The organism is Aeromonas sp. 3P (assembly GCF_051919745.1).
GTDB lineage: Bacteria > Pseudomonadota > Gammaproteobacteria > Enterobacterales > Aeromonadaceae > Aeromonas > Aeromonas veronii.
Genome location: NZ_JBQBED010000001.1, coordinates 4,211,493 through 4,322,422 on the forward strand (window position 1 = coordinate 4,211,493; position 110,930 = coordinate 4,322,422).

120 protein-coding genes, 1 tRNA gene, 1 other RNA gene, 2 pseudogenes and 1 riboswitch (2 of these 125 cut by a window edge) are annotated in these 110,930 nt (G+C 58.0%); of the genes and pseudogenes, 65 read left to right on the forward strand and 59 right to left on the reverse strand.

What is annotated here, in order from left to right; all coding sequences use genetic code 11:
* From mnmA to ACTG19_RS19650, 12 genes and pseudogenes are all read right to left on the reverse strand, one after another.
* Positions 1–846 carry the 5' portion of a tRNA 2-thiouridine(34) synthase MnmA gene (mnmA, locus tag ACTG19_RS19595; RefSeq protein WP_005353619.1) on the reverse strand. It extends 261 nt beyond the left edge of the window, so the window shows 846 of its 1,107 coding nt (coding positions 1–846); its start codon is at positions 844–846; its stop codon lies off the left edge, out of view.
* Between the two features lie 157 nt (positions 847–1,003).
* Positions 1,004–1,501, reverse strand: a complete 498-nt coding sequence (locus ACTG19_RS19600; RefSeq protein WP_162628486.1) for an NUDIX hydrolase — start codon at positions 1,499–1,501, stop codon at positions 1,004–1,006.
* A gap of 95 nt (positions 1,502–1,596) precedes the next feature.
* Entirely contained in the window at positions 1,597–2,472 is an 876-nt protein-coding gene (locus ACTG19_RS19605; protein ID WP_162628485.1) for a pseudouridine synthase, read from the reverse strand.
* A 106-nt stretch (positions 2,473–2,578) separates the two neighbouring features.
* A complete protein-coding gene (locus ACTG19_RS19610; protein ID WP_113740755.1) occupies positions 2,579–3,346 on the reverse strand; it encodes a PTS sugar transporter subunit IIA in 768 nt (255 codons plus the stop codon).
* On the reverse strand, positions 3,346–3,651 hold the full coding sequence (locus tag ACTG19_RS19615; RefSeq protein WP_005334611.1) for a PTS fructose transporter subunit IIB: 306 nt from the start codon (positions 3,649–3,651) through the stop codon (positions 3,346–3,348). The genes ACTG19_RS19610 and ACTG19_RS19615 overlap by 1 nt, the downstream gene beginning before the upstream one ends.
* 219 nt (positions 3,652–3,870) lie before the next feature.
* Positions 3,871–5,277: a hexose-6-phosphate:phosphate antiporter gene (gene uhpT, locus ACTG19_RS19620; protein WP_005353611.1), complete on the reverse strand. Its 1,407-nt coding sequence runs from the start codon at positions 5,275–5,277 to the stop codon at positions 3,871–3,873.
* A gap of 577 nt (positions 5,278–5,854) precedes the next feature.
* Complete coding sequence (locus ACTG19_RS19625) at positions 5,855–7,762, reverse strand: PTS fructose transporter subunit IIABC (protein ID WP_113740753.1); 1,908 nt, start codon at positions 7,760–7,762, stop codon at positions 5,855–5,857.
* 1,092 nt (positions 7,763–8,854) lie between these two features.
* On the reverse strand, positions 8,855–9,379 hold the full coding sequence (locus tag ACTG19_RS19630; RefSeq protein ID WP_162628484.1) for a hypothetical protein: 525 nt from the start codon (positions 9,377–9,379) through the stop codon (positions 8,855–8,857).
* Positions 9,380–9,792: 413 nt separating this feature from the next.
* A pseudogene (locus ACTG19_RS19635) lies at positions 9,793–10,236 on the reverse strand (DUF2971 domain-containing protein); the annotation flags it as partial.
* A 12-nt stretch (positions 10,237–10,248) separates the two neighbouring features.
* Positions 10,249–10,662, reverse strand: a complete 414-nt coding sequence (locus ACTG19_RS19640; RefSeq protein WP_439989444.1) for a hypothetical protein — start codon at positions 10,660–10,662, stop codon at positions 10,249–10,251.
* A gap of 416 nt (positions 10,663–11,078) precedes the next feature.
* Complete coding sequence (locus ACTG19_RS19645; protein ID WP_113740728.1) at positions 11,079–11,342, reverse strand: hypothetical protein; 264 nt, start codon at positions 11,340–11,342, stop codon at positions 11,079–11,081.
* Between the two features lie 205 nt (positions 11,343–11,547).
* Entirely contained in the window at positions 11,548–12,585 is a 1,038-nt protein-coding gene (locus tag ACTG19_RS19650) for a Mal regulon transcriptional regulator MalI (RefSeq protein ID WP_113740727.1), read from the reverse strand.
* A 291-nt stretch (positions 12,586–12,876) separates the two neighbouring features.
* Between ACTG19_RS19650 and malX the strand changes: the two genes are divergently transcribed.
* Together malX and ACTG19_RS19660 are read left to right on the forward strand one after the other, a co-directional pair.
* Positions 12,877–14,463, forward strand: coding sequence for a maltose/glucose-specific PTS transporter subunit IIBC (gene malX / locus ACTG19_RS19655; protein WP_421316211.1), 1,587 nt, complete (start codon positions 12,877–12,879; stop codon positions 14,461–14,463).
* An 87-nt stretch (positions 14,464–14,550) separates the two neighbouring features.
* The gene (locus ACTG19_RS19660; RefSeq protein ID WP_439989445.1) at positions 14,551–15,741 is read left to right on the forward strand and encodes a MalY/PatB family protein; all 1,191 of its coding nucleotides are present in this window, start codon (positions 14,551–14,553) and stop codon (positions 15,739–15,741) included.
* 53 nt (positions 15,742–15,794) lie between these two features.
* Here the strand turns inward: ACTG19_RS19660 and ACTG19_RS19665 are convergent, their stop codons facing one another.
* The 4 genes from ACTG19_RS19665 to ACTG19_RS19680 form a co-directional block, all read right to left on the reverse strand.
* Positions 15,795–16,376 carry a hypothetical protein gene (locus tag ACTG19_RS19665; RefSeq protein WP_113740723.1) on the reverse strand — a complete coding sequence of 194 codons (582 nt, stop codon included), beginning with the start codon at positions 16,374–16,376 and terminating at the stop codon, positions 15,795–15,797.
* Between the two features lie 341 nt (positions 16,377–16,717).
* Positions 16,718–17,239, reverse strand: a complete 522-nt coding sequence (gene ruvC / locus ACTG19_RS19670; RefSeq protein WP_005334512.1) for a crossover junction endodeoxyribonuclease RuvC — start codon at positions 17,237–17,239, stop codon at positions 16,718–16,720.
* A 146-nt stretch (positions 17,240–17,385) separates the two neighbouring features.
* The gene (locus ACTG19_RS19675) at positions 17,386–19,710 is read right to left on the reverse strand and encodes an acyl-CoA dehydrogenase (protein WP_439989446.1); all 2,325 of its coding nucleotides are present in this window, start codon (positions 19,708–19,710) and stop codon (positions 17,386–17,388) included.
* Positions 19,711–19,758: 48 nt separating this feature from the next.
* Positions 19,759–20,412 carry a TetR/AcrR family transcriptional regulator gene (locus ACTG19_RS19680; RefSeq protein WP_042020647.1) on the reverse strand — a complete coding sequence of 218 codons (654 nt, stop codon included), beginning with the start codon at positions 20,410–20,412 and terminating at the stop codon, positions 19,759–19,761.
* Between the two features lie 468 nt (positions 20,413–20,880).
* On the opposite strand from ACTG19_RS19680, the gene ACTG19_RS19685 reads away from it, so the two are divergent.
* Together ACTG19_RS19685 and ACTG19_RS19690 are read left to right on the forward strand one after the other, a co-directional pair.
* Positions 20,881–21,621, forward strand: coding sequence for a phosphatase (locus tag ACTG19_RS19685; protein ID WP_113740729.1), 741 nt, complete (start codon positions 20,881–20,883; stop codon positions 21,619–21,621).
* 89 nt (positions 21,622–21,710) lie between these two features.
* Positions 21,711–21,786: transfer RNA gene (locus tag ACTG19_RS19690), tRNA-Thr, on the forward strand.
* 172 nt (positions 21,787–21,958) lie between these two features.
* Here the strand turns inward: ACTG19_RS19690 and fdhF are convergent.
* The 27 genes from fdhF to ACTG19_RS19825 form a co-directional block, all read right to left on the reverse strand.
* Positions 21,959–26,149 carry a formate dehydrogenase subunit alpha gene (gene fdhF, locus ACTG19_RS19695; RefSeq protein WP_439989447.1) on the reverse strand — a complete coding sequence of 1,397 codons (4,191 nt, stop codon included), beginning with the start codon at positions 26,147–26,149 and terminating at the stop codon, positions 21,959–21,961.
* 531 nt (positions 26,150–26,680) lie between these two features.
* Positions 26,681–27,892 (reverse strand): EAL domain-containing response regulator, encoded by a 1,212-nt coding sequence (locus ACTG19_RS19700; protein WP_005353540.1) that lies wholly within the window; start codon positions 27,890–27,892, stop codon positions 26,681–26,683.
* Positions 27,885–32,129, reverse strand: coding sequence for an ATP-binding protein (locus tag ACTG19_RS19705; RefSeq protein WP_439989448.1), 4,245 nt, complete (start codon positions 32,127–32,129; stop codon positions 27,885–27,887). The genes ACTG19_RS19700 and ACTG19_RS19705 overlap by 8 nt, the downstream gene beginning before the upstream one ends.
* Before the next feature lie 360 nt (positions 32,130–32,489).
* Entirely contained in the window at positions 32,490–33,665 is a 1,176-nt protein-coding gene (locus ACTG19_RS19710; protein ID WP_439989449.1) for an Arm DNA-binding domain-containing protein, read from the reverse strand.
* Positions 33,632–33,829, reverse strand: coding sequence for a hypothetical protein (locus ACTG19_RS19715; protein ID WP_017411491.1), 198 nt, complete (start codon positions 33,827–33,829; stop codon positions 33,632–33,634). The genes ACTG19_RS19710 and ACTG19_RS19715 overlap by 34 nt, the downstream gene beginning before the upstream one ends.
* On the reverse strand, positions 33,822–34,262 hold the full coding sequence (locus ACTG19_RS19720; protein ID WP_439989450.1) for a hypothetical protein: 441 nt from the start codon (positions 34,260–34,262) through the stop codon (positions 33,822–33,824). The genes ACTG19_RS19715 and ACTG19_RS19720 overlap by 8 nt, the downstream gene beginning before the upstream one ends.
* A gap of 56 nt (positions 34,263–34,318) precedes the next feature.
* Positions 34,319–35,224 (reverse strand): hypothetical protein, encoded by a 906-nt coding sequence (locus tag ACTG19_RS19725; RefSeq protein ID WP_439989451.1) that lies wholly within the window; start codon positions 35,222–35,224, stop codon positions 34,319–34,321.
* Positions 35,225–35,235: 11 nt separating this feature from the next.
* Complete coding sequence (locus ACTG19_RS19730) at positions 35,236–35,424, reverse strand: hypothetical protein (RefSeq protein ID WP_439989452.1); 189 nt, start codon at positions 35,422–35,424, stop codon at positions 35,236–35,238.
* A gap of 88 nt (positions 35,425–35,512) precedes the next feature.
* The gene (locus ACTG19_RS19735) at positions 35,513–36,151 is read right to left on the reverse strand and encodes a hypothetical protein (protein ID WP_439989453.1); all 639 of its coding nucleotides are present in this window, start codon (positions 36,149–36,151) and stop codon (positions 35,513–35,515) included.
* Entirely contained in the window at positions 36,148–36,360 is a 213-nt protein-coding gene (locus ACTG19_RS19740) for a hypothetical protein (protein ID WP_139731016.1), read from the reverse strand. Before ACTG19_RS19740 ends, ACTG19_RS19735 begins: the two co-directional genes overlap by 4 nt.
* Before the next feature lie 175 nt (positions 36,361–36,535).
* Complete coding sequence (locus ACTG19_RS19745) at positions 36,536–37,141, reverse strand: hypothetical protein (protein ID WP_439989454.1); 606 nt, start codon at positions 37,139–37,141, stop codon at positions 36,536–36,538.
* A complete protein-coding gene (rdgC, locus tag ACTG19_RS19750; RefSeq protein ID WP_439989455.1) occupies positions 37,138–38,076 on the reverse strand; it encodes a recombination-associated protein RdgC in 939 nt (312 codons plus the stop codon). The genes ACTG19_RS19745 and rdgC overlap by 4 nt, the downstream gene beginning before the upstream one ends.
* A gap of 21 nt (positions 38,077–38,097) precedes the next feature.
* The gene (locus ACTG19_RS19755) at positions 38,098–38,274 is read right to left on the reverse strand and encodes a hypothetical protein (protein ID WP_322864367.1); all 177 of its coding nucleotides are present in this window, start codon (positions 38,272–38,274) and stop codon (positions 38,098–38,100) included.
* 58 nt (positions 38,275–38,332) lie between these two features.
* The gene (locus ACTG19_RS19760) at positions 38,333–38,935 is read right to left on the reverse strand and encodes a DNA N-6-adenine-methyltransferase (protein WP_429104782.1); all 603 of its coding nucleotides are present in this window, start codon (positions 38,933–38,935) and stop codon (positions 38,333–38,335) included.
* Positions 38,919–39,659, reverse strand: a complete 741-nt coding sequence (locus tag ACTG19_RS19765; RefSeq protein ID WP_439989456.1) for a hypothetical protein — start codon at positions 39,657–39,659, stop codon at positions 38,919–38,921. The genes ACTG19_RS19760 and ACTG19_RS19765 overlap by 17 nt, the downstream gene beginning before the upstream one ends.
* A complete protein-coding gene (locus ACTG19_RS19770) occupies positions 39,656–40,879 on the reverse strand; it encodes a hypothetical protein (RefSeq protein ID WP_439989457.1) in 1,224 nt (407 codons plus the stop codon). Before ACTG19_RS19770 ends, ACTG19_RS19765 begins: the two co-directional genes overlap by 4 nt.
* A gap of 14 nt (positions 40,880–40,893) precedes the next feature.
* Entirely contained in the window at positions 40,894–41,070 is a 177-nt protein-coding gene (locus ACTG19_RS19775; RefSeq protein ID WP_154109894.1) for a hypothetical protein, read from the reverse strand.
* A 7-nt stretch (positions 41,071–41,077) separates the two neighbouring features.
* A complete protein-coding gene (locus ACTG19_RS19780) occupies positions 41,078–42,184 on the reverse strand; it encodes a hypothetical protein (protein WP_439989458.1) in 1,107 nt (368 codons plus the stop codon).
* Between the two features lie 72 nt (positions 42,185–42,256).
* Positions 42,257–43,243, reverse strand: coding sequence for a phage recombination protein Bet (gene bet / locus ACTG19_RS19785; protein ID WP_439989459.1), 987 nt, complete (start codon positions 43,241–43,243; stop codon positions 42,257–42,259).
* On the reverse strand, positions 43,240–44,082 hold the full coding sequence (locus tag ACTG19_RS19790; protein ID WP_439989460.1) for a PD-(D/E)XK nuclease-like domain-containing protein: 843 nt from the start codon (positions 44,080–44,082) through the stop codon (positions 43,240–43,242). Before ACTG19_RS19790 ends, bet begins: the two co-directional genes overlap by 4 nt.
* The gene (locus ACTG19_RS19795) at positions 44,079–44,444 is read right to left on the reverse strand and encodes a hypothetical protein (protein ID WP_439989461.1); all 366 of its coding nucleotides are present in this window, start codon (positions 44,442–44,444) and stop codon (positions 44,079–44,081) included. The genes ACTG19_RS19790 and ACTG19_RS19795 overlap by 4 nt, the downstream gene beginning before the upstream one ends.
* A 75-nt stretch (positions 44,445–44,519) precedes the next feature.
* A complete protein-coding gene (locus ACTG19_RS19800; protein WP_244775917.1) occupies positions 44,520–45,206 on the reverse strand; it encodes a KilA-N domain-containing protein in 687 nt (228 codons plus the stop codon).
* A 328-nt stretch (positions 45,207–45,534) separates the two neighbouring features.
* Complete coding sequence (locus ACTG19_RS19805; RefSeq protein ID WP_244775918.1) at positions 45,535–46,425, reverse strand: tetratricopeptide repeat protein; 891 nt, start codon at positions 46,423–46,425, stop codon at positions 45,535–45,537.
* Between the two features lie 328 nt (positions 46,426–46,753).
* Positions 46,754–46,999, reverse strand: coding sequence for a hypothetical protein (locus ACTG19_RS19810; protein ID WP_439989462.1), 246 nt, complete (start codon positions 46,997–46,999; stop codon positions 46,754–46,756).
* A 228-nt stretch (positions 47,000–47,227) separates the two neighbouring features.
* Positions 47,228–47,530 (reverse strand): helix-turn-helix domain-containing protein, encoded by a 303-nt coding sequence (locus ACTG19_RS19815; RefSeq protein WP_439989463.1) that lies wholly within the window; start codon positions 47,528–47,530, stop codon positions 47,228–47,230.
* 195 nt (positions 47,531–47,725) lie between these two features.
* Positions 47,726–47,947, reverse strand: coding sequence for a hypothetical protein (locus ACTG19_RS19820; protein ID WP_439989464.1), 222 nt, complete (start codon positions 47,945–47,947; stop codon positions 47,726–47,728).
* A 5-nt stretch (positions 47,948–47,952) separates the two neighbouring features.
* Complete coding sequence (locus ACTG19_RS19825; RefSeq protein WP_045789798.1) at positions 47,953–48,567, reverse strand: helix-turn-helix domain-containing protein; 615 nt, start codon at positions 48,565–48,567, stop codon at positions 47,953–47,955.
* Between the two features lie 132 nt (positions 48,568–48,699).
* Between ACTG19_RS19825 and ACTG19_RS19830 the strand changes: the two genes are divergently transcribed.
* From ACTG19_RS19830 to ACTG19_RS19900, 15 genes are all read left to right on the forward strand, one after another.
* The gene (locus tag ACTG19_RS19830; protein WP_439989465.1) at positions 48,700–48,915 is read left to right on the forward strand and encodes a Cro/CI family transcriptional regulator; all 216 of its coding nucleotides are present in this window, start codon (positions 48,700–48,702) and stop codon (positions 48,913–48,915) included.
* Positions 48,916–48,948: 33 nt separating this feature from the next.
* On the forward strand, positions 48,949–49,650 hold the full coding sequence (locus tag ACTG19_RS19835) for a phage antirepressor KilAC domain-containing protein (protein ID WP_439989466.1): 702 nt from the start codon (positions 48,949–48,951) through the stop codon (positions 49,648–49,650).
* A gap of 41 nt (positions 49,651–49,691) precedes the next feature.
* Positions 49,692–50,090, forward strand: a complete 399-nt coding sequence (locus tag ACTG19_RS19840) for a hypothetical protein (protein WP_439989467.1) — start codon at positions 49,692–49,694, stop codon at positions 50,088–50,090.
* Between the two features lie 5 nt (positions 50,091–50,095).
* On the forward strand, positions 50,096–50,314 hold the full coding sequence (locus tag ACTG19_RS19845; RefSeq protein ID WP_439989468.1) for a hypothetical protein: 219 nt from the start codon (positions 50,096–50,098) through the stop codon (positions 50,312–50,314).
* 54 nt (positions 50,315–50,368) lie between these two features.
* The gene (locus ACTG19_RS19850; RefSeq protein ID WP_439989469.1) at positions 50,369–50,521 is read left to right on the forward strand and encodes a hypothetical protein; all 153 of its coding nucleotides are present in this window, start codon (positions 50,369–50,371) and stop codon (positions 50,519–50,521) included.
* Positions 50,518–51,432, forward strand: coding sequence for a DNA cytosine methyltransferase (locus ACTG19_RS19855; RefSeq protein WP_439989470.1), 915 nt, complete (start codon positions 50,518–50,520; stop codon positions 51,430–51,432). The genes ACTG19_RS19850 and ACTG19_RS19855 overlap by 4 nt, the downstream gene beginning before the upstream one ends.
* A complete protein-coding gene (locus ACTG19_RS19860; protein WP_439989471.1) occupies positions 51,429–52,400 on the forward strand; it encodes a replication protein in 972 nt (323 codons plus the stop codon). The genes ACTG19_RS19855 and ACTG19_RS19860 overlap by 4 nt, the downstream gene beginning before the upstream one ends.
* Complete coding sequence (locus ACTG19_RS19865) at positions 52,400–53,071, forward strand: replication protein P (RefSeq protein ID WP_439989472.1); 672 nt, start codon at positions 52,400–52,402, stop codon at positions 53,069–53,071. The genes ACTG19_RS19860 and ACTG19_RS19865 overlap by 1 nt, the downstream gene beginning before the upstream one ends.
* Positions 53,058–53,360 (forward strand): hypothetical protein, encoded by a 303-nt coding sequence (locus ACTG19_RS19870; protein WP_439989473.1) that lies wholly within the window; start codon positions 53,058–53,060, stop codon positions 53,358–53,360. The genes ACTG19_RS19865 and ACTG19_RS19870 overlap by 14 nt, the downstream gene beginning before the upstream one ends.
* A gap of 75 nt (positions 53,361–53,435) precedes the next feature.
* A complete protein-coding gene (locus ACTG19_RS19875; protein WP_439989474.1) occupies positions 53,436–53,732 on the forward strand; it encodes a hypothetical protein in 297 nt (98 codons plus the stop codon).
* Positions 53,729–53,956 carry a hypothetical protein gene (locus ACTG19_RS19880; RefSeq protein ID WP_439989475.1) on the forward strand — a complete coding sequence of 76 codons (228 nt, stop codon included), beginning with the start codon at positions 53,729–53,731 and terminating at the stop codon, positions 53,954–53,956. The genes ACTG19_RS19875 and ACTG19_RS19880 overlap by 4 nt, the downstream gene beginning before the upstream one ends.
* A 2-nt stretch (positions 53,957–53,958) precedes the next feature.
* Positions 53,959–54,552 carry a DUF1367 family protein gene (locus ACTG19_RS19885; protein WP_421257627.1) on the forward strand — a complete coding sequence of 198 codons (594 nt, stop codon included), beginning with the start codon at positions 53,959–53,961 and terminating at the stop codon, positions 54,550–54,552.
* A complete protein-coding gene (locus ACTG19_RS19890) occupies positions 54,549–54,878 on the forward strand; it encodes a nuclease domain-containing protein (RefSeq protein WP_439989476.1) in 330 nt (109 codons plus the stop codon). Before ACTG19_RS19885 ends, ACTG19_RS19890 begins: the two co-directional genes overlap by 4 nt.
* Positions 54,875–55,303 carry a hypothetical protein gene (locus ACTG19_RS19895; protein WP_439989477.1) on the forward strand — a complete coding sequence of 143 codons (429 nt, stop codon included), beginning with the start codon at positions 54,875–54,877 and terminating at the stop codon, positions 55,301–55,303. Before ACTG19_RS19890 ends, ACTG19_RS19895 begins: the two co-directional genes overlap by 4 nt.
* Entirely contained in the window at positions 55,296–55,994 is a 699-nt protein-coding gene (locus ACTG19_RS19900; protein WP_439989478.1) for a TIGR02642 family protein, read from the forward strand. Before ACTG19_RS19895 ends, ACTG19_RS19900 begins: the two co-directional genes overlap by 8 nt.
* 62 nt (positions 55,995–56,056) lie before the next feature.
* On the opposite strand, the gene ACTG19_RS19905 is transcribed toward ACTG19_RS19900, so the two are convergent.
* The gene (locus tag ACTG19_RS19905) at positions 56,057–56,218 is read right to left on the reverse strand and encodes a hypothetical protein (protein WP_439989479.1); all 162 of its coding nucleotides are present in this window, start codon (positions 56,216–56,218) and stop codon (positions 56,057–56,059) included.
* A 121-nt stretch (positions 56,219–56,339) separates the two neighbouring features.
* On the opposite strand from ACTG19_RS19905, the gene ACTG19_RS19910 reads away from it, so the two are divergent.
* The 23 genes from ACTG19_RS19910 (at position 56,340) to ACTG19_RS20020 (ending at position 76,832) form a co-directional block, all read left to right on the forward strand.
* Positions 56,340–56,654: a phage holin family protein gene (locus ACTG19_RS19910; protein WP_439989480.1), complete on the forward strand. Its 315-nt coding sequence runs from the start codon at positions 56,340–56,342 to the stop codon at positions 56,652–56,654.
* Positions 56,654–57,136 carry a TIGR02594 family protein gene (locus ACTG19_RS19915; RefSeq protein ID WP_042880549.1) on the forward strand — a complete coding sequence of 161 codons (483 nt, stop codon included), beginning with the start codon at positions 56,654–56,656 and terminating at the stop codon, positions 57,134–57,136. Before ACTG19_RS19910 ends, ACTG19_RS19915 begins: the two co-directional genes overlap by 1 nt.
* Before the next feature lie 53 nt (positions 57,137–57,189).
* Positions 57,190–57,414: a hypothetical protein gene (locus tag ACTG19_RS19920; protein ID WP_439989481.1), complete on the forward strand. Its 225-nt coding sequence runs from the start codon at positions 57,190–57,192 to the stop codon at positions 57,412–57,414.
* Between the two features lies 1 nt (position 57,415).
* Positions 57,416–57,646: a hypothetical protein gene (locus ACTG19_RS19925; protein WP_439989482.1), complete on the forward strand. Its 231-nt coding sequence runs from the start codon at positions 57,416–57,418 to the stop codon at positions 57,644–57,646.
* Positions 57,647–57,717: 71 nt separating this feature from the next.
* Positions 57,718–57,879 (forward strand): hypothetical protein, encoded by a 162-nt coding sequence (locus ACTG19_RS19930; RefSeq protein WP_335820446.1) that lies wholly within the window; start codon positions 57,718–57,720, stop codon positions 57,877–57,879.
* Positions 57,880–58,215: 336 nt separating this feature from the next.
* Entirely contained in the window at positions 58,216–58,776 is a 561-nt protein-coding gene (locus ACTG19_RS19935; RefSeq protein WP_439989483.1) for a hypothetical protein, read from the forward strand.
* Positions 58,773–60,476 (forward strand): terminase, encoded by a 1,704-nt coding sequence (locus ACTG19_RS19940; RefSeq protein ID WP_439989484.1) that lies wholly within the window; start codon positions 58,773–58,775, stop codon positions 60,474–60,476. The genes ACTG19_RS19935 and ACTG19_RS19940 overlap by 4 nt, the downstream gene beginning before the upstream one ends.
* The gene (locus ACTG19_RS19945; RefSeq protein ID WP_439989485.1) at positions 60,476–62,602 is read left to right on the forward strand and encodes a portal protein; all 2,127 of its coding nucleotides are present in this window, start codon (positions 60,476–60,478) and stop codon (positions 62,600–62,602) included. Before ACTG19_RS19940 ends, ACTG19_RS19945 begins: the two co-directional genes overlap by 1 nt.
* 314 nt (positions 62,603–62,916) lie before the next feature.
* The gene (locus ACTG19_RS19950; protein WP_167570025.1) at positions 62,917–63,603 is read left to right on the forward strand and encodes a Rha family transcriptional regulator; all 687 of its coding nucleotides are present in this window, start codon (positions 62,917–62,919) and stop codon (positions 63,601–63,603) included.
* Between the two features lie 208 nt (positions 63,604–63,811).
* Positions 63,812–64,741 carry a hypothetical protein gene (locus tag ACTG19_RS19955; protein WP_439989486.1) on the forward strand — a complete coding sequence of 310 codons (930 nt, stop codon included), beginning with the start codon at positions 63,812–63,814 and terminating at the stop codon, positions 64,739–64,741.
* A gap of 72 nt (positions 64,742–64,813) precedes the next feature.
* The gene (locus ACTG19_RS19960) at positions 64,814–66,031 is read left to right on the forward strand and encodes a phage capsid family protein (protein ID WP_439989487.1); all 1,218 of its coding nucleotides are present in this window, start codon (positions 64,814–64,816) and stop codon (positions 66,029–66,031) included.
* Between the two features lie 72 nt (positions 66,032–66,103).
* On the forward strand, positions 66,104–66,493 hold the full coding sequence (locus ACTG19_RS19965; protein WP_439989488.1) for a hypothetical protein: 390 nt from the start codon (positions 66,104–66,106) through the stop codon (positions 66,491–66,493).
* A gap of 66 nt (positions 66,494–66,559) precedes the next feature.
* Positions 66,560–67,003 (forward strand): hypothetical protein, encoded by a 444-nt coding sequence (locus ACTG19_RS19970; RefSeq protein WP_259586965.1) that lies wholly within the window; start codon positions 66,560–66,562, stop codon positions 67,001–67,003.
* Positions 67,003–67,632 carry a hypothetical protein gene (locus ACTG19_RS19975; protein WP_236396315.1) on the forward strand — a complete coding sequence of 210 codons (630 nt, stop codon included), beginning with the start codon at positions 67,003–67,005 and terminating at the stop codon, positions 67,630–67,632. Before ACTG19_RS19970 ends, ACTG19_RS19975 begins: the two co-directional genes overlap by 1 nt.
* 11 nt (positions 67,633–67,643) lie before the next feature.
* Positions 67,644–68,303 carry a phage adaptor protein gene (locus ACTG19_RS19980; protein ID WP_439989489.1) on the forward strand — a complete coding sequence of 220 codons (660 nt, stop codon included), beginning with the start codon at positions 67,644–67,646 and terminating at the stop codon, positions 68,301–68,303.
* 2 nt (positions 68,304–68,305) lie between these two features.
* The gene (locus ACTG19_RS19985; RefSeq protein ID WP_439989490.1) at positions 68,306–70,621 is read left to right on the forward strand and encodes a prophage tail fiber N-terminal domain-containing protein; all 2,316 of its coding nucleotides are present in this window, start codon (positions 68,306–68,308) and stop codon (positions 70,619–70,621) included.
* Between the two features lie 167 nt (positions 70,622–70,788).
* Positions 70,789–72,399: a hypothetical protein gene (locus ACTG19_RS19990; RefSeq protein WP_439989491.1), complete on the forward strand. Its 1,611-nt coding sequence runs from the start codon at positions 70,789–70,791 to the stop codon at positions 72,397–72,399.
* A gap of 50 nt (positions 72,400–72,449) precedes the next feature.
* Positions 72,450–73,772 carry a hypothetical protein gene (locus ACTG19_RS19995; RefSeq protein ID WP_439989492.1) on the forward strand — a complete coding sequence of 441 codons (1,323 nt, stop codon included), beginning with the start codon at positions 72,450–72,452 and terminating at the stop codon, positions 73,770–73,772.
* Entirely contained in the window at positions 73,756–74,121 is a 366-nt protein-coding gene (locus ACTG19_RS20000) for a hypothetical protein (RefSeq protein ID WP_439989493.1), read from the forward strand. Before ACTG19_RS19995 ends, ACTG19_RS20000 begins: the two co-directional genes overlap by 17 nt.
* Before the next feature lie 8 nt (positions 74,122–74,129).
* Positions 74,130–74,798 (forward strand): hypothetical protein, encoded by a 669-nt coding sequence (locus ACTG19_RS20005; protein WP_439989494.1) that lies wholly within the window; start codon positions 74,130–74,132, stop codon positions 74,796–74,798.
* Between the two features lie 3 nt (positions 74,799–74,801).
* Positions 74,802–75,176, forward strand: coding sequence for a hypothetical protein (locus ACTG19_RS20010; protein WP_439989495.1), 375 nt, complete (start codon positions 74,802–74,804; stop codon positions 75,174–75,176).
* Positions 75,176–75,433 (forward strand): bacteriocin, encoded by a 258-nt coding sequence (locus ACTG19_RS20015; protein WP_128297332.1) that lies wholly within the window; start codon positions 75,176–75,178, stop codon positions 75,431–75,433. Before ACTG19_RS20010 ends, ACTG19_RS20015 begins: the two co-directional genes overlap by 1 nt.
* Positions 75,434–75,446: 13 nt before the next feature.
* The gene (locus ACTG19_RS20020) at positions 75,447–76,832 is read left to right on the forward strand and encodes a hypothetical protein (protein ID WP_439989496.1); all 1,386 of its coding nucleotides are present in this window, start codon (positions 75,447–75,449) and stop codon (positions 76,830–76,832) included.
* Positions 76,833–76,961: 129 nt separating this feature from the next.
* Here ACTG19_RS20020 and ACTG19_RS20025 read toward each other — a convergent pair whose 3' ends face one another.
* A complete protein-coding gene (locus ACTG19_RS20025; protein ID WP_439989497.1) occupies positions 76,962–77,522 on the reverse strand; it encodes a hypothetical protein in 561 nt (186 codons plus the stop codon).
* 80 nt (positions 77,523–77,602) lie between these two features.
* Here ACTG19_RS20025 and ACTG19_RS20030 point away from each other — a divergent pair, with 80 nt between their 5' ends.
* From ACTG19_RS20030 to ACTG19_RS20045, 4 genes are all read left to right on the forward strand, one after another.
* On the forward strand, positions 77,603–77,782 hold the full coding sequence (locus ACTG19_RS20030) for a hypothetical protein (protein ID WP_439989498.1): 180 nt from the start codon (positions 77,603–77,605) through the stop codon (positions 77,780–77,782).
* Between the two features lie 78 nt (positions 77,783–77,860).
* Positions 77,861–78,679 carry a KilA-N domain-containing protein gene (locus ACTG19_RS20035; RefSeq protein WP_439989499.1) on the forward strand — a complete coding sequence of 273 codons (819 nt, stop codon included), beginning with the start codon at positions 77,861–77,863 and terminating at the stop codon, positions 78,677–78,679.
* Positions 78,676–78,819, forward strand: a complete 144-nt coding sequence (locus tag ACTG19_RS20040) for a hypothetical protein (RefSeq protein ID WP_159144028.1) — start codon at positions 78,676–78,678, stop codon at positions 78,817–78,819. Before ACTG19_RS20035 ends, ACTG19_RS20040 begins: the two co-directional genes overlap by 4 nt.
* A gap of 107 nt (positions 78,820–78,926) precedes the next feature.
* On the forward strand, positions 78,927–86,309 hold the full coding sequence (locus tag ACTG19_RS20045; RefSeq protein WP_439989500.1) for a PLxRFG domain-containing protein: 7,383 nt from the start codon (positions 78,927–78,929) through the stop codon (positions 86,307–86,309).
* Between the two features lie 32 nt (positions 86,310–86,341).
* On the opposite strand, the gene ACTG19_RS20050 is transcribed toward ACTG19_RS20045, so the two are convergent.
* Together ACTG19_RS20050 and ACTG19_RS20055 are read right to left on the reverse strand one after the other, a co-directional pair.
* Positions 86,342–86,740, reverse strand: coding sequence for a type II toxin-antitoxin system death-on-curing family toxin (locus tag ACTG19_RS20050; protein ID WP_167570012.1), 399 nt, complete (start codon positions 86,738–86,740; stop codon positions 86,342–86,344).
* Entirely contained in the window at positions 86,740–86,919 is a 180-nt protein-coding gene (locus ACTG19_RS20055; RefSeq protein WP_033137226.1) for a hypothetical protein, read from the reverse strand. Before ACTG19_RS20055 ends, ACTG19_RS20050 begins: the two co-directional genes overlap by 1 nt.
* Before the next feature lie 148 nt (positions 86,920–87,067).
* On the opposite strand from ACTG19_RS20055, the gene ACTG19_RS20060 reads away from it, so the two are divergent.
* The gene (locus tag ACTG19_RS20060; protein WP_042878058.1) at positions 87,068–87,271 is read left to right on the forward strand and encodes a hypothetical protein; all 204 of its coding nucleotides are present in this window, start codon (positions 87,068–87,070) and stop codon (positions 87,269–87,271) included.
* Between the two features lie 33 nt (positions 87,272–87,304).
* Here the strand turns inward: ACTG19_RS20060 and ACTG19_RS20065 are convergent, their stop codons facing one another.
* From ACTG19_RS20065 to ACTG19_RS20075, 3 genes are read right to left on the reverse strand one after another with little or no spacing between them, the layout of a single operon-like run.
* On the reverse strand, positions 87,305–88,066 hold the full coding sequence (locus ACTG19_RS20065; RefSeq protein WP_439989501.1) for a tetratricopeptide repeat protein: 762 nt from the start codon (positions 88,064–88,066) through the stop codon (positions 87,305–87,307).
* Between the two features lies 1 nt (position 88,067).
* Complete coding sequence (locus ACTG19_RS20070) at positions 88,068–88,421, reverse strand: hypothetical protein (protein ID WP_252655480.1); 354 nt, start codon at positions 88,419–88,421, stop codon at positions 88,068–88,070.
* Positions 88,421–88,747 carry a TA system antitoxin ParD family protein gene (locus tag ACTG19_RS20075; protein WP_236396290.1) on the reverse strand — a complete coding sequence of 109 codons (327 nt, stop codon included), beginning with the start codon at positions 88,745–88,747 and terminating at the stop codon, positions 88,421–88,423. Before ACTG19_RS20075 ends, ACTG19_RS20070 begins: the two co-directional genes overlap by 1 nt.
* Before the next feature lie 98 nt (positions 88,748–88,845).
* Between ACTG19_RS20075 and ACTG19_RS20080 the strand changes: the two genes are divergently transcribed.
* The 6 genes from ACTG19_RS20080 to ACTG19_RS20105 are packed head-to-tail and all read left to right on the forward strand — an operon-like array spanning position 88,846 to position 90,836.
* Positions 88,846–89,025, forward strand: coding sequence for a hypothetical protein (locus ACTG19_RS20080; RefSeq protein WP_236396289.1), 180 nt, complete (start codon positions 88,846–88,848; stop codon positions 89,023–89,025).
* Positions 89,025–89,192, forward strand: coding sequence for an Arc family DNA-binding protein (locus ACTG19_RS20085; RefSeq protein WP_236396287.1), 168 nt, complete (start codon positions 89,025–89,027; stop codon positions 89,190–89,192). Before ACTG19_RS20080 ends, ACTG19_RS20085 begins: the two co-directional genes overlap by 1 nt.
* A gap of 22 nt (positions 89,193–89,214) precedes the next feature.
* Positions 89,215–89,334, forward strand: a complete 120-nt coding sequence (locus ACTG19_RS20090) for an Arc family DNA-binding protein (protein WP_439989611.1) — start codon at positions 89,215–89,217, stop codon at positions 89,332–89,334.
* Positions 89,315–90,235, forward strand: a complete 921-nt coding sequence (locus ACTG19_RS20095; protein WP_439989502.1) for a hypothetical protein — start codon at positions 89,315–89,317, stop codon at positions 90,233–90,235. Before ACTG19_RS20090 ends, ACTG19_RS20095 begins: the two co-directional genes overlap by 20 nt.
* Positions 90,232–90,708: a hypothetical protein gene (locus tag ACTG19_RS20100; protein ID WP_439989503.1), complete on the forward strand. Its 477-nt coding sequence runs from the start codon at positions 90,232–90,234 to the stop codon at positions 90,706–90,708. The genes ACTG19_RS20095 and ACTG19_RS20100 overlap by 4 nt, the downstream gene beginning before the upstream one ends.
* Positions 90,705–90,836 (forward strand): hypothetical protein, encoded by a 132-nt coding sequence (locus tag ACTG19_RS20105; RefSeq protein ID WP_420938630.1) that lies wholly within the window; start codon positions 90,705–90,707, stop codon positions 90,834–90,836. The genes ACTG19_RS20100 and ACTG19_RS20105 overlap by 4 nt, the downstream gene beginning before the upstream one ends.
* A gap of 28 nt (positions 90,837–90,864) precedes the next feature.
* On the opposite strand, the gene ACTG19_RS20110 is transcribed toward ACTG19_RS20105, so the two are convergent.
* From ACTG19_RS20110 to smpB, 3 genes are all read right to left on the reverse strand, one after another.
* A complete protein-coding gene (locus tag ACTG19_RS20110; RefSeq protein ID WP_439989504.1) occupies positions 90,865–91,227 on the reverse strand; it encodes a helix-turn-helix domain-containing protein in 363 nt (120 codons plus the stop codon).
* A 722-nt stretch (positions 91,228–91,949) separates the two neighbouring features.
* Positions 91,950–92,309, reverse strand: a transfer-messenger RNA (tmRNA) gene (ssrA, locus tag ACTG19_RS20115).
* 166 nt (positions 92,310–92,475) lie between these two features.
* Positions 92,476–92,964: an SsrA-binding protein SmpB gene (gene smpB, locus ACTG19_RS20120; RefSeq protein ID WP_005334498.1), complete on the reverse strand. Its 489-nt coding sequence runs from the start codon at positions 92,962–92,964 to the stop codon at positions 92,476–92,478.
* Positions 92,965–93,132: 168 nt separating this feature from the next.
* Between smpB and ACTG19_RS20125 the strand changes: the two genes are divergently transcribed.
* Together ACTG19_RS20125 and ACTG19_RS20130 are read left to right on the forward strand one after the other, a co-directional pair.
* A complete protein-coding gene (locus ACTG19_RS20125; protein WP_005334496.1) occupies positions 93,133–93,567 on the forward strand; it encodes an SRPBCC family protein in 435 nt (144 codons plus the stop codon).
* Positions 93,560–93,907 carry an RnfH family protein gene (locus ACTG19_RS20130; protein WP_005353535.1) on the forward strand — a complete coding sequence of 116 codons (348 nt, stop codon included), beginning with the start codon at positions 93,560–93,562 and terminating at the stop codon, positions 93,905–93,907. The genes ACTG19_RS20125 and ACTG19_RS20130 overlap by 8 nt, the downstream gene beginning before the upstream one ends.
* Before the next feature lie 81 nt (positions 93,908–93,988).
* Here ACTG19_RS20130 and ACTG19_RS20135 read toward each other — a convergent pair whose 3' ends face one another.
* Positions 93,989–95,263 carry an amidohydrolase gene (locus ACTG19_RS20135; RefSeq protein WP_439989505.1) on the reverse strand — a complete coding sequence of 425 codons (1,275 nt, stop codon included), beginning with the start codon at positions 95,261–95,263 and terminating at the stop codon, positions 93,989–93,991.
* Between the two features lie 179 nt (positions 95,264–95,442).
* Positions 95,443–97,899, reverse strand: a complete 2,457-nt coding sequence (gene fadE, locus ACTG19_RS20140) for an acyl-CoA dehydrogenase FadE (protein ID WP_439989506.1) — start codon at positions 97,897–97,899, stop codon at positions 95,443–95,445.
* 254 nt (positions 97,900–98,153) lie between these two features.
* Between fadE and lpcA the strand changes: the two genes are divergently transcribed.
* The 4 genes from lpcA (at position 98,154) to ACTG19_RS20160 (ending at position 100,334) form a co-directional block, all read left to right on the forward strand.
* Complete coding sequence (lpcA, locus tag ACTG19_RS20145) at positions 98,154–98,732, forward strand: D-sedoheptulose 7-phosphate isomerase (protein WP_005334485.1); 579 nt, start codon at positions 98,154–98,156, stop codon at positions 98,730–98,732.
* A gap of 164 nt (positions 98,733–98,896) precedes the next feature.
* Positions 98,897–99,706 carry a class II glutamine amidotransferase gene (locus ACTG19_RS20150; RefSeq protein WP_005353514.1) on the forward strand — a complete coding sequence of 270 codons (810 nt, stop codon included), beginning with the start codon at positions 98,897–98,899 and terminating at the stop codon, positions 99,704–99,706.
* 51 nt (positions 99,707–99,757) lie between these two features.
* On the forward strand, positions 99,758–99,961 hold the full coding sequence (locus ACTG19_RS20155) for a hypothetical protein (RefSeq protein WP_201902738.1): 204 nt from the start codon (positions 99,758–99,760) through the stop codon (positions 99,959–99,961).
* A 37-nt stretch (positions 99,962–99,998) separates the two neighbouring features.
* Complete coding sequence (locus ACTG19_RS20160; RefSeq protein ID WP_439989507.1) at positions 99,999–100,334, forward strand: Hpt domain-containing protein; 336 nt, start codon at positions 99,999–100,001, stop codon at positions 100,332–100,334.
* A gap of 39 nt (positions 100,335–100,373) precedes the next feature.
* On the opposite strand, the gene ACTG19_RS20165 is transcribed toward ACTG19_RS20160, so the two are convergent.
* A complete protein-coding gene (locus tag ACTG19_RS20165; protein WP_019446542.1) occupies positions 100,374–101,288 on the reverse strand; it encodes a gluconeogenesis factor YvcK family protein in 915 nt (304 codons plus the stop codon).
* A gap of 113 nt (positions 101,289–101,401) precedes the next feature.
* Between ACTG19_RS20165 and ACTG19_RS20170 the strand changes: the two genes are divergently transcribed.
* Both ACTG19_RS20170 and ACTG19_RS20175 read left to right on the forward strand, forming a co-directional pair.
* Positions 101,402–102,586, forward strand: coding sequence for an FIST signal transduction protein (locus ACTG19_RS20170; protein ID WP_338771899.1), 1,185 nt, complete (start codon positions 101,402–101,404; stop codon positions 102,584–102,586).
* A 31-nt stretch (positions 102,587–102,617) separates the two neighbouring features.
* Positions 102,618–104,713: pseudogene (locus ACTG19_RS20175) on the forward strand (ATP-binding protein).
* A gap of 248 nt (positions 104,714–104,961) precedes the next feature.
* Here the strand turns inward: ACTG19_RS20175 and ACTG19_RS20180 are convergent.
* From ACTG19_RS20180 to narQ, 3 genes are all read right to left on the reverse strand, one after another.
* Positions 104,962–105,537: an LON peptidase substrate-binding domain-containing protein gene (locus ACTG19_RS20180; RefSeq protein WP_005334473.1), complete on the reverse strand. Its 576-nt coding sequence runs from the start codon at positions 105,535–105,537 to the stop codon at positions 104,962–104,964.
* A 103-nt stretch (positions 105,538–105,640) separates the two neighbouring features.
* Positions 105,641–106,279: a two-component system response regulator NarL gene (narL, locus tag ACTG19_RS20185; protein ID WP_005334471.1), complete on the reverse strand. Its 639-nt coding sequence runs from the start codon at positions 106,277–106,279 to the stop codon at positions 105,641–105,643.
* Positions 106,279–107,991 carry a nitrate/nitrite two-component system sensor histidine kinase NarQ gene (narQ, locus tag ACTG19_RS20190; RefSeq protein ID WP_005334468.1) on the reverse strand — a complete coding sequence of 571 codons (1,713 nt, stop codon included), beginning with the start codon at positions 107,989–107,991 and terminating at the stop codon, positions 106,279–106,281. Before narQ ends, narL begins: the two co-directional genes overlap by 1 nt.
* A 78-nt stretch (positions 107,992–108,069) precedes the next feature.
* Positions 108,070–108,210: riboswitch (molybdenum cofactor riboswitch) on the forward strand.
* Here narQ and moaA point away from each other — a divergent pair.
* The 4 genes from moaA to napA form a co-directional block, all read left to right on the forward strand.
* Positions 108,198–109,193 carry a GTP 3',8-cyclase MoaA gene (gene moaA / locus ACTG19_RS20195; protein WP_040065406.1) on the forward strand — a complete coding sequence of 332 codons (996 nt, stop codon included), beginning with the start codon at positions 108,198–108,200 and terminating at the stop codon, positions 109,191–109,193. (Overlaps the previous riboswitch by 13 nt.)
* Before the next feature lie 239 nt (positions 109,194–109,432).
* Positions 109,433–109,975, forward strand: a complete 543-nt coding sequence (gene napF / locus ACTG19_RS20200) for a ferredoxin-type protein NapF (RefSeq protein ID WP_047438502.1) — start codon at positions 109,433–109,435, stop codon at positions 109,973–109,975.
* Positions 109,976–110,004: 29 nt separating this feature from the next.
* The gene (locus ACTG19_RS20205; protein WP_031227438.1) at positions 110,005–110,259 is read left to right on the forward strand and encodes a chaperone NapD; all 255 of its coding nucleotides are present in this window, start codon (positions 110,005–110,007) and stop codon (positions 110,257–110,259) included.
* 101 nt (positions 110,260–110,360) lie between these two features.
* A protein-coding gene (napA, locus tag ACTG19_RS20210) for a nitrate reductase catalytic subunit NapA (RefSeq protein ID WP_439989508.1) crosses the window boundary here: on the forward strand, positions 110,361–110,930 show its beginning. It continues 1,920 nt past the right edge of the window; 570 of the gene's 2,490 nt are visible here — the first part of the coding sequence; the start codon lies at positions 110,361–110,363; its stop codon lies beyond the right edge, outside the window.

The window sequence follows — 110,930 nt, forward strand, 5'->3', positions numbered from 1 at the left end:
GAGGCGGGGATGTTCACCCTGCGCCACCACCAGCACGTTGCGTTCGACCTCTTTGTCGACCACATACCAGGCCTCTTCGGTGGCATCTTTGCGCCCGCCGATACCGAGCCCCTTGCGCTGGCCCAGGGTGTGATACATCAGACCCTGATGCTCGCCGATCACCTTGCCATCCACGGTCTCGATTTTACCGGGCTGGGCGGGCAGGAACTTGGCCAGGAAGTCCTTGAACTTGCGCTCGCCGATAAAGCAGATACCGGTGGAGTCTTTCTTCTTGGCGGTGATGAGATCCAGCTGCTCGGCGATGCGGCGCACCTCCGGCTTCTCCAGATCGCCAACCGGGAACAGGCTCTGACCCACTTGCTTCTCGCTCAGGGTGTAGAGGAAGTAGCTCTGATCCTTGTTGGTATCGAGACCGCGTAGCAGGCGCGGGCGGCCGGTGCTGTCGTCACGGCGCACATAGTGGCCGGTGGCGATGTAGGTGGCTCCCAGCTCTTCGGCAGCAAATTCGAGGAATGCCTTGAACTTGATCTCCTTGTTGCACAGGATATCCGGGTTCGGTGTGCGGCCAGCCTTGTACTCTTCGAGGAAGTGCTCGAACACGTTGTCCCAGTACTCGGCGGCGAAGTTGATGGTGTGGAGTTTCATCCCCAGCTTGTCGCAGACGGCCTTGGCATCAGCCAAATCCTGGGCGGCAGAGCAGTACTCGTCCGTGTCGTCTTCTTCCCAGTTCTTCATGAACAAGCCTTCGACCTGATAGCCCTGCTGCTGGAGCAGGTAGGCCGAGACGGAAGAATCCACGCCGCCGGACATGCCGACGATCACCTTGATTTGGCTGTTGTCTGTCATTAGTCGAAGTTACCAGTTCGTTTAAACGGGGCGTATTCTACCAGAGTTTTGCGCCCCCGGTCACATATCCATGCCGCAGTTCCCATCAGGAGCCTGATAGCAGGAAATCGTTTTTCTGTTGTTGGCCAGCGTGGCCGTAAAAGAGTGTCAAATGGCCTCAAATAAAGGCCTTGAGTGCCGACAGTGGCAGCCGTGTACCCGCCAGATAATCCTCGATGCACTGCCACACCAAGGGGCTTCTCAGGGCCGGTTTGCACTCGGCGATCTCCTCCAGGGTGAGCCAGTGGCAGGCGAGAATATCGCCGTCAGGATCCTCTGGATGGTGCTGACCGGGCGCTTTTTCAAGGTCGAAGATGATGGCGGTGCGCACATAGGTGGCCTCGCTGTCGGCCGGTTTGTAGAGATAGGTGCCAAGCCAGGAAGTAGGCGTGGCGGTCAGCCCCGTCTCCTCTTTCAGCTCGCGGCAGGCTGCGGTGAGCAGATCTTCACCGGCCTCTACATGGCCAGCGGGCTGGTTGAAGCGGCGCTGGCCTTTTATCTCCTCCTCCACCACCAGAAAGCGGCCCTGCCACTGCACCAGCGCGGCGACCGTCAATCTGGCCTGCATACGCTCGTGCGGCGTTTTCTCCTGCGATGCAGGAAGGTTATCGCTCATAAGGACTCCTTGTCTCGTTACCGGTTTGGCCCCGGCCGAAGCGGGGGCTCGATTCAGCGCTGTTCTTTACAATGCGATTGCCAGCGGGCTGCGCGTTACTCCGATGGTTTGCTGCGGGCCGGTCGGCGCGCGGTGCCACGGCCGCTACTGCGATTGGCCGGGCGCGGGCTCGTGTCACGGCTGTCGCGCCCCTGGCCCTGACCATGGGGGCTTCGGGTCGATTGTGCGTTGCGCGGATTGCTGCTGCCCGAGCCCTGACTGCGTGGTTTGTTGGGTGTCTGTGTCCTGCGCGGGGCGGGCGCCAGCTCGGGGGCGGGCAGGCTGCGGCTCTCGCCGGGTGCCAGACCATCCAGGGTCCAGTCGCCGATGGCGTAGCGAATAAGGCGCAGGGTGGGGTGGCCGATATGGGCGGTCATCCGCCGTACCTGGCGGTTGCGCCCCTCGATGATTTTGATCTCCAGCCAGCTGGTGGGGATCTCCTTGCGCTCGCGAATGGGCGGATTGCGCGGCCACACCGCAGGTTCATCCATGATGCGCGCCCCGGCAGGCAGGGTCATGCCGTCGTTGAGCTCCACTCCGGCGCGCAGGGCGGCCAGTTTCTCTTCGCTCGGGATCCCTTCCACCTGCACCCAGTAGGTCTTGGGGGTCTTCTCCCCCGGCTGGGTGAGGTGCGCCTGCAGCTTGCCGTCATTGGTGAGCAGCAACAGCCCCTCGCTGTCGCGGTCAAGCCGACCTGCGGCGTAGATGCCGGGCTCGCTGATGTAATCCTTGAGAGTCTCGCGGCCCGCCTCGTCGGTGAACTGGCAGAGCACCATGTAGGGCTTGTTCAGCAGGAGCAATTTGCGATCCGCTGGGGCCAGCTCCGGTTTGTGGGGGGATGCATGGCGAGGTGCGGCTGGTTTGGCCGCCGTGCGCGGGGCGTTATCGCGCGGCGAACGGCTGACAGAGAGACGGGGGCGGGGAGATTTCATCGGATACACACTTCAGACAGACGATGGCAGCGAGTGTACCACAGGGTGCTGAGGGCAGGATGAATGGCTGTGGCGTCACAACAAGCAGTGCCCAGAGCCAATTCGCCTAGCTCAGCAGGCTCTCGATGACGATAGCCTGACGGGCGGGGGCCGAGCCCGCCAACAGCAGGGCGTGGCTAACCACATCGTCGATCATCGCCTGCGCCAGTCTAGTGAGGGGGCGCAGGGTCTCCCGTCCGCTACCAACCGGCACCGCCAGCAAAATGATGGTTTGCACCGGCCCGATTTGAGAGCCCCACTCGATGGGCTCCTTGCAGCTAAGCAGGGTCAGCGCTGGCTGGCTGATCCCTTCGCTCAATACATGGGGCATGGCAAGGCCGGGGCGGATGATGGTGGCTGAGACCTGCTCGCGCCGTTCCACCGCGGCGGTCAGTGTAGCGCGGTCGGTGAGCAGCTCGGCGGGCAGCAGATCGATCAGATGCTCGAGGGCCTCGGCCTTGCTCAGCGGTTCGGGGCTGTGGGCCAGCTGGCGCAGGGCAAACTGGTAGTCGGGCAGGGCGTTGGCCAGTCGCAACTCCGCCAGTGCGGCGGTGTGCGGGCGCACCAGCGGTTGACCCAGCTCCCCGCACCAGCAGGTGAAGGCCATGTGGGCGAGCTCGGCATCGCACCCTTCGATCTGCAACTGGCAGAGATCGCCGGGTTGGGTGGCGAGGGTCAACAGGGAGAGCTGGTTGCTGGCGGCAACGGTCTGGCGCCGGGTGAGGTTGGCGCAGTGGATGGTGGATTTGAACATCCCCGCCAGCCGGTTCAACTGCTTGGCCTGGGTGATGCTCAACCCCTGCTGGCAGTAGAAGGTGATCTCGCGGGTCAGCATCAGGCCGGGATCGGCAGGGCCTTGAGTACGGCGTTGGCATCCAGCAGCACTGTTTCCAGTCTCACCTGATGGATGGTGCAGCCGAGGAAGCGCTCTTTCTGCTCAATCTCGATATCGGAGGCAATCAGCACCAGGTCGGCGCTGGCAATATCGCGGGCGGTCAGCATGTTTTCCATGCCCATGGCGCCCTGAGTCTCGACCTTGATCTTGAGTCCCAGCCCAGTGGCGGCTTTTTGCAGGGCATCGGCAGCCATATAGGTATGGGCGATACCGGTCGGGCAAGCGGTGACGGCGACGATCTTCATCTGCTCTCTGTGATGCTGACAAGGGGGAGCAACAAGATAGCGCCAGCGGGGGGCTTTTACCAAAAGTCCATATGAAAAGTGGGATCTTGATGGGGATATGCCCGTCCCTTGAACGGCAGTGCAGGCTCATGCCGGGCCAGTCGGGTGTCTGGTTGCTCCAAACAACAAGGGCCACCCCTGTGGGTGGCCCTGAACAATCTGCGTCTGTTGTTATGGCTATCAGGCGGTCTGGGCAGCCAGCTCGGCGGCTTTCAGTTCGCGCTTGATGCGGCGGATCTTGCGCTCCTCGGCGACCGCGACACAACCCATCAGTACCAGACAGGCGGCGGCTGCGATATCGAGAGCGGCGAAGGTGCCAGTCCAGCCGGTCAGACCGAAGATGGGGGTGCCATCGGCGATCATGCCCAGACCCAGTTTGGCGAAGCTGTCACCAATCAGGTAAGCGAAGGTGCCCTTGACGCCATCGGCCACGCTGATGCCCTGCTTGGGGACGAAGCCCACGGCGGCGACGCCGATCAGCAGTTGCGGGCCAAACACCAGGAAGCCCAGGGTGAACAGGGAACCCAGGAACATAAACTGGGTAGTCGCATGCTGGTAGAGACCCAGGGTGGCGATGATCAGCGCTAGCGCCACACAGGCAACCAGACCACGGCGACCGTTGGCCAGATCCGAGAGGTAACCCCACATCAGGGTGCCGACCAGTGCGCCCACTTCGAAGAAGGTAAAGCCCTGAATGGCCACGTCTTTGGAGAAGCCAAGCTCCTGGTGGGCATAGACGGTAGACCATTGGTCGATACCGATACGCACCACGTAGAGGAAGATGTTGGCAAAGCAGAGCAGCCAGATCACCTTGTTGAGCAGCACGTACTTCACGAAGATCTGCCACTTGGTCAGCTGCTGCTCTTCGGTAGCGATATCCTCTTCGCTCGCCACTTCGTCAAACAGCTCTTCCACCTTGCCAAGGCCGTAGGCTTCCGGCGAGTCGCTACCAAAGCGCAGGCCGATAAAGCCGACGATCAGCGCGATGATGGAGGGGAAGATAAACATGCCGAGCACGTTGCCATCAAACAGGTAGTTGGCACCGAACAACGCCACACCGGCTGCACCGGCACCGCCCACGTTGTGAGAGAGGTTCCACATACCCAGATAGGTGCCGCGCTTGTTGCGAGGGGTCCACTTGGTGATGGTGGAGTAGCTGCAGGAACCACCACAGCTCTGGAAGAAACCGCTCAGGGCATAGAAGAAGATCATGAAGTAGAGGCTGAAACCGGTGCCGCCCATGCTGGCACTGAAGCCCAGCATGCAGAGTGCGGAGAGGATCAGCATCAGCGGCAGGAACTGCTTGGTGTTCTTGCCATCGGCGTAGTAGGAGACGATGGTCTTGCCCACCCCGTAGGTGATGGAGAAGCCAAGGCCGATCATGCCAAGCTCGGTCATGGAGAGACCGTACTCCTGGATCATGTCATTTTGCGCAATGTTGAAGTTCTTGCGGATCAGATACATGGTCAAATAGCCAATAAATACAACCAGATAAGATTGCATAAACGGCTTGAACCAGAGCTTGCGCCGGGCTTCGACCGGCAGGTCGAGGGTGGGGACCCGGACCTGTTGGAGCAATTTCAACATCTTCGTTCATCCTCTGCGAGATAGACGGTATTTCCGCCGCGCCCCTCATTTGTAGATAGGTTGTTCGAGGTCACGCCACGGAAGGGGGAACGGAACGTCGGGGCTGTCAGCCGTTGCTGCGCTCGACGCTCCATCCATATAAACCCGGGCCCGGCACGGAATGACGGGGCACATTGCCCGTCGCGGTGCGGGTCACGACATCAGGTGAGGTGACTCTAATAAGAGGGGCAAAAAATGGCTTGAGAGCCATCCCTAGTGGGGCTAGGAAATTTTCCTAGTTTTTGCGCTTTCGCGGACAAAGCGTGAGAAACATCACACCGCTGACGCCGGATTGCTGCCATTTCAGCCAGTTTGGCGCTCTGTGTGAGTGCTGGGCTGAGGAGGGGAGAGGCCAGAAGGGAGCAAGGGAAAGGCAAGGAGAGAGGTGAAGGGAGAGACGAGGAAGAGTGCTTATCGACCACTATTTCTCGGGGGGCGATATTGGGAAATACGGCCCGCCAGCTATCCCCAAAAACAAGAGGCCACCCCGTGGGGTGGCCTCTTTTATGGTCTAGGAGCCGCGATGGCGAGGGGGCACTCAGGCCGCCTTGGCCAGAGTTACCTCATCACTCTTTTTGACCCGCAGTTTTTTCAGGGCAACCGCCACCACGCCGGTGACGATGGCACCGCAGATCATGCAGAGCAGCGCCAGCAGCGGCTTGTTGACCGCACCCAGCAGGGCCACGATGGGGCCACCGTGGGCAACGCTGTTGGTGATGCCAAACAGGAAGGCCATCACGGCGGCGGTCATGCTGCCCAGAATGTTGGCCGGGATAACGGCCAGCGGGTCACGGGCGGCGAACGGAATCGCCCCTTCGGAGATACCCACCAGACCCATGGCACCGGCGGCTTTGCCCGCTTCGATTTCAGAGGCATCGAAGATACCGAGCTTGCGACCGAGTACGGTAGCCAGCGACATGCCAAGGGGCGCGGCCGGGATGGCGCAGGCCATGGCACCCATAAACTGGGTCTGACCGGAGGCGATCATGCCGACCGAGAACAGGAATGCCACCTTGTTGACCGGGCCACCCATATCAAAGCCGGCCATACCACCCAGCACGATACCCAGCAGCACCAGACTGCCACCGCTCATGGAGAGCAGCATGGCGTTGAGGCCGGTCATCATGTCGGCAATCGGGGCGCCGATGATGAAGATAAATACCGCAGCGATAAACAGGGAACCGACGATGGGGGCGATCAGGATCGGCACCAGCGGTTGCACCATCTTGTGGTACTGACGGGTCGCAATCCAGCGCACCAGATAGCCGACCAGGAGGCCCGCAATGATGGCACCGATAAAGCCGGTACCGGCATCCGCGCCGTAGAAGCTGCCGTTGTTGGCGATCCAGCCACCGATAAAGCCCGGTGCCAGCGCCGGACGATCACCGATGGCGTAGGCGATATAACCCGCCAGAATGGGGATCATCAGGGTGAAGGCGGCCACGCCCACGTTGAGGATCTGGTTCCACATGCTCCCTTCCGGGATCTGCATGCCGCTCGGGGTCGGGTTGCCGCCGATGGCCAGTGCCAGCGCAATCAACAGACCACCGGTCACCACGAACGGGATCATGTGAGAGACGCCGTTCATCAGGTAGCGATAGAGATCGGAACTGCCGCCTGCGCTCTTCTCCTCACCTTTTTTATCTTCTTTGCCAGCCACATAGGAGGGGGCTTTCAGGGCCTGCTCGATCAGACCCTTGCCATCCTTGATGGGGGCCTTCACGCCTGTCTTGATGAGCGGCTTGCCGTTGAAGCGGGCCATATCCACCTGCTTGTCACAGGCGACCACGATGGCGGTGGCGCGGGCGATCTCGTCCGCGGTCGGGCTGTTCTTGACGCCGATGGAACCGTTGGTCTCCACCTTCACCTCATAACCGAGCTCCTTGGCGGCACGCTCCAGCGATTCGGCCGCCAGATAGGTGTGGGCGATTCCGGCCGGGCAGCCGGTGACACCGATGATAAAGCCTTTGCTGGTGGTCGGGGCCGCGCTCTGCTCTTCTTTCTTGGCCAGCAGCAGCGCCAGCGCATCGGCCGGAGTTTTCGCCGCCAGCAGCTTGGCGATAAAGCCCTCTTCGATCAGCTTGCCGGAGAGCTCGGCCAGCACCTCGATATGGTGGTTGGCGCCGCCATCGGGGGAGGCGATCATAAAGAAAATATGGGATGGCTTGCCATCTTCGGCGCCGTACTCGATGCCATTGCGGCTGATGCCGATGGCGACCGCCGGGTTGCATACCGCCGCACTCTTGGCGTGGGGCAGGGCCACGCCCTCTTCAAAGCCGGTGTTGCCCAGCTCTTCGCGGGCCCACAGATCCTTGATAAAGGCCTGCTCGTCGCTGACTTTGCCTTGCGACGCCAGCAGGCGGGCCATTTCGGTGAAGACCTCTTCCTTACGCGTCGCTTTCAAATCGAGGTTGATCAGATGTTCATTGATCAAGGTGGTGATCATGGCGCTCTCCCCGCTTCCGGTGACGGAAGCTATGCGTGAGTACGTATCGACGTACTGGATAAAAATGACCTGTTCATTATCGTGGCTCGCTCGCCCCCTCCCTATCGGACAAATGTGCTAATCACTGGATTTTTGTGCGCAGTAAAACGCGATGTGATGAAGATCCCGTTTTCAGGCAGGACTCACCATTTTCAGGTTATTGCTAATTTTGTCTTTAAAAACAAATAAATGGATTGTGACTGGTCTCGTAACCAGGTTTGTAATGCATCATGTCAATAAATTAATCACCAGCGGGGTCTGGATTTATATGTGGTTTTAAGGCGTTATAAGATGTGACCTTTCTCACAAAAAGTCGCAGTTTCGTCGGGCGGATTAGGATTTTTATGCGCCTGATGGCGGAGGCCAATTGGATTGGCAGAGCGAACGCAGAGGGGGATGGGAGACGTAGGGTGCAATGAACAGAGTGAATTGCACCGCCTGTTTGGGCTGGGAGGGTGGTAGCAAGAGAGGGGATGGCCGAAAAGATAGAGGTGATAATGCGAACGTTCGAATACGCTCCGCTATTCGAACCTATGTGCTGATATTAGGTCTCTTGCGAGATTGCGAGATTGCGAGAAACGCCGCTTTATTCTTTGAGCCCATAGCCCTGAGTTTGCGTACAAGAGATCTTAAAATTTGACTCCCTTTAATGCTATCGATAGGCATAAAAATAGAAGTGCCAAGACAATAGGTATGGCCATGAGCAGATACAAGATTGCCAGCTTTATAGTATGAAGAAGTGGTGAAGGGGGCGGTTGAACAGTGTATTTTTTGAATAAAAAAACTCCGTAGAATGAGCCAGTGCACCAAAAAAAGAGCAATAACTTAAGATGTAAATCACTTCCATAGTCTGAAAATCCTTTAATTAATAATAATGCACAGGCATGCATGATTAAACTTGAGAAAAATATCTTATTAGAGACGTTCATAAGGAGTGGTTCCGTAGGGTGCAATAAACGAAGTGCATTGCACCGCAGTTTGCTCACAGAAAATGTGATGGCTCGAAGGTAGAGGTGGTGACGCAAATGTCCGAATATGTTTCGCTATTCGAACCTACGGGTTATCTTGAATCGTTTTTATGAGCGTAAGCTGGTTTTTATCAACAATGTAATAGTTCGTGTAATAAACAAATTTTTTTCCGTCTTGACTGTTTTCAACTTTAACCGTTGTGAGAAGGCGGCTATCAATTTGGGGAGATTCTATCCATTCTCCCACACGGGTATCAGACTCATCATTTACATCATATGAGCTATAAGCATTAAATACCGTATCAAGTACCTTTCCCGTGCGTTTGTTGACAAGAACTTGATCATAACAACCTGATGAACCACATCCCCAGCCTGTCAGTACATATTCACCAGCATATACTGGTTTTTGTGACAAGGCCGCGGTAAGTCGGGTGCGGAATGTTCTGGCCAATTCAGAGTCTAGTGAAAGCTTGGCTGGCTTACCTTTATATACAGGGGGGGCCGGGTAGTCCTCTGTCCGAGGTGGTACTTGAGAGCCGGTATCACTACCAAATGAGATTTGACTGGATAACCCGAGGAAACAAAAAAAGTAAATCACACGTGCTTTCATAATGTTTTGTCTTGATATTTAAAGTTGTAGTACCGTAGGTTGAGATCAGCAAATTTAATTGCGATGCTTTGTGGTAAAAAATTATAGAGGCCGGAATGTGGATTTTTTAAAAGATTTTAGAAGTCACTTTTATAGGCTTTTTGTAGGAAAATTTGCATAGCGACTATCGGCAACGATTCGGTCATGTCGTTTGACAAAAGCAACTAATTTTTCTGAGTTTTCAGCATATGAATTTAGCCATAACTGGATTGCTTTTTTTATTCTGAAATCAAGTGTAGTAGTCGTAGGGGAAAATTAACGAAGTGAATTGCACCGCTTGTTTGGTTAGAAAGTGTTGAGGCGGAAGGTAGTGTTTATTACGCGAGTGTCTGAATATTCTTACGGGTATAAGACTTTATATATGTGTAAATATTCTAATTCCCATCTGATTCATTCACTTCTATCTCAAAAGTATTTGGGTTAATGTGTGCATAATTTATTTTACAATTTATTCGTGGATTGCCTCTTATAATTGAAAGGAGAGTGTTGCGCTTAAGTTCATCCATTTTACAACCTATGGTAATTGTCTTTATGGCTTCTGGCGGGATAGTTACTAGAGACTGTTCTGGCACAAAAAGCCTAAACTCTCTTTCGTATTCCCATTCAGATGATTTTAATGTGGTTAGTGTGCCAATTCCTAGTGAACTGTGATCTCTTTGAATATTTTTTAGTGTATTGAATAGCAGTTCTTCTGCGCCATATTTCTTCAGTTTTCCGTATTGTATTGTGCTATAACCGACCTTGTTACCAATCTCTTTAGATATACCTTCGATTAAGGTCAGAGTGTCGTACTCAATACAAAACCCTCTTAACCCATTGGCATAATGTGACTACATTAACCTATTTTTTATAGCAAGTTTATTTTTTTCAATATTATCTTTGGCAAAGCATGTCATTCGTGAGTTTTTTACTAAGTCAGATAGTCTTTTTTTTGCAAAACTCAAGGTTGAATATATTGTATTGATATAATGGCTTTCTAATTGATTGTTAATTTTTAATTGAAGTAACGCCTCTTCAATTTTATATTGAGGAAGGTGTTCTTTGTGCAGCATTTTGTAAAATTCAATGGCTTTTGTTTGATTATAGCTATCAATGTCAACATTAAGAACATTCTCAATAAAAACATCCTCAAATGGATCATTAAAGTCTTTGTAATTACTGAACCATAAGTAATTATTTGCAAGGGCGTCTAAGTCATGAGGGTTATAGGGGAAGAATTTATAAATTAAATTCGTACCAATCATTTTTGATGATTCCTTCTTATTACTTGATATATCTCTCATAGCACAGGAGTTTAGACAAGCCTTGGTTGCATAAAAACTCTGGTAGATTACTGAGGTGCATAAAACGTAATCAGACGATCGCGAGGGATATATCACTAGATCCATTTCTTGCAGACACGCTACCGCCCGTGGATTACAGCCTCCAGCCTGCTGCGGTTATCCGGCGATGTGGTGGATGGCGAAACGGCTGCACAGGGTGATCTCTGCAAGAGTGGTTGCCAAGTGAGGCATATTAATCGAGAGAGGGGCAGGGTAAAACCGCAGTCGGGCAAAAACCTGCCAAAGATCAATAAATTGCTCACTAAGTGGGTGTTATCTGCCCGCTTGGCACGGCGACCGCAAGCTGAGCTTCACCTCTTGCCGGGTACTACCGACACTCAATACTCCAGAAACTTCTCCCCGCACCGCTCACAAATTAGATGTTTTACATGGGTGGTCTGGTAGGCCAGTGTTTCACCAAACGCCCAGTTGGTGATGCTGCTGGAAGTAAAGGCTTGCCAGAAGGCTTTGCGCGGATCCTTGGGCATGATGTCCTGGCTGTGATCGCGGGCGACCAGCACCACGATATGGCGGGTACGCTCGCCGCATTTGTCACAGCGATGGATTTCAGTTGGCGGATTTTGGTCGTGCGGGTGGCTCATAAATGGGCTCGTGAAGTGAGGCAGGCGCCCATCATATTCCTCTCCACTTGGCTCTCAATCTCTCCTTGCCGGCGCAGTGAGCGGCCTCACGTTTTGCGCTGCTGCAGGCTTGCCCAGCCAGTTCAGACCGACTCCCGCTTCTGCGGTTTGCTGGTGAGCGGTGATGATATGGCGGGTGGGGTGAGCTCGGGCTTGTCCAGCCAGCTCAGGCTGATTCTCGCTTCTGCAAGTTGGGGGTGATGATATGGCGGTTGGGGGCGAGCTCGGGTTGCTGCATCCGGGTCAGCAGTCGTTTTGCCGCCTGACGGCCGATTTCGCGGGCCGGTGAGCTGACGAAAGTGAGTGCGGGGGAGGTGAGTTCGGCCTCCGCCACATCGTCAAAGCCGAGCAGGGCCACCTGCTGGCCGATGTAGTTGTCCTTGCCCACGGTGCGGCCGCTCGCCTCGACGCCATAGATGGCGCCGAGCGCCACCTCGGGGTAGTGGCAGAGCACGGCGGTCACCTTGGGGTGCTGGTGCAGCAGCTGGGCGATGGTGTCGGCGGCGCTGCGCTGGGTGCGCTCGCACTCCAGTACCCACTCCGGTTTGAAGGGGAGGCCATATTGCAGCAGGCTGGCGCAGTAGCCGCCGATCCGCTCGGCACGGGTGAGGGAGTCGGCCCGTCCGCCGACGTAGGCGATATGGCGGTGGCCCTGTTCGATCAGGTAGGTGGTGGCCTGCTTGGCGGCGTGGGTATTGTCGGGGCCGATAAAGTCCACGTCATCGCGATAGTAGGAGCGGGCGGCGCACACCACCGGCAGCTCGGAATCGAGCAGGGTCTCCAGGGTTTTGGCCGCCGCGCCGCGCACCGGATTGAAGATGATGCCCGCCACCCCCTGCCGTGACAGGGAGTGGATGCTCTGCTGCAGCCGCTTCGGGCTGTGGCCGCACTGGGTCAGAAACAGCAGATAGCCCTGCTGCTCCAGCACCTCGCTCACCCCGGCGGTCACCTCGGTATAGAAGGGGTCGGTGATGTCGCGCAGGATCAGCCCCACCAGGTTGGATTGCTGGCTGCGCAGGTTGGCGGCGGCGCTGTTGGGCACATAGTCGAGCTCTTTTATCGCCTGCTGCACCCGCTCGGCGGTGGCCGGCGAGATGCGCCCCTTGCCGTTGAGCACCATGGAGACGGTGGTGACCGACACTCCCGCCCGCTGGGCGACATCGGTGATCTTGGTGGCTTTGGCAGAGAGGGATTTGGGCGACATAGGGCGAATGGACGACGGACAGTTGAGAGCGAGGCTCAAGCATACCTGCTCATATGCCCAAGTGAAACGTTACATCACCATCTGGCCGATCCGGCTCACAAATTTGGATCCTGCTGCCAGCCAGCCCCCTTATTCTGTGATCCTGTCGGCACTTGTAAATTGATAAAACGTTTTATCATCCAGCAAAACCTGATGCTGACCCGCGCCTTTTGCTTCGAGATTGCGTCGAGATTGCCTCGAGCGGGGGAGGGCAGCCGCAGATATTGCTGTCTATTCACAAGGAGCCGTTTCATGGCCAAGCCTCAAGCCAAATCCACCATCTGGGAGTTCCTGCAGAGCCTCGGCAAGACCTTTATGTTGCCGGTCGCCCTGCTGGCCTTCTCGGGCATCCTGCTCGGTGTCGGCAGCTCGCTCACCAGCGATGCGGTCAAGCAGAGCATGCCCTTCCTCGACAATACCGTGCTGCAACTGCTGTTCCTCTGGATGACCAAGGTGGGGCTGGTGGCCTTTATCTATCTGCCGGTGATGTTTGCGGTGGCCATTCCGCTCGGGCTGGCGCGAGAAGAGAAGGGGGTCGCGGCCTTTGCCGGTTTCGTCGGCTATGCGGCGCTCAACCTCTCCATCAACTTCTACCTGACCGTGGCCAACGTCATCGGTGACGCAGCGGCGGAGAAGGCCTACGGGGTGAAATCGATCCTCGGTATCAGCTCCATCGACACCGGGATTCTGGGGGCCATCATCGTCGGGGTGATCGTCGCCAAACTGCACGCCCGTTTCTACACCTACAAGATGCCCGATGCGCTCGCCTTCTTCGGCGGCGCTCGCTTCGTGCCCATCATCACTGTATTGGTGCTGGGTGTAGTCGGTCTGGTCGTGCCGTTCGCCTGGCCCTGGTTTGCCGCCGGCATTAACGGTATCGGGGCGCTCATCTCCCACGCCGGCCCCTTTGGCCCCTTTCTGTTCGGTACCGGTGAGCGCCTGCTGCTGCCACTCGGCCTGCACCACATTCTGGTGGCGTTGATCCGCTTTACCGAAGCGGGCGGCACCCAGCTGGTATGCGGTCACGAGGTGAGCGGCGCCCTCAATATCTTCTACGCCGAGCTCTCCTGCGCCGACACTTCCGGCTTCTCGGTCTCTGCCACCTCCTTCCTCTCGCAGGGCAAGATGCCTGCCTTCCTCGGCGGCCTGCCGGGCGCGGCGCTCGCCATGTATCACTGCGCTCGCCCGGAAAATCGTGGCAAGATCAAGGCGCTGCTGGTCTCCGGCGTGGTGGCCTGCGTCATCGGCGGCATCACCGAGCCACTGGAGTTCCTGTTCCTGTTCGTGGCACCGGTGCTCTACGTTATTCACGCCATCCTGACCGGTCTGGGCTTTATGACCATGGGGCTGCTCGGCGTCACCATCGGCAACACTGACGGCAACCTCATCGATTTTCTGGTGTTCGGCGTGCTGCAAGGCACCGCTACCAAGTGGTATCTGGTGCCGGTCGCGGCCGCTATCTGGTTTGCCATCTACTACAGCGTGTTCCGCTTCGCCATCGTGCGCTTTAACCTGAAAACCCCTGGTCGTGAAAAAGAGAGCCGCGAAATCGAGACCAGCGAGGCTGCCCAGCCCGCAGGCAAGAAGGCAGGCAACAGCGGTTACAACGGTGAAATCATCCTCAATGCGCTGGGCGGCGCTGATAACATCCTCGCGCTCGATAACTGCATCACCCGCCTGCGGATGTCGGTGCAGGACATGAGCCGGGTCGATGACAAGGTATTGAAAGCGAACGGCGCCATCGGGGTGATCAAGCTCGACGAGCACAACTTGCAGGTGGTGATCGGCCCGCAGGTGCATCTGGTGAAAAACCAGCTGCAGAGCCTGATGGGGGCCTGAACTGGCCAATAAGATCCGAACGGGGGGCGTAAGCCCCCCTTGTTTGCCTCTCCCAATATGTCTCCTGTTTATGGAGGGAGAAACTTCATGCACGATATTTATGACTTCGACCATGTGGTCGACCGCCACGGCACCTACTGCACCCAATGGGACTATGTAGCCGACCGTTTTGGCCATGCCGATCTGCTCCCCTTTACCATCTCCGACATGGATTTCGAGACCGCTCCCTGCATTCGCCAGACCCTGGCAACTCGCCTGGAGCACGGGGTATTTGGCTACAGCCGCTGGAATCACGATGACTTTAAAGGGGCGGTGAGCAACTGGTTTGCCCACCGCTACGGCGCGAGCCTCGACCCCGAGACGCTGGTCTACGGCCCCTCGGTCATCTATGTGATTGCCCAGCTGGTGAGCCTCTGGTCGGCGCCGGGGGAAGGAGTGCTGGTGCATACCCCCGCCTACGATGCCTTCGGCAATATGCTGGCTGCCAACGACAGGGTGCTGCTGCCATGCCCGCTCAAAAAGTCAGAGGGGAGTTACCAGATCGACTGGCAATGTTTCGAGCAGCAAGCCGCTCGTCCCGATTGCCGGATTTTGCTGCTTTGCAGCCCCCACAACCCCACCGGGCGGGTCTGGACGCGGGATGAACTCGGCCGGATGGCTGCCATCTGCCAGCGCCACGGGGTCAAGGTCATCTCGGACGACATCCATATGGATGTGAGCTTTGCCCGCTATCTGCCGTGGAGCGAGGTGGCACCGGACGATCAATGGGCGCTGGTGAACTCGGGCTCCAAATCCTTCAATATTCCCGCCCTTGGCGGCGCCTACGCCTTTATCGCCAACGCAGAAGCGCGGGCCGCCTATCTGCAGCGGCTCAAGGCGGCCCATGGTCTTTCATCACCGCCCATTCTCGGGGTGCTGGCCCATATCAGTGCCTATCGCGATGGCGCTGCCTGGCTCGATGCCCTGAAAAGCTATCTGCACGGCAACCTCGACCATGTGGCGGCGCGGCTCAACGCCGCTTTCCCCGCCATCGACTATCGGGTGCCCGAGGGAACCTATCTCGCCTGGATTGACCTGCGCGGTCTTGGCATCGACTCCACCAAACGGATGGATGCGCTGCAAACCGTGCTGGTGGAGAAATACCGGGTCGCCATCATGCGCGGCGACACCTACGGCCCGGAAGGCACAGGCTATATCCGCCTCAACGTCGGCTGCCCGCGCTCGAAGGTTGACCAGGGGCTCGACGCCCTGATCGGCGCGCTGGGGGAGGTGGTTTAACACAGTGCCCCTTGCCAATGCTGGCAAGGGGCACTGAACCATAAGATACCTGTTTACATACAGCGAACGGCTTTCTGCCGTGCGATGATATAGTCTCCCAGCGAGGCGTAACCATCCACCCCCTGCGGGGCTGCGCTTGGGTTATGGCGCAGATTATCTTGGTAGGCTGTCAGCGCTTGAGCCAGGGATGAACAAGTACTTTTTTGATCCTGCAGTTCCTGATAGACAGAGGCTTTTAGTAGCTGCACATTGCTCAGCTTGTCGTAAGCGGTTGTTGTATTTAGCTGAGTGGCGGCCTGATCCAGATATGCTGCAGCCTTGATTGTCCTGTTTTGCAGGTTGACTGTCTGATCTATAAATCCTTGTTCTTTATAGTGTTCTGCCCAAGTAGAACCAACGGAAGAAGATAGGAGTAGCAGGGCATATTCTCTATCTGCCATGGCATGGCAAACCGCGTCTTCCTTGCAAAGGTTTCTGGCTTCGACGATAAGTTTTTCTGCAGCGGTTGCCCGCCCATGTTCAATCAGCACATCTGCTTGGGCCAGATTTTGCCAAGGGTCGTTGCTTTTTACGACGCCAGCAGCAGAACAACCACATAGCAGAAGGGCGATAGCGGAAAGTCCGATTTTTTCCATATCTAATTCTTCCTTGGCATGATTCATATCAGTTTGTAACTCGAGGTTGTATTGTTTGCGGACACGACTAATTGAAAGCAAGTATCTATTGCCAAGAGTGTGATTTATAAGCCTCTTTCGCGTTGTGTCTGATGGCAATACGGTACGGGTTTACGATGATAATCGAGTTGCTCGTCACGTCGGCGCACGTGTCGCTCGATTGCAACTTTTGATGGAGCTGGCGTGCATGACCTTGCTCTCCGGATTGCTCTCTATTCCGCGCCCAAAACAAAACCGCCCCGGAGATCCGGGGCGGTTTTTTATTTTGCGATACCGAGATGAGCCGTGGACGACACAAGGGCTCAGCGATAGCGGCCGCGTACCGAGCTGCTGGCGCGGCCAGCCATCTTGATCAGGCTCTGGCGGGTGTGCAGGTGGCAGAGCGCGACGCCGAGGGCATCTGCTGCATCCGCCTGCGGGGTGGCGGAGAGTTTCAGCAGATGGGTCACCATATGCTGCACCTGCTCCTTGGCAGCGCCGCCGGTGCCCACCACTGCCTGCTTGATCTGGGTGGCGGAGTATTCGCTCACCGGCAGGTAGGCATTGACCGCGGCGACGATGGCGCTGCCCCGGGCCTGCCCCAGTTTCAGGGCCGAGTCGGCGTTGCGGGCCATAAAGACCCGCTCGATGGCAAACTCGGTGGGCTTGAACTGGGTGATGATCTCGCATACCCCGTCATAAACCTGCTTGAGGCGCTCCGGCAGCTCGCCGCAATCGGTGCGGATGCAGCCAGAGCCCAAGTATTCGGCCTTGCCGCCCACGACCCGGATAACCCCGTATCCGGTGATCCGCGAACCCGGATCGATGCCCAAAATAATGCTCATGGGTGTTGATTGCTCTAAACGCGAGTGATGGCCGCCAAGATAGCAAACTCCGGCCTGCTTGGCTGTACGCAGGATGTGCGAACGGTCAGTGCGTGGCGATTGCCATAAAAAAAGGCCCCGAAAGGGGCCTTTTTGATTATCGCTTGTCAGGCGGCGTGATGGATGGGGCTGGCCTGCGCCATTCCCTCCAGCTCGCCCGGGGCGAAGTTGTCTACCTGAATCGCTTCGTAGCGCAGGGCATCGGCGGCCAGCAGCTTGTCTGCCTCGTCCTTGCTCAGTACCGATTTGGCCAACGCTGCTTCCACCAGTTCCGGCAGCGCCAGTTTGCGGGGCAGTTTGCCCTCTTTCTGGGCCTGCACCAGTTTCTTCTCGTAGGGCTGCACGGCGACCATGGCCTGGAAGGCACGCTCCATCAGACCAACCGGGTCCGCCTCGTCTTTGCCGACGTAGCAGAGGGCGGTCAGACGGTCGCGGAACTCGCCCGGCTTCATCATGGCCAGACAGATGGCGTGGCAACGATCGTCGGCCGGCATCTTGTAACCGACGCCGAACGGGAACACCACGCGCTTGAGTACGGCACCCACCACCTTGTTCGGGAAGTTCTGGAAGAAGCCCTCGAACGCCTTGCCAATCAGGTAGAGGTTGCGCTCCACCGCGTACTGCACGAACGGCAGATCGGAGACCATACGGCCCTGATCCTCGTAGTGTTTGAGGGTGGCGGAGGCCAGATAGAGGTGGCTTAGCACGTCACCCAGACGGGCGGAGATCATCTCCTTGCGCTTGAGATCGCCACCCAGCATCAGCATGGAGACGTCGGCGCACAGGGCCAGCCCTTTACTCATGCGGGAGAGCTGCTTGTAGTAGCGAGCGGTTTCACCGGCTACCGGCGCTCTGTTGAATTGACCCAGAGTCAGCCCCTGGAACAGTGAACCGAAGAAGTTGCCGGCGCCAAAGGCGATGTGTTTCATCAGCAGGGCGTCAAACTTCTCGAGACCGCGCTCCACGTCGGTGTCAGCCGCTGCTTCCAGCTCGGCAAAGACGTACGGGTGGCAGCGGGTAGCCCCTTGCCCGAAGATCATCAGGTTGCGGGTCAGGATGTTGGCCCCTTCCACCGTGATGGCGACCGGAATCCCCATGTAGGCGTAGCCGGTGTAGTTTTTCGGGCCCAGCTGGATGGCACGACCGGCGTGGATATCCATGGAGTCATCCATGATCTGGCGCGCCATCTCGGTCATGTGGTACTTGGAAATCGCGGTGACGATGGCCGGTGCCTGACCCAAGTCCAGCGAACCGGCGGTCATACGACGGGCCCCTTCCAGCTGATAGGTGAGGCCGCCAATGCGAGCCAGCGCCTCTTGCACCCCTTCAAACTTGCCGATGGACATGCCGAACTGCTTGCGCACGTAGGAGTAGGCACCCACGGTGCGGCTCGCCATGTGACCGCAAGCGGTGCCAAGGGCAGGTAGCGAGATGCCGCGACCGGCGGAGAGGCACTCCACCAGCATGCGCCAGCCACGGCCAGCGTAATCCGGGCCGCCGATGATCCAGTCGAGCGGGATGAACACATCCTTGCCGAAGGTCGGGCCGTTCAGGAACGCCAGACCCATGGGGTAGTGGCGATCGCCGACGCGCACGCCCGGGTGGCTGGTGGGGATGAGCGCGCAGGTGATACCGAGCTCCTCCTTGTCACCCAGCAGTCTTTCCGGGTCATAGAGTTTGAACGCCAGCCCCAGCACAGTAGCGCGGGGCGCCAGGGTGATGTAGCGCTTGTTCCAGTTGAGGCGAATACCCAGCACCTCTTCACCCTTGTGCATCCCTTTGCAGACGATCCCCTTGTCAGGAATGGCGCCCGCATCGGAGCCCGCTTCCGGCCCGGTCAGGGCGAAGCAGGGCACCTCTTTGCCATTGGCCAGCCCCGGCAGCCAGAAATCTTTCTGGGCCTGGGTGCCGTAGTGCATCAGCAGCTCACCCGGGCCGAGAGAGTTCGGTACCATGACTGTGACCGCCACGCTCAGACTCTTGGTGGCAATGCGGGTGACGATGGTGGAGTTGGCAATCGCCGAGAACTCGCGGCCGCCGTAGGATTTCGGGATGATCAGGGAGAAGAAGCCTTCCTTCTTCAGATAGTCCCACACCGGTTCCGGCAGGTCTTTGGTTTCGTTGACGATCTTGAAGTCGTCAACCATGGCGAGCAGGGTTTCGACCTGATTGTCGATAAAGGCCTGCTCCTCTGCGGTCAGCTCGGCCTTGCCGTAGCCGTGCAGTTTTTTCCAGTCGGGGTTGCCGCGAAACAACTCGCCATCCCACCAGACGGAGCCGGCCTCCATGGCCTCCCGCTCGGTAGCTGACAAGGGCGGCAATATCTTTTTGAAGATGCCGAACACCGGACGGGTTACCACCTTTTTACGGATGGAGGGCACGCCGAGCACAACGGCTATCGCCAGCACCAGCAGGACAAGCAATGTGATCATACCGAAGTTCCTTCTATTTCACTGTTTCCGTTGATTTATTGTTGGTTGTTACACGGCCAGGGAGAGCCTGGTCGACTCCACGGGCGCCCCGACTCCGGACGCCAGATAAGGAATAACGTTGCGCACCAGCCCTTCCACATCGAGCTGCTGGCCAAAGTCGGCCAGGGCGATGTCGCGCAGGGCATCGGCAGAGGCCATGGTGAATACGACGGTGCCCAGAGTGAAGTGCAGGCGCCAGAAGAGATCCGCTGGCGACAGGGCCGGATTGGCCTTGGAGATGGCCTGGGTGATACGCATCAGAATAGGGCCGTAGTGGGCGGTGATAAAGCGGCGCAGGTGGCCCTGGCTGTCGATATAGCCGCGCCCCAGCAGCTGCATGAAGATGGCCGGGCCGTTGGCCCGCACCGCGGATAGCTTCATCAGCGGCTCGACGAAGCTTTCAAAGAGTTGCAGCAGGGTCAGCTGCTCCTGCTCCATCAGCACCCGCAGGCGGGCATCGAGATCGGGCATAAACAGGCTCAGATAGCGGTCGAGCACCGCCTGGATCAGCTCCTTCTTGGAGCCGAAGTGATAGTTCACGGAAGCCAGATTGACGTCGGCCTCGCTGGTGATCAGACGCAAAGAGGTATCGGCGAATCCCCGCTCGGCAAACAGCACTTCAGCGGCGTCGAGAATACGGTTTTTGGTATCGATTTTACTCACTGGACACCTCACTTAAACGAATGTTTAAAAAGTACGTTTCATAACGTGAAGTGTCAAGAGAATGTGAATGAGTGTTAGCGGAATGTTTTTCGATGAAAAAAGCAAAGTGGGCGGAACTTAGTCAAAAAGCAGGACTCTATATCTATGCCACTGCAATTAAACATTAAGTCTCGCCCAACCTGCACCATGCTAGTTGGGCCTTTTTTTGCGCGTTTGTTACCGGTTTGCGGCTTGCAGGCAAAAAAAACCGCCGCAGGGCGCGACGGTGGGGAAAGTGAGTTCGCGTCATCCTGACGGCAAACTGTCGATGCGAGTTCAGGCATGTATCGACGGGGGCAGTATGCCAGCCAGAGCCCCTCAGACTATGTCAGCTTCGCGGTATTTTGTGACAAAGTGTGGCAAGCACTGGCGTGGCCCAAGCTGCCGCTCTTTGCTATGCTGCCCTTTCAAAATATGAGGGGAGAGAAGATGAAGTACCCGGTCGATACCCACACTCACACCATTGCCAGCACCCATGCCTACAGCACCATCCACGACTATCTGCCGATAGCCAGGGCCAAGGGGATCAAGCTGTTCGCCACCACGGATCATGGCCCCGAGATGGCCGATGCCCCTCATGTCTGGCACTTTGCCAACTTGCCGATATTGCCAAGAGTGGTGGAAGGGGTGGGGATCCTGCGGGGTATCGAGGCCAACATCAAAAACCTCGACGGGGAGATCGATTTCCCAGAGCGTTATGAGTCGCGCCTCGACATGATCATGGCGGGTTTTCATGAGCAGGTATTCCCTCCCTGCGATCAGGCAACCCATACCCAGGCGATGATCAACGCCATCAAGAGCGGTCGGGTCGACATGATCAGCCACCCGGGTAACCCCGCATTTCCCATCGACATTCAGGTTGTGGTCAAGGCGGCGGCGGACTATCGGGTAGCGCTGGAGATCAACAATTCCTCCTTCATTCATTCCCGCCCGGGGAGCGAAGGCAACTGCCGTGCCATAGTCGAAGCTGCGCGAGATCTGGGGGCCTATCTCACCTTCGGCTCCGATTCCCACGTGGCATTTACTCTTGGCGATTTTGACCACTGCCATCGTCTGGTGACCGAAGCGGGCTTCCCGCAAGAGCGGATCCTGGTGCGCTCCCCCCGCGCCCTGCTCGAATTTCTCGAAAGCCGCGGCCGTGCCCATATCCCCGAGTTTGTCGATCTGTAAATCGGGCTCTAACACCATGAGCCAACTCATAAAATCGAGCTGGCTCAATTGACTTGCCGGTTATTTTTTATGAATGTGGAGAGCAACAAGCCGGTATAGCTCAGTTGGTAGAGCAGCGCATTCGTAATGCGAAGGTCAGGAGTTCGATTCCCCTTATCGGCACCATATAAAACAAAGGGTTAGCTTCTCATCGAAGCTAACCCTTTGTGCTTTTGGGCTGGTGGCCCCTTCTCATCCCCCTCTTTTGCGCTTGCAAAGCCAAGGGGGAAGGGTTGGCAGGCCAGACACCCGGTAGGTGGCCACTCAGGTGGTAACCAAGCGGCGCTCGCTATTCCCCTCAGGTCACCTCGGGTTCTGGCTTGGCCGGTTCCGCCTGCATGGTGTGTTGCTCTCCTTGCCTCGGGCACTCCAGCTTGTCGATGCGCACCGCTGCCACCTTGAACTCGGGGATTTTGGCGTGAGGGTCGGTTGCATTGATGGTGAGCCGGTTGGCCGGAGCTTCGGCGAAGTGGAACGGGATAAAGACTACACCCGGTTGCATCCGTTTGGTGACGAAGGCGGGCAGTTCGATATGGCCGCGGCGACTGGTGACTTTCACCTGCTCGCTGTTGCTGATCCCCAACCGCTGCGCATCCACCACGCTCATCATCACCCGCGGCCCGGCCAGCTTGTCGAGCCCCTTGGTCTTGCGGGTCATGGTGCCGGTGTGGAACTGCTCCAGCAGGCGGCCGGTGGTGAGCACGATGGGATAGGTCTCATCGGGCAGTTCGGCGGCATAGCGGAACGGGGTCGCGACCATCTCCCCCTTGCCACGGGTGAACTGCTTGCCGTGGAGCAGGCGAGTGCCTTCGGGCGCCGCGTCGTTGCAGGGCCACTGTAGCCCTTGTGCTCCCACCTTGTCCCACTGGATGCCGGCGTATTGCGGGGTGACTTGGCAGATCTCGGCGGTGATCTCCTGGGCGTTCTGATAGCGCCAGTCGCCGCCCATTGCATTGGCAATCTGCTGGATGATCCACCAGTCCTCTCGTGCTTCCCCCGGCGCCTTGAGGGCGGGGGAGATGCGCTGTACCCGCCGCTCGGTATTGGTGAAGTGGCCGCTTTTCTCGGCAAAGGAGCAGGAGGGGAGCACCACATCGGCTAGCTGGGCAGTTTCCGAGAGGAAGATATCCTGCACCACCAGAAACTCCAGCTGCTTGAGCCCCTCGATGACATGGTGCTGATCCGGATCGCTCAGCACCGGGTTTTCCCCCATCACATAGAGCCCCTTGATGTTGCCCGCACAGGCGGCATCGATGGTCTCGGTAAGAGTGAGGCCGAGCGTACGCGGCAAGTTCGGCTGCTGCCAGGCGGCGGCGAAGCGGGCATGAACCTCGGGGTTGGCCACCTTCTGATAGCCGGGCAGGCAGTTGGGCAGCGCCCCCATGTCACAGGCGCCCTGCACGTTGGATTGGCCCCGCAGCGGGTTGATGCCGCCCCCTTCGATGCCGATGTTGCCGCACAGCAGTTGCAGGTTGGCGATGGCCCGTACGTTGTCGTGGCCGGTGGTGTGCTGAGTGATCCCCATGGAGTAGTAGATGGCAGTGCGCTCGGCGGTGCCGATGAGGCGGGCGAGCTCAATCACCTGCTCGGCCGGTACGCCGGTGACGAGGGCGACCTTGTCCGGTGCATAGGCGGGGGAGAGCACCTCCGCTTGCAGCGCCTCGAACCCTTCCACCCGCTCGGCGATATAGGCCTTGTCGTGCCACTCGTTCTTTATGATCTGCTGCATAAGGCCGTTGAGCAGCATCACGTCGGTGCCGGGGCGGTGGGCCAGATAGAGGCTGGCGTGGTCCGCCATCTCGATCCGCTTGGGATCGGCCACCACCAGCCGCGCCTTGCCCGTGATGACGGCCCGCTTGATATGGGAGCCGATGATGGGGTGGGCTGCCGAGGTGTCGGAGCCGATGATGAAGATGAGATCCGAGTGATCAATGCTCGGGATGTCGTTGGTCATGGCGCCACTGCCGAGTGACGCCTCCAGCCCGGTGACGGTGGAGGCGTGGCAGAGCCGCGCGCAGTGATCCACGTTGTTGGTGCCCAGCTCCCGGCGCATGAACTTCTGGAACAGGTAGTTCTCTTCGTTGGTGGTTTTGGCCGAAGAAAAGCCCGCCAGTGCATCGCTGCCATAGCGCTGGCGCAGGGCGGTGAAACGCTCGGCGACCAGGGCGATGGCCTCCTGCCAGCTGGCGGGTTCCAGCTCGCCATTTTTGCGGATAAGCGGGGTCGTGAGGCGCTCCTTGCTCTGGATAAAGTCAAAGCCGAAGCGCCCCTTGACGCAGAGCAGCCCCTGATTGACTGGCGAGTTGCGGTTCCCCTCCACATAGCGGATGCGGTTGCGCGACTCATCGACATAGAGGGTGACGCCGCAGCCGACCCCGCAGTAGGTGCAGATGGTATTGACCGGCGTGAGCAGCTCGGTGCGCCCCTGCGACTTGTCGCGGGCATCCACCAGGGCGCCGGTGGGGCAGACCTGTACGCAGGCGCCGCACTGCACGCAGTGGGAGTCGCCCATTGCCAGCCCGCTGTCGAACTGCGGCCGGTTCGAGAGGGTGCCATCGTTGTTTTTGGCAAAGCGCAGCACCCCTTGTACCGCCTGTTCGCCACAGGTCTGCACGCACTGGCCACAGCCGATGCAGCGGTTTGCATCGAACACGATAAATTCGCTGCTGTTATCCACTGCAAACTTCTGGCACTGGCTGGTATCGAGAGCGCTCTGCTCGACCTTGTATTCGGTGGCGTAGTCGCGCAGTGCACAATCGGTGTTGGCCTGACAGCCGCACTCGAGGCAGCGGCTGGCTTCGCTGCGGGCATCGGCATCACTCAAACCACGCTCCACCTCGGCAAAGCTGCCCTCCCGCTCGGTGTTTGACAGATGAGGCATGATGGTGCGGGCGACTTTTTTCAGGTGAGCAAACTGGGCGGGATCCACCTGCTTGAGTGTGGGAGCCTTGCAGGCGTTGAAGGGGCGAACCGGATCGACCATGTCACCGTGAAGGAACTGATCGATGGCCAGCGCGGCCTTGCGACCATCGGCGACCGCCTCGATGGCGGTGGCTGGCCCGCGGCGCAGATCGCCGATGGCGAACAGGTTGCCGTGGCCGCTGTGCATGGTCTCGGGGTGGGACTCTAAAGTCTGCCAGCGGGTGAAGGGGAGGGTGAGGGATTCCCCTTCCATAAAGCTGAGATCCGGCTGCTGTGACACCGCCGCAATCACGGTATCAAACTCTTCAAGGAAGAACTCGCCGGTGGGCTCCGGGCGGCGGCGACCGGAGGCGTCCGGCTCGCCGAGAGCCATCTTCTCGAGGCGCACCTGACAGACGCGACCACAGCTATCCGGCAGATTCTCAACCGGATTGGTGAGCATCAAAAAGCGCACCCCTTCGTGCTCCGCCTCGTCGATTTCGTACGCTTCGGCGGGCATCTCGGCGCGGGTGCGGCGATAGATAAGGGTGGTTTCAGCCCCCAGCCTGACCGCCGTGCGGGCGCAGTCGATGGCGGTATTACCACCCCCGATCACCGCAACCCTCTTGCCGGTGGTGAGCCGCTTGGCCAGCATCCGATCCTTGAGGTAATCGACCCCTAGATAACAACCCGCCAGGGTGCTGCTCGGGTAATCCATCGGCACCGCCTTGGAAGCGCCAACCGCCAGACAGACCGCATCATAGTCGCGGTACAGCGCCGAGAGGGTGATCTGGTGGCCCAGTCGCTGCCTGGTGTGGATCCGCATGCCACTCTGGCACATCAATGCAATCTCCTGATCGAGGATCGCCTTGGGCAGCCGGTATTCGGGGATGCCGTAGCGCAGCCAGCCACCCGCTTCGGGCATCGCCTCGAACAGATCGACCTCGAACCCCTCGTAACCCAGATAGTAACCGCAGGTGAGGCCGCCCGGGCCGCTGCCGATAATGGCCACCCGCTTGCCCTTGGCGGGCTTCTTTGCCGGTTGATAGGGGGCAATCTCGGCCAGATCGAGATCGGCGGCATGGCGCTTGAGCTGACGAATGGCCAGCGGTTCATCTACCAAGGCGCGGCGGCACTGTGCCTCACAAAAAGCGGGGCAAACCCGGCCAATGGAGAGGGGCATCGGCAGGGTCTGCTTGATGACGGCCATGGCCGCCTCGTGCTCCCCCATGGCGATGTGGTGCAGATAGGATTGAATGTCCACCCCGGCCGGACAGGCGCGCTGGCAGGGGGCTTCGCAATCGGCGTAGTGATCTGCGAGGATGCGGCCGAGGGCATGCTGGCGGTGGGCGAGCAGGGCATCGCTTTGGCTGGTGATCACCATTCCTGCCTCGGGGCGCGTCTCGCAGGAGCGGCGGATGCCGAGACCGGCAATCTCTACCACGCAGAGGTCGCACGGCGTCTTGGGGCCGCTGGTGTTGTCACCGCACAGGGAGGGGATATCAGTCTGGTGCTGTTTGGCTATCTGGAGCAGGGTTCTGGTCGGGTCAACCGTCAACTGAGCCCCATCGAGGGTGATGGTGATCATGGCGTCATAAACTCGCTTTCAAGGCGCAGAAAATGCTGCATCTGGCGGAGCCAGCAGGGGAAGCGACAGGGAGGCCGCTTGCTATACGCTCACCATAACAAAGATTATTTACAACTTTATTTGATTTTAGACAGCTTGTTGTTCAAAAGGGAAAACGATTTCAGGTTGTCTTGTCTACCTCATCGGCACGGCGCATCGTTGAGAATCATTCCTGTTACAGCAGGCAATTCATTGTCTTATTGTCAGTTTATGCGTCTGGTAGAAGAGAGGCCGCTCTTGCTCGCGGTAGACGTGATCCGCCAGTAGTACCATTTTTGATGCAACTTATTTTGCATCAATGGTGACTCAAGGCATGCGGCGCATACAGAGCAAAGGGGGTGGGTGGCACTCGGTTGGATAAAAGGTTGGTGGATAGGGGGCGGGCATGCGTGAGTGGCGAGCCCGATACAAAGAAAATGGCCACCTTTTCCAAGGTGGCCATTCACGTTGCCGGTCGGTGCCCTGTTGGCCCAAAGGGTTGGTCGCGGGAGGTCAGCCGGATATCAGGGTCGGCAGCCGGGCTTGCCAGATCTGGTGCCAGTGCTGCAGTTCGCTGCGCGGCATCGGGCGGGCAGTAAAGAAGCCCTGACAGATATCGCACCCCAGCTTGGCCAGCAGTTGCCAGGTCTGCACATCTTCCACCCCTTCGGCGACTGATTTCAGCCCCAGCTTGCGGGCCAGCTCGATGCTCGATTCGATGATGGCCAGACGGGAGGGGTCGGCATAGCAGCGATCTACAAAAGATCGATCAAGTTTGAGTTCGGTAAACGGCAGCAGCGCCAGCTGCTGCATCGAGGAGTAGCCGGTACCGAAGTCATCGATGGAGAGGCCAAAGCCGTGCATCCGCAGTCGTGTCAGCACCTCCAGTGCCTTGCCGATATCCTCGACAAACGAGCTTTCTGTCACCTCCAGGGTGATCAGCTCGGGATTGACGCCCCAACGCTGGCACTGGTTGATCAGGAAGTGGCAGAGATCTCCCTCGATCAGCGAGGTGGTTGAGAGGTTCATCGACAGATTGAGGGAGAGGCCGGTCTGGCCCCACAGATGGCAATCCTGCAGTGACTTGTTGATGATGACATCGGTCAGCTGGTCGATAAGGCCGTTGTTTTCCGCCAGCGGGATAAACATGCCGGGGGAGATCAGCCCATATTCCGGATGCTGCCAGCGGGCCAGCGCCTCCATCCCCACCCACTGGCCGGACGCAAAGCCGACCTTGGGTTGATACCAGGGCAGCAACTGGTCGTTGTCGAGGGCGCGTTTGAGCTCGTCCACCGACAGGACGAGGCCATCGTCCTTGCCCGAGGGGGCCGACTTGGGTGCCCAGGAGTCGATCAACTGGCGCAGCCGCTGCGGGCTGGAGGGTTTCTCGATGCGACCCAGCACATGGAGACCATAGGCCGCGCTCATGCGCAGCACAGCCTCCACCACGTCATCTTCCAGCGCGCTGGAGAGGATGATACCGCCCCGAAAGCCACCCAGCGAGAGGCGGCGCAGCAGCGCCATGCCATCCATGCCGGGCATCCGCAGATCGCAGAACAGGATGTCGACAGTGTGGCTCTGGCACAGCGCCAGGGCTTCGATGCCGTCTGCGGCTTCCAGCAGTTGCTGATAACCGAGCGCCCGGATCTGGTGCATCAGGGTCTTGCGTTGAAACCCGTGATCTTCGACCACCATGATGACCAACTCGTCTGCCGTTCTACTCATCGAGCCACAATCCCATTTCACGTTCAATATTGTTCATCTGTTCTTTCACTCTCTGTGTCAGCAGCGCGAGCTCGCTCAACTGTTTGAGGCGGGCCGCCGATTCCAGTTGCGCCGCCTGCTCGGCCAGGGAGAGCTCCCCGACCATTCTGGCTGCCCCTTTGATGCGGTGGGCGATCTCCACCAGCTCCTGGCTATCATCGGAGGAGAGCGCGCTCATCATAGCGTGGCAATCTTTCCGGTTGGAGGCCAGATACTCCCTTGCCATGCTTTTGGCAATCCCTTCATCGCCAAACAGATCTTGCCAGCGACCGATCATGTCGAGATTGATGGCCTGTCGTGCGGGCACTCTCTCTGTGATCGTAGTCGCGGACAACCACCGCAGCAGCATCTGGCGCAGTGACTCCAGCGAATAGGGTTTGCACAGCATGCCGTTCATGCCGGCTGCCGTCATATTGGCTGCCGCCTCCTCCGAGGTATCGGCGGTGACGCCGATGATGGGGGCCTGCTCCCCTTGTTCCCTCAGGCGGCGGGTCAGGGTGTAGCCATCCATGTGCGGCATGTGGCAGTCGGTGATCAGCAGGGCGAAATTCCGGGTTTGCCAGGCGCGCAACGCCTTCTCGCCATCTTCCACTACCTCGCACTCCACTCCCAGAATCGCCAGTTGACGGGTCAGCAGGGCGCGATTAACCAGATGATCATCGGCGACCAGCACCCGCCCGCCCAGTTTTTCGATGCTGGCGGCATGGGTGGTCACGGCTCGCCCGGTGATCAGCTCGCGGCAGCTTTCGAGCAACAGATCCGGATAGAGGGGGGATTGGCCGAGGCGCCACCAGTTCTCCGAGCCCATGCGTCCCCGCAACGCTTCGCGGGGGGAGAGGATGACCCCCTTGAGAGTGCCGGACTGTAGCAAGGTGTGCCATTCGCTCCCCAGACTGGATTCCAGCGCGGCCTCTTCCGCCAACAGCAGGCCGTCGAGATCGGCGGTGAGCTGGTGGATCTCGAGGGGGCTCAACCGGGCGCCGAGCCGTGCCATGGTGGCCTGCAAGGCGGCATCGCTACCCAGCCACCACCATTCGCTGCCCGCCAGTGCGGGTGGTTCCCACAGGACATTGAACAGCGGGATGCTGAAGCGGAAACAGGCTCCTTCACCGAGCAGGCTCTTGACCGTCAGGGTGCCGCCCATCTTCTTCACCAGCTGATCACAGATGGCCAGCCCCAGACCGGTGCCACCAAAGCGGCGATTGATATCGGATTCCACCTGCTCGAACGGGGTAAAGAGCTGCGCTTGCTTCTCTTCGGCGATGCCGATGCCGGTATCTGTCACCGCGATAACCAGCTGCTGGTCCTGATAGCTGGCCTGGATCGAAATGGCGCCCTGCTCGGTGAACTTCACCGCGTTGTTGAGCAGATTGGAAATCACCTGGCCCACTCTCACCGGATCGATATCGGCCAGGTCGGGGAGTTGATCCTCCCACTGGAGCGTGACCTTCAGCCCCTTGCTGTAGGCCAGCGCGGCATGGCCGCGGATCACGTCGCACACCACGGGTTGCAGACGGCAGGATTGGCGATTGAGGTGCAGCTGACCCGCCTCGATTTTGGAAAAGTCGAGGATATCGTTGACCAGATAGAGCAGGTGGTTGGCCGAGCTCTCCACATTGCGCAGCAGATAGCGCTGGTCATCATTGAGCTCGCTCATGCGCAGCAGCTCCAGCATGCCGTGCATGCCCGAGATGGGGGTTCTCAGCTCATGGCTCATGGTGGCCAGAAAACGGCTGCGAGCCTGCATCGCCTGCTCGGCCGCGGCACGCGCCTCGCGCAGCTCATGCTCCTGTTGCTTGATGGCGGTGATGTCCTGCACCACGCCGTTGAGCAGGCGATCATGGCCCTGTTGCGCCACAAAGTTGCCGCGGATCTGGATATAGCGCTCCCCCTGAACAGAGGGCACCAGCACCTCCATATCGAGCGGCTCAAGGGTTTGCGCATGTTTGGCCACTTTATCGATAAAGGTTGCCATAGCCTCATCGTTCAAGCCGAGGATCACGCCGCCAGACTCGGCTGCCATCAACTCTTGGTGGGTCATCCCGAGAATGTCGCTGGCCCCTTGGGACAGATAGAGGAATTTCCCCTTGCCGGCCCCTTGCCAGAGATATTGATAGACCAGACCCGGCATGCTGTCGGTGATGTCCCGCAGCCTGCCCTCCACTTCCCGCACCTTGTTTTCGGCGGCCTTGAGGGCACTGACATCGGTCAATACCGTCAGCACCCCCTGAATCGCGCCGTCTGCTGCGCGATAGGGCAACTTGACGTAGACCACGTGAAGGGGAACATCCCCCTCGCGCTGGGTATAACCCGATCCTTCGAAGATCTGGCCGGTTTCCCAGACCGCACGCTCCTCGCGCAGCATCTGTTGCCGCTCGTCCGCGGTCATATAGCCCCAGCGATCACCTTCTTCCCCATCACCGACAAACAGCTCGCGGTATGCCCGGTTGCTGAGGGTCAGGCGATGATCGCGATCCCGCAGCGCCACCATATTGGGCAGGGAGTCGAGTAGGGTCTGGACGAACACCAACTGTTCATTGAGCGTCTTCTCGGCCCGTTGTCGCTGCACGATCTCCCGTTTCAGAGTGCGGTTCCAGACCCAGAACAGGGCAAACAGCAGAGTGGCAGCCGTGCCACCTATTACGAACCAGAGCAGCACTGTTTCGCTGTTGATGCCGGTCTGCACACTCATGGAGAGCCAGCGCCTCTCCACTTTATTGAGCTCCTCCGGCGGTATCGAATAGAGCACCTTGGTAAGGATCCGCTGCAGCATGGGATCTTTGCGCGTGGCCATGGCGACCGGCAGGCGCAAGTCTTTGCCGGCATAGACCACCTGATAGCGTTCGCTCACCCGCTTGTTGATGGATGGAAGGGTGACCATCACGTAGTCGGCATCGCCCGTGTCCAGCAGCTCCAGCAAGCGGTTGTCATTGTTGACCTCTACCGGATGGGCGCCGATGTGGGTCAGTAGATCTTTATCCAGCGAGCCATGCACCATGCCGACCCGTTTCCCTCGCAGCAGTGAGAGATCGGTGATATCGGCACTGCGTTTGGGGGCAATAACGACCCGATCGACAAACAGATAGCCGGGGGTGAACAGCGCAAACTGGCCGCGGTCGTGGTTGGGGGATATGGCCGGAATAAAATCGATCTGTCGCAGCTTCAGCATATTCTGGGTTTCACCCCAGCTATTGGTGCGAACCAGAGAGAACTTTAGCCCAGAGACTTGCTGCATCAGCGTCATCAGGTCCGCCACATAACCGACCAGCCTGCCCCGGTAATTGAATTCGCTCATGGAGGTCCAGTCCGGAGAGACGCCGTAAGTCAGCTCAGGATGCTGGTTGAGCCACTCCTGCTCCTCAGGGGTAAACTGCACAGACTTTACCGCTCCTGAGTCCGCATGTTGGCTAGTCGTGGTAGCTGCCAGCATATGACGACGATCTTCAACCGGTATCTCGTTGAATGCCTTGCTCACCAGGCTGACCAGTGCCGGGTCGCTCTGGTTCATATTGATGGAGAGAGACGTGCCGCTTACCCATTCCGGAGTGGCAATGGTGAAGCCAGCCTTGGGGTGCTGATCTTTCACCATCACCAGTGACGGCATGTCAGCAAGATAGGCGTCAGCCATGCGCTTTTTGAGCATAAAGGCCGCTTCGCTGCGACTCTCGGCCTCGGTCACACGGGGAAATCCCAGTTTTTTCAATTCACTGCAGGCATTGACTCCCGTGACACAGATCCAGTGCAAACCATGGGCATCCTGTCGTGACAACTTCGTTTTGCCATTGTTGAGCAGCACGCCGCGCGGCATGGAGAGCAAAAACGGGAGGGAGACAATATTGGATCGCCATTGTTCGCTTGGCTGGTCGTTCACCAGTATGTCGATTGCTCCGTGGTCAAGTCCGGACAGTGCATCCACGTAGGAGGGGTAAACCTTGTAGCGCAGGGTCAACCCGAGCGTTCTGGCAATCTGCTGCGCAATATCGGGGACTGGGCCGGTAAAGCGTTGATCTGCATCCTTATAGCTGTATGGAGGGTCACCCATCATCGGCATGCCGATGACCAACTCCTGGTGTGATGACAGCCAGGCGCGCTCAGACAGATCAAATTCGTCTTCATTCAGACTGGTAATGGCGTGCGCCGCCACGCCCCAGAGCAGTAGCAGGAGAAACAGGAATAGACGATCACATTGGCGGAGCATCAGAAGGAATCCAACAGAATTGGGCGCATATTGTAAGTGCATTAAAATGCAGCGGCCAACATCAATTTACTCAATATTGGGCCACGACATGCCGATGTGCGGCTGTGAGTCCGTCTAGTACCGGGATGGCAACCTGATGATAAAGCCTGCGCGGTGATGCGCCTGATTTTTTTTGCCAAAGGCCAGTTCAAGGGGGATATTGGAAAAAAATCCAACCAGTTTGATATCGGTAAACAACATGGACATGGACAAATAAAAAGGGCCGCCTCTTGCGAGGTGGCCCTTTCCAAACGTTTGGTGGGCTGGGGGGATTTGAACCCCCGGGCTGTGCAGCTTTACCAATTGAACTATAAGGCTTTTTTATTTTCCGGTTGGATTTTGGATCAGGATTGGCGCTTTTGCTGTCTGGCCGTCGTACTCGGCGAGGTAGGATCCGTAGTGCCGAAATAGCATCTCCGGCCCCTTGTGACCCATCTGTGTGGCGAGCCAAAACAGGTTGCAGCCGCGGCTAATGTTGGCCGTGGCGAAGGTGTGGCGGGTTTGGTAAAGGTGGCGATAGCGAACACCGGATCGCCGGAGGGTGTAGAGCCAGGCTTTCTTTCTGATGGACTCAGCCCCGGACCATGGCTCGTTGAGCTTCGGATCTTCAAACACGTACTCACCGCGCATAAAGGTAAAGCGCTTCTGGCTGGTCAGCGCCGCCAGCGCATCACTCGTCAGCTCGATGGTCCGCGTCCCCGCCCGGGTCTTGGTGGTCTTGATGACTCCGACCACTCTGGCGGACGACACCTGCACGGTGTTACCAACCCAGTCGATTGACCCCCAGCGCAGGGCGCAGATCTCGGACGGGCGCATGCCGGTGGCGAACGCAAACGCGAACAGGTTTGCCCACTGCTCATTGATGCCGTGAGCGGTCGATATGATGGCGGACACTTCATCCGGGTTGAACGGGTCAACAGACTTGGCTCCCTGTTCAGGAGCTGAATCCACGTCCAAATATCTGGATACGGTGACCAGCGACACCGGGTTTGATGGCAACAACCCATCAGTAACCGCCTCGTCAATGGCGCTGCGCAGGAACGACAGCCGGTTGCGAGCCGTCTTGGCGGTGGTGCTGCTTCTCACCAGCCAGTTCTTTACCTGTGCCGGGGTGAGCTCAGACACCGTGATCCCATGCAGATCGGCCAGCGCCTTGTGGCATTTGCGGTACCCGACCATGGTTGACGGGCTCAGACCGCGGCTTTCGCAGCGGTGCAGGTACTCATCCAGATAGTCAGACACCTTGGCGGCGATCGACGCACCGCCGAACATGCGCAGCTTTTTGGATTTCGGGAAGTAGTCGGCGTAGGCGAACTGGCCGCGTTCTATCTTGCCCTGGATCTCGCCGAGCAGGCGGGAGGCATAGCGCACGTTTGCCGTGGTGTTGGGCAGGTTTGACAGGGGCTCACGGCAGCGAACCCCCTTAAAGGTGAAGGTGATGTTGATGGTCTCACCGCGCAGGCTCACGCCGCGTGGGAGCTGTTTTTCATTGCCCACTTTGTCACCTCTGCGATGTTAACCCAGCGCTCTTTCACCCCGTCCACGTTGACGATGTGAACCCCCAGTTGCCAGATGCCGCGCTGGATCCGCTTGTTGATGGTATCCCGATCGGTGATCTCGATGGTGCTTAGGTAGGTGCTGAGCGGGATGGCGTCAGGCATTCTCATTATGATGAGCTGGCCCTGAATATGGCTGACTGCCGGATCTGCTGCTGTTTCCATGGTGTACGGTCCTCGCGTTTAAAAGAGACTCGAGCCGGTGACGCCCGAGCTGGTTGTAGTAAAAGGTTTGAACTTGCTTGCGGGAGTTTGCCGCCTGGTCAAGGCGGTACTCCCCCAGTTCGGTGGTTTTCAGGTTGTGCTGGTTGGCCAGCCTGCCGATGGCTTGGGCGCTCACCCCCAGCTCCTTGCCCAGGTCGGTTGCGCTCCAGAGCTGTCCAGTTACCCGCGGCGTTTCGATAGGCAGATCGAAGTGCGCCAGGATACGGCCGATCTCGGCGAGCTTTGCCGATTGGGAGAGGGTGGGGGAGAGTACGGTATTAACCAGATCGTCCAGCAGTTGGCTGCTCTGGTCGATGAGTTGTAGCTGTTGCATGGCGTGGCCCTCCTGTCCTTGAGGATGGGGCGCCAATTGGATTGAAGGAAGGGCCGCTATTTGGCAGGCAAGTTCTGCTTGCGATATCCGGCGTTGTAGAGTGCAGCAGCATAGGCCAGGCCAATAGTGTCCAAGCTGCCGGGATACGGGAAATGCTGCCTCATCTCCTCGACGGCCAGATCGCGCTCGGTGCGGATGGGGCGGAAGTCTGTCGGCTCGTCGCCATGGTATCCACATCTCTCTTTCAGGCACCAACCCAAGGCGAACCCGTCTCGGTGACAGATCACCTCAATTTCAACCCATTGGTTTTCTGATGTTATGAGCGCCTCGCAGCGTGTCCCAACCGGTGGCAACTCCCCGCGCTCAAACCAGTGGTTATTGAGATAACCCTCGCCACCGCACACCTTGGCGTCGCGCTTGACGATCTCGGCGTCGGCCAGTTCAACCATCTCGGCCAGGGCGCCGGTATCGAAACTGCGCGGCTCGCTCTTGAGCGCAACCAGCAGGCGCTGTGCCATTGCGTTGATCTCTTCGGCGCCATCAGCGCCGCGCTCTTTCACGCCGCCAGCTGGCTCGGAGAGGTCTACGGGTCGCCGCTCCAGCGTGTCGCGCCAGTCGCCAAGGACTTCGCCAAGGCCGATATCAACCCATCCGCAATCACTTCTGCGTGACGGCTGGTTGTTGCGCCAACCAATGCCATCGACACTCATGTCTGACGACTCCACATTCTTAAACCACCTGCCACTTTCATGCTGGAAAAAACATTTGGCGTCAGGATGATCGGCAAAGCTTGGCTTGTTCTGCAGCTCTGCGCGGCGGGCTAGCCACTCGTCTCGGGAGAAGCTTATTCCGTGAGGTGGCTTGTCTCGGTAGAAATATAAGTCGCCAGAAACCGTAATGAAATTTTTACCACCTTCAAAAGCATGAACGTGGCGCGCCAGCCATGTCAGTTCATTTATCATCTCAATTCCCCTCAACTTTGCAGCGGTTGCTGCTTTGGTTCGATCGTTACCACCCCGAGATCACACTCGAACTGGATGGGCTGGCCGTGGTCTGCTGCGACCCAGCACATCACCCGCCCCATGCATTTCAGGGCTTCATCTGTACCAAGCACCACCATGGCGGCGGCGATCTGCTCGGCGAACTCCTTGTTGTCAGCCATCAGCCATCCTTCACAAACAGGTCGGCCGCCACAATGACGGCCAGAATGTTAATGGCCAGGATTGCGATCCCGGCCGCCTTTTGTTTGGTCACGCTGTCACCCCATACTTTGCAGCCGGCACAGTCTCATCAACCGGCTCGCCGCACTTGCGGCAGCGGAATACGCTGGAGCCGTGCTCGCTGTAGAGTTGAGGATCTAGCCCATCATCCAGCCCCTCATCTGGATAGAATGGGCGCTTCTTGTCGGTGCGGATGGTGCGGCGCGGGCAGTCCAGTTCGACGCTGATTGGCTCGCCGCAGCTGCACTGGTCGCGCACCACGCGGCCAAAGATGCCGTCAATGGCGATCCCGGTGCGGGCGGCGATGCGCTCCTGAATACCCTTCTTGGCGATGGACACCGCCATGCGCATCATGTGGAGCAGGTGCTGCTCATCCTTCGCCTCAATGCACTGGCGGATGTACTTCATCAGCTCGGGCGGCGCGTCGCCTGGAAACTCAGGCTCGGCCTGAACGTCTGCGATGCAGGCCAAGGTGGAGCCTTTGACCATATTCACCAACTCAGTGACCGTGGCGGGGTTGGCGGCGGAGATGAATGCCGCATCGTGCGCAAAACAGGTATCAGCCAGCAGACCATGATCACCGTTAACGCTGGTGTGCCCGTCCGTGCTCCATGTTGCAGGAGTGGCCTTGCCAGCCAGTTCCAGCAGCTTTTCCAAGTCAATGTTCATTTCACATCCTTCATGCTGATCGAGATCCCGACGTATGGGCACTGGGCGCGGTACACATCGCGGCCGTGCTCGCGCTCGATGCTCTTGCAGCGAAAGCCGGAGCGGGACTCGGTGGAAATAGAAAGGCCAGCTGGTTGGCTGGCCTGTAGTTGGGCTATCTGGTGCAGGGCGCGCTCGAGAGCCGCCTGCTTGTTGGGGTCAGTCAGCATCGCCACCCCCTGTACCCGATAAAGCCGGGCTCCATGACGCGCCGGAACGGCAGCACCGGGAGGTGGGCTATCAGGGTCTTGAGCTGGGGGTTATCTGGCTGGCTGTCGATGGTTACTTTGGCGCCGGGGTTGATGCGGAGGTATCGCTCCCGGGCGTCAGTGGCTTCTTCCCGGGTCAGGCCGGGCTGGATGATCGGGGCTCTGAATCGCACGATTGCTCTCCTTCCACAAGTTCGAGGGCGGCGGCTACTTCCGGCAGCAGCTCGTCCCAAGTGGCAATGGCTCCGTTCTGGTGCCAGCCCGCTACCCCTTGGCTGTTGTTCATCACTTCCAGCACGCCATTCAGCGCCTCGAGCAGCACATCCCGCTGCTTGGTCATAGCGGCCAGCTTCTCAACCGGTGTGAGCCCTTCTGTGCGCTGCAGGGTGATGGTGAAGGGGCCAAGCTCAGGTATAGCCCCTTTCACTTCCAGATAGTTGGTGGCTCCGCGCTCGGCGAAGAGGCTGGTGTAAGCGGCGATAAGGGCCTTTTCTGCCAGCTCGGGGTGACTAGCCACGAACTCGGCCAGTGTCACACCCTCTAGCTCCTCGGTGGGGTAGCCGTGCAGCAGGTTCCAACAGGCTACGATGCGGCTGGCGTTGGCCGCGGTGACAGATTCGGCGACCATATGGCCGCCGTAGTAATCGAGGGCATCGCTGCCTCTCATTTCTGGAACTGGGTGGTCAGCTACAACAGCATGGCCCTTTCCAACTCGCAGCAGCCCCTTGGGGTGTTCGGTCATGCTGCCTGCTCCTCTGCCGGTGCCTGGTAGTCCATCATGGTGCAGAGGTCAGTGATGGCCTTTGACAGCAGGATGAGATTGGCCGCGTTGCACTGGCGCCAGTGGTGGGCGTAGTCATCGTCGTCATCTTCCGAGTCGTAATCCGGCATGGAGATGGCGCGCAGGCTGAAATCGCTGTTCAGCTTGAAGCTGATGGGCTCGTGCCACAGTTCCAGCTCCTCCACCTGATAACCAGCCTCCAGCAGGGAAACCACGTCAGAAGCGCGATCGCCGTTGAGATCCATGCCCTTGAAGGTCACCATCTCTTGCGCGGTGTCGGCAGACTTGAGCTTGACGAACTGGAGCGGGGAGAAGGGGCCGAGCGCTTCCGGGCGCTCTGCGCTATCTGTCAGGTAATCTTTCAGGCGGTTGCTGATCCCCATCTTGATGTTGTCGATGTGGATGGTCTGGGTTTTGAGCGAGCCCATGCACTTCACCAGTAGGTGCATAACCACATTGAGCGGGCGCTTGGTGGTGGTGTTGAGGTACAGCAGCTCGTTTTTCTGGTCGTACAGGGCGTGGATGAGCGTGGTTTCATACTCGGCGGTGGCGGCCATCTCGACAATCAGCTGTTCCTTCATTGCCTGCTTCTGTTTGCGAGTGATCTTCTCGCACAAGCCGGAGGCAAGCAGCTCGTCAACGCGCTCTTTGAGCTTGCGGTTGACGATCTTGGTCGGGATGAGCTTGGTGTCTTGGCGCACGACAAATGCGAACCCGACGCCTGGCAGGTTGGTAACCAGCTCGCCGGTCACCTGATTGTTCTCGAACCCGGCGCAGCTGAGCTGGTTTTCAGTGAGCGGGGTGAAGGCAAGCTCGGCCAGGTGTTCGCGCATGGCGTTGATGGCGGGGAGCTTGGCGCTGTAGACACTGGCAGATTTGAGTACGGAGTGATTCATGGTCGGGGTCCTTTTGGTCGGTTAGTTGCGGGCTTTTGCCAGCAGGTCGTGGATTTTCTTGGCGGCTGCCTCGGCTTGTGACCGGTTGCAGATGGTCCCGCCTGGCAGTACAAACTTACCGCGCAGCTTGGGGTGGGGCATGACGACGCCCAACCCGATGACTACCGCGCCGCAGTAGGGGTGTTCCGTGTCTTTCATGGGGTTCCTCGACTTATCCACCGTTTCTGTGTGGCTGGCGGTGGATGGATTGGGGGTATCAGGCCGCGCGCTTAGAGCCAATGCCGCGCACAAATGGGATGCGAGGGGATGCACCCACCTTCATGGTGGGGAAGGCAATCAGGGCGCAACCGAAGTTGGCTCCGCTCTTTCTGGTTGCGCCATCGCGCTCGTAGAACTGATAACGGCCATCCGGCTCGTAGATGATCACATCCTCGGCCAGCAAGCGGCGCCACCATGTTGTCAGCGGCTCGTATGGCAGCAGCATCATCCCGGGCCTGCCATTGGCTTGCTGCTGGCGGGCCTGGGTGATGAACTCAGGTTTCAGGTCGAACGGCGGGTTACACCACCAGTGCTCTGGCCAGTCAAGGTTGAGGCTGTCGATGCCCATACAGATGGTGCCTGCCTGCTCCGCCTCGCGTATCTGGGCGCGAACATCGTCACTGGTGCGGTAGTCCAGCAGCTTATCCAGCAGCAGATGACTGGTGAAGTAGCGGCTGCACTTGGCTGTGAGCGGCTCGGCGGCCACATCGCACTCGAAGTTGCGACCGTAGAGCGCCTGCGCATCGGCAAAGCACTCCCAGGTGGTGGCCCAGAAGTTCTTATCGCTGGCCGGGGTGCCGCTATCAATCAGAATTGCCATCGACTCGATCCTCCTCGTCAACTGCAGGGCGCTGATTGAGCCAGCTCATGGCATCTTGCTTGGCCGCCTCGGCGCTTTCACTGAATCCGGCCTGATACATCACCTTGCCGAACTCTGTTGCAAGGAACTCGTAGGCATCGGCCAGTTTCTTTGCTTCATCGGTCAGGTCGATCCGCCCCTGCAGAATCCCCTCCTTGATGGTGTTGTACTCCCAGCAATGGGTCTGAGCATCGACATAGACCCGAATGCCTTTGCGGTAGTCGTGCCGTTTGCGCTCGATAAACGCCTCTGCCGCATCCTTGGTGAAGTGGCTGCAGACGTATTCCCACGACTCATCCCATCCGGTTACTCTGTGGTCATCCAGATCGCCAAGCTGATCCCACTGGTCATCCTCATCGCGCTCAAGGAAGTCACATTCGCTCCAGTGCTGGGCGACCCTGTTCAGCTCTGCCCGACCCTCTTCATCAAGGTCGTCCCAGTATTCTTGCGGGCTGAACCACACGCTATCTTCAAAGATGACGGCCAGCTTGTCGGTGTAGTCTTTATCTATCCCGTAGATGCGTTCGCGCGATTCGACTTTAAAGATGGCATCAGCGGTGCAGTGGCTACGAACACCTTCACCAACGCAGTCGTGGCGCAGTCTTGCCACAAAGTCAGCCCATGATTCGGTGCTCAGCGGTGCGCCGTGGGCGAGTGATACCGGTTTGTCTGATTGCTGGCTCATGCCGCCTCCTTGTGCTGTTCAGGTTGCTGACTGGCCTCTGCCTGCTCTTTCTCCCACTGGCGAACCGCGGCTTGACCGGCGCTGATGATCTGATCGGCCAGCTTGGCGCCAATGCCCTTGATTGCCAGCAGCTTGTCGCTCTGGTTAACCATCAGCTTCCACAGGTCGGTGATGCCAGCACCCTCCAGCAGCCCCTGCACCTTGGCGTTGAGGCCAATTTCGCTGATGTGGACTGTCTGCGCCCACTCGGCGCGGGGTTGCAGGTGAGGGTGGGTGATGGCCAGCGCATCGAGCATGAAGGCGTGGATGTCGCGGATCGCCTCCATCGGGATGTCTTTGGCAATTACGCTCGGAAATATCGGGCTCATCCACTCGCTCAGCATCACGGTGCAACCGGTGGCGTCTGAGCGCATGGCGTGGAGCTTCCAATCCAGATCGTTCAGCAGGTAGCTCTTATCAGACTGGATACCACCCTCTACCAGGTAGACATTCCAGCGGATGCCGTTGCCGTCAGGGTAGTGATTGCGCAGGTGTTTGCCCCACAGCAGGCTGATCTCCTTGAATTGGGCCATGTCGTTGATGACCTGCTGGCGCTCGTCCAGATCGGCCTGCTGCTGGTTGATGATGGCTGTCAGCTCGGTCACGCTGCGGGAAAGCCTGGTGTTGTCGCGGCGGTACCCGCTGATTTCGTTCTTGCTGGCGTTGATGGCGTTCAGGCGCTCTTCCAGCTTCTTGCGCTGCTCCGCCACCTTGCGCTTCAAGCCTTCCGGATCCATCGCCTTATAGGCTTTGATGGCGCGTTCCAGCTCGCGGATCTGGACGTTGGCAGCGTTGAGGTCTGCCTGAGCTCCGTCAGCCTTGCGGTTTGCGGCGTAGACGGCATTTTCAGCATGATCGGCTTTGGCGCTGGCCTCTTCTTGTGCGTCTGCAATGCGCTGCTCGGCTTCGGCTACCTGCTGGCGCAGCTGGCTGACCAGTGCGATCTGGTCATTGAGCTCGCTATCCCGGGCTTCCAGCTGGTCGATGAGCCCGTTGAACTCGTCGATATGGGCGTTGGCAGCCTCGCTGATCATGGTCAGGTTGGCGGTGAGCAGGGTTTCAAAGCTGCCGATGGCTGCCTTGGCCGGGCCGTCAGGCATCAGCAGGATGTTGCGGATCTGGGTAGTGAGGGTGGTTAGCGCAAGGCTGGTCGCCTCGCTGGGGTTCAGTTCGGTGGTCATGGTTCGGGGTCCTGTTAATGATGGCGCGGTTTCTGGTAGCGGGCATGCAGGTTTTCGCTGTCAACCCAGCGAGTGGCTAGCACGATCAGTGCGCGCTGGCCGTCCGGTTTTACGGTGGCGCCGCGCTTGCGGTACGCATCGATCGCCTTATCGCGCTCCACGGTGGTGAGGTAGGCTTGGGCAAATTTCATGTAAACCTCAGTAGTTGATGGATAGGTGCTCGATCTTGTTGCTGGCGATGTGCTTGATGAGGTTGATGGCTTTCCCCTCATCGATCCCCAAGCCCATCAGGTCCATCAGGATTGCGTTGTTGATGGTGCGGCGGTGCTCCACATCAGCAGCGCGGCGCCGTTCTTCCTCCTGCTGGCGAGCCTGCTCCTGTGCGATGCGCTGGCGCTCTTGCTCGGCGGCGCGGGCTGCGGCCTCTTCCGCTTGGCGTCTGGCATTTTCTTCTGCCTGCAAACGGCGCTGCTCTGCCTGCTCAGCTTCGGCAATGCGGCGTTCCTCTGCCTGCTGGCGGGCCAGCTCTGCGGCTTCGGCGTCGCGGATGGCCTGCTGCTCGCGCTCTTTTGCTTCGCGCTCGCGGCGCTCGGCATCGAGGCGGGCCTGCTCTTGGCGCTGTGCCTCTGCGGCGGCGGCCTGCTCTGCGATGCGGCGTTCACGATCTTCCTGCTCGCGGGCGGCAGCCTCTTGGCGCAGGCGCTCCAGCTCGGCGACTTGCGCTTCACGCTCTTTGGCCTTCTCGATGATGGCGCGCAGGTGCAGCACAGCGGCATCCTTGGCCACACCAGCTTGGGCGGTCATCTCTTCCCAGCTGTCGTCGATGGCGATCGCATCAATCTGCTGCAGGTAGTGCTCCAGCTCGGTACTAGGCAGCTCTGCGGTGGCCTGCTTGGCATCGGAGAAGGCGGTCATGCGCTCCTTGAGGGCGGCAACCCGGGCTTCTTCTGCCGCTTCGTACTGGGTGAGCGGGGCGCGCACCTCGTCTTTCAGGGCGTCCAGCGTGTCGCGCAGCACTTTGCGGTTGGCGTCGATGCGTTTGGGGATCTCTTTGTACTGGTCGGTCAGCTCTTTGCCGATCCCGTCCAGATAGGTTTTGGTCTTGGCGACGGCATAGGCGATGCTGGCGATCTCTTTACGCCCTTTTACGGTGGTCACATCAGGTACCAGGCTGGATGCTTTCTGGCGGATATCTGCCAGCAGCTCAGTCACACCTTGCCCCTCGGTAAACAGGGCAACGGCGGTGGTCGGTTCGATTACAACCAGCTGGGTCTGGGCGGTGTCGGTCTTGGCTTGTTCGGTCATGTCGGGGTCCTTGTGGCGCTCGGCCATAAAAAAGCCCGCTGGTTTGCGGGCTGGATGGGTTGAAGTGGTTTGTTACGCTTGCGGCTGGTCAAGTTGGCGCTTGCGCTCGCCAGCGATCTGCTTGATGCCTTTGACTATCTGCGGGTCGCCGGTGCCGTTGGCCCACTCCCACGCGGCGGTGTAGGCTCGTTGCCACTCTTCGCCGGAGGATGCGCCCTCGATGGCGGCGCTGTGGTCAGCGTAGGCGCTGGCGTGATCAACTGGCTCGACCTCTTCGATTTGCTGTTCAATCTGTTGCTGCGGTTCAGCTTCGAGCGTCACCGGCTGCTCCATGCTGCCTTTCATGGCGGCAAGCGTGCGGTTTGGTGCTTTCTGTTGCTGTACCTGGGCGCCCGGGATCTCGTTGATGATGATCTCCTTGCCTTCCATCTCCTCGGCGGTCGGCTCACTGCCAATCTCAGGCCATGCCTTACGCAGTGCTTGCGCCTCGGTACACTTGGCCAGTTGGGCATATGGGCGCTTGCGCCACATGGCGTTGGGGCACTCGGTCTTGCTGCTCTGGGTGGCGTAGTTCTCCTTCCAACGCTCAAGGGCATGGAAGGCAACCCGTTGACCGTCGATCATCTTGTAGACGGTGTATTTGCACCACTGCGGATAGGTGACCTTGATCTTGTTTTGCTGGTTGTATGGGTCTTGAAACTCCTCGGTCACATCAGGTCCAAACACTGGCTCATCAGCGCCAGCGTAGTTTCCGGAGCGGTCTGCCTGAATGCGGTACATGCCGATGCCAGGCATCGGCACATCGCGCCAAGCCTTATCTTTGGTGCGTGCGTCAGTGACCTGCATGGGCACCAAATGCACCGGCTTGAGCAGGATATCGAGCCCGCGAGCCTTGCAGTAGTCAATGGCCATCACTACAGAGTCAGGGTTAGCGCCAGGGTAGATAGTGTTGCACAGGGCGTTCCAGGTTGGCTCATCGATGCCGCGCTGGGCCAAGATGGGGAACTCGGCGGCGAAGTTCTCTGCTGCCTGCTGCTTGATGATTGCGATGCTGCTCACGCTGCTCTCCTTGCCCATGCCGGGCGGGTAAGTGGTATCAGGTCGTGCCAGTCGTTATTGACTCGGCACTCGTGGAATTTGCGCAGGTCGCGGCGGTAGAGGTCTTTGCCGGCCTCTTTCCACTCCTGCTCCAGCGGGCGAACCCGCACCGGGTAGCGGCCGCACTCAATGGATGAGCTGACCGCGATAAAGATGAAGTCCGGGATATCGCCGTAAATCTCGCGAAAGCCGTCTGAGTACATGGCGTCCTGAACGTGGTAGCGGAACTCCTCGACGTGGCGCTCGAAGCGGCCCATGTCGTCCACCTTCTTCACGTCCGCCAGGATGGGGAAGTTGTTGAGCTTCTTGTCTGGCCGGCAGCGGCAGAGCTCTTCTGTCTCTCGGTCAGTCCAGTAGAGCGAACCCTCGCAGATCCCGTCTTGCTCCAGAAACCATCTGGCGTCAGGGTGGGCGAACACGCTTTCGCGCATCAGCTGCAGCTTGCGCCCATCCTCTGCGGTCATGATGGTCTTGCCCAGTTCGGCGCAGTTGGCCAGAAACTCCTTCTCCTCCTCCTTGCCCGCGTTGGTGCGGCGGTTGAACTCAGGCGCGATGATGAATCGATCCTCGAACTCTTCCGGCTCCAGCAGCAGGCAGTGCAGGGCGGTGCCCATATCCAGCGCCTTGAGCTTCTCCTCATCGACCGGCGCGCTTTTGCGCCAGATGTAGGTGGCCGGGCTCTCGGCGATATCGTCGAGCTGGGATTTGCTGATCCCAGGGCCGGAGTGGTACTCCTCATTGGAGAGGCCCAGCACCAGCCCCTGCGGCAGGGCTAGGCTGGTATCGACGGCGGCGTTCATGCTGCACTCCTGTGCTGGTATTGCTCAAACTGATCGTCGCTCATAGCGTCGTGCAGTTGGGCAACGTGGTTATTCCATGCCTGTTGGGCCATGGCTTTCAGTGCGGTATCCATCACCTGCTGGATCAGCATGGTGAGCGGCACCTTGTCGCCGGAGACCATCAGCAGATAGATGGCTTGGTTGAGTTGGGTGGTGCGATCGACATCCACCTCGGCGAGCAGGGTGGCGGCGTCGGTATCGAGCTGGCCGGTGAGCAGCAGCGGGAAGTTGGTCTCAACCCACTGGGCAACCCACTCGGCTTCGGCATTGGCCTCGGCCTCGCGGCTTTCCAGCAGGGCGAGCAGGGTGGTTTCATTGGTCATGGTCTGGGTCCTGTGGTTGTTAAAAACAAAAACCCCAGCACGATGGCTGGGGTTGTTGGTTGAAACTGGCGCTGGTTAGCGTGGCTGCATCAGCGATTTGGTGCGCCGAGTGACGGAAGCCAGGGTTAGCTTCATCAGGTCGGTCAGGTCGTCATTACTCATCAGGTCGAGCATGCGCTGCATGTCGCGCGGGTCGGTTGGGTCAATGACGTGGGCGCAGTCGGCAACCGGCCAGAGGGTGAGGCTATCCCCGCCGTGGCGGCCGCTCATGCTGCCGCTGTCTGGCTCGATGCTGAGCATGTAACGGGTGGTGCCAATCTTGTGGCAGAGGGCTTTGGCCAATTGCTGGGCGTCACACTTGTGCAGCTCACTGGCAACGGGCGGGAAGGGGATGTCGTTATCAGTCAGCTCGGCAAGCTGGCGGTGCAGCGCCTCGCTTTCGCTGCGGCGGGCGGCTTGAGCTGCGGCATAAACATCAACTTCAAAAGCTGGCTCAATCCATCCTGCATATTTCATGGCCACCAACTCCACCGCCCACACTCCAGGCTTGTTGCCACCCCTTACCGTTTTCAGAGCGGGAAATCCCGCTTTGGCTTCTACCGCCGCAATATAGGCGCCATTGAAGCGCTTGAACTCGCTTGGCTTGTGCGATGCGGTAGCCTTGCCTTGGGCAATAGCAGCTTTATGCAGGTCGTTGAGGTTGTACATACCATCGGCAGCGATGGTGATGGAGTGGTTGGCAATGGTGAGCTGAGTGTTCATGGTGCGATTCTCCTGTAGAAGTGAATCACCACCGAAGAGACCAATCTTACTGGTGGCGAACTGGACGGGATTGGTCTTACCGGCTACAGAAGAACCCGGCGCCCCGAAAGGCTCCCGCCCAGCCCGCCATAACTGAGATTGCGGGTACTACTGGGCTACGCATAAAAAAACACGCTAGCGCGTGTTATGCGCTTCTGTAGGTTCGGGAGACCAATCCCGGCAACGGATTTTGCCGTTGCTTTTATAGTATCTAGAAACATTGGCATGGTTGTCAATCCATGAAAAAGCCCAGCAGTGGCTGGGCTTGGTCTGGTGGTCGTTGTGGTGACTACTTTGGTTGGTATTTCTCGAAGTAGCTTGCGGCCAATTCTTGGCCTTTTGCTAATTGTTCAGGGGTGAGGCGCTTGGCTGTTTTATCTCGCTCTGGCGGGGATATTTCCACTCCATTTGCAGCTGCAACGGAGAACCAGGCGTAAGCTTGGACATAGTCCTGTGGAATTCCACGGCCATCAAAGTACATGGCGGCCATGTTGTGTTGGGCTTCAGGATTGCCTTGCTCGGCAGCTCTCCGATACCAGTGCATTGCTTGTTTGTAATTTTTGGTAAACTCGCTGTCTTGGCTATACATTGCACCCAATACAAGTTGGGAACCAACGTCTCCTTGTTGCGCTGCTTTTAGCCACCATTGTTCAGCTTGTTGGTAATTTTGTGTCACTCCAAGGCCGGAGAAATATTTAACTGCCAAGTTTCCTTGGGCTAGAGGATCGCCTTGCTTTGCTGCCTTGCTTAGCCATTTTACGGCCAGCTTGTCATCCTTGGTGACACCATCTCCATTGGCATACATCAACCCGATATTCGCTTGGGAGTTCATATGTCCCTGTTTAGCCGCCTTAAGGAACCAGTCGGCAGCCAGCTTGTGGTTTTGGGTTACTCCATTGCCATTGCTGTACATCACCCCTAGATTGAACTGTGACTCGGCATCCCCTTGTTCGGCAGCTTTACGGAACCAGACCAATGCCTTCTTGGTATCCCTTGGCACGTTGTCGCCGAAGAAATATGCAAGCCCAAGAAGTGCCTGAGCAGCAACGTCACCTTTATCTGCTCGTTCAATAACCTTAGCTACAACGTCTTGGTCCACCACTTCTGCCTGCGACATCGGGGTAGCTAGCAACGACACCCCAAGCAACACCGCCCCGATCCAACCCCCTACTCGATTCATATCCCCTCCTTGTTGTTTGAACGGGCATTATGGATCTGTTTGGGGCGACTGTCAGCCTGCAACCCCCTGATACAAGAGGCTCCAGGCTGGCCACTGTTGCCAGTGGCTAGCTGTCACCTTCCAGCGCCATGTTCCGGTTTGACGGGTTAATGGCGATCTGCCGGGCCAGCAGATTGCGAGCGGTGACTGCCCAATCCAAGTTGTTAAAGAGCGGTGCAACGCTGCTTCTTTTGGCAAAAAGAGGTTGCAGAAAGCCGAGACACACTCGCGGTGCCTATTAAATGCGTCTTGGCTTGAGCCCTATGCGTGGGAGGGCTCGACCCTGTTATCAAACTGCGGAGCGGTGAAACTGCATGCGCCAGTGGAGAAGGGCGCTGTGCTTGGTAAAGCCTGTGGTGCGGCGCTGGGCTGCGCGGGCTGCCACAATTCTGTGCTGCTCGGTCTGCATCATGGCAACGGTCAAGCGCTGCTTGATGGCGCGGCGGCGGGCGGCATTGCCATTGAACTTGTCAGCGATGGCAAAGAGGATCTGGTCTGCGTGATGCGCGGCTCTGGAAAAAATGCTCTTGGTCATGGTACATTTACTCCTGTTGGCGAGTTGGTCCTCGCTAATTCCCACCGGGTCAACTGGTTGGGGTCCTGATTGCCGGGGTTGGTCCCTCGGCTTTCTCTGACTGGGGGTGGTACCCTGGTCCTTCAAAGCCCGCCCTGTGCGGGCTTTGTCGTTCTTACGCGCTGGTCAGGCGCTTTTCACTTCTGCCCTGGTTAGGGGCTTGGTCCTGATTGCTGGGTGGCACTGAATTCAGTTAAAAAATGTGCGCGGGTAAAACTTGCTGCGATTAAGTCGCGGCAGCGGTCGGCGCTGGGTGGGCGCTGGTGCTGGCTCGGCCACGCTGTGGCTGGCGCGCCCCCGAAACAGCCATTCCGCATCAACCTGCAAGGCATCGGCGATGGCAAACAGGGTTGGGGCTTTCAGTTCGCGATCAGGGTTGTTGATCGCCCTACTGATGACAGCCGGGGAAACCCCGGTGCGCCTGCTCAATTCGACTTGCCTAATGCCCAACTCAGCCAACCTTGCTTCGATGCGCTGTCCTAGCGTTTTCATTGAGAACCCCTTGCTGTTTTGGTCTTGGCCGTTCGATTGCTTTACCGAACAAGATGGAGGTTAATAGTTGCGAACCATCCAGTCAATATAAAATGTTCGAGATAACGAATTTTTTTTGGAGTGAGCACCATTACTGCCGATCGAGAGATGCAAAAAAGCCCGCATAAAGCGGGCTCTTAGTGAAGATTGGTGCTGTTATTTCAGGTAGATATTGATGGCTATCGCTACACCGAGACCAAGAAATGCTGAGGTGTAGAGGCCCGTATCAAAGATGGCGTGAAACGCAAAGGGGGAGGCGCATAAGCCAATAATCATGGCTAATGTCACGTTTCTGTTTAATCGCTCATCTTCCTTATGCCTTGCTGCTCTTGCCTCTGCCGCCATCTGTTTCATCATTTCACGCTCGCCTTTTTCCATGGCGGTTACTCCTTGACGTCTCTACGCAGTTCAACCATTCGGCCATAAATCAGCGCCTCTTTGACTGGGATGACACCCAGTCGCGGATCATCGGTGACCAATGTAATACCTGATAGGCCATCCAGCGCCTTCAGTAAGCGCTCCTGATTGTTGCTATCCAGTCGCACCAGCACGATATCGTTATGGCGTGGTTCCCGATCTGCCAGGTCAATGACGCAGATGTCACCACTCTTGATGCCAGAACCGATAAGGTTGTCATCGTTGGCAACCACGCCAATCAGATGCCCATTGGCATCACTGAATAGGTGGCGTCCGCTATCCAAGGTTGAAAGAGCATCGGTCGGGTGCTTGCCGAGATCTGACATTTCCCAGACTGGCACCTTACCAAGGTTAATATCGGAGACATAGGTGCCACTTTCTTTACCGGTGTAGAGCCAGAGAGGATCGCAACCGAGCGCTTTGGCGATAGAAAGCAGGCTGCTGACTCGCAAATCCTTGAGCGGGTCAGACAAGAGAACGGAGACCACAGCTTTGCTGACCCCAGACCTGCGCACCAGGTCAGCTTGCTTCCAGCCCCGTTCTTTGAGCATGTATTCCAGTCGGTCTCTAAAAGAGGTCATGTTGATCTCGTTCGCATAATAAAACCATTTTCTATTTTCACCTATTACATGTGCTTAATGTCGATCGCTTGACTTGTTCGGTTTTAAGAATGAGAATGCCCTTGTATTGTCAGATACCACAGGACCCGACCAATGAAGAAACAAGACGTTATCCGCCATTTCGGCAACATGGCCCGCGCCATGAAGGCGATCGGTATCGCTCGTAGCGTGGCCGTGAAGTGGGGCGAGGTTGTCCCGGCCCAGCATGCCGTCAGCTTTGTCATCGCCAGCAACGGGGAGCTGCGGCTGGGGCTGGAGGATTACCCCCTGATCAAGGACCAGGACCACCCCGCCCAGCAAGCGGCCTAACCAGCCGCCCAACCACCCACAGGACCCAAGACCATGACCAATCTGAGCCTTATCAACAACAACGACCAGACCATGAGCAGCGTTGAGATCGCTGAACTGACAGGGAAAGAGCACAAGAACGTTCTGGCCGATATCCGCAAAATGCTGGTCGAAATTCAATCGGCTGAAAAGCCAGCCGATTACAAAGACGGCAGAGGTCGCACCCAGCCGTGCCTTTTGCTGACCAAGGAAGAAACCCTCTGCCTTGTTGCTGGCTACAGTGCCGCCCTGCGCATGGCGATCATCAAGCGCTGGCAGGAGCTGGAATCCCAGCAGGGGCCGCAGATCCCGCAGACCTATGCCGCCGCGCTGCTTGAGGCCGGACGCCTTGCGCTGGAAGTGGAGCAGAAAAACCATCTGTTGGCGGTTCAGGCACCCAAGGTGGCATTTGCCGATCGCGTTGCCGGTGACGACAAGGGCGTCAATATCGGCAACTACGCCCGCGCCGTGGGCCTCGGCCAGAATGTGTTGTTCCGTGCTTTGCGTGAGCATCGCATCCTCATGAGTGGCGGTAATCGGCATAACTTGCCGTTTCAGGACTACATCGAGCGTGGTTACTTCACCGTCAAAGAGGGCACTCGCACTCACAACGACGAGACGATAACCACTTTCACTCCGATGGTGACAGGAAAAGGCCAGCAGTGGCTGACCAAGCGCCTGATTGATCTCGGCTACCTGAAACCCATCGCCGCCTGACCAGCGGCCAGCTTTACCCCAACCACCAGAGGACCCTGACCATGGGACGACCAGCACTGTCTGATCACGAAAAAATGGACGCCGTTTCCCCCCTGCGGGTGCGCGGCACTGTAGGCCACCGACAAGTGTGGCAGGAAGTCGGCGCCGAAGTCGGCATGACTGAAACCGCATTTGCCCGCACCTCGCTGCTGATGCTCCTTAACTCCATATCTCAGCACGAGCCGCAGATACTGGCGAGAGCCGTCAAACGGGCCAATCGGAGCCTGATCGAGCAGGGTTACCCGCCCGTCACTGTCGAGGAGATTTTAAAGGGCGATGGCCTGCCAGAGCGCGGCCTGCTGACTTTCTCGCCAGAGGATGAGGCAGCATATAACGAAGAGCGCCCCAAGAAGCCGGTGCAAAAGCTCAAAGATCTCATCAATTTCGTTTTAGGGAGATAACCATCATGTTCAGCAATACCAAACCCCGCCCGAAACCCGAGCATGTCACCGATCGGGATAACGTCGTCCTCAAGGCCGTAATGCACGAGCTTGCCCTGCACCTGGACGATGACTCGGTGATCACCATTGCGCAGGCCGCTGGCACTGATCGCACCGCGACCCAGCTTTCCCGCGAGCTGATGGCCCGCAAGATCGAGCGCGCCGACCAGCAAGCCTGCGCATAACCATTATCAATCAGGCCCGCCTCACCACCGGGCTGTTAATTCAGGACCTCAAAAATGACCATTGAACCCAAGGCCCAGCTGGGCCACCCCCTTTGTGCCGATCTGGATCACTGCCCCATTTGCGGCAGCGAGCTGCGCACCGGTACCGATGATCGCTCATTTGAATGCCCGGGGTGTGAATACACTGAGCGGGAGGTGGCGGCATGAAAGCAATCGACCTTTTTGCTGGCCTTGGTGGCTGGTCTACCGGCGCCGTTATGGCAGGTTGCGAAGTGCTTTGGGCTGCCAATCACTGGCAGGAAGCTGTGCACTGGCATAGTGAAAACCACCCGGACACCCAGCATATCTGCCAAGACCTGCACCAAGCTGACTGGACTCAGGTGCCGAGCCATGACCTGTTACTCGCTTCACCATGCTGCCAGGGGCACAGCAAAGCTCGCGGCAAGGCAAATGGAAACCCGCAGCACGACGCCAGCCGTTCAACGGCGTGGGCCGTGGTGTCTGCCCTCGAGTTTCACCGGCCGCAAGCCGCCATCGTCGAGAACGTGCCCGAGTTCCTTGATTGGTCGCTGTATCCGGCATGGGCTGCTGCCATGCAGGCGCTGGGTTATTCCTTGGCTCCGCATGTGGTCAACTGCGCCGATCTCGGGGTGCCACAAGAGCGGATCCGCATGTTTATCGTCTGCACTCGCTCAGCAAACCCATTAATCCTGAACCTGCCGAAGCTGGACCATGTTCCAGCGTCGCAGTTCATTGACTTCAACGCTGGGCGCTGGTCACCAATAGCCAAGCCTGGGCGGGCGGAGGCAACGCTGGAGCGTGTTGCCAACGGTAGAGCAGTACACGGAGACCGGTTCGTGATGAGCTACTACGGCAACACCCGCACCGGGCGAAGCATTGAGCGCCCGATTGGCACTATCACCACCCGCGATCGCTGGGCTGTTGTGGACGGCAACAGGATGCGGATGCTCACAGCAGAAGAAAACCTGCTGGCAATGAGCTTCCCGCGCGATATCAAGCGCCCAGACAACCACCGGCTGACTGTTCATATGGCTGGCAACGCCGTGCCGCCACTGGCTGGCAAGCGGATCATTCAGGCTCTGGTGGAGGCGGCATGAACACCGTTATTAAATTCCCGGGGCCTAGCGCCCCTCAAACCACCCAGAAGGAGGTTCGTGTGGCTGACCTTGATGATGGGTATACCCGCACGGCGAATGAGATCCAGAAGGCCAAGTGCAAGCTGCGCATGGCAGGGAGAGAGCTCAACGTCCTTGATGCGGTGATCTACTCCACCTATGGCTGGAACAAGAAGCGCGATCGCCTCACAAACACCTATTTGGCAGACCTGTGCGACATGGATCCGTCCGATGTTAACAAGGCTCTTCTGGTGTTGGCTCGACGTCGAATTATCACTCTTGAGAAGCTCGGCCATATGAAAATTGTGGGCGTAAACAAGGTGATCAGTGAGTGGGAATACGCCAGAGAGAAGACCCAAAAGGGTATTGGTAATTTCACCAAAAAACCGGGTAATTCTACCCAAAATGATGGGCGTTTTGACATTTCAAATCGGGTGAAAACACCCAACACCCAAGACAGTCTTACCAAAGACAATATAAAAACCTCTTCGTCGAAGAACGCTGACGCGCTCCCCGACGCCGGCGTTGTTGAATCGGTTTCTGCTGCTGTCGAGAAGATTCGGCCAGATGCTGCCATCCAGACCCCGAGCGGGAAATTCTGGGGCACTCAGGATGACCTGACCTGCGCTGAATACATCCACGGCAGGGTGCTGGTAGTGAACCCCACGGCCAAGGCCCCAAACTGGGCGCAGTGGGCGAACGATATCCGTCTGATGCGAACCCAGCTTGGGTACACCCACCACGATATCTGCTCGCTGTTCAAATGGGCCAACCTCGACCCGTTCTGGTCTGCCAACGTGCTGTGCCCCAAGACCCTGCGCAAGCAGTGGGACAAGCTCACCGCCAAGCGTGCCGGTGTGGTGCGCCAGCCGGTGCGTGGCGATGAGTGGGATCTGACCAAGACCATGAACGCTGACAAGCTCAACCAGTTAATTCAGGAGGGGTTCTGATGACCATGAAACCGTTAAGCGAGGTCCTTGCTGGTATGCCGAGCGAGTTGCCTGTCACGCCAGTGCGCCCGGTTGCTGCGGTGGTAACCGAGCAGGATACCCAGGTGGTCGCCATGCTGTTCGAGCAGCTCAAGGTGATCTTCCCTGCCTGGCAGCGTGCCTTCCCCAATCCCGAGATGCAGGCCAGGGCACTGCGAGAGTGGACGGTTGCGCTGGTCGAGGCCAACTGCACCAGCCGTGAGCAACTGAGCCAGGGAATGCGAACAGCACGAAGCCAGGGCGGAGAGTGGTTCCCGAGCACTAGCAGGTTTATCAGGTGGTGCCAGATCACGCCGGAGTCGCTTGGCCTGCCATCGCTGGACACCGCTCTGGTTGAGGTGCGCACCCGGCGTTACACCCATCCAGCCGTCGAGCTGGCCGCCAAGGCGACGAGCTGGGAACGCCAAACGCTCAGTCTGGATGCGTACCGCCCTGTGTTCGAGCAGGCATACGCCCAGCTGCTGCGCCGGGTCGTTGCCGGAGAGGATCTTGGGACGGAGGTGCGCAAAGGGCTGCCAACGCGTGAGCAGGTCCAGCACAGCCCCGAGTATTACCAGCAAGCCGGCCAGCGTGGCGTGGAAAGCCTCAAGGCCCTGTTCAAGCGTGGAGGGATGGCCAATGTTCAATCTTGACGTGATCGCTGCGGTCAAGGCCGCGAAGTTTTGCCGGGTGGTGATCTATCCGCCCGTCCGGGGTTGGTGCGGGGAGCGGGTGCTGCTGGAGGTGGCAGACGAAATCGCCGTGCTGGGGCACACCGATTGTCAGCGCGGGGCAGGGCATTGGCTGGTGCTCGACACGACGCCTGAGCAAGTGGCGGAGGAGGTCAAACGGCTGAGAGGCGCGCCAGTGCTGGTGTTGAGAGGTAGTGCTGCAAATGGAGCTGTGGATAACTTTGGAGGCGCGGCCCTTGCCAACCCGTGACAAGCGGTATAACGCGCCGTAACATGTTTCAGGCCGGACCTAGACCACCCGGCCGTTGACCAAAAGGACCCGACCATGACCGCAAAATCGAATACCCGAGATCTATCCGTTGCGACCCAACTGGGCCGCGTCATAGCGATAATGCGCGACGGAAAAGCCCGCACCCTGCGCGAAATTGAGCGCGAGTGCTGGAGCCGCTACGGCCAAGCCGATACCCAAGCCGCCATCAGCGCCCGCCTGCGCGAAGTGTGCTGCCATGGCTGGGAAAAACACGCCAGCAACAAGAACATCAACGGCAAGCAGGTGTGGCATTACAGCCTTTCGCCGTTCCCCACTGCGGAAGCCATTGCGGCTAAGGCGGTGGCAGCATGAGCTTATTCGCTAGCACCCTTCGCATGGCCCGCCAGTTGGGCACAGACCTTCGCTTGCAGGTTCACCTTGCCATGCTGGCAGGAATGTGCGCCTGGGTTGGTCCCTCCCGCTCGCCTATCACCCTGAAAAATCGCAGCTGGCCGGTGTCCAACCCGCGCAATGACAGGGCTGCCAAACGCCAGCGTGCCGCCGCCAAGCGCCGCAACAAAGCCAAGCGGGGGTGAGGATGGAGCTTACCCTTCTGAAAATGTCCGGCGGGGTACTTGCCCCGTCAACTCCGGCCGATGCCGAAGCCATCAAGCTGATGCCGATCGGTACCACCATCCTGGCCAAGGGGAAGGGACGACGCAACCTGGCGTTTCATCGCCGCTTCTTCGCCCTGCTCAACCTGACGTTCGATTACTGGGAGCCAACTGGCGGTATGGTCTCGCCAGCAGAGCAGGGGATCCTGTCCCGGTTCGTTCGCTACCTCGCCCAGTTCGGCGCTGGCAACGTGCTGAACAAGGCCAAGGATGAGTTTATCGACCAGCTGGCCAGCAGCCGTATCGAGCGCCACGGTCCCCAGGCTGAGAAGTCGTTTGAGGTGATGCGCAAGTGGCTCACCGTCGAGGCCGGTTATTACACCGTGGTGATACTGCCGGATGGCGGCATGCGCAAGGAGGCCAAGAGCGTCAGCTTCGCCAAGATGGATCAGGCTGAGTTCTCCGACCTGTACCGGGCTGTGTTCGGGGTCTGCTGGCGCTATGTGCTGAGCAAGCAGTTTGCCACCGAGGAGGAAGCTGAGAACGCCTGCGCCCAGCTGATGGGGTTTGCCGGATGAGATTCGAGACCAGCCCAATCCGCTCCAGCGACCTGCGCGATGGCGCTCGCGGCCAGTTCTGCAAGATCCAGCTTGCCGGGGTCTGCATTGGTGGCACTGAAACCACCGTGCTGGCTCACCTGCCAAGCGCCCCGCATGGAATGGCGCTCAAGGGGGATGATTTGGTGGCAGTGGAGGCGTGCTGTGCTTGCCATGACGCCATTGATGGCCGTATTGCCTACGACTGGCAGCCTGGTGAGCGTGAAGAGGTCACCTATAGCGCCCTGACCCGTCAGTTGCACAGCTGGGTGATGCGTGGGCTTGTCAGTGTGAAGGGGGCGGCATGATCCACCTATCCGCTATCGATGCCAGCCGCCTGCTCGGCAACAACCCGAAAGCCAAGGCCGTGGTGAACAAGGTCAAGAAGGCGCAGCAGGTGGATGAGCTGCACGGCAAGGTGCTGGCACAGCTGGTCGGCTTCCCTGACCCAGCCACCGAGCTGGTATTCCACCCCAAGCGCCGCTGGCGCCTCGACTTCGCCTGGCCCACCCGCATGATCGCCGTCGAGATCCATGGCGGGATCCACTCCGGTGGGCGCCACACTCGTGGCAAGGGGTTCGTTGAGGACCGCGCCAAGATGAACGAGGCCGCCCTGCTCGGGTGGACCGTGCTTGAGGTCACCCCGGAACATGTCAAATCCGGCCAACTGCGCGCCTGGCTGCTTACCGCTTTCAATCAGGACCAAGACCAACGAGGACCAACCCATGAGTAATTCACTGGAAATGGCACTGCGCCTGTTCACGCCAAAAGGGGCGCTCCATGATCCAACCTCCAGCAACTTCAATGCCCTGGGGCGTGACGACTTTATCGGTGCCCTGCAGGTGGCCGCCAAGAACAACCCGCAGGGGCTCCAGTTCCTGATGGCCGATCACCTGCTCGATGCTGCTGCCATCTCTGAGCTGCTGGCGCACTTTGAGTACGCTACCGGTAATGAAGAGGTCGGTGGCATGGCGCTGGCTATCCTGCTGCGCCGCCCGCTGCCTGAGCAGCTGGATCACCTGGTACTTTGCCACCCTCACTATGACAAGGAGCGCCGCCGGGCCGCCGTGGTGATGGAGAAGGCCAAGCGCGCCCACCGGGCCGGCAATGATCACGAGTACCAGCGCCTGCTGGCTGAGCGGAACGAGATCCTGTCCCTGGCCAATGACCACTGTGTCGCCGAGATGATGCAGTCAGGGCGCTGCCCGCACTGCAATGGCACCGGGATCCGCCCGCGCAAGGGGGACGAGTGCCCCAAGTGCCACGGTACCGGGCGAGTCGTTCCGCATGCTGATATGGTGTCACGCCGGTTCGGGCAGGAGATGCGCCAGCGCGTAGAGCGGCTAGTTGATGAGGTGATCCACCAGGCGTCCGACCTGTCCAAGATTATGGACCGACAGGTGCGCCAGATGCGGGCGGCGTAGGTGCGGGCCATGACAAAGACAGGTGATATGCCAAGCCAAAAGAGCGTCTGGAGTGAAGGGAATCACCCTGCAAATTCGCGAATCATTGGACTTGAGTCATTGGCTAGAAATGGTTCAACTGAGACGATAAGGCGCAAGGCCATTGCATCGCTAAAGAATAATTTTGGAATTAACTTCAAGGTATAAGTTGGCGCATCACAAACCACTTGAGTAAAAAGCTCCATTGCTTGAATCCCCACTGCCCCAGCGTTAGTATCTATCAAAGATGGCCAGATTCCCCCGGGACTCTGGCCTTTTTCATTTCCGGCCCGCCATCGTGCGGGCTTTGTCGTTTCTGGAGGGGCGATGACGCCTGACAAGGATCCACAGAACTACAGCATGCTCGCCTATCTGGCGTTCGGCGGGCTGAGCGTATGGGGAGGGCTTGTGACCTACATACAGACAGTGAAACGCGAAGGTCGGCAATTCCGCTGGGCGGAGGCGGCGCTGCAAGTTGTGGTGTCAGGCTTCGCCGGGATGTTGACCATGCTGCTGAGCTGGTACATCGCAGCCCCGCTCCCGTTGTGCGGCTTCATGGCTGGCCTGGCTGGCTTGATGGGGTCGAAAGCACTGGAGCTGTACGAACGCCGGGCAACCGGCTGGATGGGAGGGAGGGGGTGATGGTGAAAATGCGCTGGGTAGATGAAGCCCGTAGGCATATCGGGTTGACGGAGATTAAGGGGCCCCAACACAACCCCGAGATCGTGGCGATGTGGAAGGCCATCAAGCGGGGTGGTATCCGTGATGATGAAACCCCGTGGTGTGCCGCCTTTGTTGGAGCGTGCCTGGAGCGGGTCGGTATTCAGTCCACCCGGTTCGAGGGTGCGCGTTCCTATGCCTCCTGGGGGGAGAAGCTGGAAAAGCCGGTGGCAGGCTGCGTTGTGGTGTTCTCCCGGGATGGTGGCGGACACGTTGGGTTCGTCGTGGGGCAGGACAAGGCTGGCAATCTGCTGGTATTGGGCGGCAACCAAGCGGACGCGGTGAACGTGAAGGCGTTCCCTCGCTCCCGGGTAACCGCATACCGCTGGCCCGCCGGTGAGCCGAAGCCTGTGGGGGAATTGCCTGTGATGGCTGCGGCAGAGTTCTCGAAGTCCGAGGCATAGGCGCAAGCCTTGCCAATATCGCCGGGTAACCGGTAACAGCAGAGGAGAGTGCGATGGAACACATCGTTGAGGTGGTCATCAACTGGATTGTCATCCTGATGGCTGTAGTGGGCGGCGCGTCCATGGTGGTGCAGGGGCTGGCCAAGATTGCGGCCGTCACCCCGTCCACCCGGGATGATGAGATTATCGGGAAGGTAGACGCCTTTCTGGTCGGTCTCATCAAGGTGCTGGATAAGCTGGCCCTGAACCTACCGGCTGATAAAGCCCGGAAGCAATAACATGAACAGCTTGCTCCAACTGCTCGACATTCTAACGGCCCTTCTGGGCCGTTGGCTTAAGCAGGAACGGGCAAGGGAGGTGCAGGAAAGCTATGACCAAAACCATAGTGACCCTCAGGGTCGTTTCGCTGAGCGCTTCGGTGCTGCTTCTGGCCAGCTGCCAGACGACGCCAAGCCAAACGGCAAACTGCCCGCCACCCACTCCCAGGCTGACATGGAGCCCCGCCAATAACGGCGGGGTTTGTCTTTCTGGGGAATCAACGGCCGACCTACTGGACTATCTCGATGCGCTGGAGCGATGCAGTGGTTAATGGCATTACCGTGACCGGGGTGATCACTCATGTGAAGGCGTATGACGGCAGTCATGCCCTGGTTGTTCTCAATACCGGCGTCTCCGTAGTGGTACCGGCAACCCATCAGCCCGTACCCGGCGACACCGTTGTCGAAGGCGAGCTATCTCTCTAAATGGCAAAGACCGACTGGGCACAGCTCAATGCAGAATACCTGCAGGAGCACGAAGCGACCGGCATCAGTGCAAAAGACTGGTGTGACAGCCGCGGCCTGAACTACAACTCGGCGCGTCGCTATTTGAAATCTCGGGGGCAATCCCCTGCACAACCTGAAAAATCTCGCGTAGCTGCGCAATCTGCGCAATCCGAAGTGCGCAAAACTGCGCAATCTGCGCAAAGTGCGCAACCCAATGGGAATGAAGGCAAGACCAAGAGGGGAGAGGGAAGAGGGGAAAGGTCATCTTCATCCACACAAACCCCTGACGACTCAGGCCAAGCGCCGAAAAACAAGATGGGGAGCGGCAGGGATGGCAGCGGCCGCTTTACCGAGGGGCACAAGGAGTCGGTAGGTAATTCTGGCAACCCGAACCCGCCCGCCAACATCAAGCCAGGCATGCAGATAGCCAAGACCCACGGTGGTTACGCCCAGTTCCTCGATTCGCCTGAGTTGTTCGACCAGGCCGAGGAGTTGAGGCTGCGGGACGAGCTGATATTCACCCGGGCTCGCGTTATCTCTGTCACCAAGACCCTGCAGAACCTGCATCAGGACTTGCTGGATGCCACCGAGATGACCGACCGGATTGGGCTCTATGACAAGATCCTGAAAGCCGAGCAGGCCCTTGACCGCAACATCCAGCGGATTGAGTCCATCGAGCGCACCCTGAGCGCCATTCGCATCGATGAGGTAACCGGCCCCAAGATTGAGGCGGACACCAAGCGCATCAAGGCGGCCACCCGCAAGCTGACGGCCGAAGCCGATCGGCTGGAGAAGGATGGCGGCAGTGATACCACCCCAGTGAGTGAGATGCTCTCGGAGCTGCACGAGATGGGCACCGGAGGGCTGATGTCGTGACAGCGGCCGAACTTGACATCTCCGCCATGACTGAGCAGGAGCAGATTGCCTGCATCCGCGAAAAGCTCAGCGATAAGTGGTGGCGGATGAACAACCTCTACATGATCGAGAACGAGCAGGGCCAGCTGGTGCGTTTTCGGCTGCGTCCGGCGCAGGAGCTGCTGTTCAAGACCATGTGGTGGCTAAACATCATCCTCAAGGCGCGTCAGCTCGGGTTCTCCACGGCCATAGATATCTATCTGCTGGATGAGGCGCTGTTCAACAAGAACATCAAGTGCGGGATTATCGCCCAGGATCTGACGGCAGCAGGGGAAATCTACCGCACCAAGATTGAAGTCCCGTTCGATAACCTGCCGGGCTGGCTCAAGGCCCAGTTCAAGGTGGTTACTCGGCGCGGCGGGGCCAATGGCGGTCATATCCTGTTCCGGCACGGCTCCAGCATTCAGGTGGCCACCTCTTTCCGCTCTGGTACCGTCCAGCGCCTGCATGTGTCAGAGCACGGCAAGATCTGCGCCAAGTACCCGGAGAAGGCCAAGGAGGTGCGTACCGGTACCCTGCAGGCTATCCACCCGGGCGCCGTGGCTTTTATTGAGTCCACTGCCGAAGGTGTGGGAGGCGACTTCCACGCCATGAGCATGAAGTCCCTCGAGCTGGCCAGGGCATCCGGTGAGCTCAGTAAGCTGGATTGGAAGTTCCACTTCTTCGCCTGGTGGCAGGACCCCAAGTATCGCGCCGACGTTCCCGCGTCTGGCGTGGTGGCCAGCAAGGCACAGCTTGACTACTTCGCCGCGGTTGAGAAAGCCATGGACTGCACCATCAGCGACGAGCAGCGTCAGTGGTACGTGCTGAAAGAGTCCACCTTGGGCGCAGAGATGAAGCAGGAGTTCCCCAGCACGCCGCTGGAAGCGTTCCTGACCTCTGGCCGTAGGGTATTCGACCCCATCGCCACCATGGAGGCAGAGGGCGACTGCATGCCGCCTCTCATCGTCTATGACATGGATCCCGTTACCGGCAAGCGTGAGAAGGCCCGCAAGCCGGACAAACTGGACGAGCAGGGCCAGCGCTCCCTCGAAAACATGCTGTTGGTGTGGGAGTTGCCCGATCCAGATGAGGATTACGCCATTGGCGCCGACGTGGCGGAAGGCCTCGAGCACGGTGACCGCTCCAGCTTTGATGTGATCGCCAAGAGTGACGGGCGTCAGGTGGCCCACTGGTTCGGCCATCTGGATCCCGGTCTCTTTGCCCAACTGCTGGCCCACGTCGGCAAGTTCTACGGCACCGCAGAGCATGGCCCTGCCTATATCGGCCCTGAGCGTAACAACCACGGCCACGCCGTCCTGCTCAAGCTGCGCGAGCTCTACCCTACCCGCCGCATCTACACCCAGGAGTATATCGACCGGGATCGGGATGATGAGACCCAGCGCCTCGGCTGGCTGACCACACGCCAATCCAAGCCGATCGTGGTGGATGGTCTCAAGGCCCTGCTGCGTGCCGGTCAGGCCGGGATCCGCTGGATAGGCACCATTTCCGAAGCAACCACCTACGTCTACGACAAATCCGGCAGCATGAACGCCCAGGAAGGCTGCTACGACGACCAACTGATGAGTTACATGATTGCCCAAGAGATGCGCGCCCGCATGCCTGCCCGCATCGTCAAACCCGAATCCACCCGTAAACCCAAGCATTGGATGGCCAACTGATGATCAACTCACAACCCAAAGCCCCCGAGAAGGGCGGCCTCGATACGCAGAAGCTGCTCGCGCTGATGAGCGATATCAATGGCCAGCCAGACTGGCGAAGCCTTGCCAATCGCTCCTGTGCCTACTACGACGGCGACCAGCTGCCGCCCGAGGTGGTCAAGGTGCTCAAGGAGCGGGGCCAGCCCATCACCGTTCACAACCTGATCGCCCCAACCATTGATGGGGTGCTGGGCATGGAGGCCAAGAGCCGCACCGATCTGATGGTTGTCGCTGATGACCACGACGACGAGCTAGAGCAGCTGGCCGAGGCCGTCAACGCCGAATATTCCGACATGTGCCGCCTTGGTGGGCTGGATCGCGCCCGGGGCGAGGCATATGGCGGCCAGATCAAGACCGGTTTGGGCTGGGTGGAGGTAAGCCGCCGCAGTGACCCGTTCGGCCCGCGCTACAAGTTCAGCAGCGTCCACCGTGACGAGGTGTATTGGGATTGGCACAGCCGTGAGCCTGACTTGAGCGACTGCCGTTGGCTGATGCGCCGCCGCTGGGTTGATCTGGATGAGGCCAAGACCATGTTCCCGAGCAAGGCTCAGGCGCTGGAGTGGGGCGTCAACGATTGGGCCGGTATGGTCAGCCTGACCGCCATAGAGGGGCTGGATCCCAACCTTGTCAGCGCCTATGACGAATGGAGCCAGTTCAGCGGCAAGGAGATTGAGTGGTGCAGCCGGGAGCGGGATCGCGTCCTGTTGCAGGTGGTCTACTACCGCACCTACACCATGCGTCAGGTGTTGATGCTCGACTCTGGCCGGGCGCTGGAGTTTGACAAGAGCAACCAGCTGCACCGCGCCGCTATTGCCAGCGGCCGCGCCAGGCTGGAGCGCTGTCCGGTAGCCGTGATCCGCGAGTCATGGTTCGTCGGCCCCCATCATCTGGTCGATCGCCCCTGCACCGCCCCGCACAACATGTATCCGCTGGTGCCGTTCTGGGGGTACCGCAAGGACCGCACCGGCGAGCCCTATGGCCTTATTGCCCGCGCCATGCCGGCACAGGATGAGGTGAACCTGCGCCGTATCAAGCTCACCTTCTTGCTGCAGGCCAAGCGCGTCATCATGGATAAGGACGCCACCAACATGAGCCGGGATCAGGTGTTGGAGCAGGTAGAGCGCCCTGATGGCTATATTGAGCTCAACCCTGACCGCGCCAACAAGACCAGCGTGAGCGACGCCTTCAAGGTGGAGCAGGATTTCAACGTGGCGGCCCAGCAGTTCCAGGTGATGCAGGACTCGGTGAAGCTCATTCAGGATACCATGGGGGTTTATGCCGCCTTCTTGGGGCAGGGCTCGACCGGCCAATCTGGCGTTGCCATCAGCAACCTGGTGGAGCAGGGCGCGACCACCCTGTCGGAGATCAACGACAACTACCGGATGGGCTGCCAGCAGGTTGGGCAACTGGCGCTGGCTTATCTGCTTGAGGATATGGCCAGCAAGCGCAACTACAAGGTGACCGTCAACCGCGACGACCCGCGCCGCCGCAAGGCTGTGGTGATTAACGTGGAGCAGGAAGGGGGCAAGCTGACCAACGATGTGACCCGGCTGCGGGCCCATATCGCACTGGCGCCGATCCAGCAGACTGCCGCCTACAAGCAACAACTGGCCGAGCGGATGACCCAGGCTATGTCCCAACTTCCGCCAGAGGCTGCAGGTGCCTGCTTTGACCTGCTGGTCGAGCTGATGGATGTACCGCGCAAGGCAGAGTTCGTGGAGCGGATCCGCAATGCCCTCAACATCCAGAAGGATCCGGAGGAGATGAGCGAGGAGGAGCGCGCCGCCGCAGAGCAGCAGGCACAGCTGGCCCAGATGCAGCAGCAGATGGCCATGCAGGAGATGCAGGCCAAGCTGGCAGAGCTGGAAGGCAAGGCCGCCAAGTGGCAGGCAGAGGCCCAGCGCATCACCAAGCTGACCGACTCTATCCGCTTCGAGGATGCCCTCAAGCAGGCTCAGACCGGCAAGACCCTGCAGGAGATGGAGCAGTTAGCCGCCCAGCAGCAGGCGATGCAGACCGAGCAGGCAGCCCTGCAGGCCCAGCTGTTGGACACCATTCAGCAGCAGATAGACGCGATCGCGCTCTGATGAATCCAAGCCCAGTAGGTGCTGGGCTTTTTAATGGATTGACAACCATGCCCATGTTTCTAGATACTAGAAAAGCAACGGCAAAATCCGTTGCCGGGGTTGGTCTCCCGTATGCATAAAGCGCACAACACGCGCCAGCGTGTTTTTTTATGTGCGGCCCAGTAGTACCCGCAATTTCAGTTATGACGGGCTGGGCAGGAGCCCCTTCGGGGGCGCCGGTTTCCTTTGTGCCCGGTAAGACCAATCCTGCTCAGTTCGTCACCAGTAAGATTGGTCTCTTCGGTGACGATTCACTTGCACAAAGGAATCTAACCATGAACGCTATCGCCCCCGCTACCATGCAGAACCTCGTTGCCGTCGTCGAAAGCGGCGCGCTGATGACCACTTCCATCAAAGTTGCCGAGGCTTTCGGTAAGCGCCACGACAACGTATTAGCCAAGCTAAAAACACTGCAATGCAGCTCAGATTTTCGCCTCCTTAATTTTAAGGAGGCATCCCAGACTGTTCAGCAGCCCAACGGTGGAACTACCGAATACAAGATCTGGAACATGACCAAAGACGGCTTTATCTTTCTGGTGATGGGCTTCACCGGCACCAAGGCAGCCGCCATCAAAGAAGCCTACATAGCCGAGTTCAACCGCATGGCCGATGAACTCCACCGCCGAGAGTTGGCGACACTGGTAGACGACATTCCATTTCCACCTGTTGCCAGTGAGCTGCACAAATGCAGCAGCCAGCAGCTGGCTAAGGCGCTCTGCCAAAAAGCCTTCACCACCCGCTTTATGCTCAGCATCGACCCCCAAAGCGGTGAAGTAGGTGGCACCGGCGACGCCATCACCCTCTACCCGGTGAATGACACTACCTTTGCGCTTGATCTGAGCAACCCGCAACAACTTGGTCGCTCTACCGATTTCATGAGCAATGAGCAACTTGCTAACCTGATGAGCGCCGCAATGACTGCGCTCAACCAGCGAATTTCTGCCCTAACGCTGCCTCGCTAGCAAATATCAAAACTGTTGACCGCTATCCCGCCCAGCGTTAGGATTTCTCCATCATGGCCCAGTCTTTCGAGATTGGGCCTTTTCATTTCCAGACCCGGCCATTGCGCCGGTTTTTTTTATGCCCAGCCCCAGCCGGGGAGCGCTTTCACCGAGAGCCTTCCCCCGCTTGGGCAGCGATACCACCCACTGAAAACCCACGAGGACGACCATGAGCAAAACCATCGATAACCTGACCGGAACTGAAAGCCTGGACGAACTGGAAGCCATGCTGGCCGAGATTGAGCAAGCGCCCGATGTCGATCTGGACAATGGCACTGACACCAAGCAAACGGACGTAGAACCCGCGCCGTCGGCGGGCGAGGTGGCAGCCGGTAACGAACAAGCCGCAGCCAATCAGGTTGAGGAACAGGCCAGCGCACCTGAAAAGGTCGTTATGGCCAAGAACGGTCAACACACCATCCCGTATGAAGTGCTGGAGCAGGCGCGCAATGAAGCCAAGCAGTTGCGTGAGCGGCTGGCTCAGGCGCAGCAGGCACAGGCAGAGCGGGATAAGTTGCAGGCGCTGCTGGAGAAGAACGGGATCGACCCATCTGTTGACCCGGACGACATCAGCCAGGAAGAGCTGGAGCAACTGGCGCAGGACTACCCGGATCTCGGCAAGTCCATCGCTGCCATTGCCCGCAAACTCCAAAAGCTGGAGCCGCAAGCCGCGCCGCAACAGGTTCAGCCAGTCGCCAACCCGGCACAGGCCGCACTGCAGGCGGTACCTGACCTGGCCGCATGGCGTGACGGCGACCAAGACCGCTTCGATATGGCCCTCACTATCGATGACAAGTTGCAGGCCGACCCCGCGTGGAGCAACAAGCCGCTGGCGGAGCGATTCGCAGAAGTGGCTCGCCGCACCAAGCTGGCCTTTGGTGACGAGGTTGAAGCGCCTCCCGCCAAGGCACCCGGCAAGGCGGCAGAGAAACCCGCTGATCACATCCCGTCCAGCCCATCAGAACTCGGCCAAACCCATCACGCACCGGCAACGGGTGTCGAGCGCTATGGCGCCATGTCCCAGACCGAACTGGTCGGTGAGCTTGGTGCTATGAGCAACGCCCAGATCGAGGCGCTGCTGGAGCAAACCGGGTTCTAACCCACAACCACGTTTACATCAACCAACCCCGGCCACTGTGTCGGGGTTTTTGTTTTCATGTAGGAGAGGATCATGACCCAAGTCACCTCGGCGCAAGCCAACAAGATTTTGCAGGCCGCCCTGTTTACCGCGGCCAACCGTTCCCACTCGCTGGTGAACATGCTGACCGAAGAGGCCCCCAAGGGCGCCAAGGTCAACGGCGGCAAACAGACCAGTGCAGGTGCACCGGTAGTTCGCATCACCGACCTGGCCAAGCAGCGCGGCGATTCCGTGGATATGCAGCTGTTCCATCAGCTCTCCGGTCGCCCGAGCATGGGTGATCAGAAGTTGGATGGCCGCCTGGAGTCTCTGTCCTTTGCGGACTTCTCGCTCAAAATCAACCAGACCCGCCACGGCGTGGATGCTGGCGGCAAGATGAGCCAGCAGCGCACCAAGCACGATCTGATCAAGACCGCCCGCACTCTGCTTGCTGACGGTTACTACGGTCACCTGGTTGACCAGCGCGGCTTTGCCCAGCTGGCCGGCGCCCGCGGCGACTACTACGCGACCGATATCATCCTGCCGCTGGCGGATGACCCGGAATTTGCCGACATCATGATCAACCCGCTGACTGCGCCCACCTACGAGCGCCACTTCTTCGGTGGTGATGCGACCAGCTTCGAAGCCATCGACGCGGCTGACCGCTTCAATCTGGGCTGCGTGGACAACATGTCGCTGTTCCTGTCCGAGATGGCCAACCCCATCCAGCCGATCCGCATGGTGGCGGATCCGTCCGGTGGTGAGCCGCTCTACGTGCTCTATGTCACCCCGCGCCAGTGGCACGACTTCTACACCTCCACCTCCGGCAAGGACTGGCAGGCAATGCTGGCGGCCGCAATTGAGCGCAGCAAGGGCTGGAATCACCCCATCTTCCGTGGTGAAGGTGCGATGTGGCGCGGCATCCTGGTCAAGCCCTACAAGGGCATGCCGATCCGCTTCAACCAGGGCAGCACCGTCAAGGTGTGCGCAGCCAACTCCGCGACCGGTGCGGAAGTGGACAAGGTTGCTGGTACCACCATCGACCGCGCCGTGCTGCTGGGCGGTCAGGCGCTGGCCAACGCCTTCGGCTCTGGCGAGCAGGGCGGCTCCTTCGGCATGCACGAAGAGAAAACCGACCATGGCAACAGCACCGAGATCTCCATCAGCTGGGTATCCGGCCTGCAGAAGATCCGCTTCAAGCAGCGCAACGGCAACGTTCAGGACCATGGCTGCATGGTGCTGGATACCGCAGTCAGCGCCGTCGCACGCTAATCCACCCACCCACCCGAGCGAGGGGGTTGATGCCCCCTCCTGTTTAAATCTGACCAGACAAGGAGCCATATCATGGCCAAAACTACCCTGCTCACCCGAGCGTACCGCTGGTTTATTGGTTCGTTCGGCAACCTCTCTATCTCCCCGACCCTGGTGGCCAAGCTGGCGGCGGTGCCGTCCGGCGACGTTATCGCCTTTGGTGACAAGGTGGAGCCCAACCTGAAAGTGGTTGGCGCCACCCTCATCAGCGCCGGGCTGGGTGCCAGCACCACGCTGACCGTCAAGATTGGCGATACCACCATCATCAACGCCGAAGGCACGGCAACGGCGGTATCCAAGTATTTCCCGGTGGACGATCTGAAGACTCTGCCAGACCAGGAGATCACCCTCACCGTCGGCGGCGCGGCGGCAACGGGCACGGTCAAGCTCAAGCTGCACTATGAGGTGATCGGCAACCTGTAAGGCTGCCCGTCACGCCATGCCCGGCCCAGTGCCGGGCTTTTTCATTTCTGGATTGGAGATATTGCCGTGAGCGACAAAATTGCCGTGGTTTATATCGGCGACAAGCCGAGCAAGAAAGACACTGTGACCGGATCCCGCTTGGTGTTCCCGCGCCACACGCCCGTTGATGTGGAGAGCCACATCGCCATGCAGCTGCTGGAGTTCCCAACCGTATGGATTCGCCAAGAAGCCCTGGCTGGTGCGCTGGAGCGGCAGGAGACCATTGCACGAATGGAAGCGGAAGAGCAGGAGCGCCTTGCTGCCGAAGCTGCCCGCCTGGCCGAAGAGCAGAGCATGGTGGTCGGTGATATCGATCTGGCCAAGCTCACCTCTGCCCAGCTGGCGACCCTGATCGAAGGTGAAGATCTGGGTATCGAGCAGAAGGGGCCGCAGGAGAAGGTGGACGACTTCCGCGTTCGCGTGCGTGACGCCATGAAAGCCAAGCTGGCTGCCGGTCAAGGTGGTGAGTAATGGTGCCGGTGCTGGATAGCCGTCTGGTTAGCCCGGACACCCTGATCCCGCTGGTTCGCCAGCGGGTTTCTGGCCCGCTCGACAGCATTATCCGGCAGGCCATCATTCGCGCCGCTATCGACTTCTGCAAACGCAGCGCCCTTATCCACCTCGAGCGCCAGTTTGATGAGGTGCTGGAGGGGCAGACGGTGAGCTTTGCCAAGGCGAGCAGCATCAATCGACAGGCCCGCCAGGATGTGCGAGAGCCACAAGTAACTGGCTCGGTCATTCACCGCATCACCTCGCAAGGGGTGCCGCTGCAGCCTGGCATTCACTATCACGTTCAGTCAGCCGAGTCTGTGCGGTTTCTGGTGACGCTGCAGGGCGTCTGCATCATTGGTGCCATTGAGCCGCTACCGACAGCAAAGCTGATCCCCGCTGCGCTGGTTGAGGATTACGCCGAGGCGATGGCGGACGGTGCCGCTGCCATTTTGCAGCTCCAGCCAGGCAAGCCGTGGGCAAGTCCGGAGCTGGCGCAGCTTAATCAGATGCGATTCAACGAGGCAGTGAGGGATGCGCACCGCTTTCGCGTGGAGCAAACCCCGAACGCCCAAATCCAGAACCCGGTACGCCGCCGGCAATTCTTTTAGGTGAGAGCCACATGTCAACCATCAAAGCCCTGCTAGAGCGGATCTCTATCGAGCTCACCGACAAAACCAGAACGAGTTGGTCTGTCGCCGATCTGGTGAGCTACTACAACAGTGCCATCGCGGCGATCGCCAACTATCGCCCTGATGTATTCGCCCAAACACAGGAGTTCACCTGTGTGGCCGGTACTCGCCAAGCCATGCCGTCTGGTGCGGTAAAGCTCATCGAGGTGGAGCGCAATACCGGCGGTCGCAAGATCCGCTTCTTCAAGCGTGGCGAGCTGGATGACCTTGATCCTGAGTGGATGACCGGCACCGGGGCTGCGGCGGCAGAAGCCTACCTTCACGAGCCAACCAACCCTCGCACCTTCTGGCTGTACCCAGGGGTGGCCGCGGGCGTCAAAGTGGATCTGGTACTCAGCGCCCTGCCTGCGCCGGTTGACGTGGCTCAGGTGGAGTCTGGCGTTGCTCTGCAGGTGGATGACACCTTCCTCACCCCCTGCATGGACTGGATTATCTACCGCGCCTATCTGCGCGACTCTGACGATACCGCCAACTCAGCGCGCGGCCAGCTGCACCTCCAGGCATTTGCTCAGTACCTTGGCATCAAGCTGCAGATGGAGCGAGCTGTCATTGCTGTACGTGACGACAAGTTTCAAACCAATCAGGGGTAACCATGATCCGCATTTTCGGCACCATGACCGACCCGTCAGGCTCACCAGTTCCAGGGGCCATCATTGAGCTAAGGGCAATCAACAGCACCAGCGAGGTTCTGCTCGGTTCCACCGTCAACCATAAGTGTGACCAGCAAGGAGCCTACAGCTTTCAGCTGGCAATTGGCACCTATGATGCCTATGCGCAGAATGATCGCTGTGGCGACATGGATTACCTCGGCACGGCCAGGGTTTCAGATAATAGTGTTGATGGTGACTTGCATAGCATCCTGGTTGATGGCGGCATCAATATAACCCCGCCAATGCTTGATGGCGCATTAGCAGCAGCGCAGCGAGCTGAGTCAGCAGCAGCCCTCACTGCGGCAGACAGGGTTAGCACCGGTCAGAATGCAGAATCTGCCAAGGCGGACTCTGCTGCCGCAAAAACAGCGAAGGACGAGGCTATCTCGGCGGCTAGCACGGCGATTTCTGCCAGGGACAGTATCGTCACTGATGCCAATGATGTCAGGCGTCTTGCCACTCAGATTGCAGATCAGGCTGCGGACGTATCGTCCAAGCATGGCGATGTGGCAGCCAAGGCGGCACAGGTTTCCGCTCAGGTTGATGTCGTATCTACCAAACACAGCGAGGTGGTAACCAAGGCTGCGCAGGTATCAGATGATGCGTCTGCAACTCAATCGGCAAAAAACATATCGGTTGCAGCCGCCGACACTGCCACACAGAAAGCTGCGTCAGCTGCGACCCATGATGCCTCTGCTCAAGATGCGGCTATTCGGGCTGAAAATGCAGCTTCAGCTGTTGTTGGTGCCGTACTTGATGGTGGGGAGTGTGACCTGTCTTCCGGCATTTACCCACAACCGATAACAGTAGCCGGTAAGAAGTATTCAACTATTTGGTATGTGGCTGTGGCTGGATCAGTGTCAGGTATTGCTTTTGATGTCGGCGACATCCTGCGCTACACGACAGCAAAAACTGGATACTATTTCAAAGTTGACGCTAAAGATGATGTTTACAGCGTCAACGGCGACAAGGGGGCGGTTGTAATAACCCCTGAGAAAATTGGTGCCGAGAAAACTGGCGTTGCACAGCAGCTCGTTGAGCAACACACATCTAAACCTGGAGCGCATGGGATTTCCAGTGTGCAAGGGTTAACCGAAGCTCTAGCTGGAAAAGAGGCTACGGGTACGGCAAGTTCGGCTGTTGCCTCACATGAGGGTAAGGAAAGCGCTCACCCTATATCCGGTATTGCTGGTCTTCGGGCCGAGCTGGACACCATCAAAGCCGCTGTCGGGGATGCCGTCCTTGATGTTAAGTGGCTAACAAAACGCTCGCCCATGCGCACTGGATATGCGGCGGGGGATGGGCAGACTCTTTCGAGGTCGCTGTACCCGGACGCCTTAGCGGCAATTCAGGCTGGTCTTGTACCTGTATGCTCCGACGCAGACTGGTTGGCGGATCCAGCCAATCGTGGATGCTTCACTCTCGGGGATGGCACAACTACTTTCCGCGTTCCAGACTACAACGGCATGCAACCGGGATCCTACGGCCCCGTTTATCTCGGCGGCGGCACGACTGATGGCGGCACGATTCTGCGTGACCGGATTCAGAACATTACTGGCACGGTTTCAGGCATATCTGAATCGTTTGCTACGAGCGGATCTGGGACCGGTGCGTTCACTAAATCAGCCACGACACCTTCTGCTCTCGGTACGCCATCGGCAACTGATCCGGGCAACGCCGGTACTCTGTACTTTGACGCTTCTCGAGTTGCTCGGACTGGTGACACTACTCGCCCAATTACCGCCGAAGGCTGTATTGCCATCAAATTGTTCGGGGCAGTGCAAAATACCAGCTCTGCTGACGCTGCTGCGCTTGCGACTGCTGTTGCTGACCTCTCTGCCAGAATGTCGGTTGTTGAGGGGAAAGTTGCAACATTAGAGCAGCGCAAATCCACGTGCCTTGTAAACGCGACGGGCACTGGGGCGCCACATGAAACGGTTGTTGCGCAGCTACCAGTAAACATTACTGTTAATACTCGATATGTGCTACCGAATCCCTTTGGAAACAACACACCAGTTACTTGCTGGGCAGAGGTGTTTGTAAATAACAAATGGGCAGACACTGGGTTTGTATATGACTCTGCTACAGCAGGCGGTTGTGGCACCAAAGCATCGTTTGTGCAAGGAGAGGGGGTGGTAGTTCAGACGGGTGGCTCGCGAGTTTGCGTTAGCTCTACCAACGCGGGCGGAGGCCACGGGACTACGGTCGCTGTAAGCTCCGCTCCCTGCCGGGTTTTTGTTCGTAAACTGGAGGCGTAAACAGCATCTTGCCTGTCATGGTGTTTATTAGTGAAAAGGATTAATGGTAATAGTTGAGTTTTAGCAAGGAAACTTGTTCTATTGCTCAGTAATCGTTACGATATTTAAACAATGGCCCCGCTCTAACGAGTGGGGCTTTTTCATTTCTGCTTTTCGAGAAAATCCTCATGCCGCTTATCGACATCGTGACTATGCGAGGTATGGTGCCGCGCGTAGAGGATCACCTGCTGCCTGATGAGGCGGCGACTTTTGCCCGGGACTGCCAATTTGACCGCGGCTCTGTGGCCCCACTCATGCAAGACAAGCAGAGTGGCATCTCCTTCCCCGTTACTCCCGTTACGCTGTTCCATTACTATGGCGACCACTGGTTTGCTTGGAGCAAGCTGGTTGAGGTGATGCGCTCCCCGATCGCGCAGGACCAGTACAACAGGGTTTACTTCACCGATGGCGAGTTCCCCAAGTTGACCTATGACGCCATAGCTACAGCTGGAAGCAGCAAACCTACCAGCTGGTACCGTCTTGGCGTTCCAGCTCCGGCAACCCCTCCAAACATGCAGTCGGTAACACCTCCAAGCGGCAGTAAGGATGACGACCCTACGGACGATGAGACACGCTTCTACGTTGAGACCTATGTGACAGGGCTTGGTGAGGAGGGGGCTCCAGGGCCAGCCAGTGGCAAGGTAACTATCACTATCCCTGGCTCCACTGTTGTTGTTGGTCTATCACCAGCCCCAACCAGCGACAGCAATATTACCCATCGCCGGTTGTACCGCTCTGTTTCTGGTGGCGGGCTTGCTGACTACCTGCTGGTTGCAGACTTGCCGATCGCCACTGTTAGCTATAGCGACAGCAAAAAGGATGGCGAGCTTGGCCCGGTGCTGGAAACCTATGACTATTCGATGCCACCAGAGAAGATGCGCGGGATCTGCCAGATGGCCAACGGCATCTGTGCCGGATTTGTTGGCAATGCCGTGCTGTTCTCTGAGCCATACCTGCCGTATGCGTGGCCAGAGAAGTACAAGATGACCACGGAGCACGACATTGTGGCGATCGCCGCTATCGACACGGCGTTGATAGTGGGGACGAAGGGTTACCCATATCTGTTTCAGGGGGCATCACCCTCATCAATTACCGGGCAAAAGTTGTCATCTGTGCAGCAGGCGTGCGTGAGCTCTCGCTCCATGGTGGCGCTGGATGGCCTGGTGCTCTATGCATCCCCAGATGGCCTGGTAGGAGTCGGTGCTGATGGCGGTCACCTTGTCACTGAGGGGATCATCACCCGGGAGCAGTGGATGGCGCTGAAGCCAGATACCTTACGAGCCTGGTACAGCGAGGGTAAGTACGTTGCTCTTACTGACTCACATGGTTTCGTGTTCGACCCGAAATCTGGCGATCTGCGCTGGTTGAGCGGTAGATGGGATGCCGCAGTGCCAGACATGCAGCTCGATGCACTGATGCTTGCCAAGGGAACCCAGCTGTTCCAGTGGCGTGGTGGCAGCGCTCCTCTCTCAATGCGTTGGCGCTCCAAGGAGTTTGTCTTGCCGCCTGGCGTTCGCCTTGGCGTTGCCCGCCTGATGGGTGAGTCACTCAGCTCTGTTGGTTTTTCGCTTTGGCTGGATGGCGTGAAAGTGTTTGAGCTTGCCGCTGGTGCCGTTCCCGAAACTGCATTCAGGCTGCCGCCGCTACGAGGCAGGCGCTGGCAGGTAGAGGTAACAGGAACTGCAGCTGTAGAGCGGATCATGCTGGGTGGTAGTGTATCGGAGGTATCAGCATTATGAGAGGGTCATCATTCCGAGCAAGCAACACCCAGCAGGGCCTGACTGAGAACATGCAGATCCTGACAGGGCAGAAAGGGGACCGGCTCGATAAAGCCCTGACATTGCGTGAAGCCGCTGAGCTCGGGATGGTTAACTTGAGGCGTAATGGGTCTGGCCAGATTGTGCCAGAGATACCGCCAGGCAACTCAGGCGATCCTGAGTGGTCAGGAGTTCAGCAACCCGTAGCGCCAACTGGCGTCACCGCTGATGGGGCATTCCACACCATTACACTGACATGGGACGCCCCTGCCTATAAGGGTCACTCCTATGCCGAGATCCTGCGCGCTGAGGTTGATAACCCATCAAGTGCAGTAGCCATCGGAACAACGCTCGCCAATGTTTACTCCGATGCTGTTGGCAAGGGATTTTCTGCATTCTACTGGGTCAGGTTCGTTAACAAGAACGGCATGACCGGTCCGCTTCACGGCACTTCCGGCTTGCATGCAGCTACCAGCCCGGATGTCGATGAGCTAATTGCATCAGCAACCAATTTCGCTATCTACAACCCAGCCAAGCCAGCCGAAAAGGAGATCATCTTCGGGGTGACTGATGGGGGCAAAGTCGCCATCCGCGAGGCTGTCATCAAGGCCGCCACCATCCAGATTATCCATTCAGAGAAGATCACCGCCGACTATATCAAGGCAGGGGTAAGCATCAGTGCTCCGTTAATATCTGGCGGCTCCTTTGATATGGGCAACGCCTATATGAAGGACGGCGCTGGCGGCTTTGGCCTTGGTGGTCCTTACAGCGCATGGGCGAAAGGGTGGTATACCCTGATCACCGCAGACGGCTATATCTACACCAACCGGCTGCGCGCTGAGGGTGGTTATGTCAAAAATATGACCATGAGTAACTGCACGATTGAAGAAGATTGTGTGGTGAAGGGGACTATTTACGCCAATAAAATAGTAGGCGACGTGTTCATTGAGCGAGTTAAACGGATTGCGCAAACCAGCTTTGCGAGCGCACCCCCACCGAGCGTCAACTGGGTGACGGTAGGCGCAGCGGTAATATCAGATGGCGACTCTAGGGATAGGAATGTTGTGTTTGAGGGGTTGATTGTCTCGGGTACGATTGGCGGCAATTCCTCTGGAACTTTACAAGTCAGGTTGTTATTCAATGGGGCAAAAGTGGATTATCAGTCCTCGAGTGGAACCAACACAAGCACGATCAGTGGGATGGCCTTGGCGGTGCGCTCTACGTATTTCCACACATTACCAGCTAACACTGTAGGCACCTATCAACTGCAAGTCGGCGGCAATCTGAGCTCTCAATATTACGAAGCGAATGTGCTTTCTATGCGCATCGGGAGGCAAGGTGCATCACTGTCGTAACTTACTCCGCATCTGCGCCGACACCGGCAACCCCAAACTCCCAGCCGAACTACACGACGCCATCCGTAACAGGGTGGCGTTTTTGTTTGTGCGTGGCGATGACGGTTTTGTCTTGAAGCCGGTTAGCGAGCAGGGCGCAACCGGTGTGCTGGTATGGGTTGGTTGGGGCGATGGTGGGGCGCCAGAGCGCCACCTGCCGGAGGTTAAGCGACTGGCCCGCATGATAGGTGCCCGCTGGTTGCGCTTTCACTCTGCGCGCAAGGGGTGGCTCAGGGTAGCGCCAAGAATTGGGTGGGTGCGTCAGCCAGATGATGCTGACGGGCTCTTTGTGTTTCAGATCAACTTGTGAGGTGAGCGATGGGCAAAGGTGGCTCTAACGAAATTCAGGAGACGGAAGCCCAGAAAGCTGCGGCTGGCGTGGCCATGGAGCAGTGGCAGCTCTATAAAAACGACCTGCAGCAGTATGAGGACATCTTCATGGACAAGGTGGATGACCTCAACAACGAGAGCGAGTACGACAAGCTGGCTGGCACGGCCGCGCTGGGTACCGCTCAATCCTTTGGTGAGGCGCGCGCTGGGCTGGCCGACTCCATGGCGGCTGGCGGCGTGGATCCGACCAGCGGCAAGTACCAGGCTGCCATGTCCAATCTGGAGACGGACCAGGCGCTGAGTCAGACAGACACCACCAATCGCGCCCAGTCCAGCCAGCAAGATAAGTATGTGGCTGGCCTCAAGGATGTGGTGAGCATTGGCGCCGGGCAGAAGGCCGAATCGCTGGCTGCCATGGGGGATGTGGCCAATACCAGCCTGCGCAAGGCCACCAGTGACGCTCAGAGCTCATTCCAGAGTCAGCAGGCGACCGCTGGTCTGGTTGGTACGCTGGCAGGGGCAGGCTCGGCCTATGGCCTTCAATCACTAAGGGATGCCAAAGTGAAGATGGAGAAGGACTTCAATGCTCAGGCTGATGGATATGAGAAGCGTGGAGCATTCACCGGCTCATCCACGCTCGGCATGCTAGGGAGATAAGCAATGGGATACGCCGCAGATACATTTGCAAAGATCACCCGCGAGAGCTACCAGGACTGGAAAGACCGCTTCTACCCGAAGCAGAAGGAGCTGATGGAGCTGGCCACCAACGGCAAGCTGCTGCAGGAGCAGCTCGGCCGGGTGGATGAGAACAACGCCAACGCCCTGCGTTCTGCCCAGCAGGCTACGGCAAACCGCAATGCCCGCATGGGTGTGAGCAGTAACGCCAACGACAACAGCCAGGGGCTGCGGGCTGCCCTGATGACGGCGGGCACTGAAAACGGTCTGCGCGAGCAGGAGCAGGCGCGCCAGATGGGGATCTTGACCGGCGCCGATGCCGGCCTGCGTGAGGCAATCAAAACCGGTGGAGGTATGTGATGGGGTACGGACTGCTTGATATTGGCGCCCAGACGCGCCAGCAGGGGATGATGGGGCTGCGCGATGCAGCCAATCGGGAGGAGGAGTTGGAAGCTGCCAACAAAAACCTCAAGACTGCCCGCAAAGGGCAGACCCTGAGCACTATCGGCACTGGTGCATCAATGGGGGCCATGCTCGGAATGGCTGGTTCGGTAGGCGGACCAGTAGGCGGGCTTATTGGTGCAGGCGTCGGATTTCTGGCTGACAGTTTGTTTTAAAGGGGAATGAGTGATGGGTGTATCAGGATTGGCAGAAGGCTTTCTGGCTGGCTTCAACACCATGGACCGCTATCAGCGCGGCCAGAAAGAAGATGAGCGAATGGAGAAGGCTATGAGCCTGCGCGACGCCATGTGGCAGAACACGCTGAGTCAGCAGCAAAAGGCCGATGCTCGTTATGAGGACGAAACCAAATACACTCGGGGGCGTCATGCGATAGATGACAAGCGTTACAGCTTGGAATATGCAGACAAACAGCGCCAGCTCGAGTTGGAGAATAACAGGGCCAATGCCATGCTCAGTATTAACGCGGAGCAGAACAGGCGAGCGCAAGAGTCGCACGCACTCGCAGTTGAAAAAAACAACCGTGAACAATGGTGGCTTGATAATGAAGCGCCTTTCAATATGGCTGTAACGGCATTGGGGCGTGGAGAGCAAATAACACCAGAGCAAGATGCGCTGTTAAACAATAAATATGCGGCAGGTAAAAACCCATTTCGCGTATTTGGTGATCCACAGTGGCATCAGAGTTCAGGTGCTGTATATCAAGGGATGAAGGGGATATTGAGCAATCCTGACGCCAAGACTTGGGATGCTGGGAAAATGCACGGCGCTATTAATACTCCAGAATTGAAAAAATCCCTGACATATATGGTCAGGGATAATCTTGAAAAGGGCATCGGAACAATCACGCCTGATGGGGTTGTTAAGTCTTATGGTGAAGTGGAAGTGGTTCCAACTGGGCGTGGAACTTTCTACATGCAAGCTCCAGTTACATACGTCAACCCAAAAACAGGCGAGTCAATAGTAAAGGATGCGCCGATAACAGAGGGGAGGACTGGCAACCCTAGCGATCCAGTTAAGGAGTTTACCGCGCAGCAATTCATTAATCATTTTGGAAAAGCTTATCAGGTAAGTCAGCAGATCCAGAAAAACCCAGAACAATGGGACGAGTATCTGGTGCAAGCTGGAATGAAGCCTCCAGTTGACCACAAGGGGTTCAGAAGCGCTGTGTCGAAAATCAACGCCGACACGGCAAAGGCTATCAGCCAAATCCGGCGCAGCGACCTGTCAGAGCCAGAAAAGCTGGCTGCAATTAAAGATGAGCGAGCAGCTGCCGAAGCGCAGATTACCGATACCCAAGAGATATTTGGTGTTGGCGGTAAAAAATCAGGCACCACAAGCGAAGAGCCTGATGCGACCCTCAAATTGCCCGAGCAAGTAAGCGGTTGGGCTGGCAATGACAAGAGAAAGCAGAGCTTTATTGACGCAGCGGTGAGTCGCGGGTTTGACTTCTCTACATACACACCAGAGCAACTTGATGGTGAATACCAATCCATCATCAAGAAGCAGCGCCAGCAATCTGCTTACGAGGCGATAATGGGGGGTGGCAAGCAGTAAGGCTAGGGCGTGGCACAACAAGGCCGGGGTGCCCGGCCTTTGGTTCTAGGTTTTTTCCAGTTTCGGAAATAACTATAACCAATTGGTTTTAAACAAAATAAAACCGCTCAGTGCGCTATTTTGGTTATTTTATAAAACCGAATAGGGTTTTACAGCTCGGCTTAGTCGATGCTGTTCGACGTGTTCTAATATTCGATCCCATTCTTCTTGCAAAGTTGTATACAGCAATTGACCGCTGGCATTCCAAAGATCCGGTGATGCTTTGATAGTTTCCCAGATCCTGAGCTCGTCGTAATCCAGCAGATCGGGGCGTGCCAGTGCCAGATTGGCAAGGCGAACTGACTCATCTGTTGACCATAGCGAGTCGATCACCTCTAAAAAGCTGATGCCACGATCGTTATCAAAGATTGCTTCGGTGCCAGCACGCTCAACCGCCCACTCTATCACTCCTGTAATGGTGCGCTTCTGCTGTCTTGCGAGCAGGTCGATCAGATACTTGGAGCGGGGGTCAAGTCTTAGAGATAGCGTGACGCTAGTCGAGGCTTTCTTAGATTTCTTTTCAATAGCCATAAATGTTCCTGATGTGCCGATGGGATAGTCATCAGCATTTTTCAATGATAGCGATTGTTTATCATGTGTGGTGTGTTGGTCAATGGCGGTAATTTGTAGCTGTGAGTGTAATTTTGGCACATGTGCTAAAAATCATTGCATGCGGTAATTTGTTTGGCTATGTTAGTCGTGTTGAAGTCACAGCCAAGCAGAGGACAAGAATGGAAAGCGAGAAGAAAAAACCACTACAGATACGCATGACCCCAGCGATGATCGCGGAGTATAGCGAGAATGCGGGCCAGCATTTTAGGACGTTGGCAGCCGAGGTTATGTACCGTCTGGCGGTACTGGATGCACTGGTAAAAAGGGGAGAGGTAAACCTGAATGAGTTCAAGTTCTAGCAGAAAGAATTCGACCCAAGCTGTTGACGCAGCTCGGGTCGAGGAATGTAAACCCCACAACCAAGTAAGGATTACGGTATGACTATACATCAATCGGATAGACAAACGAAAGTCAATGCCATCGTTATCGAGAGCCATTCTATCGCAGTGAAGGCTGACGGCATGTACTGCCTCAACGATCTGCACAAGGCGGCGATGGCGCTAGGCAAGGCGACAGAGAGCCAACGGCCAAGCAACTTCCTCAAGCACCAAGTGGAGTTTATTAAAGCGATTGAAGCCGATGCTACTTTTCTAGCATCGGTAAAATCGATTAAGGGTGGTGTGAAACAGGGCACTTGGGCGATTGAAATTGTCGCGATGAAGTACGCCGGTTGGATCGATGCCTCATTTGAAGTGCAGGTCTATGCCGCAGCTCAAGCTCTGCGCCACGGCGACATTGAAAAGGCGGTTGAGCTCTCTGGCAGCAAGGCAGCCAAGGCTGCGCTGGATGACATGCGCTTGGCCAAGGCTGTCACGTTGCGCGCCCAAGCTCTCGATCAGCAGATCAAGAATGCTCAGGCCATTTGTAATCTGCTCCCCCACCTGAGCGACGCGTCTCGCCAAACCATTACCGCATCACTGGTTAACCCGGTGGTTGGCGCTGACATTATTCCGCTGCCATTGCTCACTGAGCATTACTACACAGCCACTGAGGTTGGCGACCGCTACGGCATCAGTGCCAACAAGGTGGGTCGCCTCGCCAATGAACACGGCTTGAAAACAGAGCAATACGGCAAGGTGTTTCTCGACAAATCGCCAAACTCGCCCAAGCAGGTGGAGTCGTTCCGCTACAACGACGCGGGTATGAAGGCCATTGGCGAGATCATCACACTGCTGGAAGTTGGGGGTGCTGCATGAGCACCGCCCAACTGCAAGTCGAACTCACTGCCCTGCTGGTTGAGTTGGAGAGCATCGACATGACTCGCGTTGAACGAGCCGAGATCACGGCGCGGATCCAACGAATGATGCAGGTTGAATATTCACCCGCCCAGCGTTAGCATCTCCCCATAGTCGGCCAGTCTGCTTATTGGCCAGCACTCCCTATATCAAGCCCTGATCGGTTCGCCGGTCGGGGCTTTTCTTTTGCAAAGAACCCGAGGATATCATGGCAGAAACCAATGAATTCGACGCCTACTGGGATAACAAGCTCCGCCAGCGCGATCTCGAGGTTGGAGTTACAGACGGCGCCAAGGGGGTTGCCGGTGCGGCGGTAAAAGGTACCGGCTCCCTGATCTCAAATCTAAGTGCTGGCGACATTGCTCGTGGAACCCGAGGCCTCGTTGATCCAACCATGAACAAGGTGGAAGAGGGTGGGGTCATTGATACCGCACTGACTTGGTTGAATGACACGTTCGATCCAGAAGGGAATGAGCGTAAGCGTGTTTCTGAGCGGGTTAAGGATCTGCAGGAAAGCGGATCTCTGCCAAAAGGTGATGGTCAAAATAAGGAACTTACAGTAGCGGTGCTGCCAGGGTTATCTGCACTTGCCGAGCCATTGAAGGGGGCTGAGGTTGTTGGTGACATTGCAGACAAGGCGATAAGGCCAGCGGCAAAGTTCATTGGTGAGCCAATCAAGGAGGCCGGGCAGGGCATAATTGAGTCAACTTCTCCGGATATGCAGGAAGCGATGGGCAATCCAGAGATATTCAAGGACGGAAAGTTAGGTCGAGGCGCGGGCGATCCCGCTGCATGGGCTGGTGTTGCTGCACAAGCTGCTGGCTCGCTAATTCCAACAGTGGCCACAGCGGCGATCACCAAAAACCCTACAGCAGGCCTTGGCGTGGGCATGGGAATGTCAGTTGGTCAAGCCGGTGACAATGCTTATGACACCGCTATCAACAGCAACCCAATGGACTTGATCGACTCACCAATTTTTGTCGGAGAGCTGAGGAAGGTCAGCCAAGATCCTGAGTTCGCTGAACTTGATGGGGCAGCAAAAGTAGAGGAGGCGCAGCGGCGATATGCAGAACTTTCGTCCAGCATGGCCAAGTCTAAACCTGAGACTATTGCCGCTGCGGCAATGGGCACCCTCCTTGGTGACGCTACCATCGTGAAAACCATGCTTGGCTCGGGGGCTGGCGGTGCCGTTCGTGGGATGCTGAAAGGCGCTGCAACTGAGGCTCCAGGTGAATTTGGTGAAGAGTGGTTGCAGCAATACGTTGGGAACGAAACTCAAAACCAGATGGCAAACACACAACTGGTTGAGCCTATGGCTGGCACTTTGGATGCTGGTCTGCATGGAGCTGCGGGTGGCGCAATGGCTGGCGGGGCGATGGGTGGCACTGCCGCAAAATTTGCCAAGGTACTGCATGCAAACAAAGACAAGCTGACGCAAGAGCAGGCTATCCAGGTCGTTGAAAGCTCCATGAAAAAACGCGGCGCCGATGATGCCACAGCTCGCCAGGTTGCTGAGCAAGCTGCCAGTATGATGGCAGACCCAGACTTGGCGCCTGCCGCCGACACCATGGCCGATCCGGTGGTTGCACCCTCTGGCGAGCAATCCCCGCTCGGCCCTAGCGCCAGCCAGTTTGACGAGCTGCGTGATGTGCCAGCCTACCTGCGCCGCGACGATACCGCGGAGCGGTTCAAGGGCATGGCTGCCGATAGCGAGGTGCAGCGCGCCCTGGCTGGTGAGTTTGGCCAGTCAGTGCAGGAGCTGGTTGCCTCCCAGATGCAGGCTGGCGATCAGGGCAAGAGTCTTTATGAGCGAGCTCAGGCTGGCGAGCTTGGGCTTGACCCGTTCGCAGGAAACAAGAGCGCCCAGCAAGTAGCCATGGAGAACCAGCGCCCAGCCCTGCCGCTCAAGGATGTGATCTTTGCCGGTGACGCCAATGCCGCCCGGGGGATGACCAAGGAAGGCCACTTTGACGACAAGCAGGCTGGCACCGGTCCCCAGTTTCGCGGCGCAGAGCGTACTCGCTGGCAGAGTGGGCAGGAGGGGGATGTGTTGCCGCCAGAGGCATCTTTCACCAAGCCCGCTGGCGAGCTGCCTGGCGCGGTGATTGAGGGTGAGGCTCGCGAGGTCGGTACCGAGTTGCCGCACCGCGATGTGGTCTATGGCGCAGATCAGCGACAGCCTGACGCCAAACCGATGCGCGGCAGTGCCACCGAATCGGCAGTTGGCCCGCTCCAGACACTCCGAATCACCCGCAAAGGCAAGCCGTTCGCAACCGAGAAAGAGGCTGCCATGGCCAGCCGCAAGGGCAAGGAGATGCCGGTGCCGCTCAATGGTGGCGGCTTTGGGGTGGCCGAGATCGCCGAAGTGGAGCAGGTGAAGGCTGCTGCAACCACGCAGCCCAGTGCCCCGCAACTCGATGACATCAGTGTCACAAACCAGAACCAACCATCTGATCAGCCAGCTGCAAGCGTAAGCGCTGAAACAGTTCCGGCGCCGTCCGTCACCTCGGGCGAAGCCAGCCAACTAGCACCAGCTATCGATACCGGATACCGAGAGGTGATCCCCCTCAACCAACCCCAGACAGAGGTGAGCAATGAGCCAGTTACCCCAGTACCTGCAATCGGCAGTGAAGGACAAGGCGATCAGCCTGGCGCAGGCGAACCGACTGCAGCAGGCGCTGGACCAGCCGTTTCCGGACTCGCCGACCGAGCTGGATCCGGAGATCCGGCAGACTACGCTGCTGCTCCACCTGTACCTGATGGACAGCAGCAAGATGACCCAACACTGACAGCCCCGGCCCCTGATGCCGGGGCTGCTGTTTCTGAGGTGTCGCAACCTGATCCTGTAGCTAATGAGCCTGCTGCCGCGCCGACGCCGTGGGCGGAAGCCATCGATAACCCGGATGGCACCATCACCTTGAAAGGTGATGTACCGCTCATCAAGCAGTGGGCCAAGGAGAGTGGCGTAAAGGCAATGCCTGGCAAGGGCGGCCTGTTGGTGGCCAAGTCATCGGCAGCCAAGGTGCGGGAGTACGCCGCGCCAGCCGCCAGTGAGCCGGTTCAGCAGATCGAGGCTGATGCCGTGCCAGCCAGCAACGTGCGCTTGTCCCAGCAGCGGAAGGGATTATCTGTTGAGGACGCAGGGAAGGTGGTTGACGATTTCCTGAGGGATTACAATGGCAACATTCCGGTTGAGCCATTTATCAGGGAGAAGGCCAGTGAAATCTACGGACCCAGCGTTGAAGGAACAGAGTTCGCCAGAACAACAAAAGGTGCATACCACCCAAGCGCTGGACTTGTCACCATCATACCCGGAAATGCCGGAGACAACGGGAGCTCCTTACTTTCCTCCTCCGCATCCATTCGAGACATACCTGTTCGGAAACCTGAAAGCACTGGCGCAGGGGTATCTACTGGTGCCGTGGGGGAGCAGAAAGGTGAGCAGGGAGGTTCGAGAGGAGGCAAGTCGTCGCGAGAACACGCGACTGGAAGAGTTGGAAAAGGAGAAGGCGGAGCGAGAGAGGCGCAAACTGGAAGAGTTGGCGCTAAAGAGGACCTCATCAAGACTCTGCGCCATGAGCTCTTGGGTCACTACGGTACTGACACGTTTACGCCTGAAAATAAGCGCTCCCTTCTCCAGAAGCTAATTGATGCGAAACAACAGCCGTGGCTAGCCAAAGAATGGAGTGCCGCGAACAAAGGTTATAAGCACCTTGATGACATGGGCAAAGCGGAGGAAGTCTTTGCCAGCATCGCAGAGAAAGAGCTGCCGCCCCGCACCATTCAGACCTGGAATGACATCAAGACCGAATTCGCTCGTCTGCTGCGTAAAGCAGGTTTGGTGAAAGGCCCCATCAAAGAGCATGAGCTGGACAGCCTTATCAGGGCGGTTGGCAAAGGTATTCGCAACGGAGATCGCACCAAGCAGAACATTCGTGGCGATCAGGAGGTGATCGGCAAACAAGCCGATGAGCCAGCCAAAGACGACAAGCCTGAACGCATTATCAGCTTTTCCAAGCAGGCCATGGCGCAGGGTGAGAAGCCAGCCAAGCACCTGACCCGCAAAGAGGCGGAGCTGGTCACCAAGGAGTGGTTCAAGCAGTACCGTGGCGCCAGTGGCATTAATGTGCAGAACCATGCCACCCAGGCAGAGCTGGAGCAGGCGCTGGGGCTGGCAGCAAAAGACGGCCTGATCCGCCGCGCCGCGTTCGATGATGACAACGGCACCCTGCATGTGGCCGCGGATACCATCGCCAACCCCAAGCGGATGCGCGAGATCCTGCGCCATGAGGTGCTGGCCCACTACGGGCTGGCCAATGTTCTGGGCGATGGCGAGTACACCAAGCTGATCAGCCGCCTCATCAAATCAAGAAATGACCCGAGCATGAAGGCGGTGTGGGACTGGGTAGACACCCACTACGCCGACGAGGAGCTGGGGGTACAGGCCGAGGAGGTGGTTGCCCACCTTGCCGAGCTGGAGCAGAGTGCCTGGCGCCGCGGCTGGGATCAGGTGGTGGCATGGGTTACCAAGGCGCTGCGCACTGTCGGCTTTGTGCCTGGTGGCATTACCGCCGCCGAAACTAGAGTGCTGATTGAGGGGCTGGGCAAGAAGATGAAGCGCGGCGGCCCTGACAATGGCGGCCCGGATGGTGGTCAGAAGTTCAGTCAGGAGGATGGACGTACCAGCCAATATAAAAACCCGCTCGGTACGACCCAAGGGCTCCAATTGCCCAAGCGTGGTTCACCAGAACGGGTTTCTGATTCAAATGTACTCACCAAGGATGATATCCGCAAGGGCGGGCTCAAGATGAGCCAATCCAATACCGCAGCCGACGACTCTAAAACTCTTGAGCAATCCATCACGCAAAAGGCAGTTTACCAAGCTGGTGCTGCACTTGGCTCGGTGAAGAACTGGATGAAGCAGGGGCGCCCAGTGATGCTCGGCACCCTGACCGACCTGCAGATTGACCAGGTGTACCGCGACATCACGGGCGGGGCTGTGTCGGAATACCAGCGCCTGCGCACTCAGATGGAGGCTGATCGTAACGACATCCTGCTGGATGCTGAAACCCGGATCGACCCGCTGTGGGATGCGCTGGACAAGCAGGTGAAGGCGGATCTGTCCAACCTGATGCACGATGCCACCATGGCCCGCTTGCACCCGGACAAGTCACTGGATGAGAACAGCTACTACCAGGAGGCCAAACAGAAGGTAGAACGAGCCAAGAAACCGGAGACTCGAGCAGCCTATGAAGCAGAACTGCACATCATCGAGCGCAATCACACCGAATTGGCCAAGCAGTACAACTCGCTGCCAGCCAATGCCAAGGCGCTCTACGGCACCATGCAGGACACCTACACCAAGCAGTGGGAATCTCTGCGCGGTGCGATAGAGCAACGACTGGAGGACTTGCTGGGAGTCAGCGAGGGGCGCGCCATGGCGGCCGAGATGCGCCAGAAGATGGAGCACGCCCTCCAGCATGGCCCTTACTTCCCGCTGACCCGCTACGGTGACTACGTGGTTAAAGCTCGCAAGGGGGATGAGTACGTCCGTGAGCACTTCGAGCGCCGCGCCGATGCCGAGCAGGCGGTAAAGCAGTACCAGCGCGACGGTTACAACGCGGTAATGACGGTGAAAGAGGAGGGCGGTGGTGACAGCGCAAATGCTAACCAGCTGGGCATGGAGATGCTGAGCTTTCTCGATAGCGCTGACGGGGTCAGCAAGACCGCCCTGAAAGACGAGATCTGGCAAGCCATGCTGCGCATGATGCCGGATGCGTCATACGCCAAGCATGCCATTCACCGCCGTCGGGTGAAGGGGGCCAGTCGTGATGCGCACCGCGCCTATCTCAACAGCGTCTACCACTATGCCCGCCACGTATCCAAGATCCGCTATGGCCACAAGATGCAGGGGGAGTTGGACAAGCTAAGCGAGCAGATCCGGGCTGGTGTCGCTGGAGAGCCAAGCAGCCTCAAGCCAGAAGACCTGGAGATAGCTCAGCAGGTGCTCAACGAGATGAACAAGCGTCATGACCTGAACATGAACCCAACCGGCAAAGCGTGGGCGGGTTCTGCCGGTAATATCGGTTTTCTCTACTACATCGGACCATCAGTTGCCTCTGCCGTGGTCAACATGACCCAGAACTTCACCGTTATGCTGCCCCAGTTGGGGGCCAAGTATGGCTTTGCTAAATCCGCTGCCGCCATGACTCAGGCGCTGAGGGATTATGTGAAGCACGGTAAGTTCAAGGCAGGCACCACCGAGGCATGGCACTCCCTGACCCGCTCTACCACTTTGCCAGCAGATGAGCGTGCCATTCTGGACAGGCTTTACCGCGCTGGAGCACTGGATCTAACTCAAGCGCATAGCATTGCAGCCAAGGCAGACACTGACCAGCAAGAGGCCAAGCCGATGGGGAAACATTGGCGACGGGCCATGCGCTGGGCTGGAGCCACTTTCCACAACGCCGAAGTGCTCAACCGTGAGGTGGCCGCCCTGGCGGCTTACCGCTTGCTCAAGCAGGCCGAGCCGACGCTGAATGGCCAGCAATACGCTGACCGGGTGGCTGAGATGGTTTATGACGGCCACGGCAACTACGCAGCAAGCAACCGCCCACGCTACATGCGCAACGACATCACCAAGGTGCTGACCCAGTTCAAGATCTACAGCCAGATGATGACCTACGTCCTTTACTCCAATGCCATCAAGGCAGCCAAGGGCGACAAGGTGGCGCAGAAGACGCTTGCCGGCGTGTTGGCAACGCACTGGGTGATGGCAGGGGTGATGGGATTGCCGACACCAATCACCGCCGTCGTTTATGCGATAGCAGCAGGGCTGGACGACGACGATGACCGCAGCGGTGAAGCCTCGTTCCGCCTGGCTCTGACCGAGGCATTAGGTCCTCGCGCTGGGGAGCTGTTAGCCAAAGGGCCGATGGATGCCTTGACTAACCTCAGTATTGCCGGTCGTACCGGGCTTGGTGATCTATGGTGGCGCAGTCCTAAAGAGGGCACCGAAGGTGACGATCTGGCATGGCACGCTGTTCAGCAACTTCTGGGACCGGTTGCCGGGATCGGCATCAATTTGGCGCGTGGCGCGGGGCAGATGACAGATGGCCACATTCAGCGCGGGCTGGAAACCATGCTGCCGAAGTCGATCCGCGATGTTGCCAAGGCCTATCGCCAAGCGACAGAAGGGGAGCAGACCATCAAGGGAGACATTATCATGGATGATGTTTCGACTTGGAACGTTGCCATGCAGGGGCTGGGCTTCGGTAGCGCCCAAATGGCCAAGAACTACGACGCCCGCGAATACATCAAAGGCAAGGAGAAGCGCATCGCGGATAAGCGCTCCCAGTTGCTGACCGACTACTACATGGCCCGCAAGAGTGGTGATATGGACGAGGTGCAAGAGGTACTGGAGCGCATCAAAATGTTCAATGCCATCCACCACCCAGGCGAGCGTATCACCGGCAAGAGCCTGGCGCTGTCGTTCAAGGCCAAGCTTCGCAGCAACGAGCGAACTCAGGGCGGGGTATACCTCAATCGCAACCGAGAGTACCTGAGAGAGGAGGGGCGCTTCGCAGATTGATGGGGAATGGCGGCCGCCTGATAAAAAGGGAATCAGGCGGTTTTTTGCTCTTCTAACCAAAGCGCGTAAAGGATATCGGCAAACCACTCTTCTGGCAGCTCGCCAAGCACAAGGTCAACCATGGCGTCCGCCAGCTTCTCGTTATCTCTTTCAATCTCGAAGTCGTTGAGGGAGAGATACTCAAGGCAGACAGCGAGCCCGGTGCGCTTGTTGGCATCTGAAAAGGCGTGAGCGGTACCGATGGCCATTGCGTACTTTGCGGCGATGAGAAACACATCGTTTAGCCCGCTGTAGGCGATGGCATTGTCGATGCGACCAAGCGCCCCCTCCAATAACGCGATGCTGGCAGGACCATGATGACCAGGCGACGCACCAAGAATGTAGTGGTTAATCTCCAGCACCCGAGCGGGAGGAAACTGGATGATGTCCATTACATGTCAGCCAAACGGGTGAATGTTTTTTCGTGGGTTTTCAGTGTCAGCTTGGTCTCAGATTTGATGATCTGGCGACCTTCTTCACCGTTCAGGCACAGATTCTTTTCAGCTTTGATCTGCGGCCGATTCTGCACTTGTGGCAATCCATATTTGTTGCTGACGGTGTTGTCTTTCATGCTGTGGCTACCTCTTGATGTCGCATGGTGAGACTTTACCATAAATGGTAAATCGACATCCTGTGGTATGTCCAACTTAGTTGCGCGGCCCTGGCTGAGCCCATGCGAAGGGGGTAAGCTAGGGCCTTAATATGTGAGGACCCTGACCATGTGGATACTGTTTGCATTGATAATGATGGTGGTGGCGCTCAAGGCGTTCAGTTTCAGCTTTACGCTGGCCCTGATCCCCTTTGCTGCCGGGTGTTGGTGTTTTAGCAAATCCAGCCGGAGCGATCTGGATGACTTTATGGCATTCAGCTTTTTCTTTGTCCTGGTTGGATTTGCTATTGCGGCGCTTGATCAGATTTTTTAGGTGCGACCAGAGCGATGCCGCTTTGAATAACAATTACATAACAGAACAATCATTATAGATCTCGCTAGCTTTACGCTTGGCGGTCTTTAGTTCAGCCGGCTCTAAATACCTGCCAGAGATTAAATCTCGTTTTTCATTATTGCCTTTTGTTGTGGCACCTAACGCAGCCGAAACAGAATAAAAAACATAAGCCTCAGTGAAATTTTGCAATACACCATCACCGCGAAAATAAAGATCGGCCAATAATGACATGGCGTTTGGATGACACTGCTTTGCGGCAGCTGAAAAAGATTTGAACGCCGCAACCTTGTCATTTTGCAGCACACTAATACCATTAATAAACTGACAGTGTGGCACGCCAGAATTTGCCGCTTGACCAATTAGCGACATGGCTTTTTTATACTCTGCAGGCCACTCTTCTTTTTTAAAAACATCATTACCAGATTGCCTAAGTATCCATGTCGCGTAAGTGCATTTTGCATCGCTATTTCCAGCGGCAATTGCCATCTCGTACTTAGCAACGCCATCCTTAATCCTCCCTAGCTTATCTGCATACAATTCACCAAGCATTGCCTGTGCCGCTACGCTACCACCCCTTTCAGCCATTAAAAGCCATTGCTCTGATTTAGATAAATCGATATCAACATAGCCACCGTTCATATATTGGTAACCCAAAAACTCTTGAGCGTACAAGTCACCATTATTTGCCTTGGCTATGACATCGTTAACCAAAGAAGCTGAAGCCAAAGGAGATAGGAAAATAAAAGTTAAAGCAGGTAGAATCTTGGCGGTCATTTTAATAGCATCCATACTCATTGCAAATAACAGAAAAGGAATCACCTTCACTGTCTGTTCCATTAATTACGGTAGAGCTGCCCATTTTTGTGGCTGTGCTATCCCATGAATTACCATCGGCATCTCGCCCGGTTGTGTAAGTGCTGTTACCAAGCTTCTGGCTATGCTGACTCCAGGTCGATCCAGTTCTGGCGTTCTGACCATCTACATAAGTGGAATTACCAAATTTCTGCACCGTATATGTGTTTCCGCTGTCGTCATAGCATGTTTTTAGGCTGCCAGATCCAATACATTCAGCAGAGGCTGCGCCAGAAAAAAATAATAGTGCGGCGATAGCTGTGGTGGTAATTCGCATCAAGAATCTCCCTTCTTTTCTCTCATTTGCCTTACGAAATCCAACACCTCGCGCATCTCATCTACAAAGTCGGGGTTCCACTTCGGCGGAATGTTGGGGTCTGTTAGCACTACATCATGGACCAAATGGCGCCCAACATCATTGATACGACTCACATTGTTGCCGTTTTGTGGTTCGACCTGCTCAGGCTCAATGTACCCAGCCGCGATCATGGCATTGCGGAGGTGGTGAGCGATCTCTGAGTTTACAGATCTGTTGTTGCGCTCTGACGAGAGCTTGATGGCTGCATGTAAATCGTCATCAATCCTGAGTTTGAACTGCGGCATGGAGACCTCCCATAAAAAACTGTTTGACATACAACCACAGTGGTCCATATCATTCAATGGAACCAAAGAGGTTCTATTGGTGAGAAAAGGAGCTCAAAATGGGAAATCAAATCCCACCCACATCAATAAGACTCCCAGATGATCTTAAGAAGTGGCTGGGTCACAGAGCGGTTGATAATGATGTCAGCCTAACAAAAGAGGTGCTCTCCATCCTTTACGCAGAGATGAAAAGAGATGCCGGGGCAGAAAACAAACACGGGAAAGGTGGTGATCTTTAATGAAACTGACAAGAGATGTGAAGCAAACCAAGTTCCGCATTCCTGAAGAAATGCTGACTTACCTGAAAGAGCAGGCGGAGAAAAACTTCCGCTCAGTGAATGCCGAACTGATGGCGCGACTGGTTCGCACCATGGAGCAGGACTGTGCTGGGGGTAGCAATGCGTGATTGGGAGCCGCTTATGGTGCGGATGCCGCCAGGACTCCGTGAGTTGATCAAGGAACTGGCAAAAGATAATTGTCGATCGATGAACTCGGAGATTGTGCAGCGCTTGAAGGAGGTACTGAAAAATGAAGGGAAGTTGGCCTGAGGCCAAAAAGAATTCGGCCAAAGCGGCTGCCACCGCCAAGGCCGAGGATGTAAACCAAAACCACTACGTTAAGGACTACGGTATGACTATACAACAACAGTATCAGCAAACCAAAGTTTTGACAGGGCCGCTGAATGGTGGCGATGTCACCATGACCAGTCTTGAGATCTCAGATCTCGTTGGTAGCCGCCATGACAATGTGAAAGTGGCCATTGAAAGGCTCTCCAAAAAGGGCGTAATCCAGCTTCCTGCAATGCAGGATTGTGGAAGAATCAATGGGTTAGGCATCAATCAGACATTTTCCGTCTACGTGTTCACTGGCAAGCAGGGCAAGCGTGATTCGCTGATCGTAGTTGCTCAGCTGTGCCCAGAGTTCACCGCCCGCATTGTGGATCGCTGGCAGGAGCTGGAGGAGGCGGTATCAACACCGGCCGCCAACCTGCCTGATTTCAGCAATCCCGCTGCAGCGGCCCGCGCTTGGGCCGAGCAGTACGAGCTTGGGCAGGTGCTGGCCATCGAGAACAAGCAGCAACAGGAGCAGATCCACTCACTGGAAAGCCTGTTCCGCCAGGGGATGACGATCCCGCAGTTCTGCAAGATGCTCAACGGCGTCAACTCCCAGCAGGTGTGCATTTTCTTTGAGGCTCGCGGCTGGCTGTATAACGAAAGCCGCTCCGGTAAACGCTGGCGTGCTGCGTCTTATGCGCGCGACAGATACCTCACCGAGGAGCAGAAGGAGATCCGCAGTCATGGGTTTGAGTCCTTCATAAATTTCACTCCAGTTTTGCTCCAGAAGGGGGCGGTGCGCGTCTACCAGATCTACCTGAAAGGCGAACTCCCAATGAAGAAGGACTGGGATGGCCTGTTCACCCAGGACAAAGTGATCAAGGGGGCAGCATGAACAACCAACTCCCGCAGACGATATTGCGATTCAGGAGCGATATCAGTGATAGCGAGAAGGCAAAGCGCCTGTCGGAATTTATCGATACCATGCGCACCGTACATACGTCCCTTAGCATGAGTGATAGCGTTCCGATTGTTTTGTGTGCAGCGAGAACGACGCTGGCTGCTACATACTTGCTATTCAACGGCAGAGCATTCAGTCATGGGCATGTTACCAAGATACTCACGTTGGAGGATATTGAGTGGACAATGAGCGGAACTCTAGAGGCGGAGTTTTATGGAGAGATAGACAGTAAAGACGTGGCGTCAAGGTTGACAGAGCTGTACGAGCGCATGCTTGTGATTCGTGACTATACATGCTGGATTACCGAAGCTGGCATTGATGTGATGGATAGTCTGATGAGGCGCGAGCTTGGTGAGGCCTTTAAGATGCCAGACTTCGTTACGGAGTTCATGGAGGAGGCAGCATGAGCGCAGCCCAACTGATGGTAGAGCTGGCCGCCTTACTGGACGAGCTGGAAGGTGTCGATATGACGCGAGTCGATCGGGCCAAGATCACGGCGCGGATAGAGCGCATGATGCCTGAACAGGCAGAGTAATAAAGGTGGGGCTTCGGCCCCATTTTTGTCATCCCACCCGAACCCCAAGTATCTCTGCATAGCAATTCAGCATCGACGCCAGGTGTGGCTTCGGCAGTCGTGCTGCTCGGTTGATCAGCCCCATATGTTCATCATCTGAGACGCTCCAGTCCGGATCAGCAAGGATGGCCTGGACGGATAGGCCCATTGCTGACGAGAGCATGACCGCCTCTGCCAATCCCATGAAGTCGTCGTGATGCGGCGATAGCCATCTGCTGATGCTTGAGCGGGGGATTTCGGTCAGCTTGCTGATCTTGGACTGGCTGAGCTTTCTCTCCGCCATCAGCTGGCGCACCTTCTTCTTGGTGCGATGGACATACTCGAGGCTAGAGCTGGTCAGATACAGCTTCATAGGCATTCCTTATCTTTGGTGGCCAACCGTGCTCTAGATCATGTTTTTGTCTTTGTCCCATATCTGGGACGCCCATAGTGCAATTGCTCAGTAATGGCACATGCGGGTCATGTAAATTGTAGGTGAATAATAACGAGTAGAACGCACAACGAGATCACCGCGCATCACCTGTAATGACGGAGTGTAGCGGTTGTATGACGAGCAATAGAATACGGGATTTGTTTTCTGAACGGATGTGGATAGGAGGGCTGGGCAAAGATAGTGCTCCACTCGGTCTGCAAAAAGTGGTAAATTCGCTTCGGTACTGTATGGGTATACAGTGTTTCACAGTCGAGAGACTGAGAGCAGATAAGCGGGGACCTGACCGGATGGAATCACTAGCTGAGCTTGAGAATATTCTTGATACTTTGGACCTGAGCAGGGTGGAGGAAGAGAAGATCGCGCGCATTCTTGAACGACTTCGCGATGAGCTGAACGCTGCTTCATAGTTGTTGCAGCCGGTTAGGATTGGCCCGCCATTGAGCGGGCTTTTCTATGCGCGCTTTTTGGTGGAGGCAGGTGTTGGGGAGGGGAAAAGAAAAAAGCCTGCATTTCTGCAGGCTTTCTTGCTCTTGGATCACCAGTGGATCATTTTAGTTCCCGTTTTGGGCCAGTCACTGTCGCCGAGATTTGGCTAAGTTGCTGTTTTAACTCGTTTTGTCCTGTCTGTGTCCTAGTTAAATTGGTGGAGCTGGGGGGATTTGAACCCCCGTCCAAAATTACTACATCCTTGGCACTACATGCTTAGTCACTCTTTACATTCGCCAACCCGCTGCGGAGAGACACGCCACGAATTGACTAGCTCGATTGGTTTTAATGCTTCCGCCCCGAGCAGGACTTCCACACGATCCTGTGAAGGATGACCTTCCGATTCCCTAGGACACAGGCAAGCTAGGGTAGAAGGGCTCTATGCAGGTTATTAAGCTGCTAGTGCGTAGTTTTCGTCGTTTGCGACTATTTTTTTGCGGTTTATTAACGAGGCCTACCGCACCTCGGCATGCACCTTGGGTTTCGTGAATCTTGTCGAATCCAGAATCAGCCCCAAGTTGTTAATTGCGATTGTACGCAAAAATGCTGTCATAGCAAGGCGTTGATACCCATTCCCTCTGGCAACCAGTCTGTTTGCCGATTTATTGTACGCAGCTGAGCCTGAAGAGCCAGCTGCGCTGGGGGAAGGTGAACTGGCGCCCAGATCCTGGCAGTAGCGGGTTAGCCGCGATGCTTGTTCTTCATGATGCGCGCTTTTTCCCGATCCCACTCGCGGGCCTTGGTATCTTCGCGCTTGTCGTGCTCTTTCTTGCCCTTCACCAGGCCGATCTCGACCTTGACCCAACACTGTTTCCAGTAGAGGGCGAGGGGAACTATGGTGTAGCCCTGACGGGCGATCAGGCTTTCGAGCTTGTCGAGTTCACGACGGCTCAGCAGCAGTTTGCGGGTGCGGGTCGGGTCACATACCACGTGGCTGGAGGCCGCTTGCAGTGGCAGGAAGCTGGAGCCGAACAGATAGGCCTCGCCATCGCGGAAGATGACATAGGCTTCGCTGATGTTGGCCTTGCCCGCCCGCAGGGATTTGACTTCCCACCCTTGCAGGGACAGACCCGCTTCGATCTTCTCTTCGATGAAGTATTCGTGGCGCGCGGTTCTGTTGAGTGCAATGGTGCTGGACCCGGCTTTGTTTTTACTGTTTTTTTTGCTCATGACGGGCGATTTCCGGCAATGACTAGGAGCTCGTATTATACGTAGGCAGGGGCGGCTGTAAAACGCGCAGCAGGTCAAGTGGTGGCTTTCTGAGCGGTTTGGCTGAGGTTTTACCTCCACAACCCCAAACATGGTGATAAAATCGCGCCGATTGGATGAGGAAAAGCCATGCCCCGAATTACGCGCAGTGCCCTGGTGATGTTCAGTGCAGAACAGATGTTCAAGTTGGTTAACGATGTGGATGCCTATCCGCAGTTTTTGCCCGGCTGTGTCGGCAGCCGTGTCCACGAGGCTGGCGATGACTACATGATGGCGTCGGTCGATGTGGCCAAGGCGGGGATTGCCAAGACCTTTACCACCCGCAATCAGCTGGATGTGAACCGCCAGATCAGGATGGAGCTGGTGGATGGCCCGTTCCGCAAGCTGGCGGGCTGGTGGACCTTTACCCCGCTCGATGTCGACGCCTGCAAGGTGGAGTTTGATCTCGATTTCGAGTTTACCTCCAAGCTTATCGAGGTGGCCTTTGGTCAGGTATTCCGCGATCTGGTGAGCTCCATGGTCTCCGCCTTCTCCAACCGGGCGAAGGAGGTCTACGGTGTCTGACCAGCTCAACATCGAGGTTGTCTATGCCTTGCCGCAGCAGCAGACGGTGATTGCCCTGCGGGTGGCGCCCGAGACCTGCGTGCTGGCGGCCATCGAGCAGTCCGGCATCGTGCAAAAACACCCCGAGATCGATCTGGCGGTCAACAAGTTCGGTATCTACAGCCGCCCGGTGAAAGGGAGCGAGCCGCTGCACGACGGCGATCGTATCGAGATCTACCGCCCGCTCATCGCCGATCCCCGCGAGATGCGCAAAAAGCGGGCCGAGAAGGCCAAAGAGGAGGGGAGAGCCGATAGCGTGACCGGTGGTCGCCCCGATGTGCATCGCAAGCACCGCGAGTAGCTCTCGGTTCTTTCTTGCAGAAAAAAGGCGCCGTGGCGCCTTTTTTTGATCCCGTTAGCCGGTGAACTGGCCGAAGGGATATCAAGAGAGGGCTGCTTCTGCCACACCCAGTCGTGCACGGGCCCAAGCGGCCAGTAGCTCTACCCCGCTTTGCATCACCCGCTCATCGAAATCGAATTCGTTGTGATGGTGCGGCGCCGCCAGATCGGCCCCCAGGATGAGGTAAGCCGCTTCGCCCCCCTGCTTTTGCACCCGCTCCATCAGAAAACCGGCATCTTCGCTGGCGCCAAAGCGGCGAGTCTGGATGGTGGCGAGCCCCTGCTTGCGGGCCAGCGCCGCCAGCTCGGCCTGCAGCGCCGGGCTGTTGTCGAGGGCAATGGCCTCGCCCTGTTTGATGATGCGGTAGGTGACGCCGTGGGCGAGGGCGGTACCTTCGACGATGCGCTGTACCTGACTGAACATGTAGTCGTTGAGCGTGCTATCGGCGCCACGGGTTTCACCGCGTAGCTCTGCATGATCGGGGATGACGTTGCGGCCGCTGCCAGCGTGAAGCTGGCCGACGTTGATGCGGGTCATGCCGTCGCGGTGGCGGGGAATGCCGAGCATGGCGGTGGTGGCCATGCAGGCGGCTGCCAGCGCATTGCTGCCGGCATTGGGTTCGAGCCCCGCGTGGGCGGCGGTGCCCATAAAGTGGACGTCGAACTTGGTGGAGCAGAGAAATTCGGTGGGATTGATCACCAGCTCGCCGCTGCCAGCGTGAATACCGATATGTAGCGAGAGCAGGGCATCCACGTCATCGAGTGCGCCACCGGCAGCCAGCGCCTTGCCACCGCGGCACCCCTCTTCGGCGGGCTGGAAGAAGAGCTTGATGCGGCCGCGAAGCTGCTCCTTCATCGCCATCAGCTGGCTGGCCAGCCCCATGCCGATGGCGGTGTGGCCATCGTGGGCGCAGGCGTGCATCCACCCCTTGTTGTGGGAGGCAAAACCCTCTTGCTGCGGTTGGTGCTGTTCGGCGTCGGACTCTTCCACCTCCACCGCATCGATATCGAAGCGAAAGGCCAGGGTCGGGCCGGGACGGCCGGTATCCAGCTCTCCCATCAGTCCGGTGACATCGCCGATCCGCTCCAGCCAGTCGGGATGGGCTCCCTGACGGCGGGCGCGAGCCTTCTCGGCCGCCACATCCACATCACGGCCCATCATCAGATTGCTGGCCAGCAGCTTGTCGCCGAGCACGATGCGATAACCGAGCTCGCTCAGGTGGTGGGCAATCAGGCTGGTGGTGCGAAACTCTTTCCAGGCGGCTTCCGGCAGGCGGTGCAGGTCGCGGCGCCACAGGATCAGGTGCTCAAGGGTCATCTTGGCTTCCTTGGTGATTCGATTTGTCGGCTATTGTGCCTTTTTTCCCGGCTGACCACACGGGGGCTGCAGCTGGTCGGGGGAGCTGTGAGTGCAAGTGGTGGCTGTTCGGGCCGTGAATAGTGGTGAGCGCCCATAAAAAACGCCTCCACAAGGGAGGCGTTGTCGATAGCTGGTTATCAGGCCGCGTGATGGTAAGCAGAGGCTTCAAATAGCTTCTTGTTGGCCACCAGATCGATGGGGTCAAAATCATCGACGTTGATGGTACGCAAGCGACTTACCTCGGCGCGGCGCAGCAGCTCGGCTTCGCTCTGGGTCAGTACGCCAGCGGCCAGGCCGATGTCGGCCACCTTGTCCAGTGCCATGAAGGGGCGCTTGATGCCATCGCTCTTGCAGACTTTCTCGAACAGTGGCTCGGCGGCCAGTACGTCATCGAGCGCCTGCTCCAGCAGACCGAAGGGGTTGCCCTCTTCGCGGGTCAGATACTGCCCCTTGGCCAGGCGGCTGCGGGTCTCGCTCGGGGTTTGCAGCAGACGGGCCACTTGCTGGTCCAGCTTGTCGCACGGACGGTTCAGGTCACGACCCAGCGGCAGCACCACGGCGCGCAGGGCAAGCCCAATCCAGCGGTTCGGGAAGTTGCGCAGCAGTTCGTCGATCGCCTCTTGTGCCTTGAACATGGCATCTTGCAGTGCCCAGTGCAGCAGCGGCAGGTCGGCCTGCTGGCGTCCCTCGTCCTGATAGCGCTTGAGGGCGCTGGAGGCCAGATAAAGCTGGCTCAGCACGTCGCCAAGACGGGCGGAGACCCGCTCCTTGCGCTTGAGCTCGCCACCCAGAGTACCCATCGCCATGTCTGACAGGAACGCCAGGTTGGCCGAGAGGCGGGAGAGCTGCTGGTAGTAGCCCTTGGTCTGATCCTTGTAAGGGGCCGCGGCAAAGCGGGCGCCAGTGATACCGAGCCAGAAGCTGCGCACCAGGTTGCTGATGGCAAAGCCGACGTGGCTGAATACTGCCTTGTCGAAATCTTTTAGCGCCTGCTCCTTGTCGGGGTGGCTGGCGGCCAGCATCTCCGGCAGTACATACGGGTGGCAGCGGATAGCGCCCTGACCATAGATGATCATGCTGCGGGTCAGGATGTTGGCCCCTTCCACCGTAACGGCGATGGGCGCACCCTGATAGCCACGGGCCAGATAGTTGTTGGGGCCCATGCAGATGGCTTTGCCGCCGTGGATGTCCATGGCATCGATGATGCACTTCTGGGCACGGTCGGTGAGGTGGTATTTGACGATGGCGGAGATGACTGACGGCTTCTCGCCAAGGTCGATACCGGTCACGGTCAGGTTGGCTGCGGCGCCCATGATGTAGGCATTGCCACCGATGCGGGCCAGCGGCTCTTCAATCCCTTCCATCTTGCCGATGGGCAGCTTGAACTGGCGACGGATGCGGCTATATGCGCCGCTCGCCAAGGCTAGCATCTTGACGCCACCAGTGCTGTTGGAGGGCAAGGTGATGCCGCGACCGACTGACAGACACTCGACCAGCATGCGCCAGCCCTGACCGGCCATGGCCGGGCCGCCGATGATGAAATCGAGCGGGACGAATACATCCTTACCCTGGGTCGGGCCGTTCTGGAACGGCACGTTGAGCGGGAAGTGGCGACGGCCAATGCCGACACCCTTGATGTGAGTCGGGATCAGCGCGCAGGTGATGCCGAGCTCTTCCTCTTCACCCAGCAGGTGCTCGGGGTCACGCAGTTTGAAGGCCAGACCCAGCACGGTAGCAATGGGGGCGAGCGTGATATAGCGCTTGTTCCAGGTAAGGCGCATACCGAGCACCTCTTTGCCTTCCCACTCGCCCTTGCAGACGATACCGAAGTCGGGGATGGAGCCGGCATCAGAGCCCGCCTCCGGGCTGGTCAGGGCGAAGCAGGGGATCTCTTTACCTACCGCCAGGCGGGGCAGGTAGTAATCCTTTTGCTCGTCAGTGCCATAGTGCTGTAGCAGTTCGCCCGGGCCCAGCGAGTTGGGTACGCCAACGGTGGAGGCGAGCACGGCGCTGGCACCGCACAGTTTTTGCAGGACGCAGGACTGGGCGTAGGCCGAGAACTCCAGACCGCCATATTTCTTCTTGATGATCATGGCGAAGAACTTGTTGTCCTTCAGGTATTGCCACACCTCGGGGGAGAGATCCGCGCGCTCGTGGGTCACTTCCCAGTCACTCACCATGCGGCACACTTCCTCGACTGGACCATCCATAAAGGCCTGCTCTTCGGCAGAGAGGGTGCTGACCGGGATGGCGTGCAGCTTTTTCCAGTCCGGGTTGCCCGCGAACAGATTGGCTTCCCACCAGGTTGTGCCCGCTTCAATCGCCTCTTTCTCGGTGCGGGACATCTCCGGCATGATCGATTTGTAGATCTTGAACAGCGGTTTGGTTATTTGATTGCGGCGAAATTCCACCAGATTGAGCGGGATGGCGATCACCGCGAACAGCGCCCATACCAGCAAGGGCACATGACCATAGATGGCGCCAAGCACCAGGGCGGCGCCGGTGACCAGGGTGGAGATGAACAGGGATGCCCGGCGATAGGCCAGGGCTCCGATAACCAGGATCACCCCGAGCAGAGTGAGGGTCGTCGTCATTGCTTGCTCCTTGCGTGGTTAGGTTGCCAACGTGGCGTAACTCATCCAGAGGTCTGACCTGTTGGATATGGCCCCTGTTGTAATTCATACGCACAAAGTTATCAAGCTGTTTACATCTTCATTACCTTCTCTCTGTGATCCCCATAACGCTCACGCGCCGCCAGCGCTGTGGCTCGCAGGGGGCGACTGTGCGATTCGCTTGTGCGAGAATAGCCGCGATCTACACGCACACTAAAAACAGTGGAAGAGACATCATGTACCAAGAATTGATCCGCAATGAACTGACCGAAGCTGCCAGCGTGCTGCAGGCCTTCCTGGCTGATGAGCAGAACCTGAAAAACATCGAAGCGGCCGCCAAACTGCTGGCTGACTCTTTCAAAGAAGAGGGCAAGGTGCTCTCTTGTGGCAACGGTGGCTCCCACTGTGACGCCATGCACTTCGCCGAAGAGCTGACCGGTCGTTACCGCGAGAACCGCCCGGGTTATGCCGGTATCGCCATCTCCGATCCGAGCCACCTCTCCTGCGTCTCCAACGACTTTGGCTATGACTATGTCTTCTCCCGCTACGTAGAAGCGGTCGGCCGCCGTGGCGACGTGCTGCTTGGTATCTCCACCAGCGGTAACTCCGGCAATATCCTGAAAGCCATCGAGGCGGCCCGCGCCAAAGGTATGAAAGTGATCGCCCTGACCGGCAAGGATGGCGGCAAGATGGCGGGTCTGGCGGATGTCGAGATCCGCGTGCCGCACTTTGGCTATGCCGACCGTATTCAGGAAGTGCACATCAAGGTGATCCACATCCTGATCCAGCTGGTCGAAAAAGAGATGGCCAAGTAATCAGGCCATCGTCACCAGACTAGGGCATCACCGGTTGCATGGTTTGCCATCGGCCGGTTGTTGCCAGTCACAGGGGAAGGGATTGCGCCTTCCCCTGCTGTCTGTCGAACCAGCGTGCTGGTCGAACATGACACAAGCCAAATCATGAAAGGAGTCTGCCGGATATGTGCGAACTGCTCGGCATGAGTGCCAATGTGCCGACCGATATCTGCTTCAGCTTTACCGGGTTGATGCTGCGCGGCGGCAAGACCGGGCCCCACAAGGATGGCTGGGGGATCACCTTCTACGAGGGGAAGGGCTTTCGCACCTTCAAGGATCCCGAGCCCAGCGCCCAATCTCCCATCGCCAGACTGGTACAGGCGCTGCCCATCAAGAGCTGCGCCGTGGTCAGCCACATTCGGCAGGCCAACCGTGGCTGCGTGTCACTGGAAAATACCCACCCCTTTACCCGTGAGCTGTGGGGTCGTTACTGGACCTTCGCCCACAACGGTCAGCTCACCGGCTACAAGAAGCTGCCAACCGGCCGCCACCGGCCGGTGGGGGATACCGACAGCGAGCACGCCTTCTGCTGGCTGCTCGACAGGCTGGAGCAAAAATATCCCAAGCGTCCTGCAAACTTTCCCGCCATGTTTCGCTATCTCGCCACCCTGTGTGACGAGCTCAGAGCATTCGGGGTGTTCAACATGCTGCTCTCGGACGGGGAGTATGTGATGAGCTACTGCAGCAACAACCTGCACTGGCTGACTCGCTGTGCGCCCTTTGGCGAGGCGAGCCTGCTGGATGAGGAGGTGGTGATCGACTTTCAAAGGGAGACCACCCCCAACGATGTGGTGACCCTGATCACCACCCGTCCGCTGACCGGCAATGAGAATTGGGTCAAAATGGCGCCCGGCGAATTCAATCTGTTTCGCATGGGGGAGCGGGTGGCGACCAACCAGGTCGCGCTTGAGCAAGATAAAAAAATACCAGGGTAGATACCTACCCTGGTTCTTCGCAGCAGCCATAAAAGGCAAAAGGGATGAGAGGTGTTGCTGAGCATCATCACTCTGACGGCATTAAGTGTTGATCAATTGTTAATTGATGGCAATCAACTTGTTGTGTTGAAGGGGCGTTTCAGCATCGCTATTTCGATACTGATCACATTTTTTGCCACTTTATTCCCTGAGCCATCCAATCTGGTGCTTCATCACAGCCTGGTCGTGAGCCACGACATCGAAAACTATCTATAGTATGGTCTGTTTGAATACCGTTCTGGAGGAGCCTCTCATGGAGTGGGTGGATCGCAAGGTGTTGCAGCAGCTGGCAGAGGATATCGGTTCGGATATGCTGCCCGTGGTCATCGCAGTCTTTATTGAAGAGGTGGGCGAGCAGCTGAGTCAGCTCAGGCCCCTCTATGAACAGGGGGAGTGGGAGGCGCTGGCTCGGGTGGCGCACAGCATGAAATCATCCTGTGGCAGCTATGGCGCCATACCGAGTTATCAGCAGGTGATGGCGCTGGAGATGGCCAGCAAGCAGGCCGATGTGGCCGAGGTAGAGCGCCAGTTGCAACTGCTGGAGGCCTCCTTGCCCCAGGTGCTCGCGTTTCTTGCCGATTATCAGTAACGGCGCCATGCTGGGATGCCGGGGCGCCGTGACCGTTGCCTAACGCTGGTTGAGCAGTTGCTGGATGATCCGGTCCAGCGCCAGTTTCAGCTTCAACCGATCGTGCCGATGCGGCAGCTCAAGCTCGCCCAGCTCGGCTTCGATCACACGCCCTTGCCAGTCCCCCGCATCACTCGCGCCCTGTGGGGCCAGGATGGCATCCAGCCGACCCTGACCGACCCGGGACTCCAGCCAGCGACACTGACTCATCAGATCCAGCTGGCTGGCAGGACCGTTCTCCGCCACCAGATTGCAGACGAAAACCAGCATGGCGCTGCTCTCGTTGATGGCCTGGGCGATCTCGGCCAGCAGCAGTGGCGGCATGATGGAGGTGAGAAAACTGCCCGGCCCAAGAATGATCATGTCCGCCTGCTGCAATGCCAGCACCGCTTCCCGGGTCGCTTGCACTTCCGGCATCAGGCCGAGGGAGAGGGGCGGTGTTGCCAGTTGATCGATGGATACCTCTCCCAGGATCTGGGTGCCACACTCCATATGGGCGCAGAGATCGGTGGGAAATTCAGACATGGGTAGCAATTGTGACTCGATTTTGAGCATGTCACTGATCAGCTTGATAGCATCAAGAGGACGGACACAGAGATTATCGAGCGCCAGCAGCATCAAGTTGCCAAGGTTGTGGCCCGCCAGCTCGCCTTTGCCGGCGAAGCGGTACTCGAACAACAGGCTGCCGATGCTGGGATCGGTCACCAGCTGGTTCAGGCAGTTGCGCAGATCGCCCCAGGCGATGCACTCCTGACTCTTGCGCAGGCGTCCGGTCGAGCCACCATCATCTGTGGTGGTGACTATGCCGGTGAGCCGTTGACCGAGAAACGAGAGGGACGAAAGCACTCGCCCCATGCCGTGGCCACCACCGATGGCAACGACCCGATCGAAGTCATTGATGTTTTTTTGCCACATATGGGCGTCCTGTCATTGGTCTCAGTTGACCGCTATGTTAGCAAGTGAAGCGAGATAATTGTTTGATAAAGGTATGATTTTTGCTTGAGGCTGCTATTCGATAAAACAAGGAGATGGTGTTGAAATTTCTGACCGTTCACTCCCTCGCCCAGGATTCATCGCTGGCGGCCCAAGATATCTGCGCGCAGCTGCGCCACCATGCCGATCAGGCCCCCTCCCTGCTGTTACTTTATTTTACCCAAGCCCATGAGGGGGCGATACTGCGCGACGCGCTCAAACGCCAGTTCCCGACGACCCGCTTGCTTGGGTGCAGCTCTTGCGGTGGTGTCATGACCGAGATGGGACACCACGCCCGAGACGGATATGGGCTGGCCGTTGCTGCTCTGTACGATGAGAAAGGGGCATTCGGGGTAGCCGGTGCCAGCGGTGACGGGGTGGATGTGCGGCAGTTGCTGCGCCGAGCCATGAGCGACTGTGGTCGGCCGGGCGAGCTGCCCCAGCTGATCCTGTTTCATGCCAGTCCCGGCAAGGAAGAGGGGCTGCTGGCCGGTATCGAGGCAGAACTCGGTGCCTCGGTGCCGGTGGTCGGTGGGTCCGCGGCAGATAGCAGCGTCAGCGGTGACTGGCAACTCTGCTGGGATGAGGCGGTGAGTCAGGATGGCATCGGTCTGGCGGTGCTCTATCCCGATTGCCAGCTGGCCTTTCAGTTTCACTCCGGTTATGTGCCTGCCGAATTCAGCGGCGAAATCACCGCCTGCAACGGGCGGGAGGTACTCACCATCGATCACCAGCCTGCCGCCGAGGTCTATGCCCGCTGGTGCGGGCGCGAGCAGCCCTGGCCGGTGGGGGCGATTTTGCGGGAGACCACGCTCACCCCGCTGGCCCGTCAGGTGGGAGCGCTGGATGGCATTCCTTACTACAAACTCTCCCATCCCGAAGCTGTGACCGAACAGGGCGGGCTGCGGCTCTTTACCGATGTGGTGCAAGGGGAGCGTCTGCTGTTGATGTACAGCAGTCAGGAAGGGTTGTTGCAGCGCAGCCTCAATGCCATGCGCGTCGAGCCAGGGTATGGGGTCGATGTGGAATTGCAGCCTATCGGCGCGCTCATCATCTTTTGTGCTGGTTGCCGTTTGGCGCTAGGTGATATGTTGTGCCAATTTGTCGAGCAGAGCCAGGCTCGCCTCGGCAAGATCCCCTTTATCACCCCCTTTACTTTCGGCGAGCAGGGGCGGCTGCCCAATGGCGAGCTGGCCCACGGCAACCTGATGGTATCGAGCGTGATTTTCCTGACCCGTTGAGTCGGCAGAACATAACAGAGCAGGCAACAAGATGATTGGCAACAGTGAACTGGAAGCCCTCGGCGACAAATTGCAGACCACGCTGGTCGACCTTATGCGTTGCCGCGAGCGCGAGGCCAAGTATCGTCACGAGTCTCAGACTCTGCTGGGGGGCGTTGCTACCCTCGCCGATGCCAAGACGCTGGAGCAGGTGCTGGAGAGCCTTATCCAGGTGCTTAAACCCTTTATTGGCTTTGAGCACGCGGATGTGGTGGCCTGGGAAGGGGAGCAGGGAAGTACCCACCTCAGTACCGAGCCTATGCTCTCTGCCCGCAGTTGGCGCATGACCCCGGCATTTGCCCGCGCCATCTCGGGTGAAACTCTGGTGATTTACGATCCCGTCCAGCTGCCTGAGCTGGCGCCGCTGGCGAGCGAGCCGGGCTGGGCCAGCGTGATGCTGACCGGGCTGCAGGCCCCCGGCTTTACCGCTACCCTCATCTGCCGCCACGCTCGGGCGGGCACCTTCGATCTCACCAGCAAGGCCGCCATGGAGCGTTGTCGTCCGCTTATCGCCCAAGCGCTGGTCAACATCACCTATCGGGCCCGCTTGCAGGAGCAGGTCGCGGTAAAAACCGAGGCGCTGCAGGCCAGCGAACGCCGTTTTCGCAGCTTCGCCGCCATGGCTTCGGACTGGTTCTGGGAGACAGATGCCGAGCATCGCCTCAGTTATGCCTCAGAGCCGGGTTATCTGGATGAGATGACCCCGCAGGCGACCCGGCCGACCCTCTATGACTACGTCTGCAACAAGCAGAGCTGCGATGCCCAGAAATATCTGCAGCTTTTGGAGCTGCGCCAGCCGGTGCGAGGGGTGCGGATGCAGGTTGCGCTGCAACACGGCCCCTGCTGGATGGAGGTGAGCGCCGAGCCTTGCTTTGACCATGATGGCCTGTTTATTGGTTATCGCGGCACAGCCCGGGATATCAGCAACCAGATCCGTAGGGAAGAGGAGCTGGCGCGGGCACGGGATGAGGCTGAAGCGGCCAACCGTGCCAAGTCCCAGTTTCTGGCCATGATGACCCACGAGATCCGCTCGCCCATGAATGCGGTGTTGGGGATGCTCGATCTGGTGCAGCATGCCGAGCTGGCGCCGGAGCAACAGAGCCTGCTGCGCCATGCCACCCACTCGGCCAGATTGCTGCAAACCATCATCGACGACGTGCTCGATTTTTCGAAAATTGAGTCGCAAACCCTGGTGTTTCACTGCGAGACCCTGCAACCCGTCCAGCTTTGCCAATCTCTGGTCGAGCCGCTGCAAGCTCGCGCGACCGCCAAGGGGATTGCGCTGGTTTATCGGGTCGATGAGTCGGTACCCCGGGAGTTACAGGGAGATCCGATGCGTTTGTCACAGGTGATGGGCAATTTGCTGGACAACGCCCTCAAGTTTACCGAGCAGGGGCAGGTGACACTGCACCTGGGTTGGCAGGATGAGAAGCTGCTGATCTCGGTCTCCGACACCGGGATCGGGATCGCTGATGCGGATCAGGCGCTGTTGTTTGAACCCTTCTCCCAGGTCGACAACTCGGCCACCCGGCGTTTTTCCGGTACCGGCCTCGGTCTTGCCATCAGCAAGCGTCTGGTGACGCTTATGGGGGAGAGATCCACCTGAAGAGCGAGCCGGGCAAGGGAAGCTGCTTCTGGTTTGAGCTGCCTGGTATGGCGCTGCCTTGTCATAGCCAGCCGCAGCGGGAGGAGGGGGCTTCGGCACTGCTGCCACTGGATGTGCTGGTGGTGGAAGACAGCCCGGTGAACCAGTTGGTGGTGTCGCTGATGTTGCAAAAGCTGGTGGGCAAGGTACGGCTGGCTGCCAATGGTCTGGAGGCGCTGGCGCAGGTGGATGAGCAGCTCCCGGATTTGATCCTGATGGATATGCGGATGCCCCTGATGGACGGACTGGAAGCGACACGCCGGTTGCGGGAGTTGGGATGCACCATGCCTATCGTCGCCCTGACGGCCAATGCGATGGCGGAGGACAAGGCGTGCTGTCTGGCGCAGGGGATGGATGACTTTCTCGCCAAGCCCATCACCTTGTCACGGCTGAGAGAGTGTTTGCAGCGTCACTTTGGTCAGCGGTTGCCGACGCGCGGATAAAAAAAATGGTCAACTTTGTGGGTTGACCAGTTCTTCAGCAAATACTGAAGAGAGCACGGGATAAATCGGGTTGTACAAATCTATATGAAAAATCTGTGCCAACTTTTTTAGACTCTTTTGTGTTCAATTTTGGCCGTTTAGCGCAGCGGCTCTCTCTTGTTATGGCGTTTTGCGTTCCTACTTACTTGCAAAATGCGAATTTCACATTTTCATTGTTGGAATAATTGCATTTTGCAACGCTGTTTTTGTCATTGTGAAATCAGGCGATGCAGAAATTTACGGGCCGCTTCGCTGTTTTGTTTGGCAATCAGCATCTGCTTTTCGTAAATCGGCATCGGCAATATCTCGAGCCAGCGTTGGCAGAGCCAGGCGGCATCTTCAAAGCGCTTGTCCGGATAGAGCTCATCAAGCTCCGGATACTGCTCGAACACTTCCCGCAGGCGATTGACCAGCAGCTTGTCGTTGAAATCTGAGTGGGTGCTCGGCCAGTTGGGCAGCATCTCCACCTTGGCCCGGCGCAGGCCCATCTCGTCTGTTTCCATCTCGTGGATACAGAAGCGCTCCAGTCCCAGCACCGTCACACCCAGCAGGCCATCATTGAGGGTGTAGAAGTCTGTCACCTTGACCCGGGTGCCCACCGGCAGAATGCGGCCGGATTGTCCCGAGGTGGTCGACTCTTCCATCACGATGCCAAAGCCCTGATCGTTGATGAATGACTCCTTGAGCATCTGCAGGTGGCGTGGCTCGAACAGACGCAGAGGAAGCTTGCCGCCCGGCAGTATGTGGGAAGGCAAGGGGAACAGTGCCAAAGGTTGTAGTTTCATGTTCCATCCTCCATTGAGTAGTTGCTGAATATGACAATGCAGCGACTGTGCCAGAGAATGAAAAAAGCCACCGGAGGGTGGCTTTTCGGGCGGTTGAGGGCGCTTAGTTGCGCTGCTCCAGATACATGACAGCCGCTTCCACGCGGCTTTGCGCCTCGAGTTTCTTCAGCAGGCTCTTCACGTGAACCTTGACCGTTCCCTCGGAGATATGGAGTACCGAGGCGACCTGTTTGTTGGAGAGGCCTTTTGCAATTTCGCGCAGGATTTGCATTTCGCGACGCGTTAAGCTTTCCAGCTTTTGCTGCAGGTGATCCAGCTCGTAGATGTTTTCGAGATAGGGGCGCAGCGGTTCGCTCAGGATCTGCTTGCCGGTCATCACGTCGGCCAGCTGGGCCAGCAGCAGATCAGGCTCGGTATCTTTGAGCAGGTAGCCATCAGCACCCGCCTTGAGCAGGGCTACCACATCCTGACGGGCATCGGAGACGGTGAGGATCACCACCCGGGAGGTGATCTCTTCGGCCCGCAGCGCCTTGAGGGTATCGAGGCCGGAGAGCCCCTTCATATTGAGGTCGAGCAGGATCAGGTCCGGCTCGGACTCTTTGGCCAGCGCCACGGCATCTGTGCCGTTGGAGGCTTCACCGGTCACCTCCATATTCTCTTCCAGAGCCAGCAACTGCACAATCCCTTTGCGCATGAGGGGATGGTCATCTACGACCAGAACTGTGTATTTCATCTCGTCCATCAGGCGTCTCTCGCTAGACTGGTGGGAAAGGTCAGATGCACGCAGGTGCCTTGTGGTTGCTGCTCGTTGATGGTCAGCAGACCGTGCAGTTTGCTGGCGCGCTCGTTCATGATGCTCAACCCGTAATGGTTGATCGCCGAGCTGGCGAGTCCGATCCCGACACCGTCATCTGAAATCTGAACCTCGATGTTACCACTGGCGAGGGTCTCACAGCTAACATCAATCACTTGCGCGTTGGCATGTTTGATGGCATTGAGCACTGCCTCACGGATCAGCTGCAAAATGTGGATATGCTGGCCCGCCTCCAGGTCGTTGTCGGCCAGTCCGTAATGGAACCTGATTTCGGCCTGGGTCTGAGGTTGCAGCTGATCGAGCATCACCCGGATTGCTTCCCCCAGATTGGCATCGCCAATGGTGAGACGGAAGGTGCCGAGCAGTTCGCGCAACTGGGTATAGGCATTACTTAGCCCCTCGTCGATCTGCTGCATCGCCTCCTGCGCCTTGTCATGCTGCCCCTTGGCGTAAGAGCGTTTGAGCAGGGTGGACTGGATCTTGAGGTAGGAGAGGGCCTGCGCCAGCGAGTCGTGCAGCTCGCGGGCGATCACCGCCCGCTCCTCCATCAGCAGCAGTCGCTGCTGTTGCAGCAGGGTCTGGTCTTTGTGCAGCACCTGAGCCAGCAGCATGGTGAAGTTTTTAATCAACCGCTCATCGATGGGGTGTTGGCTGATGATGTCGAGGCGGCCGAACTCCTGCTCATCCATCTGCAGATAAAAGCTGGCGACCGCATCGAGATCGCCGGGCCAGCCGGTGCGCCCCGAGATGTAGACCGGCATGGCGTTGTGCTCGAAGCGGGTCAGCCGGATGTGGTCGATATGCTGGTGGGCGGCGGCGCGGTCCAGCAGTTTGATAAGGGTACGGGTGCTGAGCGGGGCAGCGTGCAGCTTCTGGGCGGTCGAGTAGAGAAACGAGAGAGTATCGTTGGCCTGCTGCAGCTTGGCGGTTTTCTCCTCCACCTTGTTTTCCAGCTCCCGATAGAGTTTGCCCAGCTCGTCCGCCATGGTGACGAAGGCGCGCGACAGCTCCCCCAGCTCGTTTTCGCCGTGGGCGGGCAGCTTAAGATCGAAATCCTGCCGCTGGATCTGGCGGGCACAGTAGACCAGCTGGTTGAGGGGGGCGACCACCTGCTGGCGGGTGAAGCGCACCGTAAACCAGGCGATGGTGATGATGGCCAGCAGGCCGAGCCCCTCCGCCAGTGCCAGCATCCGCACCTTGAATTCCACGTGGTACTGCATCTGATTGACGAAATTGTCGATGGCCGCCACAAACTGCTCGGTGTTATCGGTGTACCGTCTGGGGGTGCGATCCTCGATGTGCTGGCGCATCACCTGCCACTGGCCGAGCACCTCGCCATAGGTGCGACGCAGGGAGGCAGGAGTGATCCAGCGCTGGGTCTCCTGCAGCTCTTCGGCGTGCAGGGTCTCTTCAAACTGGGAGAGGCGCCCCAGCACGCTGTCGCCCCGCTCGATTTCGTAGGCCATCCGGTAGGCCTGCATCCGCAGCGAACCGGAGAGATTGATCGCCTTGGCATCGGGTACCGAGTAGAAGAGGGTGACCATGGCGACCAGCGCGATCAGGCTGGCCATGAAGAGGATCAACACCATGGCGCGGCCAATGGCACTGCTGACCGAATGGACCCTGAACCGTTTTCCCATACTGATGCGCACCTCTGAATAGTGATAAGGACCCCGCAAGATGCGTGGGAGTGTACTCCAACTTGTGTTAGCATCGAAAAACTAGATGAACTCCGAGCGGTTTTGCCTAAGTCCTAGCGATAGGGGGAAACCAGCCGTCAGCCGACGTTCGAGCTGTAAGGGTCAGGAAAGAAATGCCCTGGCCTCCCGTATTTGGAAAGGTGTTTATGTTGCCACTTGAAGATGGTTTTTCCCGTCGTTTTTACTATTTGCGTCTGTCGGTGACCGATGTGTGCAACTTCCGTTGCACCTATTGCTTGCCTGACGGCTATCGCCCCCCCGAAGGTCACAAAGCGGGGCGTCAACCCTTTCTCTCGATTGACGAGATCCGCCGCGTGGTCAGCGGTTTTGCCGCCATGGGCACCCGCAAGGTGCGCATCACGGGGGGCGAGCCCTCCCTGCGCCGCGATTTCACCGAGATCGTCAAGGTGATTGCCACCACCCCGGGTATCGAGAAGGTCGCCATGACCACCAACGGCTATCGCCTGAAGGAGCGGGCCCAGGAGTGGTTTGATGCCGGACTCAACGCGCTGAATGTCAGTGTCGACAGTCTCGACCCGCGCCAGTTTCACCAGATCACCGGTGAGAACAAGCTGGCCGAGGTGATGGAGGGGATCGAAGCAGCACTGGCCGCCGGTTTCAAATCGGTGAAGATCAATGCGGTGCTGCTCAAGGGGCTCAACGACTACCAGCTCGATGCCTTTCTGGGCTGGATCAGGTACAAGCCCATCGAGCTGCGCTTTATCGAGCTGATGCAGACCGGCGAGATGGATACCCTGTTTCGTGACCACCATGTCAGCGGCGAACAGATCAAACAGCGCTTGCTGGAGAGCGGTTGGGTGCAGCAGTTGCGGGGCACGGATGACGGTCCGGCGCAGGTCTTTATGCACCCCGATTCGCAAGGTGGGGTGGGGCTTATCATGCCCTACAGCAAGGATTTCTGTGCCGGTTGCAACCGGCTGCGGGTCTCCTCGCTGGGGAAGCTGCATCTGTGCCTGTTTGGTGACAACGGCATCGACCTGCGGGATCTGCTCGGCGCAGATGGACAATCTGATGAGCTGCAACAGCGCATTCGCGCGGCACTGGCGGGCAAGAGTGCCACCCATCGTCTCCATGAGGGCAATGCCGGCATCACCCCTCATCTCGCCTCGATCGGCGGATAACCGCAAAAAATCGCCAACGATTAAATAGCAATCCTCACATGGAGGTATTTTAACCGATACCTCCATTTTTATTGCGCTGCAAGGCTTTGATCTGGCGCAAGAATCCCCCCTGTTTATCTCCCTGGTGGTATATCCCTTACCTTGTCAGGGCCGCAATATACACCCACTCTTATAATTGGTATCAAGAATGCCAATCATGGACTCGCACTGTCCCCTTTTTCACCAGAACAGGAGTCAACATGCCGGATGAGATCGATCTTGCCCGCCGCGGCCTGTTCCGGGGGCGGCTGAGAACCGCCGAACCGCCGGTGCAGTTGCCCTGGTCAGTCAACTGGTCGGCATTTGTCACCGACTGCACCCGCTGCGGGGAGTGTCTGGCGGCCTGTCCGGAGCAGATCCTGGTGAATGGCGAGGGCGGTTTTCCGGTGGTCGATTTCCAGCGTGGCGAATGCACCTTCTGCACCGAGTGCGTCACGGTCTGCAAGGCGCCTGTGTTTCGCCCGACCAGCGAGTCCCCCTGGCACTACAAGGCCCATATCGAGGCCAACTGTCTGGCCAATGGTCAGGTGTTCTGCCAGCGCTGTCAGGACAGCTGCGAGCCCAATGCCATTCGTTTTATTCCGGTGTTGGGGCGTGTGCCCACCCCGACGGTCGAGCCGGATCGCTGTAATGGCTGCGGCGCCTGTGTGCAGGATTGTCCGGTTGGCAGCATCAAGGTCGACGGGCGAGCCGCCCCATCCGGTGGTGCGAGCCAGCCCACCCTCAAGCAGGAGTCAGAATGAGTCAGAAGCCGTGTGACACAGAAGCCACAATGGATCAGGAGTTCCATGTATCGAGTCTGGTGGTGCTGACCCAGCCCCCTTTGCGCCATCAGCTCGCCGAGCAGATTGGCGCCCTTGAAGGGGCCGAGATCCACGCCGTCAGTGACGAGGGCAAGCTGGTCGTGACCCTGGAAGGTCCGAGCCAGCGGCCGATCATGGCGGCCATTGATGCGATACAGGCGATGCCGGGCGTGCTCTCAGCCGCCCTGATTTACCACCAGTTCGATGAACTGGGCGGTCACTGAAAAGAGTGATGGGATGCCGGGCGTGCCCTCTGCCGCTGATGGCTGGCTCCCGTTCGACAGATTCGACAACTATTACGCGATAAGCAATGTGAGGATATGCCATGAAGCTGAGTCGACGCGACTTTATGAAGGCCAACGCGGTGGCAGCTGCCGCTGCCGTGGCCGGTGTCAGTGCCCCCACGCTGGCAGCCAATCTCATCACCAGTACCGACAAGACTGCCATCCATTGGGATAAGGCTCCCTGCCGCTTCTGCGGTACCGGCTGCTCCGTGCTGGTGGGCTCTCAGGATGGTCGGGTCGTGGCGACTCAGGGCGACCCCGATGCGCCGGTCAACCGTGGCCTCAACTGCATCAAGGGCTACTTCCTCTCCAAGATCATGTACGGCCAGGATCGCCTGACCCAGCCGATGCTGCGGATGAAGAACGGCCAGTTCGACAAGGATGGCGACTTCGCCCCCATCAGCTGGGATCAGGCGTTCGACATCATGGCCGAGAAGTTCAAGGCGACCCTGAAAGAGAAGGGGCCGACCGCCGTCGGCATGTTCGGCTCCGGCCAGTGGACCGTCTGGGAAGGCTATGCTGCCGCCAAGCTGATGAAGGCCGGTTTCCGCTCCAACAACATTGACCCCAATGCCCGCCATTGCATGGCCTCTGCGGTCGTTGGCTTCATG

Bases quoted from the DNA above. Each gene is read 5' to 3' on its own strand.
- smpB (WP_005334498.1), bottom strand. From the start codon at position 92,964: ATGAGCAAAAAAAACAGTAAAAACAAAGCCGGGTCCAGCACCATTGCA.
- ACTG19_RS19810 (WP_439989462.1), bottom strand. From the start codon at position 46,999: ATGACCAAGAGCATTTTTTCCAGAGCCGCGCATCACGCAGACCAGATC.
- ACTG19_RS20040 (WP_159144028.1), top strand. From the start codon at position 78,676: ATGAGCACCGCCCAACTGCAAGTCGAACTCACTGCCCTGCTGGTTGAG.
- ACTG19_RS19840 (WP_439989467.1), top strand. From the start codon at position 49,692: ATGGGACGACCAGCACTGTCTGATCACGAAAAAATGGACGCCGTTTCC.
- ACTG19_RS20150 (WP_005353514.1), top strand. From the start codon at position 98,897: ATGTGCGAACTGCTCGGCATGAGTGCCAATGTGCCGACCGATATCTGC.
- ACTG19_RS19990 (WP_439989491.1), top strand. From the start codon at position 70,789: ATGCCGCTTATCGACATCGTGACTATGCGAGGTATGGTGCCGCGCGTA.
- ACTG19_RS19875 (WP_439989474.1), top strand. From the start codon at position 53,436: ATGACCGCAAAATCGAATACCCGAGATCTATCCGTTGCGACCCAACTG.
- ACTG19_RS19650 (WP_113740727.1), bottom strand. From the start codon at position 12,585: ATGTCGCCCAAATCCCTCTCTGCCAAAGCCACCAAGATCACCGATGTC.
- malX (WP_421316211.1), top strand. From the start codon at position 12,877: ATGGCCAAGCCTCAAGCCAAATCCACCATCTGGGAGTTCCTGCAGAGC.
- ACTG19_RS20205 (WP_031227438.1), top strand. From the start codon at position 110,005: ATGGATCAGGAGTTCCATGTATCGAGTCTGGTGGTGCTGACCCAGCCC.
- ACTG19_RS19830 (WP_439989465.1), top strand. From the start codon at position 48,700: ATGAAGAAACAAGACGTTATCCGCCATTTCGGCAACATGGCCCGCGCC.
- ACTG19_RS19945 (WP_439989485.1), top strand. From the start codon at position 60,476: ATGATCAACTCACAACCCAAAGCCCCCGAGAAGGGCGGCCTCGATACG.
- ACTG19_RS20010 (WP_439989495.1), top strand. From the start codon at position 74,802: ATGGGATACGCCGCAGATACATTTGCAAAGATCACCCGCGAGAGCTAC.
- ACTG19_RS19625 (WP_113740753.1), bottom strand. From the start codon at position 7,762: ATGATCACCACCTTGATCAATGAACATCTGATCAACCTCGATTTGAAA.
- ACTG19_RS19640 (WP_439989444.1), bottom strand. From the start codon at position 10,662: ATGATTGGTACGAATTTAATTTATAAATTCTTCCCCTATAACCCTCAT.
- ACTG19_RS19860 (WP_439989471.1), top strand. From the start codon at position 51,429: ATGAACACCGTTATTAAATTCCCGGGGCCTAGCGCCCCTCAAACCACC.
- lpcA (WP_005334485.1), top strand. From the start codon at position 98,154: ATGTACCAAGAATTGATCCGCAATGAACTGACCGAAGCTGCCAGCGTG.
- ACTG19_RS19845 (WP_439989468.1), top strand. From the start codon at position 50,096: ATGTTCAGCAATACCAAACCCCGCCCGAAACCCGAGCATGTCACCGAT.
- ACTG19_RS19745 (WP_439989454.1), bottom strand. From the start codon at position 37,141: ATGACCGAACACCCCAAGGGGCTGCTGCGAGTTGGAAAGGGCCATGCT.
- ACTG19_RS20080 (WP_236396289.1), top strand. From the start codon at position 88,846: ATGGGAAATCAAATCCCACCCACATCAATAAGACTCCCAGATGATCTT.
- ACTG19_RS20055 (WP_033137226.1), bottom strand. From the start codon at position 86,919: ATGAAAGACAACACCGTCAGCAACAAATATGGATTGCCACAAGTGCAG.
- ACTG19_RS20050 (WP_167570012.1), bottom strand. From the start codon at position 86,740: ATGGACATCATCCAGTTTCCTCCCGCTCGGGTGCTGGAGATTAACCAC.
- fadE (WP_439989506.1), bottom strand. From the start codon at position 97,899: ATGACGACGACCCTCACTCTGCTCGGGGTGATCCTGGTTATCGGAGCC.
- ACTG19_RS20105 (WP_420938630.1), top strand. From the start codon at position 90,705: ATGAGCGCAGCCCAACTGATGGTAGAGCTGGCCGCCTTACTGGACGAG.
- ACTG19_RS19820 (WP_439989464.1), bottom strand. From the start codon at position 47,947: ATGGAAAAAGGCGAGCGTGAAATGATGAAACAGATGGCGGCAGAGGCA.
- ACTG19_RS19910 (WP_439989480.1), top strand. From the start codon at position 56,340: ATGACGCCTGACAAGGATCCACAGAACTACAGCATGCTCGCCTATCTG.
- ACTG19_RS19685 (WP_113740729.1), top strand. From the start codon at position 20,881: ATGAAGTACCCGGTCGATACCCACACTCACACCATTGCCAGCACCCAT.
- ACTG19_RS19825 (WP_045789798.1), bottom strand. From the start codon at position 48,567: ATGACCTCTTTTAGAGACCGACTGGAATACATGCTCAAAGAACGGGGC.
- ACTG19_RS20125 (WP_005334496.1), top strand. From the start codon at position 93,133: ATGCCCCGAATTACGCGCAGTGCCCTGGTGATGTTCAGTGCAGAACAG.
- ACTG19_RS20075 (WP_236396290.1), bottom strand. From the start codon at position 88,747: ATGCCGCAGTTCAAACTCAGGATTGATGACGATTTACATGCAGCCATC.
- ACTG19_RS19645 (WP_113740728.1), bottom strand. From the start codon at position 11,342: ATGAGCCACCCGCACGACCAAAATCCGCCAACTGAAATCCATCGCTGT.
- ACTG19_RS19995 (WP_439989492.1), top strand. From the start codon at position 72,450: ATGCAGATCCTGACAGGGCAGAAAGGGGACCGGCTCGATAAAGCCCTG.
- ACTG19_RS19720 (WP_439989450.1), bottom strand. From the start codon at position 34,262: ATGCAACAGCTACAACTCATCGACCAGAGCAGCCAACTGCTGGACGAT.
- ACTG19_RS19850 (WP_439989469.1), top strand. From the start codon at position 50,369: ATGACCATTGAACCCAAGGCCCAGCTGGGCCACCCCCTTTGTGCCGAT.
- ACTG19_RS20015 (WP_128297332.1), top strand. From the start codon at position 75,176: ATGGGGTACGGACTGCTTGATATTGGCGCCCAGACGCGCCAGCAGGGG.
- ACTG19_RS19805 (WP_244775918.1), bottom strand. From the start codon at position 46,425: ATGAATCGAGTAGGGGGTTGGATCGGGGCGGTGTTGCTTGGGGTGTCG.
- ACTG19_RS20110 (WP_439989504.1), bottom strand. From the start codon at position 91,227: ATGAAGCTGTATCTGACCAGCTCTAGCCTCGAGTATGTCCATCGCACC.
- ACTG19_RS20070 (WP_252655480.1), bottom strand. From the start codon at position 88,421: ATGCGAATTACCACCACAGCTATCGCCGCACTATTATTTTTTTCTGGC.
- ACTG19_RS19790 (WP_439989460.1), bottom strand. From the start codon at position 44,082: ATGAACGCCGCCGTCGATACCAGCCTAGCCCTGCCGCAGGGGCTGGTG.
- ACTG19_RS20035 (WP_439989499.1), top strand. From the start codon at position 77,861: ATGACTATACATCAATCGGATAGACAAACGAAAGTCAATGCCATCGTT.
- ACTG19_RS19705 (WP_439989448.1), bottom strand. From the start codon at position 32,129: ATGCTCCGCCAATGTGATCGTCTATTCCTGTTTCTCCTGCTACTGCTC.
- ACTG19_RS19725 (WP_439989451.1), bottom strand. From the start codon at position 35,224: ATGATAAATGAACTGACATGGCTGGCGCGCCACGTTCATGCTTTTGAA.
- ACTG19_RS19815 (WP_439989463.1), bottom strand. From the start codon at position 47,530: ATGAAAACGCTAGGACAGCGCATCGAAGCAAGGTTGGCTGAGTTGGGC.
- ACTG19_RS19855 (WP_439989470.1), top strand. From the start codon at position 50,518: ATGAAAGCAATCGACCTTTTTGCTGGCCTTGGTGGCTGGTCTACCGGC.
- ACTG19_RS19615 (WP_005334611.1), bottom strand. From the start codon at position 3,651: ATGAAGATCGTCGCCGTCACCGCTTGCCCGACCGGTATCGCCCATACC.
- ACTG19_RS19965 (WP_439989488.1), top strand. From the start codon at position 66,104: ATGGCCAAAACTACCCTGCTCACCCGAGCGTACCGCTGGTTTATTGGT.
- ACTG19_RS19630 (WP_162628484.1), bottom strand. From the start codon at position 9,379: ATGAAAGCACGTGTGATTTACTTTTTTTGTTTCCTCGGGTTATCCAGT.
- rdgC (WP_439989455.1), bottom strand. From the start codon at position 38,076: ATGAATCACTCCGTACTCAAATCTGCCAGTGTCTACAGCGCCAAGCTC.
- ruvC (WP_005334512.1), bottom strand. From the start codon at position 17,239: ATGAGCATTATTTTGGGCATCGATCCGGGTTCGCGGATCACCGGATAC.
- ACTG19_RS20160 (WP_439989507.1), top strand. From the start codon at position 99,999: ATGGAGTGGGTGGATCGCAAGGTGTTGCAGCAGCTGGCAGAGGATATC.
- ACTG19_RS19960 (WP_439989487.1), top strand. From the start codon at position 64,814: ATGACCCAAGTCACCTCGGCGCAAGCCAACAAGATTTTGCAGGCCGCC.
- ACTG19_RS19730 (WP_439989452.1), bottom strand. From the start codon at position 35,424: ATGGCTGACAACAAGGAGTTCGCCGAGCAGATCGCCGCCGCCATGGTG.
- uhpT (WP_005353611.1), bottom strand. From the start codon at position 5,277: ATGTTGAAATTGCTCCAACAGGTCCGGGTCCCCACCCTCGACCTGCCG.
- ACTG19_RS19975 (WP_236396315.1), top strand. From the start codon at position 67,003: ATGGTGCCGGTGCTGGATAGCCGTCTGGTTAGCCCGGACACCCTGATC.
- ACTG19_RS20135 (WP_439989505.1), bottom strand. From the start codon at position 95,263: ATGACCCTTGAGCACCTGATCCTGTGGCGCCGCGACCTGCACCGCCTG.
- ACTG19_RS20065 (WP_439989501.1), bottom strand. From the start codon at position 88,066: ATGACCGCCAAGATTCTACCTGCTTTAACTTTTATTTTCCTATCTCCT.
- ACTG19_RS19890 (WP_439989476.1), top strand. From the start codon at position 54,549: ATGAGATTCGAGACCAGCCCAATCCGCTCCAGCGACCTGCGCGATGGC.
- ACTG19_RS19915 (WP_042880549.1), top strand. From the start codon at position 56,654: ATGGTGAAAATGCGCTGGGTAGATGAAGCCCGTAGGCATATCGGGTTG.
- ACTG19_RS20100 (WP_439989503.1), top strand. From the start codon at position 90,232: ATGAACAACCAACTCCCGCAGACGATATTGCGATTCAGGAGCGATATC.
- ACTG19_RS19985 (WP_439989490.1), top strand. From the start codon at position 68,306: ATGATCCGCATTTTCGGCACCATGACCGACCCGTCAGGCTCACCAGTT.
- ACTG19_RS19870 (WP_439989473.1), top strand. From the start codon at position 53,058: ATGTTCAATCTTGACGTGATCGCTGCGGTCAAGGCCGCGAAGTTTTGC.
- ACTG19_RS19610 (WP_113740755.1), bottom strand. From the start codon at position 3,346: ATGCTGACCCGCGAGATCACCTTCTACTGCCAGCAGGGGTTGAGCATC.
- ACTG19_RS19950 (WP_167570025.1), top strand. From the start codon at position 62,917: ATGAACGCTATCGCCCCCGCTACCATGCAGAACCTCGTTGCCGTCGTC.
- ACTG19_RS20090 (WP_439989611.1), top strand. From the start codon at position 89,215: ATGCCGCCAGGACTCCGTGAGTTGATCAAGGAACTGGCAAAAGATAAT.
- ACTG19_RS19900 (WP_439989478.1), top strand. From the start codon at position 55,296: ATGAGTAATTCACTGGAAATGGCACTGCGCCTGTTCACGCCAAAAGGG.
- ACTG19_RS20030 (WP_439989498.1), top strand. From the start codon at position 77,603: ATGGAAAGCGAGAAGAAAAAACCACTACAGATACGCATGACCCCAGCG.
- ACTG19_RS19955 (WP_439989486.1), top strand. From the start codon at position 63,812: ATGAGCAAAACCATCGATAACCTGACCGGAACTGAAAGCCTGGACGAA.
- narQ (WP_005334468.1), bottom strand. From the start codon at position 107,991: ATGGGAAAACGGTTCAGGGTCCATTCGGTCAGCAGTGCCATTGGCCGC.
- ACTG19_RS19665 (WP_113740723.1), bottom strand. From the start codon at position 16,376: ATGGAAAAAATCGGACTTTCCGCTATCGCCCTTCTGCTATGTGGTTGT.
- ACTG19_RS20165 (WP_019446542.1), bottom strand. From the start codon at position 101,288: ATGTGGCAAAAAAACATCAATGACTTCGATCGGGTCGTTGCCATCGGT.
- ACTG19_RS19775 (WP_154109894.1), bottom strand. From the start codon at position 41,070: ATGAAATTTGCCCAAGCCTACCTCACCACCGTGGAGCGCGATAAGGCG.
- narL (WP_005334471.1), bottom strand. From the start codon at position 106,279: ATGGACGAGATGAAATACACAGTTCTGGTCGTAGATGACCATCCCCTC.
- ACTG19_RS20085 (WP_236396287.1), top strand. From the start codon at position 89,025: ATGAAACTGACAAGAGATGTGAAGCAAACCAAGTTCCGCATTCCTGAA.
- ACTG19_RS19755 (WP_322864367.1), bottom strand. From the start codon at position 38,274: ATGAAAGACACGGAACACCCCTACTGCGGCGCGGTAGTCATCGGGTTG.
- ACTG19_RS20045 (WP_439989500.1), top strand. From the start codon at position 78,927: ATGGCAGAAACCAATGAATTCGACGCCTACTGGGATAACAAGCTCCGC.
- ACTG19_RS19740 (WP_139731016.1), bottom strand. From the start codon at position 36,360: ATGCTGACTGACCCCAACAAGCAGGCGGCTCTCGAGCGCGCCCTGCAC.
- ACTG19_RS20060 (WP_042878058.1), top strand. From the start codon at position 87,068: ATGTGGATACTGTTTGCATTGATAATGATGGTGGTGGCGCTCAAGGCG.
- ACTG19_RS19770 (WP_439989457.1), bottom strand. From the start codon at position 40,879: ATGACCACCGAACTGAACCCCAGCGAGGCGACCAGCCTTGCGCTAACC.
- ACTG19_RS19925 (WP_439989482.1), top strand. From the start codon at position 57,416: ATGAACAGCTTGCTCCAACTGCTCGACATTCTAACGGCCCTTCTGGGC.
- ACTG19_RS20095 (WP_439989502.1), top strand. From the start codon at position 89,315: ATGAAGGGAAGTTGGCCTGAGGCCAAAAAGAATTCGGCCAAAGCGGCT.
- ACTG19_RS19920 (WP_439989481.1), top strand. From the start codon at position 57,190: ATGGAACACATCGTTGAGGTGGTCATCAACTGGATTGTCATCCTGATG.
- ACTG19_RS20020 (WP_439989496.1), top strand. From the start codon at position 75,447: ATGGGTGTATCAGGATTGGCAGAAGGCTTTCTGGCTGGCTTCAACACC.
- ACTG19_RS20180 (WP_005334473.1), bottom strand. From the start codon at position 105,537: ATGAAACTACAACCTTTGGCACTGTTCCCCTTGCCTTCCCACATACTG.
- ACTG19_RS19760 (WP_429104782.1), bottom strand. From the start codon at position 38,935: ATGGCAATTCTGATTGATAGCGGCACCCCGGCCAGCGATAAGAACTTC.
- ACTG19_RS19605 (WP_162628485.1), bottom strand. From the start codon at position 2,472: ATGAAATCTCCCCGCCCCCGTCTCTCTGTCAGCCGTTCGCCGCGCGAT.
- fdhF (WP_439989447.1), bottom strand. From the start codon at position 26,149: ATGATCACCATCACCCTCGATGGGGCTCAGTTGACGGTTGACCCGACC.
- ACTG19_RS19885 (WP_421257627.1), top strand. From the start codon at position 53,959: ATGGAGCTTACCCTTCTGAAAATGTCCGGCGGGGTACTTGCCCCGTCA.
- ACTG19_RS19880 (WP_439989475.1), top strand. From the start codon at position 53,729: ATGAGCTTATTCGCTAGCACCCTTCGCATGGCCCGCCAGTTGGGCACA.
- ACTG19_RS19865 (WP_439989472.1), top strand. From the start codon at position 52,400: ATGACCATGAAACCGTTAAGCGAGGTCCTTGCTGGTATGCCGAGCGAG.
- ACTG19_RS19735 (WP_439989453.1), bottom strand. From the start codon at position 36,151: ATGAACATTGACTTGGAAAAGCTGCTGGAACTGGCTGGCAAGGCCACT.
- ACTG19_RS19835 (WP_439989466.1), top strand. From the start codon at position 48,949: ATGACCAATCTGAGCCTTATCAACAACAACGACCAGACCATGAGCAGC.
- ACTG19_RS19780 (WP_439989458.1), bottom strand. From the start codon at position 42,184: ATGACCGAACAAGCCAAGACCGACACCGCCCAGACCCAGCTGGTTGTA.
- ACTG19_RS19980 (WP_439989489.1), top strand. From the start codon at position 67,644: ATGTCAACCATCAAAGCCCTGCTAGAGCGGATCTCTATCGAGCTCACC.
- ACTG19_RS20170 (WP_338771899.1), top strand. From the start codon at position 101,402: ATGGTGTTGAAATTTCTGACCGTTCACTCCCTCGCCCAGGATTCATCG.
- ACTG19_RS19935 (WP_439989483.1), top strand. From the start codon at position 58,216: ATGGGGAGCGGCAGGGATGGCAGCGGCCGCTTTACCGAGGGGCACAAG.
- ACTG19_RS19675 (WP_439989446.1), bottom strand. From the start codon at position 19,710: ATGATCACATTGCTTGTCCTGCTGGTGCTGGCGATAGCCGTTGTGCTC.
- ACTG19_RS19715 (WP_017411491.1), bottom strand. From the start codon at position 33,829: ATGCCTGACGCCATCCCGCTCAGCACCTACCTAAGCACCATCGAGATC.
- ACTG19_RS19660 (WP_439989445.1), top strand. From the start codon at position 14,551: ATGCACGATATTTATGACTTCGACCATGTGGTCGACCGCCACGGCACC.
- moaA (WP_040065406.1), top strand. From the start codon at position 108,198: ATGTTGCCACTTGAAGATGGTTTTTCCCGTCGTTTTTACTATTTGCGT.
- ACTG19_RS19795 (WP_439989461.1), bottom strand. From the start codon at position 44,444: ATGACCAATGAAACCACCCTGCTCGCCCTGCTGGAAAGCCGCGAGGCC.
- ACTG19_RS19700 (WP_005353540.1), bottom strand. From the start codon at position 27,892: ATGAGTAGAACGGCAGACGAGTTGGTCATCATGGTGGTCGAAGATCAC.
- ACTG19_RS19895 (WP_439989477.1), top strand. From the start codon at position 54,875: ATGATCCACCTATCCGCTATCGATGCCAGCCGCCTGCTCGGCAACAAC.
- ACTG19_RS20005 (WP_439989494.1), top strand. From the start codon at position 74,130: ATGGGCAAAGGTGGCTCTAACGAAATTCAGGAGACGGAAGCCCAGAAA.
- napF (WP_047438502.1), top strand. From the start codon at position 109,433: ATGCCGGATGAGATCGATCTTGCCCGCCGCGGCCTGTTCCGGGGGCGG.
- ACTG19_RS19600 (WP_162628486.1), bottom strand. From the start codon at position 1,501: ATGAGCGATAACCTTCCTGCATCGCAGGAGAAAACGCCGCACGAGCGT.
- ACTG19_RS19800 (WP_244775917.1), bottom strand. From the start codon at position 45,206: ATGAACACTCAGCTCACCATTGCCAACCACTCCATCACCATCGCTGCC.
- ACTG19_RS19905 (WP_439989479.1), bottom strand. From the start codon at position 56,218: ATGGAGCTTTTTACTCAAGTGGTTTGTGATGCGCCAACTTATACCTTG.
- ACTG19_RS19765 (WP_439989456.1), bottom strand. From the start codon at position 39,659: ATGAGCCAGCAATCAGACAAACCGGTATCACTCGCCCACGGCGCACCG.